Origin of the sequence: Streptomyces sp. NPDC005931, assembly GCF_042871235.1 — a bacterium.
Lineage (GTDB): Bacteria > Actinomycetota > Actinomycetes > Streptomycetales > Streptomycetaceae > Streptomyces.
Map to the genome: position 1 here is coordinate 1 of NZ_JBIAIG010000012.1, position 113,159 is coordinate 113,159.

Genomic DNA, 113,159 nt, shown 5'->3' on the forward strand with positions numbered 1-113,159 from the left:
CGAACGCAGCCATGGAGAGACGTCCACGGCCAGGACCAGCCGCCCGTCCGGAAACCGGGGCAGCGGAAGCCCGGCCAGCAGCGAGCGCAGTCGGCTGGCCGCCGGTTGTCGCCGCCGTCCGTGGCAGCTGCCCTCCAGGGCCTGGCCGAAGCTCTTGCAGAACTCAGTGAAGCCCCACTGGGCGCGGGGGGGCTGGAGCGAACGAGGCAAAGGACCCAACCTGCTCGCCACTCACAGCCATGTCCAACGGCCCGCATCAGACGCCACACCATCCGAGTCAACAAGCACGGCCAATCCCGCAGTCCCAACCGCACCAGTACATCAGAGGGAGCAATAGCCCAGATAGCACCGCACTACAGGTGGTAACGACCTCTAAAAAGATGCGGACACGGCGTGGTGGGCCGGTCGGATCGCCGCGTCCCGCCACCGTGCCGAGCCGCTGAGGGCCGCTGTCGTCTGCCGTCGTTGCCGTCAGCATTGCCGTCACTGCTGTTGGCTGCGACGTCGGCAGATTGAACCTGCGCGCCGTCGAAAGGCCTGCGCTTATCGGTTGATCGGGATCTCGTAGACGATCTCGCAGTGAGCCGCGGGGACCACGATGTCCGCCGTCTCCGCGGGTTTCCCGTAGTTGCTGTAGTACATCCGCCGTATGTGCGGCACGGGCGCGGCCTACCGAGAGGTGAGACCTCTCGGCGGTCGCCTGCCGCGGTTCCGACTTCTGCGGCGTGACTGACGGTGACGCCGATCGCAGCCATGCGATTCACGACTCTCGCCCAGGCGGGTCCGGCGTCTCCACCCCGAGGCCGACCTTGGCGCTTCCAAGATCGGCCTCCTGTCGTCCCCCGCCACACGCGCCCGCCCCTAATCTGCCCGCTCCGTGTGGGGTGCCCTGGTGGCGCATGTCCCGCCTGCTTACCCGTCCGATATCAACCGTCCCAACTGTCCGGTCACCTCCGGCCGACCACGGCCGGAAAGGATCTTGACGGTGTGCAGACGTACGTCGTTTCGTGTAAGTGCCTCGCGCCGAGGCACTTACACGCAAACTCCCGCTGACCACGGGGAATGATGAGGGGGAATATATGCCTCGCCACGTTTCCGTAACGGCAGGGTTGTCCGCTGCTGTCGCCATAGCGACTCTGGTGGTCCCAGCAGCGAGCTCTGCGTCCGCAGCGACCTCGCCAGTCGGTACGACGGTCAACATTGCGGTCGACAGCATCGACGGAACCTGCCGAAGCAACGGCCGCTATCACATCGTGCGGCAATACTTCCGCGGACCCAAGAAGTTTACGCTGCGCTGTGGCACTCGGACGTGGGGCTGGAAGCACATCAAGAGCCGTCACGGCTGGAATAGTGCGATGGACAGGAAGATTAATGCCGCCATATCGTCCGGGGTCGACAATGGCCGTGGTGGCTACTCCACTTACACCATCCAGTGCCCGCCGATCGAGAGGTTCCGGACCATCATCGGGACACCCGCCGGGGTCAACGACCTTCTGACGGGTTACGACGTTGACAGGACGGCTGCCGCCGCTCGCTGCTAGCGCCTAGGGTGGGGGGACAGGGACAAGAGAAAGGGCCGGAAGATGCACGGTGAAAAAACGCCCGCAGAGAAAGCTCTATGGCGCTCGCATACCACCGTTGGCGGAGTCAGGTTCAACATCACCCGACTGTCTGTCAAGCACCACCCGGACCGCACGGTGACCTTGACGTTTGAGTTAACTGTGGAGCGACCAGGCCAGCCGGATGAAAGCTGGGTGGTCAGTATTCCGTGGGACGATAAATCTTTCGTTGACGTACTCACCTCGCCTGCCCCCCACCCGGTCCGGTTGCAGCAGCTGGTCCACATTGTCCACACCTTGCTGGAAGAGTGGTGGGACACCAAGGGCCGCAACAGGCAGTCGGCAAAGATGGGCCGACGAATCTCCTAAACCAAACCCTGGTCACCTCAGCCATTACTTACCCCGCTCCCATCCCGTCCGCCGTCGACCCACACACCGTTTAGCGGGCGTGGTTCATGGCGTCCAGGTGGAGCGCGCCACTGTACGAACGACCTGGACGCCATGTGCCGCGTCTGCTCGGCTGTGCCTGGGGAAATGGAGGACCGGTACGACCTCATCAAGGCCCGGCAGGGCATCGCGCCGAGCACACCGGACGAGGAGATCACCTCCGACATCTGGGGCCTGCCCGAGCACGAACGCCCGGTGCCCGTCGTGCTGTTTGTCGACGAGGTGGCCGAACTCTTCCTCGTCGCCACGAAGAAGGACGAGGAACGCCGGGACGAGATGGTCACCCAGCTCATCCGGCTCGCCCAGCTCGGCCGGACCGCCGGCATCTACCTGGAGGTCTGCGGCCAGCGCTTCGGCGCCGAACTGGGCAAGGGCGCGATCATGCTGCGGGCCCAGTTGACCGGCCGCGTCTGCCACCGCGTCAACGACGAAGTCTCCGCCAAGATGGCACTCGGCGACATCACCCCTGAGGCGGTCTCCGCCGCCTGCGCCATGGCCCCCGAACGGCCCGGCCTCGCCGTGGCCGGTGACACCTCCGGCGGCTGGTCCCGCATCCGCACGCCGTACCTCTCCCTCGGCTACGCCGCCGGGACCTGCCGCGAGTCGGCCCAGCTGGTCCCTGACCTGCCGCGCTCAAGCCCTTCCGGCCCGACGTCCCCGTACGGCCGCCCGCTGAGACATCGAGCCCGGTCGTGCGGCCCCGCCCGGTGACCGACTGACCCGCGTCCGCACGATCCCCGGTCGGCGTGAGCGCCTCACGCCATGTCCCTACCCCTCCCATGCCCGAACCCGGAAGGAGCCGCAGCATGCGCGCAGGAAATGATCACGCAGAACGTGGCCAAGCTCGTCGAACCTCCTCGCACAGACAACCGCGAGCTGAAGCCCTGGACTCTGGACGAGACGCTCGACTTCCTGGCGGCCTCCCGTAAGTGACCCGCTGTACGCGGCCTTCGTGCTCGCCATCGCCATGGGGCTCCGCCGGGGAGAGATCGTGGGCCTGCGCTGGTCGGACGTCGACCTCGACGGCCGCGTGCTGCACGTCCGTCAGCAGGTGCAGCGGCGCCGGGGCGTGCTGTACGACGACGATCCCAAGAGCCGCCGTCGCCGTGCCGTCCCGTTGCCCGCGCTTCTGCATCGCGCCCTTGCGCTGGCACCGGATGCGGCAGGTGGCGGCTCGGGCGAAAACGGGGGAGACCTGGCGCGAGTCGGACTACGTCTTCACCACCCGCACCGGCCGCCCGGTCGAGCCGCGGAACCTCTACCGGTCCTTCACCCGCGTCGCCCGGTCCGCCGGCCTCCGGGTGATCCGGCTGCACGACGCCCGGCACGGCCACGCTCCTCACGGCGGCCGGGGTCGCGCCCCGCGTGGTGATGGAAATCCTGGGGCACTCCCAGATCAGCGTCACCATGGATGTCTACACGCACGTCGTGCAGGACACGCAGCGCGAGGCCATGAGCCATATGGACCGGCTGCTCAGGAAGACGCGCCCCAGTCGTCAATGACCGACGCCGTTGATGTCAGAAGTGGATGTCAAAGGCCCCGGACCATGATCGGTCCGGGGCCTTTGCGCTGGTGCCCCCGGCAGGATTCGAACCTGCGACACCCGCTTTAGGAGAGCGGTGCTCTATCCCCTGAGCTACGAAGGCGTGGGCCATGCATGGCCCCGTGGTCGGGAAGGACCACAGGCGTCAGCGTACCGGATCGTGGTCGCGGGGGTGGGAGGTCAGGTCAGGGGAGGTGGGGGAACGGGTGGTGGTGTGAGGGCCGCCCCAGTTTGCGCCCCTCGCTTGCCCCCACTTCTCCCCTGGGCACTCCGCATCCGCCCCCGGATCACTCTCTCGCCTCTGCCCCCCGCTCACTCCCCCACTCTGCCCCCGGCTCACTCCGCCCTCGCCAGTTCGCCCGCCTCGCTCCGCCCCAGCCGACTCGACCCCGATCACTCCGCCCCGGCCAACTCGACCCCCGCTTCCCGGATCACCCGGATCCGGTACCCCCCGTCGCCCTCGTCGTCCTCACTGCCCTGATCGTCGCCTTCCGCCCTCACCACCTCCACCCGAACGCCCGCGCCCCGGTCAACGAAGCTCTCCCCCGGGGTGAACGGTGCGTCCGAGAGTTCGGCGTGGACGTTGGGGCTGCGGGTGCAGCCGCCGCTGTCGCGGCGGGAGTCGTGCACCGTGATCGGGCCCATGCCCGTGTCGACGTCCGCGTCGACCTTGTAGATCAGTACGCCCTTGCGGCACACCGCCTCGTCGTTGCCCTCCTGGGTGCGGACCTCGACGGCGTAGCCGGACCGGCCGTTCAGGGGAACGAAGACCAGTTTGGGGCCGCCCTTGCGGGCCAGCGGGGTCAGGGCGTACTCGGCTGTCCCGGGGTCCGCCGCGCAGTGCACCTGGGCCGCGTCCAGCCAGCCCAGCTTCCACTTGTGCCAGGCCAGCAGGTCGTTGTTGGCGCCCCAGTCCTCGCTCATGATGTCCCAGTGGCCGACCGCTCCGCCGCCCTCCGCGGTGTACAGGTCGGGCAGGCCGAAGACGTGGCCGTTCTCGTGGGGCAGGACGCGGTAGCCGGTGCGGTGGTAGGCGCCGGAGCCGTCGTCCTGGCGGGAGTAGACGAAGGACGCGTTGGCGATCGGGACGCCGTCTGCGCTCGGGGCCTCCGTGTTGCCCGCGAAGGTGACGGACAGGACCGTGTCGAGGGCCGAGGGTCCGGCGTTGGGTGTCACCAGCACGTTGAGCAGGTCGTACGCACGGAAGTCCACGTCGGGGTCGGCCACCGCCACGAGGTCCTGGACCAGTTCGCGGTACCCGGGCTCGAACGGGGCGCCGCGCTCCAGGCCGTAGTCCAGGAAGGACTTGGGCATCCGGAGCCAGTCGGGGACGGGGATCTCGGGGCGGTAGTCGAGGCGGCCGTAGGAACTGGTCGCGAACCACTGCCGGGTCTGGGGGAAGAACTCCCGGTAGCGGTCCATGGCGTCGCCCTCTCCGGGCGCGTCCGAGAAGTCGATCATGAGGGTGAGGGCGCGGATCGTACCGGTGGAGCGGGTGTAGCCGTCGGAGGTGGGGATGCCCTCCGACATCTGGACCTCGCGGGCGCTGCCGATCATGCAGGGGCCGTGGGCGGAGGTGCGGGACAGGGCGCTGGGGCCGGCCCCGGGGGCGGTGGTGGCGGGGGAGAGGTGGCTGTTGCCGGCCGAGGTGCCGACCGCCAGGGTCAGCGCGGTCACCGATGCCAGGGCGGCCAGGCGGCGCGGGGATATCCGGCGTCTGCTCGGCTGCGGCTGCATGCGGGGACCTCCGCTCCACACGGCAGCCGCCGGTGTCCGGCTGCACCCTCTCGATCACCCTGCGTCGCGGGGTGCGGGGTCGCTCGCTGGAGAGGCCGATCGTGGGTTTCCTGCGGGTAGGGAATGTGAGTCAGGTCACACGAGATCTCTTCAGGTACGGGAAATAACCGGGGATCGTTTCCCCGTTTAGACCGGTGTCCGAGCGAAACGGGGATTCCCTCCCCGGATCGCCTCGGTGACACAGACAGGTGACACAGACGAGGGGCCCGAGCCCCGCCCGCCCGATCGATCGAGGAGTGCACCGTGCAGACCGCCACCCCCGCGCAGCGCAAGGCGTCCCGGCCCCGCGCCGACGCCGTGCGCAACCGGGAGCGGATCGTCTCCGCCGCCCGGGAGATGTTCGTCGAGTTCGGCCCCGACGTGCCGCTCGACGAGATCGCCCGTCGGGCCGGGGTCGGCAACGCCACGGTGTACCGCAACTTCCCCGACCGCGACGCGCTGGTGCGCGAGGTCGTCTGCTCCGTGATGGATCGTACGGTGCGGGCGGCCGAGCAGGCGCTGACCGAGACCGGGGACGCCTTCGAAGCGCTGGAGCGCTTCGCGCACACCGCGGCCGACGAGCGGATCAGCGCGCTGTGCCCGATGGTTGCCAGCACCTTCGACCATCACCACCCCGACCTGGAGGAAGCCCGCCGGGGCGTCGAGCGCCTCGTCGCTCAGCTCATGGACCGGGCCAAGGCGGCCGGTCAGCTTCGTACCGACGTCGAGAACGGTGATCTGCTGGTCGGCATCGCCCAGCTCAGCCGTCCCCCGGCCGGTACGGGGTGCATGAGCGCCGACCGTTTCGTCCACCGCCATCTGCAGCTGTTCCTGGACGGGTTGCGGGCCCCGGCGCCCAGTGTCCTGCCGGGCGCGGCCGTGACCCTGGAGGACCTGCGCACTTCGCCCTGCGCGACCGACCCCGCGTGACCGACACCCCACCAGACCGACCCCGCGTGACCGACACCCCACCAGACCGACCCGCGTGACCGACACCCCACCAGACCGACCCGCGTGACCGACACCCCACCAGACCGACCCGCGTGACCGACGTCGCGCGACCGACTCCGAACCATCCCGTCCGTACGACTCGTTCGGCCTGATCTGCCCGCGCGAGCGGTCGGCGTCCGGCGCCCGAACCGCTCCGGCTGCCGAGTTCTGGCCCTTGCGCGCCCGTGGGCGCCACCAGACCGCCCAAGTCCGCCTCGCTGCAAGCCTGGCCACGCATGCACTACTGAGCGCACCCGAGCACCCTCAAGAACCGCCCTTTTCTTCATTGACGCCCGTATTTTCCGCCACGAAGTCCCGAAGTGGGTACTCCCATGTCTCAAACAGCCTCCAAGGCTCCCGGCGCCCAAGACGCCAACCGCTGGAAAGCGCTGGTGTTCATCGCGCTCGCCCAGCTGATGGTCGTCCTGGACGCCACCATCGTGAACATCGCCCTGCCGTCCGCCCAGCAGGACCTGGGCATCTCCGACGGCAACCGCCAGTGGGTGGTCACCGCCTACGCCCTCGCGTTCGGCGGACTGCTGTTGTTCGGCGGACGGATCGCCGACCTGTGGGGTCGCAAGCGGACCTTCGTCCTCGGCCTGGCCGGCTTCGCCGCGGCCTCCGCGCTGGGCGGCGCGGCCACCAACGAGGCCATGATGTTCGGCTCCCGCGCCCTCCAGGGCGTGTTCGGCGCGCTGCTCGCGCCCGCTGCGCTGTCGCTGCTCGCCGTGATGTTCACCGACGGCAAGGAGCGCGCCAAGGCGTTCGGCATCTACGGCGCGATCGCCGGCGGTGGCGGTGCCGTCGGCCTCATCCTCGGCGGTTTCCTCACCGAGTACCTGGACTGGCGCTGGACCTTCTTCGTGAACATCCCGTTCGCCGTGGTCGCCGCGGCCGGCGCGTACTTCGTCATCCGTGAGCCGGAGGGCGGCCGCAACCGCTCGCCGCTGGACATCCCCGGGGTGGTGCTGTCCACCCTCGGCCTGGTCGCGCTGGTCTACGGCTTCACCCGTGCCGAGTCCGACGGCTGGAGCGACTCGCTGACCATCGGCATGTTCGTCGCCTCCGCCGTGCTGCTCACCGCCTTCGTCCTGGTCGAGTCCAGGGTCAAGGCGCCGCTGCTTCCGCTGCGCGTCATCACCGAGCGCAACCGCGGCGGCATCTACCTCTCCCTCGGCCTGGCGATCATCGCGATGTTCGGCCTGTTCCTCTTCCTGACCTACTACCTCCAGGTCGTGAAGGGCTACTCGCCGGTGAGGACCGGCTTCGCCTTCCTGCCGATGATCGCGGGCATGATCACGGGTTCCACCCAGATCGGCACCCGTCTGATGACCCGGGTCGCGCCCCGGCTGCTGATGGGCCCCGGCTTCCTGGTCGCGGCGCTGGGCATGCTGCTGCTGACCCAGCTGGAGATCGACTCCTCGTACGCGGCCCTGTTGCTGCCGGCGATGCTGCTGCTCGGTCTCGGCATGGGTACGGCGTTCATGCCGGCCATGTCCTTGGCCACGATGGGCGTCGAGCCGCGGGACTCCGGTGTCGCCTCCGCGATGGTCAACACCTCGCAGCAGGTGGGCGGCGCGATCGGCACGGCCCTGCTGAACACGATCGCGGCCTCGGCCACCACGGCGTACGTAACCGACCACATCGGCGGTGCGTCGAGCCGGGCCCAGCAGCAGCTGGTCCTGCTCCAGGGCCAGGTGCAGGGCTACACCAGCGCCATCTGGTTCGCCGTCGGGATCCTGGTGGTGGCTGCGGCCATCGCGTTCACGATGGTCAACGCCGGCCGCCCGGGCGCCACGGTCACCGGGTCCGCGGCACAGGCCGCGGAGGAGGAGATGGCGGTACCGGTCGTCGCCCACTGACCTCCTCGGGCGCCCTGCGGCCCACCCCCGTGGGGCGCCCCGGGTACGCCACCCTTCGGGCCGTTCCTTCACACCACCCGTACGGACGAGGAGGGGACGCCCCGTCCGTACGGCTCCGAGGACCTGCCCCGGCTTCCGCGCTCAGCGGAGCCAGGGCAGGTCCGCACCCGCTTCGCTCGGCTGAAGTCCCTCGGCGATGATCCGCATGATCTCGCCGAGGGACTTCTGCTGTTGCGGGGTGAGCCGGTCGAAGACCGCCTGGCGTACGGCGTCCACGTGGCCGGGGGCGTGCCGGCTCAGCACCTCGAAGCCCTCGTCCGTCAGCACCGCGAACTGGCCGCGCTTGTCGGAGGGACAGTCCTCGCGGCGCACCCAGCCGTTCTTCTCCAGGCGTGCCACGGCGTGCGAGAGACGGGAGCGGGTGATCTTCGCCGCCATCGCCAGTTCGGTCATGCGCAGCCGTCGCCGGGGGGACTCGGCGAGGGTGACCAGCAGGCCGTAGTAGATGTGCGGCATCCCCGCGTCGCGTTGGAGCTGGCGGTCGAGGTGGTCCTCCAGAAGGGTGCTGGCCTCGATGTACGCACGCCAGACGCGCTGCTCCTGGTCGGTGAGCCAGCGGGGTTCCTTGCCGGATGCCGATCCGGGCGCCGAGCCCGGTGTCGATGCGGGTGCCGTCTTCATGTACTCCACTGTACGGGGGTACTCCTTGAAACTTAAACAAACACGGCGTAGGATGGATGTCAGAACTTGATGATTCAAGCGTATTCAGTGCGACCGGCACATTCAGCAGTAGGGGTTCCAGCCGGAGGGTTCGGCCCAGTCGGCCCGGGCGGGCAGTAGCCGTCCGGTACGGCCCGCCCCGCCGCCGCGTCACCAGGGAGGAGTCGCCGTCATGACCGCCGCCACTCAGGAGCGCATGCCCGCGCTCTACCTCAGCCACGGTGCCCCGCCGCTGGCGGACGACCCGGTCTGGCCGGGCGAACTGTCCGCCTGGTCGGCCGGACTGCCCCGGCCCAGGGCGATCCTCGTCGTCTCCGCCCACTGGGAGGAGGCCCCGCTCGCCCTCGGCGCCACCGAGACGGTGCCCCTGGTCTACGACTTCTGGGGCTTCCCCGAGCACTACTACCGGGTCACCTACGAGGCCCCCGGGACCCCCGCGCTCGCCGAGTCCGTGCGCAAGCTGCTGCGCGCACCCGGCATGCCCGTGCAGGACGTGCCGGACCGGGGTCTCGACCACGGTGCGTACGTCCCGCTGGTCGAGATGTATCCCGAGGCCGACATCCCGGTCCTCCAGGTCTCCATGCCGACCCTCGACCCGGTGCGGCTCATGGGGATCGGCCGCAGGCTGGCTCCACTGCGCGACGAGGGCGTGCTGATCGTCGGCTCCGGGTTCTTCACCCACAACCTGGCCGCGCTCCGCCAGGGCGGCATCCCCGTATGGTCGGCGGAGTTCGACGACTGGGGCCGGCGGGCGCTGGAGTCCGGCGACGTGGACGCGCTGCTCGATTTCGCGCACAAGTCACCGGCGGGCCTGCTCGCCCACCCGCGCACCGAGCACTTCGCCCCGCTGTTCGTCACGATGGGTGCCGCGGACGCGGCCGGTGAGCTCGGGGAACAGAAGTCCGTGATCGACGGGTTCTGGATGGGGCTGGCGAAGCGGTCGGTGCAGTTCGGCTGACCGGCGGCGTGGCGCGGGTTTCCCGCCCGGTCGGGCGCACCGCCGGGCGGTGCACGCCGATCGGCATGCATCGGCGCACATCGGCGCCCGTGGCAACCATCGGAGGGTGCGGTTCGTCTTCACGGTGGGAGGGCGGTCGAAGACGGCGCCCTTCAGGACGGAAACCGTGATCGCGCGAAGGCGTGACGACGGCCGGGCACGACGGCGACAGAGGTGCGGCGACGGCACAGGGCGGGACGACGGAGGCGGGTCGAGCGGCCGAGGCACGACGATGGGCCGGAACCGCGCACAGCGGCCGAAGGTGTGTCGAACTGCCGAAGGTGTGCCGAACTGCCGAAGGTGCGGCGAGCGGCCGAAGGTGTGACGTCACCTGTGATCGCCGTCTCATCCGCACCGGATGTCGTGCCGATCGCCGCCCGCGTGGAACGGCCCGGATCCCCGGCCTGACCTGGACCTCGGCGGTACCTGGCCGCGGCGCTCCTCCCGTGTGGCGGGACAGGGTACTGCATGATCAGAAAAATCGAGGGGCGGGTTGGGAATTCTGTCCGGATTCCAGTCGTTGTTTCCTACGGATGCAGGGCACCCGAGCAGAGTCCGGAGAGACCTGAAGAACGTGCCGAGCGTCCGCAGGACCACCCGCTGACCTCACCACCGCAAGGGAGCACGCATGGCAACCCGTGCCGTCGCCCGTCGTCAGTCCGCCACCGGCGAGACGGTCGACTCGGCAAGCAGTGTTCGCGCCCACGCCGGCGAGATCGCCGACCGCGACCTGGTCGGCATGTACCTCGACGAGATAGCGCGCACGCCGCTGCTCGACGCCGCCAAGGAGGTCGAGCTGTCCCAGATCATCGAGGCGGGTGTGTTCGCGCGGCAGATCCTCGACGGCTACGAGGAGAACAAGGCGGGAGCGACCACCGAGGAGCTCCAGGCCCTGGTCGACGACAGTGAGCGGGCCAAGGACGTCTTCATCCGGTCCAACCTCCGTCTGGTCGTCGCCGTGGCCCGCCGCTACCCCCGCAGCGGTCTGCCGCTGCTGGACCTGATCCAGGAGGGCAACGCCGGCCTGGTGCGCGCGGTCGAGAAGTTCGACTACCGCAAGGGCTTCAAGTTCTCCACGTACGCCACGTGGTGGATCCGCCAGGCCATCACCCGCTCCATAGCCGACCAGTCCCGCACCATCCGCCTGCCCGTCCACCTCGTGGAGGAACTGGGCCGGATCCGGCGCGTGCAGCGCGAGTTCAACCGTGAGCACGGCCGTGACCCGGAGCCCGCGGAGATCGCCGCCGAGCTCGGCTCCACGCCGGAGCGCGTGATCGACGTGCTCGACTGGGCCCGCGACCCGGTCTCGCTGAACATGTCGGTGGACGACGAGGGCGAGACGCAGTTCGGCGACCTCCTCGAGGACACCTCGGCGGTGTCCCCGGAGCAGTCGGTGCTGACGCTGCTGCGCAGCGAGGAACTGGACGACCTCATCGGCCGCCTGGACCAGCGCACGGCCTCCATCATCAAGATGCGCTACGGCATCGAGGACGGCCGCGAGCGCACGCTGACCGAGGTCGGCAAGGAGCACGGACTGACGCGCGAGCGCATCCGGCAGATCGAGAAGCACGCGCTGCTGGAGCTGAAGAAGCTGGCCCGCGACACCGGGTTCGACGCGGTGGCGTAAGGTGCGACCGGCTCCGTGCCGTGTGCGCGGGGCGGCGCCCCGGCCCGTGCCGCGTGCGCGGGGTGGCCGAAGACCGCGCAAACATGGCGGTTCCCCGCCGCTTCAACCCCCAGGGCCCTGGGAACAAGACTTCAGGGCCCACGAGTTCGGGCCCCGGGGCCACGCCCCCGGACCCACCGAGCCCACGAGCCACGTCCCGTCGCACCACCCCCCCGGCGCCGGGACTTCCCAGAGCCGGGCCTCGGCGCCCTCCCCCCGGGCGCCGGGCCCGGCTTCTTCGTGCCGTGCCGAGGGCGATCGCCGGGGCGTGGGTGCGGGGAGAGCGTTCGGAGAGACTGCGAGACCTTTGGGGAGCGGGTCACCCCGAACCTGAACCCCGGGGTGGCCCGCCAGATGGCAGATTGTGCCACATGGGCATAGCCTGCCGGGCGTGAGCAGCACCACCGCGACACCTTCCGCACCGCATGGGCCGACCCCGCAGAACCCGCCCTCGCTGACCGAGCGGCGCAAGGCCGAGACCCGTATGGAGATCGCTCGAGCGGCGGCCGCCCTCTTCGTCCGGCAGGGCCTCAGGGCCACCCGCGCGGAGGACATCGCCCAGGCGGCGGGAGTCGCCCCGCGCACCTTCTACCGGTACTTCGCCTCCAAGGAGGAGGCCATCGCCCCGCTCTTCGCGACCGGCGCCGAGCGCTGGATGGAGGCCGTGCGCGCCGTTCCGGCCGGCGTTCCGCCGGGGCGGGCCCTGGAGAGCGCCGCGCGGCACGCGCTGACGCCTGGCGTGGGCGTGTCGGCGGGCTCCTGGGAACGGATGCGCTCGCTGATCCGGCTGGCCGACACGGACCCCTCCCTGCGCAGGGTGTGGGCGGAGGTGTGCCAGGCATCGGAACGGCGGCTGGCGGAGGTTCTGGCGGAACGGACGAGGGCCGACGGGGGCGAGGGCGGCGGGAGTCGGGCGGCCGGCGGAGAGGCGGCCCGTGGTCGGCCGACGGACCCGGCGGACCCGGTTGAGGTGACGGACCCGACCAGGGTGACGGACCCGACCGAGCCGAGGGGCGCGGCTCAGCCGACGGACCCGACCGAGCTGCCGGGCCCGGACCGAGAACCCACTCGGCATCAACGGCTACGGGTGGAGCCCGTGCCCCGGGCCGACCTGACAGGGGATCAACTCTCCTCCCGCCTCGACAACGTTGCCCTCGACCCCCGGCTCCGCTTCGCCGCCGCCGTCGCCGGGGCCGCCGTGCGCACCGCCGTGGAGGGCTGGGTGGCGGGCGACGCCCCGTCAGAGGGTGCGCGCGGTCCGGCGGAGCTGGCCGTACGCAACTTGGCCGCACTACGCGACTTCCCCTGGCGCGAGTTGACGGCGGACAGCTGATGCGGTCGGCCTGCGGGGCCGTCTCATCGCTCCGCCGCCCTGCTCATCCGCGCCCCCATCTCCCGTACGCAATCGACCAGTTCCACGGGTTCGTGCACGGTGAAGTCGTGGCCCAGCAGGGCCAGCCGCACCGCCATCCACTCCTTGGCGTCGCTCACCGTGGCGCGCAGGCGGCAGTGCTCGGCGTCCAGCGGCTCGGGTGTGCCCAGCCAGCCCGGCAGCCGGGCCGCGACCGCCTCGGCCGGGGCGGCGAAGGTGACGACGAGGTCGTAGGACTCCTGGGTGCGGTGCATCGACTGGCGCAGATACTCCGCCGCGCTCCCGGTCGGCAGCTCCCTCGGCGTGAACCGCGCCCCGGTCGCGAACGGCTCGCTCACCCGGTCCACGCGGAAGGTACGCCAGTCGGCGCGGTCGAGGTCGTACGCCACGAGGTACCAGCGCCGCCCGGTCGACACCAGCCGGTAGGGCTCCGTCACCCGCCGGGACTCCGTGCCGTCGGCCGCGCGGTACGCGAACCGCAGGCGCTCGTGCCCGGCCACGGTGGACGCCATGACGGTCAGCGTCTCGGGGGCGATGCTCGGCCCGTCGCCACTGGTCAGGGGAGTGGTCGCGGCCTGGAGCGTGCTGACGCGGTGGCGCAGCCGGCTGGGCAGCACCTGCTCCAGCTTGGCCAGCGCCCGCACGGACGCCTCGTCCACCCCCTCGACCGCGTGTCCGGCGCCGGCGCGCAGTCCGACCGCGATGGCCACTGCCTCCTCGTCGTCCAGCACGAGCGGTGGCATCGCCTTGCCCGCGACCAGCCGGTAGCCGCCCTCGGAGCCGAGGGTCGCCTGTACGGGATAGCCGAGCTCGCGGAGCCGGTCGATGTCCCGCCGGACCGTGCGGCGGGAGACCCCGAGCCGCTCGGCGAGCTCGCCGCCGGGCCACTCACGGGGCGTCTGGAGGAGGGAGAGGAGCTGCAGGAGCCGGGCGGGGGTGTCCGTCGTCATGCATACGAGGATGCCGCAGAAGTAGGACACCATCTGACCTACACCGGCCATAGCTTCGGGGCATGACCTTCACCGAGACCCCGCACGCACCGCGGCCCGCCACGGGCGACCGCCGCCGCTGGTTCGCCCTGGCGATCGTGATGACCGCGGCCTTCATGGACCTCGTCGACGTCACGATCGTCAACATCGCGATCCCGTCCATCCAGGACGACGAGGGCGCCACCTTCAGCCAGATCCAGTGGATCACCGCCGGTTACGCGCTGGCCTTCGCCGCGGGACTCGTCACCGGTGGCCGGCTCGGCGACATCCACGGGCGCAAGCGGATCTTCCTGATCGGCATCGGCGGCTTCACCGTCGCCTCCGCGCTGTGCGGCCTCGCCGTGAACCCGGAGATGCTGGTCGCCTCCCGCATCCTTCAGGGCGCCATGGCCGCGCTGATGGTGCCGCAGGTGCTCTCGATCGTGCACGCGACCTTCCCGGCGCACGAACGCGGCAAGGTGTTCGGGCTGTTCGGGGCGATCGTCGGGCTGGGCGCGGTGTCCGGGCCGCTGCTCGGCGCACTGCTGACCGAGGGGAACCTGTTCGGGCTCCAGTGGCGGCCGATCTTCCTGATCAACCTGCCCGTCGGCATCGCGGGACTCGTCCTGGGCAGCCGCTTCATCACCGAGTCCAGGGCGCCGCGCGCCCTGAAGCTGGACCTCGTGGGCGTCGCGCTGGTGACGCTGGGACTGCTGATGCTGCTCTACCCGCTCACCCGCGGCCGGGAACTGGGCTGGCCGCTGTGGGGCTACGCGTCGATGGCGGGCGCGCTGGTGGTCTTCGCGGCACTGGTGGTCCACGAGCGGGCCAAGACCGTGCGGGACGGGTCCCCGCTGGTAGAGCTGTCGCTGTTCAAGGTGAAGAGCTTCGCGGCGGGGATCGCGGTGCAGACGGTGTTCGGGATCGGGCTCGGCGTCTTCTTCCTGGTGTGGACGCTCTACATGCAGATCGGCCTGGGCTGGAGCCCATTGCGCGCCGGCCTGACCGGGATCCCCTTCTCCCTCGCCGTGTCGGCGGCCGCCGGGATGTCGGTGCAGACCCTGGTCCCGCGCTACGGGCGCAAGGTGCTCCAGGCGGGTGCCCTGGTGATGGCGGCCGGTGTGCTGATCTACATCTGGGAGTCCGAGCGGTACGGCCTCGGTATCGCCTCGTGGCAGATGGCGCTGCCGCTCGTGGTGATGGGCGCCGGCATGGGCCTGATCGTCGCCCCGCTGACGGACGCGGTGCTGTCGGAGGTGCCGCGTGAGCACGCCGGGTCGGCGTCCGGGCTGATCAACACCGTGCAGCAGATGGGTCACGCGCTGGGGCTGGGCCTGGTGTCGGTGGTGTTCTTCGGCGTGATCGACGAGCGGCTCGCCCCGGCCGAGGTCGGCCCGGCCTTCGCCCACGGCTTCCAGCACGCGCTGGGCTGGGTGGCCGCGGTGATGGGCGTGATCTTCCTGCTGATGTTCGCCCTGCCGAAGCGCCCTGCCCAGCACGTGGAGGGCGCGGCGGCCGAGGACGCCACCGCGGTGGCGGAGGAGCCCCGGCTCGTCTCCTGACCCCACCCGCACAGACGGGGGGCCCGGCACCCACGGGGGGTGCCGGGCCCTCTGCCGTCGGCGGGCAGGTCGCTGATCGCGGGACGGATCACGGGCGGAATCCAGAAGTCAGACACAAACGGAAGTCCATTCATGCCCGGTCGCGCCCGACGGTGTTTACATATCGGACATTCAGGCGTACGCTCCGAGGTAACCCACACATTCGGGCATGGTCGGAGGCAAGCGGACATGTACGCACCGGAGCGCCAGCAGGAGATTCTGCGGCTCGCCCGCGACAGCGGCCGGGTGGATGTGGTCTCGCTGGCCGAGGAGTTCCAGGTGACGGCCGAGACCATCCGCCGGGACCTGAAGGCCCTCGACCGCGCGGGCCTGGTCCGCCGGGTGCACGGCGGGGCCATCCCGGCCGGACGCCTCGACTTCGAGCCCGACCTGGCCGAACGCGAGACCACCGCCGCCGACGAGAAGGACCGCATCGCCAAGGCCGCCCTCGCCGAACTGCCCGGCCACGGTGCGCTGATCGTCGACGCCGGTTCCACGGTCGCGCGGGTCGCCGGTGCCCTGCCGCCGGAACTGTCGCTCACCGTCGTCACCCACAGCCTGCCCATCGCGGCCCGCCTCGCCGACCACCCCGGCATCCAGCTGCACCTGGTCGGCGGTCGGGTACGCCACCGTACGCGCGCCGCCGTGGATGCCTGGGCGCTGCGCGCCTACGGCGAGATCCGTGCCGACGTGCTCCTCCTGGCGGCCAACGGCTTCTCCGCCGAGCACGGGCTGACCACCCCCGACCTCGCCGAGGCCGCGGTGAAGCGCGCCGCCATGGCCGCCGCCCGCCGCGTGGTGCTGCTCGCCGACTCGTCCAAGCACGGCCAGGAGCACTTCGCCCGCTTCGGCGACCTGAGCGACGTGGACCTGCTGATCACCGACAGCGGCCTGAGCCCCGACGACGCCGCCGCGATCGAGCGGGGCGGCACGGAGGTGGTGCGCGCATGATCCTCACCGTCACCCCGAACCCGTCCCTGGACCGCACCTACGAGGTCCCCTCGCTGGAACGCGGTGAGGTGGTCCGGGCCACCGGCGAGCGCTTGGACCCGGGCGGCAAGGGCGTCAACGTCTCGCGTGCCGTCGCGGCGGCAGGCCGGCGCACGGTGGCCGTGCTCCCCCTGGGCGGCGCGCCGGGCGCCCTGGTCGCCGACCTGCTCGACGCCCAGGGCATCGAGGTCGCGCCGGTCCCGGTGGCCGGGGCCACCCGCTCCAACATCGCGCTCGCCGAGGCGAACGGCGTACTGACGAAGATCAACGCGCCCGGCCCGGAGCTCACGGCGGCCGAGCGGGAGCTGCTCCTCGAGACGGTGCGGTGGCAGTCGCGCGGCGCGGACTGGATCGCCTGCTGCGGCAGCCTGCCGCGCGGACTCGCCCCCTCCTGGCACGCCGACCTGGTCGCGCGGGCTCACACCGCGGGCGTGCGCATCGCCCTCGACACGTCCGGACCGGCGCTCCTGGCGGCCCTGCGCGAGCGGCCCGACGTGGTGAAGCCCAACGCCGAGGAACTGGCCGGGGCCGTAGGGCGACCGCTCGCCACCGTGGGCGACGCGCTGAAGGCGGCCGAGGAGCTGCGCGGGATGGGCGCCCGGACCGTACTCGCGAGCCTGGGCGCCGACGGGCAGCTGCTGGTGGACGAGGACGGCACCTGGTTCGCCGCCGCCCGCGTGGACACCGTCCGCAGCAACGTCGGCGCGGGCGACGCCTCGCTCGCCGGCTTCCTCATCGCCGGGGGCCGCGGACCCGGGGCCCTCGCCTCGGCGGTCGCACACGGAGCGGCGGCCGTCCAGCTCCCCGGCAGCGTCATGCCGACGCCGGACGACGTGGACCCGTCCGGGGTGACGGTCACGGCGGAGGTGCCGGTGGACCGTGCGCTGACGGAGCCGGTGTCATGAGGGCGGGGTTCAGGCGGCTCGGCGGCCACGGCATCGGCGGTGCGGTGGCCGGTGGACTCGGCGTCATCGGCGGCGGGGACACCAGTGGGCTCGGGGACGTCGGTGACTCCGGTGACGTCGGCGGTACGGGGCCCGGTGGCGCGGGCGCCGGTGGCGTCGGCGGCGTGGACACCGGCGGGCTCGGTGACCTCGGTGACTCCGGTGACGTCGGCGGTCCGGGGGACGGTGGCGCGGGCTCGGGCGCGGGTGCCGACGGCACGGTGTCAGGCGGTGCGGGCGCGGGTGCCGACGGCCCGTCCCGCCGTGCGAGCAGCGGCTCGGACGGTGCCGCCGGCCCGGTGGGGGAGCGGCCCGGTGCCGCCTTACTCGCCGTACCCGCAGGGGGCGCGCCCGCCGGGGCCGCACTCGCGGGGGCTCTGCCTCCCGTGGTCGCACCCGCGGCGACCGCCGCCCCCGCCACGGCCCTCGCGGCCGGCAGCCCCTCCCTGGTCAGCCCCCCCACCGCATCCCCGTCCCCCTCCTGACTTCCGCCCACTCCACCGACCGGGCGATACGCGTGCGAAGGAGCCCGCGATGAGCGCAATGATCACCGCGGACCTGGTCGATCTCGACCTGTCCGCCGACACCAAGGAAGCGGCGGCGCGTGCCCTCGCCGAGCGCATGGTGGCCCTGGGCCGGGTGACCTCCCTGGAGGGCTTCCTCGCCGACGTGGCCGCCCGTGAGGCACAGATGCCGACCGGCCTCGACGGCGGCATCGGCATCCCGCACTGCCGCAGCGAGCACGTCACCGAGCCGACGCTGGCGTTCGGGCGCAGCACCGCCGGCATCGACTTCGGGGCGGCGGACGGCCCCGCCGACCTGATCTTCCTCATCGCCGCGCCGGCCGGTGCCGACGACGCCCACCTGACGATCCTGTCGTCCCTGGCCCGTCAGCTGATGAACGCCGAGTTCACGGACGCTCTCCGCTCGGCCTCCGACGCGGCGACCGCGGCCGCGCTCGTCCGCGGGGACGAGCCGGCCCCCGCGGCGCAGACCGGCTCGGGCAGCTCCGGGAGCGCCGAGGACCCCGGGAACGCCGAGGAGCTCGGAAACGCCGAGGGCCCGGGGAACGCCGAGGACTCCGCGAGCACCGGCGCCTCCCCGGCCGCGGCACCCTCCGTCACCGCGGCGGCGTCCCCGCTCCCCGAAGACTCCGTGGCGGTATCGGTGGCGGCCTCCGCCGGTGCCGCCACGGGCACCACCGGCACCGGCACCGGAACCGGCACCGACGGCGGAGCGGCCGGGAGCGCCGCAGACCGGCCGTTCCGGATCGTCGCCGTCACCTCCTGCCCGACCGGCATCGCCCACACCTACATGGCCGCCGAGTCGCTGGAGAACGCCGCCCGGGAGGCGGGCGCCGAAGTCGTCGTCGAGACCCAGGGCTCGGCCGGCTTCACCCGGCTCGACCCGGCCGTGATCGCCGCGGCGGACGGTGTGATCTTCGCCCACGACGTGCCCGTGCGGGAGAAGGAACGCTTCGCCGGGAAGCCCACCGTCGACACCGGCGTCAAGGCCGCCATCAACCGCCCCGCCGAGCTGATCACCGAGGTCCGCGCCAGGGCGGAGCGCGGCGAGGTCACCGCGGCCACCGCACCGGGCGCCACGCCCGTCGAGCGGGCCGGCGAATCCGGCGAGGGCTACGGCACCAAGCTCCGCAAGTGGCTCATGTCGGGCGTCAGCTACATGGTGCCCTTCGTCGCGGCCGGCGGTCTGCTCATCGCCCTCGGCTTCGCGATCGGCGGCTACGAGATCAACGAGGCGCCGTCGGTGATGGAGCGCTTCATGTGGACGCAGGCCGACAGCTGGGGCGCCCTGCTCTTCCAGATCGGCGCCGTGGCCTTCAACTTCCTGGTCCCGGTCCTGGCCGGCTACATCGCCTACGGCATGGCCGACCGGCCCGGACTCGTGCCCGGCTTCGTCGGCGGCGCGATCTCGCTGACCATCAGCGCCGGCTTCCTCGGCGGGCTCGCGGCGGGTCTGATCGCCGGTGCGGTGGTGCTGGCCATCCAGCGGGTGCGGATCCCGGCGGCGCTGCGCGGCATCATGCCCGTGGTGGTGATCCCGCTGATCTCCTCGGCGGTGGTCGGCTTCCTGATGTTCGTGGTGATCGGCAAGCCGATCGCCGAGGCACAGAAGGCCATGACCGACTGGCTGAACGGCCTGACGGGCACCAACGCCGTCCTGCTCGGCGCCCTGCTCGGCCTGATGATGTGCTTCGACCTCGGTGGTCCGGTCAACAAGGTCGCTTACACCTTCGCCACCGCCGGCATCGCGGTGGCCAACCCCGGCGACTCCGCGATGAAGATCATGGCCGCGGTGATGGCGGCCGGCATGGTTCCGCCACTGGCGATGGCCCTGGCCACCACGGTCCGCGGCAGGCTCTTCGACCGCACCGAGCGCGAGAACGGCAAGGCCGCCTGGGTCCTCGGCGCCTCCTTCATCTCCGAGGGCGCGATCCCGTTCGCCGCTGCCGACCCGCTGCGGGTGATCCCCTCGGCGATGGCCGGCGGGGCGGTCACCGGCGCCCTGTCGATGGCCTTCGGCGCCACCCTGCGCGCCCCGCACGGCGGTGTCTTCGTGGTCCCGCTGATCGGGAACCCGCTGCTCTACCTGGTCGCCATCGCTGCGGGCGTGTGCGTGACGACCGCCCTGGTGATCGTGCTGAAGGGCCTGCGCAGGCCGGCCCCGGGAGCCACGGTCGCTGCCGGGCCCGAGGCGGGCAGGCCGGCGGCGGAGACGGGGGCGAAGCAGCCGGTCACCGCCTAGTTCGCCCGGCGGGGAACGCCGCCTGCGCCCCTTTGGGGTGGCCTGAACCATTCGCCCCTAGTGCGATATACGTCACGCTCGTTACGGCCCGGGGTTCACCTCCTCGGGCCGTGGTGTGTACTGGGGCGCATGCCAAGGCACGACACGATGTCGAGGGTGACGGGGGCCGCCCTCCTCACCCTGGTGGCCGTGGCCTGCGTGGCGGGTCTGGCCGACGCACTGCGCCGGGGGCGCGGCCGACGGGTCCGCGAGCTCGCGCGGGAACGCACCGGAGCCGTCAAGCGGCACGGGAAGCGCAGGGCCCCGGCGATCCCGGCCCAGCGCCGGATGGGCCCACGGGCCGAATCGGTGCGGCTCACCGCGGCCGAGCGCGAGGCGTTCGCGGGCCTGGTGCGCCGCTTCGGCGAGGGCGGCTGAACCCGTCCGCGTCCCCTCCCGCGCGGGCGGCCTCGCCTCCGCCGTCAGGGAACCTGTGCCGCCCGGCGTTCCATCGCGTCACGGGCCGCGGCCTCGGTGACGTAGACCTCGCACATGTGCCGTCCGTCGGGCGTGGCCGTGTGCTCGACCTCCCACAGGGAGATCTCCCTGCCGTCGCACAGCAGGAACGCGTGCTCGTAGAGGGCGAAGCTCGACCCCGGACGCTCGGCGCGGCACGGCCGGCCGAAGGCCTGGGTGATCCGGTGCGCGCACGCCGTGGCCAGCAGCGCGGCCGTGTCCGCTCCCGGCCGGTCCGGGTTCTCCGCCCGGCGCAGCAGCCGCCGCGCGTGATCGGCCGAGTCGTCCGGCACGTACGCCGCCAGGGGTGCGGCCTCACTGAACCAGAAGGTGTCCCCGGGCCACGGCTCGACGAGCGGGGCGAGCTGCACCGTCACCGGGAGCTCGAAGTCCGGGGCGTCCGGCGGCAGCGGCAGCCGGGCGGTGGCGGCGCGCAGCTCCTCCTCGTCGACGTACACCTCGTGCCGGGGTTCGCTGCCCGGCGCGATGTTGTGGACCAGCTCCCAGAGCGTGAGCGCCGAGCCGTCGGCCAGCAGCCAGGTGTGCCGGTACGTCTCCCGGTGCAGGCCCGCGCTGTGGTGGGCGGAGTGCAGCGAGCCGTCGTACGCCAGCGCGCAGTCGAGCCGCCGTATCGTCTCGTCCGGCAGCTCGAAGGAGTTCAGGGCGCGGCCGAGGAGGCGCGCGAGGTGCTCCTCCGGAGACTCGGGCGAGTCCGGTGGTTCGTACGCTGCCGTCTCGTACGGAACGCTCAAGGTTTCTCCCGGCGTTGCTGCATGTCACCTTGTGGGTGCATACCGTAGCCCCTCGGTCGGGCATCATGTCCGGGAACCCGAAAAACGTGCGAAGGGAAAACGCGCGGGCCGCACGTACGAAGGGAAAACGCGCGGGCCGCGCGAGATGTTCCCGCGCGGCCCGGCTCACCGTCAGAAACCGCTGGTCGTAGGGGACTTGTACGTCCCCCGCCGCCACCGGCGTCAGACCGCGCTGCCCGCCACCCACTGGTCCCAGGGCATGTTCCAGCCGTTGAGGCCGTTGTCCGGGGACACCGTGCTGTCGGGGGAGTTCTTCACGATCACGACGTCCCCGAGCAGGGAGTTGTCGAAGAACCACTTGGCGGGCGTGGCCCCCTGGGCGCCCTGCACGTCCTGGAGGCCGACGCAGCCGTGGCTGGTGCCCTGTCGGCCGAAGGGCGGGTTGCCCTTCTGGTACCAGTAGTTGCCGTGGATGAACGTGCCCGACCGGGTCAGCCGCATCGCGTTCGGGACGTCCGGTATGTCGTACTCGGAGCCCAGGTTGACCGTCTGGCTGTTCATCCGGGTCTGCCGGAACTTCTCCGAGATCACCATCTGCCCGTTGTACGTGGTGTGCTGCGCGTCGCCGGCCGAGATCGGGATGGACTTCACCGTCCTGCCGTCCCGCACGACCGTCATCGTCTGTGTGTTCGCGTCGACCGTGGACACCTGGGAACGCCCGACGGTGAAGGTGACCGTCTTCTGCTGCACCCCGTGCACGCCGTTCGCCCCCTCCACGCCGTCCAGGTCGATCTTCATCGTGACCTTGGAACTGGCCTTCCAGTACTCCTGGGGCCGGAAGTCGAGGCGCTGCGCGCCGAACCAGTGCCCGACCACCTTCTGTCCGCTGCTGGAGGTGACGGTGATGTGCGACTGCACGGCCTTCTTGTCGGCGATGGCCTTGTCGAAGGTGAACGACACCGGCATCCCCACGCCGACCGTCGTGCCGTGGTCCGGCGTGTAGGTGCCGATGAAGCTGTTCGCCGACGTCACGGTGGTGAAGCTGGAGTTGGCGGCGGAGGTGCGGCCGTCGCCGTCCTCGGCGGTCGCCGCTATCCGGTACTGCGTCCCGCGTTCCAACTGCTCCTTCGGCTTCCAGCTGCGGCCGTCCGCGGAGATCGAGCCCGGCACGGCCGCGCCCGTTCCCGCGACCGTCATCTTCACGTCGGTCAGCCGGCCGCCGGTGACCTTAACCCCGGTCGCGTTGATGGACGCGCCGGTCGAGCCGTCCTTCGCCGAGATGGCTATCCTCGCGACGGACGTCCTCGTGGAGCCCCTGCCGCCCCTGCCGTCGTTCTCGCTCTCGGCGCCGGCGCCGCACGCGGTCAGGGTGAGGGCGCCGACCACGAGGGCGGCACAGGCCGCCACCGCGCGCCGCGCTGCAATGTCCGGCGTTGTCACGGGCTGCTCCAGGTTCGTGTGATGTGGGTGATCCGCTCCAGTACGTCGAGGAAGAGGGGCCCGGCGCCGGGTGGGGTTCCACCCGTCCGCCGTTGACGCCATGGCGTGACAGAACCGCGACAAACGCCTGCCGGGCCGGGGTGGCACCGGCTCGGTACCGGCGGGGAACCGGGCCCGGTGCCCGTGCAGCGCCGCTACCGCGCCCCGTACAGCTCCTCGTACGACGGCCAGGCTCCGCCCGGCCCGGCCACCGGGGTGGCGGCCCGCACCGCGCGGACGATCGCGCGCGTCACCGTGTCCGCGCCCGCCGCGAGGAGGTCGTTGAGGGCCAGGGGGCTCTCGGTGGCGAGTGGGCGGTCGCCCGTGGCCAGGGCGAACACCGTGTCACCGTCGTTGAGCAGATGGACCGGCCGCACGGCCCGCGCGATGCCGTCGTGCGCGGTGCCGGCCAGCTTCTGGGCCTGGGCCCGCGACAGGGCCGCGTCGGTGGCGACCACCGCGAGCGTCGTGTTCAGCGGCGGCGGCGCGTTCCTGGCGGCGGACCGCGCGAGCCCGCGCAGCGCCGCCTCGTGCACCTCCGGTTCCGGATAGCGCACCCGGCCCTGGAACAACTCCCCGTACAGCACACCGGTTTCCGGATCCACCGCCGACCCGGCGGCGTTCGCCACCACCAGCGCGGCCACCGTGATCCCCGAGTCCAGGACGGTGCTCGCGCTGCCGATCCCGCCCTTGACCGGACCGACCGTGGCCCCCGTGCCGGCGCCCACACAGCCCTGCGGCACCGGAGCCCCCGGCTCGCTCGCCGCGGCCGCCTCGACCGCGGCCCGGCCGGTGGCCGCGTCCGGCCGGGCCGCGAAGTCGCCGCCCCGGCCGAGGTCGAAGACGCAGGCAGCGGGGACCACCGGCACCACGTGCGCCGGGTCCGGGCCGACGCGCACTCCGCGTCCCCGCTCCTCCAGCCAGGCCATCACCCCGGACGCCGCGTCGAGCCCGTAGGCGCTGCCCCCGGTCAGCACCACCGCCTCGACCTTCTGCACGACGTTGCGCGGATCGAGCGCGTCGGTCTCCTTGGTGCCGGGGCCGCCGCCGCGCACGTCCACGGCGGCGACCATCCCGCCCTCCGGGGCGAGCACGACCGTGGTGCCGGTGAGCCACCCGCCGCCCGTGCGCGTCGCATGTCCCACGCGCAGCCCGGTCACATCCGTCAGAGCGTCAACTGTCATGGCGCCAGTCTCGTCCAGTCCCCGGCCGCCGCCGGGCCGTTCCGGGCCGTACCCTGGGACGCATGAGCACCGACCCCGATCCCCGGCCGCGCCGGCCGAGGCCCGCGCTGGTCTTCGACGACCCGCTGGACCAGCAGTCCTCGGACGACACGGACCGCGGGTGGGGCGAGCGCCCGTCCGGCGACAGCGCGTCGGACCTGAAGCGCTTCCTCGACGAGAAGCCGCCCCACCACATCTGACCCCGGCCGTCCGCCCGGTCCGGGCGAGGGCCGCCGACCGCTATCGCCCGTCGCCGTCCGCGCCGCGCTGCCGGACCAGGGCGTCGCGGATCTCCTTGAGCACCTCCAGCTCGGAGACCTCGACCACCTCCTTCGCGCCCTCCTTCGCCTTCCTGCGGGCCTCGACCCGGGCCAGATACTTCGCCATGGGCAGCACCATCAGGAAGTAGACGACCGCTGCGGTGATCAGGAACTGCAGCGTCGCGCCGAGGACGGAACCCCACAGGATCCGCACGCCCGTCGCCGCGTCGCCGGTGCCCGTGCACGGGCCCTTCAGGCAGGATGCGTAGCTGTCCAGATTCTTGGTCCCGAACGCGCCGACCAGCGGATTGATCACGCCCTTGACGACCGCGTTGACGATGTTCGTGAAGGCGGCGCCGATCACCACCGCCACCGCCAGATCGACGACGTTCCCGCGCATCAGGAAGGCCTTGAAGCCCTGCCAGACGCTCGTCCCCTGCTTCTCGCTCACCCCGGAGCCCTTCGTCGCGTACACAGCTCGTGGAACAAAACGCTCCGCAACCTACGTCAGGGCCGTGCCGCCGTGTCCTCTCGGGGGGCACGATCGCGGGACCGAGCGGGCCTGCACCCTGTGCAGCGGCCCTCCTCCCGCTCACCACAGCGTCAGCGCCAGACGGGCCGAGGCGCTCGCGCCGGCCAGCCCGGCGGCGGTCGCGCGCGGCACCGACAGCACGACCAGGGCCCCGCTGCCGGACGCGTCCTCCACCGGTTCGGGCACCGCGCTCACCCGTGCCCCGCGCGCGACCACGCGGGCCGCACCACCGGCCACGCCGTCCCCGGCGGCGATGACGTCCACCCGGTCCCCGGGCCGCAGCAGCCGCACGGTGGCCGCGTCGGCGATCCGCACGGGTGCCGTGACCGACCCGCCGGTCCGCCGGTCCGTCGCCGTCTGCCGGCCCGTAGCCGACGGGGCCGCGCGGGCGGGGTCGGCGCCCTCGGGCCGGCCCCGGGCGGCCTGATCGGTGTCCCGAGGCCCGGCCGCCACGAGCGCCGCAGCGGTGACGGCGAGCCCGACCGCCACGGCCCGCCGGCGGTGCCGCACGAGCCGCCCCGCGCCGGTCGGTCCGCCGCGCACCCGCACCGGGGCGAAGGGCGGCACCTCGCGGGTGGGCGGTACATCGGCGCCGGGCGGGCGCGGCAGGCCGGGGCCGGAACCGCCCGGGCGGGCACGGTGCGTACCCGCCGCCCAACGAGGCGCCGTGGGACGCGGATCAGCGGGGGAGGGGGAGCTGAGCTGGGACGGAGGGTGCGACACGGGGACCACCACCTGCGACGAGGGATCGGCTTGCGATCCCCACGATGAGGCCTCGCGCCGCGCCCCGCCGGAGCCTGTGGATGCCCCACCGCCTTGTGGAAAACCCCCTCACCGGAACGGGCAGGTCCGCCCGCCCTCGGCCCACGCCCGCCCTCTCACCGACGCCCGCCCTGCTCCCGACGCCCGCGCTCCGCACCAGCGCCCGGACCACACCGGCACCCCCCCACCGGCGCCTTCACCCCGCACGGGCGCCCTCGCACCACACCGGCGCTCCGTCCTCGTATCCACCTCTACGGCAGCGCGAACCCCGCACCGGCGCTCCACCCCCGTATCCACCTCTACGGCAGTGCGAACCCCGGATCCATCCCGCCCAGTGCCGACGTGCAGAGGCAGTCCCGCTCCTCCGTCGCCGGCAGTGCCGCCACCGCGTCGAACAGGACCCCGCGCAGCCGGTCCACGTTCGCCGCGAAGACCCGGAGGACCTCGTCGTGCGAGACGCCCTCGCCGGTCTCGGCACCGGCGTCCAGGTCGGTGACCAGGGCCATTGACGTGTAGCAGAGCTCCAGCTCGCGGGCGAGGGCCGCCTCGGGGTGGCCGGTCATGCCCACCACCGACCAGCCCTGCGCCTGGTGCCACAACGATTCGGCGCGGGTGGAGAACCGGGGCCCCTCCACGACGACCAGCGTGCCGCCGTCCACCGGCTCCCAGTCCCGCCCGCGTGCGGCCTTCAGCGACGCCGAGCGGCCGGTGGGGCAGTAGGGGTCGGCCAGCGACACGTGCACCACGTTCGGCACCGTGCCGTCCGGCAGCGGCAGTCCGTCGAAGTAAGTGGCCACCCGGGACTTCGTGCGGTCGACCAATTGGTCCGGCACCAGCAGCGTGCCCGGCCCGTACTCGGGGCGCAGACCGCCCACCGCGCACGGCGCGAGCACCTGGCGCACGCCGACCGACCGCAGCGCCCACAGGTTGGCCCGGTAGTTGATCCGGTGCGGCGGCAGGTGGTGTCCGCGACCGTGCCGGGGAAGGAAGGCGACCCGCCGGCCGGCCACCTCGCCGAGGAAGAGCGAGTCGCTGGGCGCCCCGTAGGGGGTGTCCACCTGGACCTCGGTCACGTCGTCGAGGAAGGAGTAGAAGCCGGAGCCGCCGATCACGCCGATCGCGGCCTCCGGCCGGGGAGTGTTCGCCTTGTTCGCCATGCTCCGCACCCTAACCGCACCCCGGAAACGCCGAGGACCCCGTCGTCGAACGACGACAGGGTCCCGCAAGAATCCGGCCGCGTGGCGGTGGTGCCGAGACGCCCCCGACGGTGGTCCGGAGTCCGCCCGCGGCGGAGGCGCCGAGTCAGGCCCTACGCGGCGGTGGTGCTGGCGGAGCTGCCGGAGCTCGACGACGCGCTCGAACCCGAGTCCGAGGAGGTCGAGGAGCTCGACGAAGAGGAAGCGGAAGCGGAGCCGGACGACTTCGACGACGCCGGGGAACTGCTCGACGAGGAGCCGCGGCTGTCGTTGCGGTAGAAGCCGGAGCCCTTGAAGACAATGCCGACCGCCGAGAACACCTTCTTCAGGCGGCCCTCGCAGCTCGGGCACTCGGTCAGGGCGTCGTCGGTGAACTTCTGCACCGCCTCGAGGCCCTCGCCGCACTCGGTGCACTGGTACTGGTAGGTGGGCACTGTCTTCCTCCTGGCACTCTCACTCAATGAGTGCTAACGACGGTCCATAGTGACCTATTCCTTGCGCTCAGTCCACTGCGACGGGCGAGCGGTGACCCACGCCACGTGCGACGGTGCGCCCGCGCGGGGCCGGTGCCAGCCGGGACCGCAGCGCCAGCAGGGTCACCAGGGCGAGCACCGTGCCGCCCATCGGCACCAGGAAACCGGCGCCGTCCCAGAGGCGGTCCTCCAGCTGCCCGGCGATGGTGACGGCGGTCGCCTGGCCGAGCGCGACCGCACCCGTCAGCCACGTGAACGCCTCGGTGCGGGCACCGGCCGGGACCAGGCTCTCGACCAGCGTGTAACCGGTGATCAGCGCGGGCGCGATGCACATGCCGACCAGCAGTCCGAGCGCGCCAAGGAGCAGCGCCGAGTGGGCGGTCCACAGGGCGGAGGCGGCCAGCGCGAGCGCCGCGTACCCGAGGAGCAGGCGCCGCTGCGGGGCGAGCTTCCAGGCGATCGCGCCGCAGGCGATGCCGGAGAGCATGTTGCCCGCGGCGAAGACGCCGTACAGGACGCCGTTCAGGCCGGGCTCGCCGATCGACTCGGTGAACGCGGCCAGTCCGACCTGCATGCCGCCGAAGACGGAGCCGATGCCCAGGAAGGTGACGATCAGGACACGCACCCCGGGCACGCGGAGCGCGGAGGCGTGCCGCACGCGCGCGTGCCCGTCGGCGGCGGCGACGGGCGGCTGGGTGCTCTTCCGGGCGGCGAACAGCAGACCGCCGACCAGGGTCAGCGTGGCCTCGGCGACCAGGCCGGCGGCCGGGTTCACGGTGGTGCACAGGGCGGTGGCCAGCAGGGGGCCGACGACGAAGGTCAGCTCGTCGGTGACGGACTCGAAGGCCGCCGCGGTGGTCATCAGCGGGGAGTCCTTGAGCTTCACGCCCCAGCGGGCGCGCACCATGGGCCCGATCTGCGGCACCGAGGCGCCCGTGGGCACGGCGGCGGCGAACAGCGCCCACAGCGGGGCGTCGGCCAGCGCCAGCGCGGTCAGGGTCAGCCCGGCCACGGCGTGCACGAGGACGCCGGGCACGAGGACGACCCGCTGCCCGTAGCGGTCGGCGAGACGGCCGCTGTACGGGGCGAACAGCGCCATGGAGACGCCGGTGGCGGCCGCGACGGCGCCGGCCGCGCCGTAGGAGCCGGTGGTGTGCTGCACCAGCAGCACGATGGAGAGGGTGAGCATCGCGAACGGCTGGCGTGCCGCGAAGCCGGGGAGCAGGAACGTCCAGGCGCCGCGGGTGCGCAGCAGTTGTCCGTATCCCGGGCGGGAGGTGGCCGCCGATTCCTTCGACGTGGTGACCGTGGATGCCACGGCCCGTGCCTTTCTGCCGCCTGGTAGCGGGCCCCCGGGGATGCGGGCGGGCGCGCCGAGAGCTGTCCTCTTGCGCTGACTGCGGTAGATACCGGTGCCACAGCTCAGGGCGTGCCGGCCGCCATACGGTCGCGCCAGCTCTGCGTCAGGCAGAGTTGGTTCGATCTGGTGTCGCCTGCATTGTATACGGGTCGCGCTCCGGGTGCCTGTGAAAGTGAGCACCACCACGGCCCGCACCTGTGAATAGGGGGCGGCGGGTCGTGCCCCCGCCTACGTCCCGTCCGTCCCCAGCCACCCGGCCAGCTTGCCGCCGCGGCCCACCGCGCGCAGGCGGCGTTCGGCGGCGTCCCGCACCGGGTCGGTGGCGACGACGAGCAGTTCGTCGCCGCGGCGCAGCACCGTCGAGGGCAGCGGCACGAAGGACGTGCCGTCGCGGACGACGAGGGTCACCGCGGAGCCGGCCGGCAGCCGCAGCTCGGCGACCTCCACGCCGTGCATCTTCGACCCCTCCGGGATGGCCACCGACAGCAGGTGCCCACGCAGCCGCTCCAGCGGCGCCGACTCGATGCCGAGGTCGGCGGCCTCGTCCCCCTGGCCCAGGTGCAGCTTGCGGGCCAGCCAGGGCAGCGTGGGTCCCTGGACCAGCGTGTAGACGACGACCAGGACGAAGACGATGTTGAAGATCTCCCGGCTGCCCTCGACGCCGTTCACCATGGGGATCGTCGCCAGGATGATGGGCACGGCGCCGCGCAGCCCGGCCCAGGACATCAGGGTCTGCTCCTGCCAGGGCACCCGGAACGGCACCAGGCACAGCACGACGCTCAGGGGACGGGCCACCATGGTCAGCGCCAGCCCGATGACCAGCGCGGGCACGATGTCGTCGCCCAGTTCGTGCGGGGTGACCAGCAGGCCGAGCAGGACGAACATGCCGATCTGGGCGATCCAGCCGAGCCCCTCGGCGAAGCCGCGGGTGGCGGGCCAGTGCGGCAGCCGGGCGTTGCCCAGCACCATCGAGGCGAGGTAGACGGCGAGGAAGCCGCTGCCGTGGGCCATGGCCCCCGCGGCGTAGGCGACGACCGCGATGGCCAAGACGGCGATGGGGTAGAGACCGGAGGCGGGCAGCGCCACGTGCCGCAGGCCCCAGGCGCCGAGCCAGCCGACCGCGAGTCCGACGGCGGCGCCGATGGCCAGTTCCAGGACTATCTCGCCCAGCAGGACGTACCAGTGTTCGACGGGCCCCGCCGTGGAGAAGGCGACGACGAGGATGACCACCGGGGCGTCGTTGAATCCGGACTCGGCCTCCAGCGTGCCCGTCACCCGCGCGGGGAGCGGGATCCGGCGCAGCACCGAGAAGACGGCCGCCGCGTCGGTCGAGGACACCACCGCGCCGATGATGAGGGCCTGCCGCCACTCCAGCCCGACCAGGAAGTGCGCCGCCGAGGCCGTGAGCCCCACGCTCACCGCGACCCCGGCCAGCGCCAGCGTGGAGGCGGCGGGCAGGGCGGGTCTGATCTCGGTCCACTTGGTGCCCAGACCACCCTCGGCGAGGATCACGACCAGGGCCGCGTATCCGATGACCTGCGTCAGCTCGGCGTTGTCGAAGTGGATGCCGCCGACGCCGTCCTGCCCCATGGCGATGCCGATGCCCAGGTACACGAGCAGGCTGGGGAGCCCGCTGCGCGACGAGATCCGGACCGCTGCGACGGCGACGAGCAGGACGAGCGAGCAGACGAGCAGGAGCTGGTTGAGGTGGTGGACAGTCAGCGGCCGTTCCCTTCCCTGGCCCGTGCACGCCGCGCACGGGCTCACGTACATCGCACACGAAGCTGTCGCTTTCGCGGCAAACTACTTCGTTACCTTACCTAACTCTTGACGATTTCTTGACATTCGATGGCCCGGATCGAACGCCAGTCCGGGCCGGTTCCCGACTCCGCGTCAAGTGCCGCGGGCCCCTGCGCCTATCGTTGCTCCAGCGCTCAGTTAAAAGCACAGCCCGACCTGCCGCTCGCGTTAGGACAGCAAGGACAGCGATGCCCACCGACACCACCGCCTCCACGGGTCAGCAGCCCGGCACGTCCGGCAGGAAGAAAGGGCGAAAAGCCCGACTGATCGTGCTCGTCCTGGTGCTGGCCCTGATCGGCGGTGTCGCCTACGGCGCCTACTGGTCCATCAGCACCGTGCGCGCCTCCTTCCCGCAGACCGAGGGCTCCCTCAGGCTGCAGGGGCTGTCGGGAACCGTCGACGTCAAACGCGACGGCAACGGCATCCCGCAGATCTACGCCTCCACCGACGAGGACCTGTTCATGGCGCAGGGATACGTCCAGGCGCAGGACCGGTTCTACGAGATGGACGTGCGCCGGCACATGACCGCCGGCCGGCTCTCGGAGATGTTCGGCAAGAGCCAGATCGACAACGACGAGTTCCTGCGCACCCTCGGCTGGCACCGGATCGCCGAGCAGGAGTACGAGAAGAAGCTCGCCCCCTCCACCAAGAAGTACCTCGAGGCGTACGCCAAGGGGGTCAACGCCTACCTGGAGGGCAAGCAGGCCGAGGACATCTCCCTGGAGTACGCGGCCCTCGGCTTCAGCAACGACTACAAGCCCGGCCCGTGGACCCCGGTCGACTCCGTGGCCTGGCTCAAGGCGATGGCCTGGGACCTGCGCGGCAACATGCAGGACGAGATCGACCGTGCCCTGATGACCAGCCGGCTCGGCCCCAAGGAGATCGCCGACCTGTACCCCGGCTACCCGTACGGCCGGAACAAGCCGGTCGTCCAGGAGGGCGCGTACAGCGAGCTCACCGGCTCCTACCAACGGGACGGCGCCGCGAGCGGCTCGGGGACCGGTACGGAGACGGGGACCGGCGACGGCCTCGGCACGGGCAGCGGGACCGGCGCGGCGGGCACCGGAACCGGCCAGGCCGCCGGCGGCTCGGGCGGCTCCGCCCTCGAGAGCCAGCTGACGGGCCTCCAGCGGGTGCTGGAGGACCTCCCCACGGCCGTCGGCGTCAACGGCGACGGCATCGGCTCCAACTCCTGGGTCGTCTCCGGCGCCCACACCATCACCGGCAAGCCGCTGCTCGCCAACGACCCGCACCTGTCGGCCTCGCTGCCCTCCGTCTGGTACCAGATGGGCCTGCACTGCCGCAGCGTCTCCAGCACGTGCCGGTACGACGTCTCCGGCTACACCTTCGCGGGCATGCCCGGCGTGGTCATCGGTCACAACAAGGACATCGCCTGGGGCCTGACCAACTCCGGCGTCGACGCCACCGACCTCTACCTGGAGAAGATCACCGGCGACGGCTACCAGCTCGACGGCAAGGTGGTCCCCTTCACGACGCGCGAGGAGACCATCAAGGTCGCCGGCGGCAGGGCCGAGAAGATCGTCGTCCGTGAGACCGACAACGGCCCCCTGCTGTCCGACCGTTCCGACGAGCTGGTCAGGACCGGCAGGAAGGCCGCCGTCGACAGCGCCGCGCCCGACCGGGGCGACGGCTACGGGGTCGCGCTGCGCTGGACCGCGCTGGACCCCGGCCGCACCATGGACTCCGTCTTCGCGATGAACCGCGCGAAGGACTGGGACGACTTCCGCGCGGCGGCCACCCTGTTCGAGGTGCCCTCGCAGAACCTCGTCTACGCGGACACCAAGAACCACATCGGCTACACCCTGCCCGGCAGGATCCCCACCCGCGCGAAGAAGCACGACGGTTCCGTGCCCGCGCCCGGCTGGGACTCCGACTACCGCTGGACCGGATGGATCGAGCAGGACGCCCTGCCGTACGAGTACGACCCCGAGCGCGGCTACATCGTCACCGCCAACCAGGCCGTCGTCGGCAAGGACTACCCGTACACGCTGACCACCGACTGGGGCTACGGCGCCCGCAGCCAGCGGATCACCGACCTGATCCAGTCGAAGATCAAGGACGGCGGCAAGATCTCCACCGACGACATGCGGCAGATGCAGCTCGACAACAGCAGCGCGATCGCCAAGCTGCTCGTGCCGGAGCTGCTGAAGATCGACGTCGGTGACAAGGACGTGCGCGAGGCGCAGAAGCTGCTGGAGGGCTGGGACTACACCCAGGACGCCGACTCGGCCGCCGCCGCCTACTTCAACTCCGTGTGGCGCAACGTCCTCAAGCTGGCCTTCGGTCACAAGCTGCCCAAGGAACTGCGGGTCAAGGGCCAGTGCCTGTGGGTCGACCCGGTCAGCACCACCGGTCCCGCCGAGGAGGCGGGCAAGGTCCGCGAGTGCGGCCTGCGCGACGCCGACCAGGCGCAGCCCGACGGCGGCGACCGCTGGTTCGAAGTGGTCCGCGGGCTGATGGACCAGGAGGAAAGCCACTGGTGGACGACGCCCAAGGCGGGCACCCGGCCGGCGGCGGAGAACCGTGACGAGCTGTTCAAGCGCGCCATGATCGACGCCCGCTGGGAACTCACCGCGAAGCTGGGCAAGGACATCGACAGCTGGAGCTGGGGACGGCTGCACCGGCTGTTCCTGAAGAACCAGACGCTCGGCACCGAGGGCCCCGGCTTCCTCCAGTACGTGCTCAACCGCGGCCCGTGGAAGCTCGGCGGCGGCGAGGCGACGGTCAACGCCACGGGCTGGAACGCGGCCGGCGGCTACGAGGTCGTGTGGGTGCCGTCCATGCGGATGGTGGTCAACCTCGGCGACCTCGACAAGTCCCGCTGGATCAACCTCACCGGTGCCTCCGGACACGCCTACAACGCCCACTACGTCGACCAGACCGACAAGTGGGCCAAGGGCGAGCTGCTGGAGTGGGCGTTCTCCGAGAAGGCGGTCCAGGACAGCACCGGCGACACGCTGCAGCTCAAGCCCTGACCCTGTCGGCGCCACGACGGAGGCGGCCTCCACGCGTGCGTGGAGGCCGCCTTCGTCGTCCCACCGGCCCCGTGGGCTCAGCCGAAGCGCCGCACGCCCGACGGTGTCACCACGGCGTGCACCGGCCGGTCGTGCGGCTCCTCGGGGACGCGCTCGACGACCTCGCCGTCGTACAGCAGCACCACCAGCGCCGGGTGCGCGCCCGCCCGCTCCAGTCGGGAGAGGACCCGGTCGTAGGAGCCCCCGCCGCGTCCCAGCCGCATCCCGCGCGCGTCGACCGCCAGCCCCGGCAGCAGCACGGTGTCCGCCTCCGTCACCGCCTCGGGTCCGAGGCGCCGGCCGGACGGCTCCAGGAGGGCCATCCGCCCGCCGTGCCGCACCGGCGCGAGTGAGCCCTCCCCCTCGTACGCGCCCCAGTCGAGGTCGTTGTCCGGGAGCAGGGCCGGCAGCAGCACGCGTACGCCCCGCGCGCGCAGGGCGTCCAGGAGCGCGAGCGTGCCCGGTTCACTCCCCACGGAGACATAGGCGGCCACCGTGCGCGCGTGCGCCAGCTCCGGCAGGGCGAGCGCCCGCGCGGCGAGGGCCGCGGCGGATTCCCGCACGTCACCGGCCGTCAATCTGTTCCTCACCGCGAGGATTTCCCGGCGCAACACCCGCTTGTCAGGCTCGTCCGCGCGTCTGTTGTGTCTCAAGATTGTCCTCGTACTGTTTCAATGTGCTCATATGAGCTTTAAACAACCGGAGCCACAGATTCCCTGCAAAGGCACCGGTTAAGGTGTCGGGCATGATTCAGTCGCACCCTCGGATCAGCAAGGCTGTCATCCCCGCAGCAGGCCTCGGCACCCGGTTCCTGCCGGCCACCAAGGCCACTCCCAAGGAGATGCTGCCGGTCGTCGACAAGCCGGCGATCCAGTACGTGGTCGAAGAGGCCGTCACCGCCGGCCTCGACGACGTCCTCATGGTGACGGGCCGCAACAAGCGCCCGCTCGAGGACCACTTCGACCGCAATTACGAACTGGAGTCCGCCCTCGAGAAGAAGGGCGACGCCGAGCGTCTCGCCAAGGTCCAGGAGTCCAGCGACCTCGCCACCATGCACTACGTCCGCCAGGGCGACCCCAAGGGCCTCGGCCACGCCGTCCTGTGCGCCGCGCCGCACGTCGGCGACGAACCCTTCGCGGTCCTCCTCGGTGACGACCTGATCGACCCGCGCGACCCGCTGCTGCAGCGGATGATCGAGGTCCAGCAGCAGCACGGTGGCAGCGTCGTCGCGCTCATGGAGGTGGCCCCGGAGCAGATCCACCTCTACGGCTCCGCCGCCGTCGAGACCACCGAGGACGCCGACGTCGTCCGGGTCGGCGGCCTGGTCGAGAAGCCCGACCCCGCCGACGCCCCCTCCAACTACGCCATCATCGGCCGCTACGTCCTCGACCCGGCCGTCTTCGAAATACTGCGCCGGACCGAGCCGGGGCGCGGCGGCGAGATCCAGCTCACCGACGCCCTCCAGAAGCTCGCGGCCGACGAGAAGATCGGCGGCCCGGTCCACGGCGTCGTCTTCAAGGGCCGCCGCTATGACACCGGCGACCGCGGCGACTACCTGCGTGCCATTGTCAGACTCGCGTGCGAACGTGATGACCTGGGCCCGGAGTTCCGGACCTGGCTCCGCCGTTACGTCACCGAGGAGATGCAGCAACATTGAGCACCGCCGCGCCCCGCACCGCAGGCCCGGACCACCTCTGGTCGGTCGACGAGCACCTTCAGGACATCCTCGCCACCGTCCGGCCGCTGGAACCCATCGAGCTGAACCTCCTCGACGCCCAGGGCTGCGTCCTGGTCGAGGACATCACGGTGCCGGTCTCCCTGCCACCGTTCGACAACAGCTCCATGGACGGGTACGCGGTGCGGGTCGCGGACGTCGCGGGCGCGAGCGAGCGGTACCCGGCGGCCCTCGAGGTCGTCGGGGACGTCGCGGCCGGCCAGGCCGACCTGCTCCACGTGGGCCCCGGCCAGGCCGCCCGCATCATGACCGGCGCCCCGCTCCCGCCCGGCGCCGAGACCGTGGTCCCCGTGGAGTGGACCGACGGCGGCCTCGGCGAGGGGCCGGTCACCGGGATGCGCGCCCGCAGCCTCGCCCCCGAGGGCGCCGCCGGACAGGTGAAGGTCCACCGCCCGGCCGAGGCACGCGCGCACGTGCGCGCCAAGGGCAGCGACGTACGGGCGGGCGACCGCGCCCTGGAGGCCGGCACCGTCCTCGGCCCGCCGCAGATCTCCCTGCTGGCCGCGATCGGCCGCGGCACCGTGCGCGTGCACCCGCGCCCGCGCGTGGTGGTGCTCTCCACCGGCAGCGAACTCGTCCAGCCCGACGAGGAACTGCGCCCGGGTCAGATCTACGACTCCAACAGCTTCGCCCTCACCGCCGCCGCCCGTGACGCCGGTGCCATCGCCTACCGCGTGGGCGCCGTGGCCGACGACGCCGGGACGCTCCGCGACACCATCGAGGACCAGCTGGTGCGCGCCGACCTGATGGTCACCACCGGCGGGGTGAGCGTGGGCGCCTACGACGTGGTCAAGGAGGCCCTGTCCCACGTCGGCGACGCGGACGAGCCGGGCAGCGGCATCGAGTTCCGCAAGCTCGCCATGCAGCCCGGCAAGCCCCAGGGCTTCGGCTCCATCGGCCCCGACCACACCCCGCTGCTGGCCCTGCCGGGCAACCCGGTCTCCTCCTACGTGTCCTTCGAGCTCTTCGTGCGCCCCGCGATCCGCACCCTGATGGGCCTGCCGGACGTCCACCGGCCGACCGCCCGCGCGACGCTCACCGCGAACGACGTGCTCAGCTCGCCGAAGGGCCGCCGCCAGTTCCTCCGCGGCCGGTACGCCGACGGGGCGGTGACCCCGGTCGGCGGTCCCGGATCGCATCTGGTGGCCGCCCTCGCCCGGGCGAACGCGCTGATCGTCGTCCCCGAGGACACCGAGTCCGTCGCGCCCGGCACCGAGGTCGAGGTGGTCCTGCTCGGCTGACTGCCCCTGGTTGGCGGTACCGTGTCGCGCACAGCAGGCCCGTGCGCCGCACCGCCACGGGCCCGGACCGGGAGCGCCACACGATCATGACCGTGCCTTCCCGGGGGGAGACCCCCGGACCCTTCGAGCAGGACCGCCTGACGCACATCGACGAGGCGGGCGCCGCCCGAATGGTCGACGTGTCGGGCAAGGACGTGACCGCGCGCACCGCCCGTGCCAGCGGACGCGTCCTGGTCTCGCCCCGTGTGATCGAGCTGCTGCGCGGCGAGGGCGTGCCCAAGGGCGACGCCCTGGCGACCGCGCGGATCGCGGGCATCATGGGAGCCAAGCGCACCCCCGATCTGATCCCGTTGTGTCACCCCTTGTCGGTGTCCGGTGTGAAACTGGACCTGTCGGTCGCGGACGACGCCGTGGAGATCACGGCCACCGTGCGGACGACGGACCGCACGGGCGTCGAGATGGAGGCGCTCACCGCGGTCTCCGTCGCCGCGCTCACCGTGATCGACATGGTCAAGGCGGTCGACAAGAAGGCGGTCATCACGGACGTGCGGGTGGAGGAGAAGACGGGCGGCAAGTCGGGCGACTGGAGCAGGGCATGACCGCGGGCGGTTATCGCGCCCTGGTGGTGACCGCGTCCAACCGCGCCTCCGCCGGTGTCTACGAGGACAAGGGCGGTCCGCTGGTCGCCGAGGGCCTGGCGCGGTTCGGGTTCGCCGTGGACGGCCCCCGTGTCGTGCCCGACGGCGATCCGGTGGAGGCCGCCCTGCGCGCCGCCGTCGAGGCCGGGTACGACGTCGTCGTGACCACCGGCGGCACCGGCGTCTCGCCCACCGACCGCACCCCCGAGGCGACCCGCCGGGTCGTCGACCGCGAGGTGCCCGGCATCGCGGAGGCCATCCGGGCGTACGGCCGGGACAAGGTCCCCACGGCCGCCCTGTCCCGGGGTCTCGCCGGGGTCGCGGGCTCGACGCTGATCATCAATCTGCCGGGTTCCAGCGGCGGGGTGAAGGACGGCCTGGCCGTCCTGGAGCCGCTGCTGACGCACGCCGTGGACCAGATGCGCGGCGGCGACCATCCCAGACCGGACGCCAGTGGCGGGGGTGCGACCTGAACGCCCCCTCCTGGCCCGTGGAGCTGGGGGACGGCGATGTCGTCCTCCGGCCCATAAGGATGCGCGACCAGCGGGCCTGGCGCGAGGTCAACCGGCGCAATCGCGACTGGCTGCGGCCCTGGGAGGCGACCATCCCGCCGCCCACGCCCGCCGGTCCGGTCACCCACCGGCCGACCTACCGTCAGATGGTCCGCCATCTGAGGTCCGAGGCGAACGCGGGCCGGATGCTGCCGTTCGTCATCGAGTACCAGGGGCACCTGGTCGGCCAGTTGACGGTCGCCGGAATCACTTGGGGCTCGATGTGCTCGGGTCACGTGGGCTACTGGGTGGACGAGGCGGTGGCCGGCCGCGGGGTGATGCCGACGGCCGTGGCGCTCGTCGTGGACCACTGTTTCCGCACCGTGGGACTGCACCGTGTGGAGGTCTGCATTCGCCCCGAGAACCTGCCCAGCCGGCGGGTGGTGGAGAAACTCGGATTCCGCGAGGAGGGGCTGCGGCCCCGTTATCTCCACATCGACGGGGCCTGGCGCGACCACCTCGTCTTCGCGCTCACGGCGGAGGAGGTGCCCGAGGGGTTGCTCAGGCGCTGGCACCGGGCACGATCCGAGAAGGACGGGAACAGCCGCCCGGAGAACCGGCGCCAGAATCCGGGAATCCCGCACGGCCCCGGAAATTGAATAAACGTTCGATTTATGGGCGGGTAACGGCCGACGGCAAGGTTGCCGATGTCGCGGAATTTCCCGCCGTGAGAGGTCCGCTGATCGCACAGGTCGCAAAAAAAGTTCGAAATATCAGCCAGATCGTGCGACACACCGGCCCAATTGGCGGATGGCCCCGTGCAAACCCCTCTACCGTGTGAGGCGTGAGCAGCAGCGGCCTCATCTACGCAGTCATCGTCGGGGCCTGGGCCGCCTACTTGGTGCCGATGTGGCTCCGTAGGCAGGACGAGCTGAACGAGGCCCGTCCGACGGAACGCTTCAGCACCGCCATCCGACTGCTGTCCGGACGGGCGGGCATGGAGCGCCGGTACGCCAAGGACCTCCAGTCCCGCTCCGCCGACGAGGGGGAGCCGGGCGCCGTCGACCCGGACGCGGTCACCGACTCGGTGGACGTCCGGGCCTTCGCCGTGTCCCAGACCCGCCCGCACACGCGCGTGCCCGTACCGGCGCCCGCCCCCGACCGGCAAGAACCGGCGACCGAACCGGCGACCGAAGCGGTGACCGAGCCGACGGGCAGGCACCCGGGCGAGCGCGCGGACCGGGACGCCGGGCCCGCGATCCGCAGGGGTGTGCCCGCCGCCCGGCGCGGCTCGGCGGCCCAGGACGCGGAGGGTGCCCGGGCGGCGCAGGCCGCCGCGGCGCGTGCCCGGCGCTCGAAGGTGCTGGCCCGCCGCCGGCGCACCACGACGATGCTGTTCCTCGCCTTCACGCTCGGCGCGATCGTCGCGGCCGTCGGCGGGCTCGCGTTCCTCTGGGCGCCCGGGGTGCCGGCCGTGCTGCTGAGCTCGTACATCGCGTACCTGCGCTCGCAGGAGCTCCGCCGCTTCGCCTATCAGATGGACCGCCGCCAGGCCGAGATCGCGGCGCAGCGGCTGCGTGAGCGCGAGCGCCAGCCCCGCAGGCGGCCGTCCGCTCCGCTCGCCGAGGCCGCTGCCGACGAACCGGAGGGGCCCGAGCCGGCGCCCGGGACCGACCCCGGCCTGTCCGCGCTCGCGGCCGACCGTCGGGCGCTCGTCGAGCAGACGGACCACGCGGAGTGGGTCGACCAGCAGCGCGAGCGGCAGCACCGGCCCGGCCAGGGCGACAGCTGGGACCCGGTCCCGGTGCCGCTGCCGACGTACGTGACCGCCCCGGTCGCCCCGCGCGCCACCAGCGACGTGGACCTGGGGACGCCGGACGCCTGGAGCTCGGCGCGCTCCAGCGCCGTCGCCCCGGGTCCGGAGGAGCCGGACGCCCCCGCCGCGCCGGAGGTGACGGAGGCGGTCGCGCAGGAGCCGGCCGACGACGGCCACGGCGACGCCCCACCCCCCGCCCGGTCCCGCTCGCGTGCGGCGACCGCCAAGGGCGCGTCCGCCCGGCGCGCCCGCGAGCGCGGCCGGACCCCGCTGTTCGACCAGTACGAGGACGGGGAACGCCCACGGGCCGCCAACGAGTAGGGCCGAGCCCGGGACCGGCCACCGCCCGGCAACGGATTTCCGAGCAGGCCGATCGGGGTGCTAAAGTTTCACTCGTTGCAAGGGCCTGTGGCGCAGTCCGGTAGCGCACCTCGTTCGCATCGAGGGGGCCAGGGGTTCAAATCCCCTCAGGTCCACCGCAGCTGAAAGCCCCCGCCGAGAAATCGGTGGGGGCTTCTTCGTGTTGGCGTGCACGGCCAGGGCCGCCCTTGGGGGCGGGCGGCTCGGGTCCGTGGCCTGTGGCGGCCGTCACAGCTGCTTGGCGTAGCAGCGGCTCGCCTCGTGGAAGCGGTAGTAGCCGAACTTCTCGCAGGGCTCGTAGCCGCTGGAGGTGTACAGGGCGATGGCCTCGGGCTGCTTGGTGCCCGTCTCCAGGACCATGCGCAGGCGGCCGGCCGCGCGGGCGTCCTCCTCCAGGGCGGCGAGCATCCGGCGGGCCAGGCCCCGGCCGCGCAGTTCCTCGATCACGTACATCCGCTTCAGCTCGGCGTCACCGTCGCGGTTGCCCTCGCCGTTGGCGTTCTGGACGCGCCACCCGCCGGAGGCCACGGGGACGCAGTTCTCGTCGTAGGCGAGCAGGTAGATGCCGTGCGGCGGCTCGAACTGGCCGGGGTCCATGGGGGTGGCGTCGCCGCCGTCCCCGTAGCGGACGTGGTACTCGGCCTGGACCTGGTCGTTCAGCTTGACGGCGTCGGGGTGGTCGAAGGAAACCCGGCGGATATTCATGCTGAGCACCGTATATCAATCCAGACTGCTCGGGGGCGGTTCCGTCCGGAACCGGACTCCGTCCAGTGTGCCGGTATCGTGCCGGGGTGTTCACTGTGACCTCCGTCAACGTCAACGGGCTGCGCGCCGCCGCGAAGAAGGGCTTCGTGCCGTGGCTGGCGCAGACCTCCGCCGATGTGCTGTGCCTCCAGGAGGTGCGCGCGGAGCCGCAGCAGCTGCCCGAGCAGGTCCGCGCGCCCGAGGGCTGGCACGTGGTGCACGCCCCCGCGGCCGCCAAGGGGCGGGCGGGGGTGTCCCTGTACACCCGCCGCGAACCCGACCGTGTCCGGGTCGGCTTCGGCTCGGCGGAGTTCGACGGCAGCGGACGGTACGTGGAGGCCGACCTGCCCGGGGTGACCGTCGCCTCCCTCTATCTGCCCTCCGGCGAGGTCGGCACGGAGCGCCAGGAGGAGAAGGTCCGCTTCATGGGTGAGTTCCTGACCCACCTCAAGGAGCTGCGCGAGCGGTCCGCCGCGGAGGGCCGGGAGGTATTGGTCTGCGGCGACTGGAACATCGCCCACCAGCGGGCCGACCTGAAGAACTGGCGCGGCAACACCAAGAACTCCGGCTTCCTGCCCGAGGAGCGCGCCTGGCTGGACCAGGTTTTCGACCCGGCGGACGGCGGCTATGTCGACGTCGTGCGCGCCCTGCACCCGGACGTGGAGGGGCCGTACTCGTGGTGGTCGTACCGGGGGAGGGCGTTCGACAACGACGCGGGTTGGCGCATCGACCTGGCCGTCGCGACGCCGGGGCTCGCCGGCCGTGCGGTCAAGGGGTTCGTGGAGCGGGCGGCGAGCCACGAGCAACGGTGGTCGGATCATGCGCCGGTGACCGTCGTGTTCGCGACCTGACCATGGCAGTGCGCGAGGCCGATACGGCTCCCGCGCCTTTGGTCTCCGCAGGCCCTCGCTGGGCCGGCCAGGTGGTCACCGAATGCGAAGACAAGGCGTGAGCGGTCCGGTCCGCCCCGGAGGAACGCATGCCGGCAGGTGCGGAGCCCGTATCACCGCGGGCGGTCGCGCGGCGCACGTAGTCGCCGTAGGGACAGCCCTTGCGTGTAGCGAAGTACATGCGCCCCGTGACAGCCGCGCAGGGTGCGATGCCGGTCAGCAGGGCGGTTGTTCCGCTTCTGGGATGAGAGCCGCTTGACCGTACGGCCAGATGCTTCCGAAGCGTCTGGAACTCATCCTCGGTCAGCAACGGCGTGCCGATCGGCAACGGAGTTCGCACGATGTTCCCCGCGAAGTGCCCGGATTGAATGAAGGGGCGACAAGCGCCGGACGCGTGGGGAACGCGACGCCAGGCGCGGTCTATCCCTGCTTTCGCAACCGCCGGTCCAAGGCCAGCGACAGTTCCGCGTCGACCACGCTGCGGGCCAGGGGACGCAGGCGGGGCAGGTCCTCCTCGGGGGCGTGGCGCAGGATCAGGGAGGCGAAGAGGTCGGCCAGGGCGTCGGCGTGGGCGCGGACCTCCTTGCCCGCCCGCAGCACCTCCGCGAGCGGGATGCCCTCACGGACCAGGGCGGACGAGACGTCGAGGAGGCGCCGGCTGATGTGGACGATCTCCTCGCCGTCGGTGCCGAGGTAGCCGAGGTCCAGCGCGGCGGCCAGGTTCCCGGGGGTGGCCTCGCCGGCGAAGCGGTCGGCGAGTTCCTCGGGCGTGAGGCGGACCGGGGTCTCCTCGGTGGGGGTGTTCATGCCGAGCAGCTCGCCGACGTCACGGCCGTGCTCGAACGCCTCGGCGAGTTCCGCTATGCCGCTGAGGGTGTGGCCCCGCTCCAGCAGCGCCGTGATGGTGCGCAGGCGGGCCAGGTGGTGGTCGTCGTACCAGGCGATGCGGCCCTCGCGGCGGGGCGGCGGGATGAGCTTGCGCTCGCGGTAGAAGCGCAGCGTGCGCACCGTGATGCCGGCCAGTCGGGCCAGCTCCTCCATGCGGTATTCACGCCGCTCGCCGTCGCGTCCAGGATCCTCAGCCACGTCAGCAGCCTAGGCCCTGTCGCCGGTGCCCCGCCTGTCCGCCGGCGGCCCGCCCCGCGGTGGCCTACCGGCGGTAACTTTCGGCTCCCGCCCCCTACCCATCGGTACGGCGCTGCTCTACGCTCCCCACTGCGCCAGTGTTCACTGGCATGGTTCTTCGGCGAGGCGTGGAGGCTTACGGGATGGCCGAGCACGAGCACGAACATGTACGGGTCGCGGTGGTCGGGTCCGGGTTCGGCGGGCTGGGTGCCGCCGTGCGGCTGCGGCGCGAGGGGATCACCGACTTCGTCGTCCTGGAGCGGGCCGGCAGCGTCGGCGGCACCTGGCGCGACAACAGCTACCCCGGCTGCGCCTGCGACGTGCCCTCGCACCTGTACTCGTTCTCCTTCGCGCCCAACCCCGACTGGCCGCGCTCCTTCTCCGGGCAGGAGCACATCCGGGCCTACCTGGAGCACGTCACCGACGTCTTCCGGCTGCGCCCGCACATCCGCTTCGACTCGGAGGTCAAGCGGATGGTGTGGAACACCGAGCTGCTGCGCTGGGACATCGAGACCGGCAGCGGAAGCCTCAGCGCCGACGTCGTGGTGTCGGCCACCGGACCGCTGTCCGACCCCAAGGTCCCCGCCATCCCGGGGCTGGACACCTTCCCCGGAAAGGTGTTCCACTCCGCCCGCTGGGACCACGACTACGACCTGCGCGGCCAGCGCGTGGCGATGGTCGGCACCGGGGCCTCCGCCATCCAGATCGTGCCGGCCATCCAGCCGCTGGTCTCCCGGCTCACCCTCTTCCAGCGCACCCCCGCCTGGGTCCTGCCCCGCGTCGACCGGGCCATCAGCGGCGCCGAGCGGGCCCTGCACCGGGCGCTGCCCTTCACCACCCAGCTGCGCCGCGGACTGCTGTGGGGCGTGCGGGAGTTGCAGGTCCAGGCGTTCACCAAGCGCCCCGACGAACTGGGTTTCGTGGAGAAACTGGCCCGGCGCAACATGGCCCGCGCGGTCAAGGACCCGGCCCTGCGTGCCAAGCTCACCCCGGACTACCGCATCGGCTGCAAGCGGATCCTGCTCTCCAACACCTACTACCCGGCGCTCACACAGCCCAATGTGGACGTCGTCGCGAGCGGCCTGAGCGAGGTCCGCGGGGCGACCGTGGTGGCCGCCGACGGCACCCGGGCCGAGGTCGACGCGATCGTCTTCGGCACCGGTTTCCACGTGACCGACATGCCCATCGCCGAGCGGGTCGTCGGGGCGGAGGGCAGGACGCTCGCCGAGACGTGGACGGGCGGCATGGAGGCCCTGCGAGGCGCCTCGGCCGCCGGATTCCCCAACTGGATGACGATCATCGGGCCCAACACCGGTCTCGGGAACTCGTCCATGATCCTGATGATCGAGTCCCAGCTGAACTACATGGCCGACTACCTGCGCCAGCTCGACGTCCTCGGCGGCCGGGTCGCCCTCGACGCCCGCCCGAGCGCCGTGCACGCCTGGAACCGCCGGGTGCAGGACCGGATGAAGCGCACGGTGTGGAACACCGGCGGCTGCACCAGCTGGTACCTGGACGAGAACGGCCGCAACACGACCATCTGGCCCGGGACGACCGGCGAGTTCCGGCGGGCGACCAGGCGGGTCGACCTCACCGAGTACGCCGTCCTGCGGGCTCCCGCCGCGCCGCGGGACGCACAGCGCGACGCGCGGGGCGGTACCCAGGAGAACGCCGAGGTGACCGCGTGAGCCGGCTGACCCGCATCACCTCCGGGCCCTACGCCCCGCTGCCCGCCGCACGCGAGCTGACCGCCGTCTCCGCCGACGGCTCCCGCCTGCACGTCGAGGTGCACGGTCCGGACGACGCCCCCGCGGTCGTCCTCGCCCACGGCTGGACCTGCTCGACCCTCTTCTGGTCCGCGCAGATCCGCGAACTCACCGCCCACCATCGCGTCATCGCCTACGACCAGCGCGGCCACGGCCGCAGCCCCGCGAGCCCCGTCTGCACCGGTGATGCCCTCGCCGACGACCTGGAAGCGGTACTGACCGCCACCCTCGCGCCGGGCGAGCGGGCCGTGATCGCCGGGCACTCCATGGGTGGCATGGCGATCATGGCCGCCTCCGCCCGCCCGGCGTTCCGGGAGCACGCCGCGGCCGTCCTGCTGTGCAGCACGGGCGGTTCGCGTCTGGTCGCCGAGTCGACGGTGCTGCCGCTGCGCCCGGGCCGGGTGCGGACCTGGCTGACCAGGCGCGTTCTCGGCTCCCGCGCGCCGCTCGGGCCGGTCACGCCGCTGTCCCGCCGCATCCTCAAGTACGGGACGATGGGCCCCGCTTCGGCCCCGCATCTGGTGGACGCGTGCGCCCGCATCGTGCACGCCTGCCCCACCCGGGTGCGCCACGCCTGGTCGCAGCTGTTCGAGCCGCTCGATCTCGGTTCCGCCGTCGGCGAGTTGAGGGTGCCGACCGAGGTCGTCGCCGGTTCGGCGGACCGGCTCACCCCGCCGGTGCACGCACGGACGCTGGCCGCCGCGCTGCCCGACTGCCTCGGCCTCACCGAACTCCCCGGGATCGGCCACATGACCCCGGTCGAGGCACCCGAGCTGGTCACCGGGAAGATCGGGGCGCTCGTTGCCGCCCACATCCGCACCGCACCCGTCGAGGAGAGCGCATGAGCAGGGTCCGTCTCGAAGGCCAGGTCGCCGTCGTCACCGGAGCGGCGCGCGGAGTGGGGGAGTTGCTGGCCCGCAAGCTCTCCGCGCGCGGAGTGAAGGTGGCGCTGGTCGGTCTGGAGCCGGACGCGCTCAAGCAGGTCTCGGCGCGACTGCACGGCGACAGCGACCACTGGTACGCCGACGTCACCGACCACGAGGCGATGGCCCGGGTCGCGACGGAGGTCAAGGAACGGTTCGGCAAGGTCGACATCGTCGTGGCCAACGCCGGTGTGGCGACCGGCGGTCCGTTCGTCGACTCCGACCCGGACGCCTGGCGGCGGGTGATCGAGGTCAACCTGATCGGCTCGGCGGTCACCGCCCGCGCCTTCCTGCCGCTGCTGACCGAGAGCCGCGGCTATCTGCTCCAGATCGCCTCGCTCGCCGCGATCACCCCGGCACCGATGATGACCGCGTACTGCGCGTCCAAGTCGGGCGTGGAGGCGTATGCGCACAGTCTGCGCGCCGAGGTCGGGTACCGGGGCGTGAAGGTCGGCGTCGGCTATCTGTCCTGGACCGACACCGACATGGTGCGCGGGGCCGACCAGGACGAGGTCATGCGGGAGTTGCGGCAGCGGCTGCCCTGGCCGGCGAACAGGACCTATCCGCTGGGCCCCGCCGTGGACCGGATCGTGGACGGTGTCGAGCGGCGCGCCGCCCATGTGTACGGGCAGTGGTGGCTGCGTGGGATGCAGGGTGTGCGCGGGTATCTGCCCGCGGTCATCGGGACGGTGGGGCAACGGGAGATGCGGCGGTTCGCGGACCGGCTCGACGGGATGCGGATGGGGCTGGTCGGGGCCGGCGGCAACGCCGACGAACAGCACCGGACTACGCAGCGTAAGTGATCGACATGCGCAGGGTGGCCGGCCGTGTGAGTCTGATCGGGCAAGTTCCCCCACCCCACACGGGAGTGAACCCACATGGGTATCAAGGACCAGTTCCAGGAGAAGTCCGAGCGGCTCCAGCAGCAGGCCAAGCAGCGGGCCCAGCAGGGCAAGGAGCAGATGCAGAACCGCGGCCGCCGGCGCGAGGAGGACACGGACAGCCCGCAGCGCGAGCGGGAGCCCGAGGACCGTCTCGACCGGGACTATGACGCCTGACGTCATGCGCTGAAGCGGAAGGGGTGCCCCCCGGCGGGGCGCCCCTTCTCGCGTCCCCGCCGCCCGCCCCCACCGTCACGTCCTCGGCGGCAGCTTCGGGCGGGAGCGGTCGGGGACGTCGCGGTAGGTCGGGGGAGTGGCCGGAGGGTTGGTCTCCAGCAGCTGCAGCGCCAGCCGGACCGCGTCGTCGAGCTGGGCGTAGCGGCCCTCCGCCCAGTCCAGCGGGGTGCGCAGTGCCTCCACGTCGGGGGTGACGCCCTTGTTCTCCACCGACCAGCCGTAGGCGTCGAACCAGGCCGCGTTCATCGGCACCGTGATCACCGTGCCGTCGCCGAGCCGGTGGCGGCCGGTCATGCCGACCACACCGCCCCAGGTGCGCTGGCCCACCACCGGGCCCAGTCCCAGCAGTTTGAAGGCGGCGGTGATCATGTCGCCGTCGGAGCTGGTCGCCTCGTCCGCGAGGGCGACCACCGGTCCGCGCGGGGCGTTGGAGGCGTACGACACGGGCTGGGCGTCACGCGTGAGGTCCCAGCCCAGGATCGTGCGGGTCAGCTTCTCCACCACCAGCTCGCTGATGTGACCGCCGGCGTTGCCGCGCACGTCCACGAGCAGCGCCGGGCGGGAGACCTCCATGCGCAGGTCCCGGTTGAACTGCGCCCAGCCCGAGCCGCCCATGTCGGGAATGTGCAGGTAGCCGCAGCGCCCACCGCTCAACTCCCTGACGAGCTCCCGGCGTTTGGCCACCCAGTCCTGGTAGCGCAGCGGCGTCTCGTCGATCAGCGGGACGACGGCCACCCGCCGGGGCGGGCCCTCGCCCCGTGCGGGACCGAAGGTCAGCTCCACCGTCGTGCCGCCCGCGCCCGCGAGCAGCGGGTAGGGGCCGGTCACCGGGTCCACCGGACGGCCGTCGACGTGGGTGAGGACCGCGCCCTTGCGGATGCCGGTGCCGGCCAGCGGGGAGCGGGCCCGGGAGTCCGAGGAGTCACCGGGCAGAATCCGCCGTACGGTCCAACGCCCCTCCCTGCACACGAGGTTGGCGCCGAGCAGGCCCTGGCGGCGCTGGTAGTGCGGTGGGCCCTCGTTGCGGCGGGCGGCGGTGACGTAGGCGTGCGAGGTGCCGAGTTCGCCGAGCACCTCGCGCAGCAGGTCCGCGAACTCGTCGGGGGAGGCGACCTGTTCGACCAGCGGGCGGTACTGCTCCAGCACCGCCTCCCAGTCGAGGCCGCACATGCCGGGTTCCCAGAAGTAGGCGCGGATCAGTCGCCCGGCCTCCGCGTACGCCTGGCGCCACTCGGCGGCCGGGTCGGCTTCGTGCAGGATGCGGCGGGCGTCGATCCACACCGTGGAGTCGCTGTCACCGGGCTCGGTCGCGGGCACCGCGCGCAGCTCGCCCTCGTCGACCACCACGAGCCGGTTTCCGTCGCCGCTGACCGCGAAGAAGTCCAGGTGCTCGACGAGTTCGGCCTTCTTGGCCCGGCTGACGGTGAAGTGCTCCAGGGTCGGCCGGCCGCTGGTGTCGTCCGGGTTGGCGAAGGTCTCGCCGAGCGCGCCGGAGATCGGCCAGCGCAGCCACACCAGCCCACCGCCCGCGACCGGGTGCAGCGCCGAGTACTTGGAGGCGGCGACCGGGAACGGGGTCACCCTGCTCTCCAGCCCTTCGGCCTCGACGGTGACCGCGCCGCCCTCCTCGCCCTCCTCCTGCTCCACCGGGTCCAGGCCCCCGGCGGCCGGACGGCCCTCGGGATTCAGGGCGAAGGGGGACGGCGTCGCCGACGACAGCGGCACCAGGTACGGGCGACAGCCGAGGGGGAAGGACAGGTCGCCGGTGTGCACGTCGTACACCGGGTCGAAGCCGCGCCACGACAGGAAGGCCAGGTAGCGGCCGTCCCGGGTGAACACCGGGTTCTCGTCCTCGAAGCGGCCGTTGGTGACGTCGACGATGTGCCGGTCCTCGATGCGGGCGAGCTTGATCTGCCGCAGGCTGCGCCCGATTCCGGGGTGCGACCAGGTCAGCCACGCCCCGTCGGGGGAGAAGGCGAGGTCGCGCACGGGGCCGTTGACGGAGCGGATCAGCTCGGTGACCTCGCCGTCGGCGTCCTCGCCGGTGGGGACCAGCAGCAGCCGCCCGTCGTGCGCGGCCACGGCCAGGCGCTCGCCGTCCGGGTCCGCGACCATCTTCAGCACCCGGCCCAGCCTCCCCGGCGCGAGCCGCCGGGTGGCGCGGGGGCCGCTCGCCCGCGGCAGCGAGGCGATCTCGACGGCGTCCTCGCCCTCGGCGTCCGTCACGTAGGCCACCTGGCCGCTCGCGCCGAGCATCTCCGGCAGCCGCACCCGTACGCCGGGGACGTCGGTGAGGGTGCGGGCGGGGCCGTCGCGGTGGGTGAGCCAGTACAGGCTCCCGCGGACGACGACGGCACTGGCACGGCCCGTCTCGTCCACCGCGAGGCCGTCGAGGTGCTGGGCGGCGGGCACCTGGTAGCGGCGCCGCCCGGCCCGGGGGCCGCCCAGTCGGACGTCGAGGCGGCGCGGGACGGAGCCCGGGGACAGGTCGTCCACGAGCCACAGGCCGCCGGCGCACTGGTAGACGACCCGGGTGCCGTCGCTCGCGGCGTGCCGGGCGTAGAAGGCGTCGTGGTCGGTGTGGCGGCGCAGGCCGGAACCGTCGTACGCGCACGAGTAGAGGTTGCCGACGCCCTCGTGGTCGGAGAGGAAGGCGATGCGGCCGCCGACGAACATCGGGGAGTGCAGGTGGCCGCCGAGCCCCTCGAGGAGCCGCTGCCCGTGCAGCCAGAGCCTGCCGGTGGCGCCGCCCCGGTAGCGCTTCCAGGCGGCGGGTTCGTGCGGCGGGGTGCCGGTGAGCAGCAGCGTGCGGCGTTCCCCGGCGACGTCGGCGACCTGAATGTCGGCCACCGGCCCCCAGGGGAGCTTGCGGCCGGGGCTGCCGTCGGGGGTGAGCTTGTAGGCCCAGGTGAAGTGGGAGAAGGGCTCGCCGTGGGAGGCGACGGCGAGGATCTCGCTGTGGCCGTCCGCGTCGGGGGGAGCCCAGCCGCAGACCCGGGTGTCGGAGCTCCCCCAGTAGGTCAGGCGGGTACCCGGTCCGCCGTCCACCGGCACGAGATGGACCTCGGGGTCCAGGCTGCGCCAGCTCGTGTACGCGATGTGCCGGCCGTCGGGCGAGAAGCGGGGGTGCCCGAGCTTGGTGCGGTCGACGGTGAGCCGCCGGGCCCGGCAGCGGGCGTCCAGCGGGGCGATCCACAGGTCGTCCTCGGCCACGAAGCACAGCAGGTCGCCGTTGAGGTGCGGCAGGCGCAGGTAGCTCACCTCCCCATGCTTTTCCGGTGGACGGACGGGAGCAACTCGTGCCGAACCGGGCACCCGTGGTGGAGGTGCGCCGCCCTCCGGCACCCGACGTGACCCAGAGCACGTACGAAACGGTTTCGTTTCTTTGGAGGCCGGGGTACCTTCTTGGTGTACGAAACAGTATCGTTCGGATGTGGAGTGCCGGGCGGACGGTCCCGAGTGAACGGTCCTGGGGAACGGCCCGAGCGGAGAAAGGTGAACGGGATGGCGGAAGTCGCGACGGCGCGTCGCAGCCGGATCACCCCCGAGCGCGAGGCCGAGCTGTACACGGCGGTGCTCGACCTGCTCCGCGAGGTCGGCTACGACGCCCTCACCATGGACGCCGTGGCCGCCCGCACCCGGTCCAGCAAGGCCACGCTCTACCGCCAGTGGGGCGGCAAGGCCGAGCTGGTGGTGAAGGCCATGCGGCACCAGAAGCCGGGGAGCATCGCCGACATCGACACCGGCTCCCTGCGGGGCGACCTGCACGCCATCGTCGGCCGCGAGGACGACTGCGTCATGGAGCAGAACGCCGCGCTGATGCGGGCCCTGGCCATGGCCGTGCACATGAACGACGACCTGCGCCTGGCGTTCAAGGAACTCCTGGTGGAACCGGAGATCGACGAGTTCCGGCGGGTCGTCCAGCGCGCCGTCGACCGGGGCGAGGTCCGCCCGGACAACCCGGCGCTGGAGTACATGGTGCACATGCTCGTCGGCGCGTTCGCCACGCGGACGCTGATCGACGACCTGCCGCCCACACGGAGATTCCTCACCTCGTACGTCGACGCCGTGGTCCTCCCCGCCCTCGGCGTCCCCGTGCCCTGACCGTCCCCACGGTCCCACCAGTCAGCCACCACCTGACGGTCAGCCACCACCTGACGTCACCTCCCCCCATCGCCGCAACGGCATGGGCGGTATCCCCACCGTCGTCGGGCTGATCCCACCTGCCCCGAAGAACCACGACTGACCGGGAGTTACGCCCTCGTGGCCACTTTCCTCTACCGACTCGGCCGGTTCGCCTTCCGGCGACGGCACTTCATAGCCCTGTTCTGGGTGGTGCTGCTGGCGCTCGCGGGCGTCGGCGCGGCCGGTGCGCCCGCCGCCGGCACCACCTCGTTCTCCATCCCCGGCACCGAGGCCCAGAAGGCGTTCGACCTGCTGGAGGAGCGCTTCCCCGGCAGCAGCGCCGACGGGGCGACCGCACGCGTCGTCTTCAAGGCACCCGCCGGCGAGAAGATGACGGACGCCGAGAACAAGGCGACCGTCCAGCAGACCGTCAAGGAGTTGTCCGGCGGCACCGAGGTCGCCCGCGTCACCGACCCCTACCAGGGCGGCGGCGTCAGCCGTGACGGGACGACCGCCTACGCGTCGGTGAACTACGAGGTCTCCGGCATGGAGCTCGAGGACGCCAGCCGCGACGCCCTCGAAGGCGCCGCCGAGGAAGCCCGCGACGCCGGGCTGACCGTGGAGATCGGCGGCGACGCCCTCCAGACCGTGCCGCACACCGGCGCCGCCGAGGTCATCGGCATCGGCATCGCCGCGGTCGTCCTCGTCGTCACCTTCGGCTCGCTGCTCGCGGCCGGCCTGCCGCTGCTCACCGCGATCATCGGCGTCGGCATCGGCGTCGCGAGCATCACCGCGCTGGCCGCCACCCTCGACCTCGGCTCCACCACCTCCACCCTTGCCACGATGATCGGCCTCGCCGTCGGCATCGACTACGCGCTGTTCATCGTCTCCCGCTACCGCGCCGAACTGGCCGAGGGACGCGAGCGCGAGGAGGCCGCCGGACGGGCCGTCGGCACCGCGGGCTCCGCGGTGGTCTTCGCGGGCCTCACCGTCGTGATCGCCCTGGTGGGCCTGTCCGTCGTCAACATCCCGATGCTCACCAAGATGGGCGTCGCCGCCGCCGGCACGGTGGCCGTCGCCGTCCTGATCGCCCTAACCCTGATCCCGGCGCTGCTCGGCTACGCGGGCCGCAGGGTCCGCCCGGCCGGCGAGAAGAGCAAGCTGCTCGGCGGCGGTCGCGGCGCCGAGCGGCAGCAGCGCCCCAACATGGGCACCCGCTGGGCCGGTTTCGTCGTCCGCCGTCCCGTCGCCGTGCTGCTGCTCGGTGTGCTCGGGCTCGGCGCGGCGGCCGTCCCCGCGGCCTCCCTGGAGCTGGGCCTGCCCGACGACGGCTCCCAGCCGACGTCCACCACGCAGCGCCGCGCCTACGACCTGCTCTCGGACGGATTCGGTCCCGGCTTCAACGGCCCGCTGGTGGTCGTGGTCGACGCGAAGGACAGCGACGACCCGCAGGCCGCGTTCCAGCGGGCCGGTGAGGAGATCAAGGGCCTCGACGACGTCGTGACGGTCAGCCCGGCGGCCCCCAACAAGGCCGGCGACACCGCTACCATCACCGTGATCCCGGACTCCCAGCCCTCGTCGGCGACCACCGAGGACCTGGTGCACGGCATTCGTGACGCGGGCGCGGACATCAGGGCCGGTACGGACGCGGAGGTCCTGGTCACCGGCTCCACCGCGATGAACATCGACGTCTCCCAGAAGCTCAACGACGCGCTGGTGCCGTACCTGATCCTGGTCGTGGGACTGGCGTTCCTGCTGCTGATCGTGGTGTTCCGGTCGATCCTGGTCCCGCTGAAGGCGGCCCTCGGCTTCCTGCTGTCGGTGACGGCGGCCCTCGGCGCGGTCGTCGCGGTCTTCCAGTGGGGCTGGCTGTCCGGCCTGATGGGCGTGGAGGAGACCGGTCCGGTCATGTCGATGATGCCGATCTTCATGGTGGGCGTGGTCTTCGGCCTCGCGATGGACTACGAGGTGTTCCTGGTGACCCGGATGCGCGAGGCCCATGTGCACGGCGAGAAGCCCGGCCAGGCCGTGGTCACCGGCTTCCGGCACGGGGCGCGGGTCGTCACCGCCGCGGCGATCATCATGATCGCGGTCTTCTCCGGATTCATCGGCTCCAGCGAGTCCATGGTCAAGATGATCGGCTTCGGCCTCGCGATCGCCGTCTTCTTCGACGCGTTCATCGTGCGGATGGCGATCGTCCCGGCGGTCCTCGCCCTGCTCGGCGGGAAGGCCTGGTGGCTGCCGAAGTGGCTGGACCGGGTGCTGCCGAACGTGGACGTCGAGGGCGAGGGGCTGCGCTTCCTGGACGCCAGGGACCCGGACGAGGACCGGGAACTGGTCCGCGTGTGACGGCGGTTGCCGTGCGCCGACCGGCCGGTGAGGGCTTCCATGGGGACGGGGTGCCCTCACCGGCTCTCGTGTGCGGCCGGTGCCGGTAACCGGTCGCAGGGCCGCTCCACCGGTCGCTACCGTGCCCTGCAGGACGGCAGCCGCCACCGACGCCGAAGGCTCCGGAGCCCTCCCCCGCTTCACCGGGGCCCTGCGCGAGCTGGGCCTCCACGACGTGATCGGACGGGTCCGCCGCTTCCCGGAGGCGACCCGCACCGCCGCGGAGGCCGCCGCCGCGATCGGCTGCGGACCGAGCCAGATCTGCAAGTCGCTGATCTTCGCGGCCGACGGCGTGCCGGTGCTGGTGCTCGTGGACGGGGCGTCCCGGGTGGACGTGGAGCGGGTCCGGCAGGAGCTCGGGGCCGGGAAGGTCACCCGCGCCGGGGCCGACGTCGTGCGCGAGGCCACCGGATACGCCATCGGCGGCGTCCCCCGTTCGGGCACCGCACCCCGACCCGTGTCCTGGCCGACCGCTCCCTGCTCGGCCACGACACGGTGTGGGCCGCGGCCGGGACCCCCACACCGTCTTCCCGATGGAGCCCCAGACCCTCATCGCCCACGCCGGCGCCACCCCGGTGGAGGTGCGCGAGCCCCGACGGTGACCCTGCTGGTGACCGCGGCCGTGCTGCTCGCCGCGGTCACCCACGCCGGCTGGAACGCCCCGCCCACCGGATCGCCGACACGCCAGCGGGTTGGCGCTGATCGCGGGCGGCGCTGCCGATCGGGCTGGTCCTGCTGCCGTTCGTTCCGTTCGTTCCGTTCGTCCGTTCCCGGCGGCCGGGGCCTGGCCGTACCCGATCGGCCCGGCCGCCGTCCACATCGCCTGCGACGCGCTGCTGACGCGCTCTTCCGGACGGCTTCGGGCAGGCGTACCCCGTCGCCCGGGGCAGCGCGCCCCTGGTCGGCACGGGCCGGTGTGTCGTGGGGTCGGACCGGCCGACCGCCGGAATTCATCGCTGCATGGCGGGGTGCGTCCGGACGGTGCGAGGAGCACCCTGGAACTAGGTGTTCCGGAGGTGATCGTCATGATGCACACCGCTGTGGGATGGCACGTGGAAATGGAGTTCAAGGAGGACGACCAGCACACGCGCGCGGTCGCGATGGTGAGGTTGCCCGACGGGTCCGAGGTACGGGCGCAGGGACACGCGACCCGGCACCACACCGACGCGAATCAGCCCAGGGTCGGGGAGGAGGTCGCCGGGGCCCGGGCGCTCAACGAACTCGCGATGCAACTGCTGACCAAGGCACACGACGAGATCGACCAGGCCTCGGGCCGGACGTCGCATCCGATCCACGTCTAGGGCCGTCCGCACCCGACGACAACGCCGCAGACGCATGTGCCGGCTCCGCGGCGTCTGCGGTGCGTTCCGCACGACAGGCGCCCGCGCGGTTACCCGAGCGACTGCCGCACCGCCCGCACCAGCGCCTGCGCCCGGGGGTCAGCGGTGACCGTCCTGCGGAAGCCGTTGGTGACGTAGGCGAACGCGATGCCCGTCCCGGGGTCGGCGAAGCCCAGGGTGCCGCCCCGGCCGGGGTGGCCGAACGAGCCCGGGGACAGCAGGGGTGAGGCGCTGCCGTGCAGCATGTAGCCGAGGCCGAAGCGGGTGCCGACCACCAGGACGCGGTCGGGGCCCGCCGACTCCTCGGCGCGGGCGAGGGCGACGGTGGCGGGGTCGAACAGGCGGACGCCGTCGATCTCGGCGATCAGTGCCGCGTAGAAGCGGGCCAGCCCGTCCGCCGTCGCGATGCCGTTGGCGGCGGGCAGGGCAGCCGCGCGGAAGGCCGGGTCGTTCTGGTCCGGGAAGGGGGTGATCGCGGCGAAGGCGCGGCGGGTCAGGGAGGACGGGTCGGTCCAGGCGTCGGTGACCGAGCGCTTGGGGCGGGCCCGCAGGACGCCGGAGGGTTCGGGGCCCTCGACGGGACCGACCGTTCCGACGCGGTGCGCCAGGTCCTCGGGCAGCCCCAGCCAGAAGTCCAGGCCGAGGGGGCGGGCGATCTCGGTGGCGATGCACTCGCCGGTGCCGCGGCCGGTCACGCGCCGCACCAGCTCGTCCAGCAGCCAGCCGTAGGTGAGCGCGTGGTAGCCGTGGTCCGTGCCCGGCTCCCACGCGGGGGCCTGCGCGGCGACCGCCTCGGCGCCCCGTCGCGGGTCGAGCGCCTGGTGCGGGGTGAGCGGACGGTCGAGGACCGGCAGCCCGGCCCGGTGGTTGAGCACGTGCCGGACCAACACCCGCTCCTTGCCGTGCGCCTTGAACTCGGGCCAGTACGCGCCGACCGGCGCGTCCAGGTCCAGTTCGCCGCGCTGGTGCAGCAGCAGGAGGACGGCGGCGGCAACGCCCTTGGTCGCCGAGCGCACCACCTGTGCCGTGTCCCGCTCCCACGGCTCGGCGCCGTCGAGGTGCTTCACGCCGCCCCACAGGTCGACCACCCGGTGCCCGTCCCGGTACACGGCCACGGCCGCCCCCCGGTCGCCGAGCGCCTCGAAGTTCCGGGCGAACGCTTCCCTCACCGGCTCGAAGCCCGCGGCCACTGTGCCGTGCACGTCCACGTCCGTACGTCCCTTCCCCTGCTGCCGATCGCCTGCGACAGTGCGTGCAACGCCCGCCGTTCGCCTGCGATTCCGGGGCTCCGTCAGCCGAGAACAATCGTTACGTCGATGTTGCCGCGGGTGGCGTTGGAGTAAGGGCAGACCTCGTGGGCCGCGTCGACCAGGCGCGCGGCGAGGCCCGCGTCCAGGACCGGCAGGGAGACGCTGAGAGCGACGGCGAGGCCGTAACCGCGCTGCTTGTTGGGGCCGATGCCGACCTTCGCGGCGACCGTGGAGCCGGTGAGGTCGTAGCCGGCGCGGTTGCCGACCAGGATCAGGGCGTTGTGGAAGCAGGAGCTGAAACCGGCCGCGAACAGCTGCTCCGGGTTGGTGCCGTCGCCGTCCCCGCCGAGCTGGGGTGGCATCGCGACCTTCAGCTCGAGCCTGCCGTCCTGGCTGGTGACGTAGCCGTCGCGACCGCCGTGCGCGGTGGCCTCGGCGACGTACATGATCTTCGTCGGGCGGGTGTCGGTGGCGGCGGCGGTGCCCTCGGTCATGGCTGGCCTTCCCCGTGTTCGGAATGCTGGGTGCGCAGTTACATCGTGCACAAGGTACTGGCTGGTAAGGATCTTGGGGAGGGCCGGGGGCTGTAACCGTGGGTAACCGGCAGTGGGCAGGGCAGGGCAGGGCAGGGCAGGGCTGGGCAGGGCGGGCGAGAGGAGGAGTTCGCGTCAGCGGGAGCGGGCGGCGGCCGCCTCGGCCCTGCGGGCGAGCTGCCACAGCTCCTCGCGCAGCCGCGCGGCCTCCACGCCCTCCAGCTCCGTCGCCGCGAGCAGCGCGCCGGGCACCCGGGCCGCCCGTTCCCGCAGCTCCTCCGCCCGCCCGGTGCAGGCGATCAGCACCGAGCGCTCGTCGTGGGCGGCACGCTCCCGGCGCACCAGACCGGCTCCCTCGAGCCGCTTCAGCAGCGGCGAGACCGTGCCGTAGTCGAGGCGCAGGGCCGCCGCCAGCTCCTTGACCGTCGTCTCGCCACGCTCCCACAGCACCAGCAGGACCAGGTACTGCGGATAGGTCAGCCCCAGCTCGTCGAGGAGCGGGCGGTACGCGGCCGTCACCGCGCGCTGGGCGGCGTACAGCGCGAAGCACAGCTGCTCGTCCAGGAGCAGCGAGGCGCCCTCACGGGTGGTCTCCTCGTTCGTCACGCGCCCCATTGTCACGTACGGCGGCCCGGCGGGGACGGTCGCCCGCTCAGGGCCCGGGAGCGGTGGCCGGAACCGAGCGGGGGTCGAAGCCGTAGGGCAGCTCCAGGCGGTGGGCCCGCATCAGCGCGTCGTCGGCGAGGAGCTCGGCCGTGGGGCCGTCGGCCGCGATCACCCCGTCGCTGAGGACCAGCGAGCGCGGGCACAGTTCGAGGGCGTAGGGCAGGTCGTGGGTCACCATCAGCACGGTGACGTCCAGGGAGCGCAGGATGTCGGCCAGTTCGCGGCGGGAGGCGGGGTCGAGGTTGGAGGACGGCTCGTCCAGGACCAGGATCTCCGGCTCCATCGCGAGCACCGTCGCCACGGCCACCCGGCGCCGCTGCCCGAAGGACAGGTGGTGCGGGGGCCGGTCCTTGAACTCCGCCATGCCGACCAGGCCCAGGGCACGGTCCACCCGCTCCTCCAGCTCCGGCCCCTTCAGCCCGGCCGCCGCCGGCCCGAACGCCACGTCCTCGCGCACCGTCGGCATGAAGAGCTGGTCGTCCGGGTCCTGGAAGACGATCCCGACCCGGCGCCGGATCTCCGCCATGTTCCGCTTGTCCACGGGCAGTCCGGCGACCCGCACCGTGCCGGTCCCGCCGGTCAGGATGCCGTTGAGGTGGAGCACGAGGGTCGTCTTGCCGGCGCCGTTCGGACCGAGCAGCGCGACCCGCTCGCCGCGGGCGATGGAGAAGTCGACGCCGAACAGGGCCTGGTGCCCGTCGGGGTAGGCGAAGGCGAGGCCGGAGACCTCCAGGGAAGCAGTCACGGCACCCATCACAGCACCCATCCGAACAGACAGACCACCAGGGCGGCGGACGGAAGGGCCAGCGCGTACGACCACTGCGCCCGGGACGCGGTCACCTCGTCGATCACCGGCATGGCGCCGGCGTACCCCCGGCTGACCATGGCCAGGTGCACCCGCTCACCGCGCTCGTAGGAGCGGATGAACAGCGCGCCCGCCGACTTCGCCAGCACCCCCCAGTGCCGGATGCCGCGCGCCTCGAAACCGCGGGACTCGCGGGCGATCCGCATGCGCCGCATCTCGTCGGTGATGACGTCGCCGTAGCGGATCATGAAGGAGGCGATCTGCACCAGCAGCGGGGGCAGCCTGAGTCGCTGGAGGCCCAGCAGCAGTTCCCGCAGCTCGGTGGTGGCGGCCAGCAGGACCGAGGCGGCCACGCCCAGGGTGCCCTTGGCCAGCACGTTCCAGGCGCCCCACAGACCGTTCACGCTGAGCGACAGCCCGAGGACGTCGACCCGCTCGCCCTCCGCCACGAAGGGCAGCAGCACCGCGAACGCCACGAACGGCACCTCGATGAGCAGGCGTTTGAGCAGGAAGCCGGCCGGGACCCGGGCCGCGTACGCGACGAGGCCGAGCAGCGCGGCGTACACCCCGAACGCCCAGACCGCCTCGCGCGGGGTCGACACCACCACCAGCACGAAGGCGAGGACCGCGGCGAGCTTGGTGTGCGGCGGCAGGGCGTGCACCGGGGAGTGCCCGTGGCGGTAGAGCCTGTGCGCGTGGCCGGCGCCCATGTCAGACGCTCGTGCTCGTCGTGCCGGCCGTGTCCGTGGGCGCGGCGGTGGCGGCGTCCTCGTCCGTGCGCCGCCTGCGCACCACCCAGAACACCCCGGTGCCCGCTACGACCGTCGCGCCGACGCCGATCACGCCCGCGAGGCCGCCGGACAGCCGGGCGTCGTCGAACCCCTTCACGCCGTAGTCGGCGAGCGGGGAGTCGGCGTTGGCGTGCTCCTCGGTCCTCTCGTCGATGCCGTGGTCGGCCGCGACCTTCTCCAGGCCGTCGGGGTCGGCGGAGGCGTAGAAGCTGACGAACCCGGCGAGGACGAACGAGGTGATCAGACCGGCGGCCAGGAACCTCCGCCGGGACCGGGGGGCGGCCGCGGCGGGCGCGGGCCCGGACCCCGGGGCGTCGACCAGCTCGCCGTTCACCCGCAGCTTGAGCCGCTGCTGGAGGCCCCGCGCCCCGTACACCAGGTCGGGACGCACGGCGATCACCGCGCCGACGGTCAGCGCGGTGATCGCCGCCTCGCCGATGCCGATCAGGACGTGCACGCCCACCATGGCGGTGGCGACCTTGCCGATCGAGACGTCGGTGGTGCCGCCGACCGCGTACAGGAGCGTGAAGGCCACTGCGGACGCCGGGACGGAGACCAGCGCGGCCACGAAGGACGCCACGGTCACCGAGCGCCGGGTGCGTGGCAGCACCGCCACCAGGCCCCGGAACAGCGCGTAGGCGACGACCGTGGTGACGATCGCCATGTCGGTGATGTTCACGCCGAGCGCGGTCAGGCCGCCGTCGGCGAAGAGCACGGCCTGCATCACCAGGACCACGGAGACGCACAGCACCCCGGTCCAGGGACCCACGAGGATCGCGGCGAGCGCGCCGCCGAGCAGATGGCCGCTGGTGCCCGCGGCGACGGGGAAGTTCAGCATCTGCACGGCGAAGATGAAGGCCGCCACGAGACCGGCCAGCGGGGCCGTCCGCTCCCCGCCCTGCTCCCGGCTCGCGCCGCGCAGGCTCACGGCGACGGCGCCGGCGGCGACGACCGCGGTGGCGGCGGACACGGGCGCGTTGATGAATCCGTCAGGGACATGCACCGTTCGATGATAGTGGCTTGTTGCGAACGTTTTGCAAGAGCGAGGAACTCGTCCCGTCCCGTGGTGCCGTCGGCCCTTCCCCGGCTCCCCCTGCCGGTGTGAGATACACCGCCCGGAGGCGTAATCCGCGATCCGTGGGACAGTGGACAAAGGGTGTGAGCAGCGTTTCGCGGCTCGCCGTCGCCCATGTTGGTAGCGCACCGTAAGGGGCCGACCGATGTCCGTAGTCGAGCAGTACGCACGGGCCCACATCGTCACGGATGCGGATGCTCCCCAGGAAGAGGACCAGGGCGCCGTCCCGGTGGTCCTGCGCTACGACCCCGAGCACGATCCCCGGTCGGTCCGGGTGCGCCTGCCCGGCGGCCCGGCGTCCCACGAGTGGACCCTTTCGCGGGACCTGCTGGAACGGGGCCTGCGGACGCCCGCGGGCAGCGGCGAGGTGCGGGTGTGGCCGTGCGGCCGGGTGCAGGCCGTGGTGGAGTTCCACTCCCCGCAGGGGGTGTCGGTGGTCCAGTTCGAGACCAAGGCCCTCACCCGCTTCCTGCACCGGACCTACGAGGTGGCCACCGAGCCGGTTCCGCGCTGACCCGCGACGGCGGCCGGCCCCGGCCGTTCAGCCGCCGTGCTTGAGCAGGGCCGCCACGATTGGGCCGGCCGTGGAGCCGCCGTGGCCGGCCGCCTGGACGACGCCCGCCGCCGCGAGGTCCCCGCGGTACGCGGTGAACCACCCGTTCGGCTTCTTCTGCCCGTCGACCTCCGCGGACCCGGTCTTCGCGCCGGCGCCGCCACCCACCCCGGCCATCGCCTCCGCCGCCGTGCCGTAGGCCGCCGTGTACGCCATCAGCTCCCTGAGCTGGGCGAGCGTGCCCGCGGACAGGGTGCGCGAGGCCGTCGCCGGCGTGCGTCCGTCCACCTCGGGCGAAACCAGGTACGGCTGGCGGAAGACGCCCGACTGGACGGTCGCCGACACCGAGGCCATGTTCAGCGGGTTCATCCGCACGCCGCCCTGGCCGATCAGGGACGCAGCCATGGGGGCCGCCGACTGCACCGGCACCGAGCCGTCGAAGGACGGCACGCCGATCTGCCAGTTGTTCTTCGACAGCCCGAAGACCTCCTGGGCCTGCTTGGTCAGGTCGTCGTTCTCCAGCTCGGGCGCCTGGCTGATGAAGGCGGTGTTGCAGGAGCGGGCGAAGCTCGCCTTGAAGGTGCCGTCCTTGATCTCGAACTTGTCGTCGTTCTGGAACTTCCAGCCGCCGTAGCTGAAGTACTTCGGGCACGGGTGCTTGTCGTTCACCCCCGCCAGCTTCTTCTCGATCAGCAGCGAGGAGGTGATCACCTTCATGGTGGAGCCGGGGGCGAGCGAGCCCTGGAACGCGGTGTTGAAACCGCGCGAGGAGTTCGCCACCGCCAGAATCTCGCCGGTCGACGGGCGCAGCACCACCACCGAGGCCCGCGCCTTCCTGGCCACCTGTTTCTCGGCGGCGGCCTGGAGGGACGGGTTCAGCGTGGTCCTCACCGTGCCGGGGGTACCCGCGCTCAGTTCCACCAGGGTCTTGTCGGACGCCTTGGCCGTCTTGGCCGCCCTGGACTCCTTGCCGCGCACGATCCGCAGCTCGACGCCGGCCTCGCCGCCCGCCTTCCTGCCGTACTTCTCGCGCAGCCCGTCCAGCACCGGTCCGAGGGAGGGGTACTTCGTGGTGGTCAGCTCGTCCCCCTCCCGGTCCAGCGCCTTGACCGGGGGCGTGCCCGCCTCCCCGGTGACCAGGCGGTCACCGTCCCGGAGGTCGGGGTGCACCACGGCCGGCCGCCAGTCGACCCGCGGCTCGCCGTCCCCGGCCCGGCGGACCACGGTGAGCGTGCTGTCGTACGCCAGCGGCTTGCCGACGCCCTTGTACGCCACCGTGCCCTTGACGGAGAAGGGGACCTTGTCACCGGTCCGGGTGCCGGGAGTGAGGGTGACGTCCTCGATGCGGGCGTCCTTGGCGTAGCCGGTGAGCAGGACGGCGGCGGACTCCGGGTCGTCGGTGGCGGCGGCGGCCGTGCGCACGTCGCCCTTCTGCCAGGCGGTGAGGAAGCCGCGGGCGGCGGTGGTGACCTCGGCGGCGGACAGCGGGCCGGTCCTGGCGGCCTCCGCCTGCCGGGCGGAGGCCGTGCCCGTCCCGTCCTCGGCGGCGGCTCCGCCCCCGTAGAGGACGTACGCCCCGGCGCCGGCCGCGCCGACGACCACGGCGATCACCCCGCCGATCACGGCGGGGCTGGTCTTCCGTCGCTCGGCGACGCGCCTTCTGCTGCCCACTGCTTTCCGTGCCTCCCCTGCTCGCCGGGCCCCCTCCGTGGCCTTCGTGAGCGCTCACGTGTGCCAACGACGCCCACCACCCTAGAGGCCCGGCCTGCGCAGCCCGCTGTCAGCCGCCCGCTCGTAGCACGGCTGCGACAATCGGACCGGCCGTGTCGCCGCCGTGGCCGCCCTGCTGGGCCATGGCCGCGGCGGCGACGTCGCCCCGGAAGCCGGTGAACCAGCTGTCCGACGTGGCGTTGCCGTCGACCTCGGCCGAGCCGGTCTTCGCGCCGATGTCCCCGCCGAGCCCGGCCATCGCCTCCCGGGCGGTGCCCTGGGTGGCGGTGAGCCGCATCATCTGCCTGAGCTGGGCGGCGGTGTTCGCGCGCAGCCCCGCGGCCCGGGCGAACTGCCGTCCGTCGAGACTCTGCGGGACGAGATACGGCTGGCGGAAGGTGCCGGTGACGGCGGTGGCCGTCACCGAGGCCATGTTCAGCGGGTTCATCTGGACCTGGCCCTGGCCGATGGCGTTGGCGGCACGGTCGGGTCCGGCGACGGCGGGGACGCTGCCGTCGAACGACACGATGCCGGTCTTCCAGTCCCCGCGGCCCAGCCCGAACGCCTCCTGCGCCTCCCGGGTGAGCGAGGCGTCGGTGAGCGGCTCCTCGTCGACGAGCTTGACGAAGGCGGTGTTGCAGGAGCGCAGGAAGCTGTCGGCGAGGGTGGCGTCGTCGTTCGGGTCGAGGCCGGTGATGTTCTGGAAGGTCTGGCTCTGCCACGTGGCCGTGGGCGGGCAGGGGGCCGGGCCGTTCATCGAGGTCACGCCGTGGTCGATGAGCATGGCCGCGGTGACGATCTTCATGGTGGAGCCGGGGGCGACCTTGCCCTGGAAGGCGGCGTTGAAGCCGTCGTCGCGGTGGTTGGCCACGGCCAGCACCTCGCCGGTGCTGGGCTTCACGGCCACCACCGACGCGTTCTCGACCTGCCCCACCGCCTTCTCCGCCGCGGCCTGGACCCCGGCGCTCAGGGTCGTGGACAGCCTGCCGGGCCTGCCCTCGGCGAGCGTCAGCAGCGGGGTGTCGGCGGCCGCCTCGTCGGCGTGCCGGACCACCAGCTCGACGCCCGGTGCGCCGCCGGCCCGGTCGCCGTACCGCTCGCGCAGGGTGTCCAGAATCGGCCCCAGGGAGGGGTACTTCTCCTTCGTCAGCACGGTGCCGTCGCGGTCCACCGCCTCGATCGGCGGCTTCGCGGCCTCCCCGGTGAGGAGGGTGTCGCCCTCCTTCAGCGCCGGGTGCACGACGGACGGCCGCCAGTCGACCAGCGCCCGCCCGGTGGTCTTCCCGCGCACGACGGTCAGCTCGCTCCTGTGGACGAGCGTCTTCGACTTCCCGTCGTGGCTGACCTTCGCCCGCACGCTGAACGGCACGGTGGTCCCGCTCGGCGTGCCCGGCGTGATCCGGACGTCACCGATGTGGGCGTCCTGCGCGTACGCGGTCAGCAGTTCGGCCGCCTCCTGGGCGTTGTCGGTGTACGACGCCGCCTGCGCCCCCTGCCCCTTCTCCCACGCCGTGAAGAACTTCCGGCTCGTCTCCCGCACTTCACCGCCGTCCGGCGGCCCCGACTTCGGCGCCGCCCCGCTCGACCCGTTTCCCCCGTCACCGCTCACGGCCGACGCGATGGTGTAGACCCCGTACCCGGCCCCGCCCACCATCGCCGCGAACACACCGCCGATGACGGCGGCCTTGACCCCCTTGCCCATCGGGCGCTTCCCCTCCCCCGTCGGGCCCCACGTCTCCTGAACGCGTTCAGAAAGCCCGTTCGAATGAGCACTGTACGCACACGTAGGGGCTACCGGGGCGGCTGTTTCCGGTTGTTGTCCGAACGGACAGGGGTCAGAGGTCCGTTCCGGCCGCTGGAGGCGGGGCGGCGGCCTCGTGACGGGTTCGGCCACGACCGAGCGTGTGCGTCGCGTTCGCATCCGTGGTGAGAAGGGCGTCCGCCGGGGCGGACACCCCCGCCACCGCGGCCCGAACTCGGGTGGGCCGTCGTGTCACCTCCGCCAGAACAGGTGATGCGTCACGCCGCTCGGGCTGGGCACGACCTCCAGGTGATACCGGTCGAGCAACTCGTCGGGAGACTCCCAGAGTCGCAGTCCGGACCCCAACGTCACCGGCGAGACCGCCACATGCAGGGTGTCGACGAGGCCGGCATCGAGGAACTGCCGGATGGTGGTGACCCCGCCGCCGAGCCGGACGTCCTTGCCCCGCGCCGCGCCCCGCGCCCGTTCCAGGACCGTGGCCGGGTCGGCGTCGACGAAGTGGAACGTGGTGTCGGAGAGCGTGAACGACGGACGCGTGTGGTGGGTCATGACGAACACCGGCGTCCGGAACGGGGGTTTCTCCCCCCACCAGCCGCGCCACTCGTGGTCCGGCCAGGCCCCGCGCTGGGGCCCGAACTTGTTGCGGCCCATGATCTCGGCGCCGATGTTGCGCGCGAAGTCACGCGTGAAGCAGTCGTCCAGGCCACGGCTCCCCCCGGGATCCGTACGCATGGGCCAGCTCGCCGTGGCACCCGCCCAGGCGAACAGCCTTTCGGGACGGTCGTGGCCGAACGGCCTCTCGAGACTCTGGTGCTCACCGGCACCGATTCCGTCACTCGAGACGTTGAAGTTCATGACTCTCAGCAGTTGAACCATGTCTGTCCTCGTCAGGTCCCGTCGCGTCGTCGTGTGGCGAGGCGCCCCACACCATGGCGTCGAACGGGAAGCGGCCGGATCGACAGCGGCCGCGACGCTCTCCCGGAACGACCGGGGCCGAAGCCACTCCGCACCCTCCACCGGAGGGGCTGACGTCCACGCGGTTGCCCCGGCGGTTTCGCCGTCGGGCCGCGATGGGCGGGGCCGTCCTCAAGCCGTCCTCGGGCCGTCCGACGGGAACCGACGACAGCCGTCAACCCGCACGAACGCCGCGAGGGCACGGCTGTCCGCCGTGCCCTCGTGTTCTCGCTGCCCCGGCTACACCCAGGTGTCGAGCCACATCCGCGCCCGCCAGTCGTCGATGGGGATCGCCTGGCCCGTGTAGATGGGCCAGAAGTAGATGAAGTTCCAGGCGATCAGGAGGGTGATGACGCCCGCGGCGGTCGCGCCGGCGACACGGCGGGTGTCGGTGGAGCGGGGTGGGCCGACGATCGCGCCGAGGAGCATGGCGACGGCCAGGCAGAGGAAGGGGAGGAAGACGATCGCGTAGAAGAAGAAGATCGTGCGCTCCTGGTACAGGAACCAGGGGAGGTAGCCGGCCGCGATGCCGCAGGCGATGGCGCCCGCGCGCCAGTCGCGGCGGAAGAGCCAGCGCCACAGCACGTAGAGGACGGCGAAGCAGGCCACCCACCACAGCATCGGCGTGCCGAGGGCCAGGACCTCGCGGGCGCACTTCTCGCCCGCGTCGGCGGGACAGCCGTCCCTGCCCGGTGCGGGGGACTCGTAGAAGTAGGAGACCGGGCGGCCGGTGACGATCCAGCTCCACGGGTTGGACTGGTAGGTGTGCGGCGAGGACAGGCCGACGTGGAAGTCGTAGACCTGGTTCTCGTAGTGCCACAGGCTGCGCCACCAGTCGGGGAAGAGCCAGGACCAGCTGCTGTCCTTGCCGTCGGTCACCGCCCAGTTGCGGTAGTAGCCGCCGGTGCCGTCGTCCGGGGAGAGGATCCAGCCGATCCAGGAGGCGAAGTAGGTGAACACCGCCACCGGGACGGTGGAGAGGAAGGCCCAGCCGAGGTCGTGCCTGAGGACCGCGGCCCGGGGGCGGCGGGCGCCGGCGACGCGCCGGGAACCGACGTCCCAGAGCACCGACAGCACACCGAACGCGGCCAGGATGTACAGGCCGTTCCACTTCGTGCCGATCGCCAGGCCCAGCATCACGCCCGCCGCCAGCCGCCAGGGCCGGAAGCCGATCCGGGTGTTCTCGGCGGTCTTCGCGTCCGGGCGGACCCGGCCGTCGGCGTCCACCGGCAGCGCCGCGGCGAGCCTCTCCCGCGCCCGGTCCCGGTCCACGACCAGGCAGCCGAACGCCGCGAGCACGAAGAACATCAGCACCCCGTCGAGCAGCGAGGTGCGGCTCATCACGAAGTGCAGCCCGTCCACCGCCATCAGCGCGCCCGCGAGGCAGCCGAGGAAGGTCGAGCGGAACAGGCGGCGCCCGATGCGGCACAGCAGGAGCACGGACAGCGTCCCGAGCAGCGCGGTCATGAAGCGCCAGCCGAACGGCGTGAAGCCGAACATCAGCTCGCCCAGCCCGATGACGTACTTGCCGACCGGCGGATGCACCACGTACGCCGCGTCGGTGGGGATCGGAACGTGGCCGCCCGTGGAGAGGATCAGGTCGTTGGCGTTCTTGTCCCAGTTGACCTCGAAGCCGCGGTGGACCAGTGCCCACGCGTCCTTGGCGTAGTACGTCTCGTCGAATATCACCGCCTTCGGGCTGCCCAGGTTCCAGAACCGCAGCACCCCCGCGAACAGCGCGACCAGCAGCGGACCGCCCCACGCCGACCAGCGCGTGATCCGCCCGGCGAGCACCGGCGGCACCCCCAGCGCCGCCCAGAGCCTGCCGGACGGCTCGGCGTACGGCGGCACCAGACGCTCGCGGACGTCGCCTCTCGCCCCCTTCGCCGGGTGGCCGAAGCGGCGCAGGCGCTGCTGCCACGTCGGCCGCTGCTCGTGGGGCGCCTGGTCCTGCCGGGTGTCCGTGGAGGACGCGGTACTGGTCACCGCGCCATCGTAGGGAACGGGGCTGTGTGAGTCCCGTCCCCGGGCGGTATGCCCCGCCTCCGTCCGCTCCCGCCACGTACCGCCCGCCGCGCCCTGGGAGGATGGGGGCGTGACCGGAACCCTCGTACTCGCAGGCACCCCCATCGGCGACGTCTCCGACGCCCCGCCCCGGCTCGCCGAGGAACTGGCCGGCGCGGACGTCGTCGCCGCCGAGGACACCCGGCGGCTGCGGCGGCTGACCCAGGCTCTCGGCGTCACGCCCAAGGGGCGCGTCGTGTCGTACTTCGAGGGCAACGAGTCCGCGCGCACCCCGGAGCTGGTCGAGGAGCTGGCGGGCGGCGCACGGGTGCTGCTGGTGACGGACGCCGGGATGCCCTCGGTCTCCGACCCCGGCTACCGGCTCGTCGCCGCGGCCGTCGAGCGGGACATCCGGGTCACCGCCGTGCCCGGCCCGTCCGCCGTGCTCACCGCCCTCGCCCTGTCCGGGCTGCCCGTCGACCGGTTCTGCTTCGAGGGCTTCCTGCCGCGCAAGGCGGGCGAACGGCTGGGGCGGCTGCGGGAGGTGGCGGGCGAGCGGCGCACCCTCGTCTACTTCGAGTCCCCGCACCGGCTCGACGACACCCTCGCCGCGATGGCCGAGGTCTTCGGGGCGGAGCGCCGGGCCGCCGTGTGCCGTGAGCTGACCAAGACGTACGAGGAGGTCAGGCGCGGCCCGCTGGCCGAGCTGGCGGCGTGGGCGGCCGAGGGGGTGCGCGGGGAGATCACCGTGGTGGTCGAGGGCGCGCCGGACCGGGGCCCCGAGGAGGTGGACGCCGCCGAGCTGGTGCGGCGGGTGCGGGTGCGCGAGGAGGCGGGGGAGCGGCGCAAGGAGGCGATCGCCGCCGTCGCCGTGGAGGCGGGAGTGCCGAAGCGTGAGGTGTTCGACGCCGTTGTGGCGGCGAAGCGCGGTGAGGAGCCGGGGGAGCGCGGTCAGCGGAGCGGACCTCGGTAAAGGACTCGGGGTCCACCGGTAAAGAACGGTCAAATCGGGCCCCAATGTTCGGCAGGGGCGGTGCGTCCGGGCCCGGCCGGGGGTCCACTGGGGGCAGGGCGGATCCGCTCCGCCCCCGGAGGGACAGGAGCCGGGATGAGTGAGATCGCAGGGCAGGCCGCACTGCGCGCCGGTGCGACCGCCGTCGTCAACGAGTCGTACTCCTTCGCCTGCATGCGCTGCGGCGACGGCTGGGAGCAGTCGTACGAGATAGAGCACCACACGGACGGCGGCGGCCGGGACTTCGTGGTGTACGTGGCGAACGGCGACATCGTGCCCTCCCCGCTGCGCCGGCCCACCTGCCGGAACTGCGGCGGCCACGTCGTGCGGATCATGCGCGCCGGCCGGGTGGAGACGGCCCGCCACGCGGCCCACCGGGACCACCGGGTGCCGCTCGCCGGACCCGTCGAGGCACCCCGCCGGGCCGTGGAGGACGAGGGGACGACGCCGGAGCACCACTGGCACCTGTCCGGCCTCCTGCACCCCTTCCGCCGGGCGGACCGAGCCCGCGGCGCCCGCACCCCCCTTCCGTAGGATCGGGGGCATGCCTGCGAACGCCCCCGAAAAGAACGCCGCCCCGCCGCTCCCGGAGCCCCTGCGGGTGCCGGTCGCCGATTCGCACACCCACCTCGACATGCAGTCCGGCACGGTGGAGGAGGCCCTCGCCCGGGCCGCGTCGGTGGGTGTCACGACGGTCGTCCAGGTCGGCTGCGACCTCAAGGGCTCACGCTGGGCCGCCGAGACCGCCGCGGCGCACGCCGCCGTCCACGCGACCGTCGCGCTGCACCCCAACGAGGCTCCGCGCATCGTCCACGGTGACCCTGTGGGCACCCCCCAGCCCTCTGGGGCTGGGGGAGGCCGGTCGCGCCAGGGGGCCCGCGAGCCCGGCGGGGACGCGGCGCTGGACGACGCGCTCGCCGAGATCGACCGGCTGGCCGCGCTGCCGCAGGTCAAGGGCGTCGGCGAGACGGGACTGGACTACTTCCGCACCGGACCGGAGGGCAAGCAGGCGCAGGAGCGGTCCTTCCGCGCCCACATCGAGATCGCCAAGCGGCACGGCAAGGCCCTCGTCATCCACGACCGCGACGCCCACGCGGACGTGCTGCGCGTGCTGAAGGAGGAGGGCGCCCCCGAGCGGACCGTCTTCCACTGCTACTCGGGGGACGCGGAGATGGCGGAGATCTGCGCCGCCGCCGGGTACTTCATGTCCTTCGCCGGAAACGTCACCTTCAAGAACGCCCGGAACCTGCGCGAGGCGCTCGCCGTCGCCCCGCTCGAGCTGGTCCTGGTGGAGACCGACGCGCCCTTCCTGACGCCGGCGCCCTACCGCGGGCGCCCCAACGCCCCGTACCTGGTGCCGGTCACGGTGCGCGCCATGGCCGCCGTACGGGGCGTCGACGAGGACACCCTCGCCACGGCCCTCGGGGCGAACACGGCCCGCGCCTTCGGCTACTGACCTGGGCCGCCCCGCCGCCCCGTACCCTTGTCCCGTGACCAGCCCCACCCCCGACGCCCTCCTGGGCCCCGCCGACGTCCGTGAGCTCGCGGCCGCTCTCGGCGTGCGGCCCACCAAGCAGCGCGGCCAGAACTTCGTCATCGACGCGAACACCGTCCGCCGTATCGTCCGCACCGCCGAGGTCCGCCCCGACGACGTGGTCGTCGAGGTCGGCCCGGGGCTCGGCTCCCTCACGCTGGCGCTGCTGGAGGTCGCCGACCGGGTCACCGCCGTCGAGATCGACGACGTCCTCGCCACCGCGCTGCCCGCGACGATCACCGCCCGCATGCCCCGGCGCGCCGACCGGTTCGCGCTGGTGCACTCCGACGCGATGCACGTCACCGAGCTGCCCGGCCCCGCCCCGACGGCGCTGGTCGCCAACCTCCCCTACAACGTGGCCGTGCCCGTCCTGCTGCACATGCTCGACACCTTCCCGAGCATCGAACGCACCCTGGTGATGGTCCAGTCCGAGGTCGCCGACCGGCTCGCCGCCGCGCCCGGCTCCAAGGTGTACGGCGTTCCCTCGGTCAAGGCCAACTGGTACGCCGAGGTCAAACGGGCCGGTGCCATCGGGCGGAACGTCTTCTGGCCGGCGCCCAACGTCGACAGCGGGCTGGTCTCCCTGGTCCGCCGCGCCGAGCCGCTGAAGACCACCGCCTCCCGGCGCGAGGTCTTCGCCGTCGTCGACGCCGCCTTCGCCCAGCGCCGCAAGACCCTGCGGGCCGCGCTCGCCGGGTGGGCCGGTTCGGCCGCGGCGGCGGAGGCCGCCCTGGTCGCCGCCGGAGTGTCGCCGCAGGCCCGGGGCGAGTCCCTGACCGTCGAGGAGTTCGCGCGCATCGCCGAGCACAAGGAGCCGGGCCAGCAGTGAGCGTCACCGTCCGCGTCCCCGCGAAGGTCAACGTCCAGCTCGCGGTCGGCGCCGCCCGCCCCGACGGCTTCCACGACCTGGCCAACGTCTTCCTCGCCGTCGGTCTCCACGACGAGGTCACCGTCACCCCCTGCGCGGACGGGCCGCGCGTCACCTGCACGGGCCCCGACGCCGACCAGGTGCCCCTGGACCGGACCAACCTGGCGGCGCGGGCCGCCGTCGCGCTCGCCGAGCGGTACGGCCGCGACGCCGACGTGCACATCCACATCGCCAAGGACATCCCCGTCGCCGGCGGCATGGCGGGCGGCAGCGCGGACGGCGCCGGCGCGCTGCTGGCCTGCGACGCGCTGTGGGGGACGGGCGCCTCGCGGGAGGAACTGCTCGGCATCTGCGCCGAGCTGGGCAGCGACGTGCCGTTCAGCCTGGTCGGCGGGGCGGCGCTGGGCACCGGGCGGGGGGAGAGACTGACGCCGCTGGAGGTGGGCGGCACCTTCCATTGGGTGTTCGCGATGGCCACGCGGGGACTGTCCACGCCGGCCGTGTTCCGCGAGTTCGACCGGCTCGGCGAGGGCACGCGCATCCCGGAGCCCGTCGCCTCCCCGGACCTCCTTGCCGCCCTCGCCAAGGGCGACCCCGACGCGCTCGCCGCGACCGTCACCAACGACCTCCAGCCCGCCGCGCTGTCGCTGTTCCCGGAGCTCGCCGACACCCTCACGGCGGGACGGGCGGCGGGAGCACTGGCCGCGCTGGTCTCGGGCTCGGGCCCGACCACGGCGTTCCTCGCCCGGGACGCGGAGTCGGCGGCCGGGATCGCCGAGGCCCTGCGGGTCTCGGGCTCCTGCCGCACGGCGCGTACGGCGGCAGGTCCCGTACCGGGTGCGGTGGTGATCTGAGCGGGATCGGATCAGAACTCGCCGACGGCCGTGAGATCCATGTCGATGGTGTACGGCTTGTCGACCCTGATCCGGTCCCGGTGCCGGCCCATGTGTCCGTAGGACTGTGTCATCGGGTCGAGTGCGTGGACAGGGACGAGGGGGCGACCGGTGCTGGAACCGGGCTCCCGTCGATCAGCTCGGTGTGCGGCGGGAGATCGGGCAGCGTGAACAGGTCGTCCACGGTGCAGCCGTCCGGCGGCGGCACCGGCCTGGATGGCGGTGCTCGGCGGACTCGGCGGTCATGGTTCCTGCCATGGACGGCATCCTGCGGCCTGCCCTCCACGGCAGCCGCCGTTCCCGATCACGTCATCACCATGAGTGACGGTCGCCTCGCGCGTCGGCCGTCCTCCGCCAGGGCCTACGCTTGAAAGCTGATCGATCCACGGGGCAGGAGAGAAATGGCCGTCAACCTGGTCAATGTCGAGAACGTCAGCAAGGTGTACGGCACCCGTGCCCTGCTCGACGGCGTCTCCCTCGGCGTCAGTGAAGGGGACCGCATCGGTGTCGTCGGGCGCAACGGCGACGGCAAGACCACCCTCATCCGGATGCTGGCCAAGCTGGAGGAGGCCGACACCGGACGTGTGACCCACTCCGGCGGGCTGCGCCTCGGCGTGCTCACCCAGCACGACTCCCTCGACCCCGCGGCCACCGTCCGGCACGAGGTCATCGGCGACCTGGCCGACCACGAGTGGGCCGGCAACGCCAAGATCCGCGACGTGCTGACCGGGCTGTTCGGCGGGCTCGACCTGCCCGGTTTCCCCAAGGGACTGGACACCGTCATCGGCCCGCTGTCCGGCGGTGAGCGGCGCCGGATCGCGCTCGCCAAGCTGCTCATCGAGGAACAGGACCTGATCGTCCTCGACGAGCCCACCAACCACCTCGACGTCGAGGGCATCGCCTGGCTCGCCCAGCACCTGCGGGACCGCCGCTCCGCGCTCGTGTGCGTGACCCACGACCGGTGGTTCCTCGACCAGGTCTGCACCCGCATGTGGGACGTGCAGCGCGGCGTCGTCCACGAGTACGAGGGCGGCTACTCCGACTACGTCTTCGCCCGCGCCGAGCGGGAACGCATCGCGGCCACCGAGGAGGCCAAGCGGCAGAACCTGGTCCGCAAGGAACTGGCCTGGCTGCGCCGCGGGGCCCCCGCCCGCACCTCCAAGCCGCGCTTCCGCGTGGAGGCGGCCAACGAGCTCATCAAGGACGTGCCGCCGCCCCGCGACAGCAGCGAACTGATGAAGTTCGCCTCCTCGCGCCTGGGCAAGACGGTGTTCGACATCGAGGACGTCACCGTCCAGGCCGGCCCCAAGGTGCTGCTGAAGCACGTCACCTGGCAGCTCGGCCCCGGCGACCGCATCGGCCTGGTCGGGGTCAACGGCGCCGGGAAGACCTCCTTGCTGCGGGCCCTGGCCGACGCCGCCCGCACCGAGGGCGAGGCGCAGCCAGCGGGCGGCCGGATCCGCGTCGGGAGGACGGTCAAGCTCGCCTACCTCTCCCAGGAGGTCACCGAACTCGACCCCGCCCGGCGCGTGCTCCAGGCCGTGCAGGAGGTGCGCGAGCGCGTCGACCTCGGCAAGGGACGCGAGATGACGGCCGGTCAGCTCTGCGAGACGTTCGGCTTCAACAAGGAGAAGCAGTGGACGCCGGTCGGGGACCTGTCCGGCGGCGAGCGGCGCAGGCTCCAGCTGCTGCGGCTGCTGATGGACGAGCCCAACGTCCTCTTCCTCGACGAGCCCACCAACGACCTCGACATCGAGACCCTCACCCAGCTCGAGGACCTCCTCGACGGCTGGCCCGGCTCGATGATCGTCATCTCCCACGACCGCTTCTTCGTCGAGCGCACCACGGACCGGGTGTTCGCCCTCCTGGGCGACGGCACCCTGCGGATGCTGCCGCGCGGCATCGACGAGTACCTGGAGCGCCGCCGGCGCATGGAGGAGGCCGCCGCGGCGGCCGTCCCGGCGGCATCCGCCGCCGCGGCCCGCACCGACCGGGCCGCCCCCGAGAAGAGCGCCGCCGACCAGCGCGCCGCCAAGAAGGAGCTCCAGAAGATCGAGCGGCAGCTCGACAAGGTCGCCGAGAAGGAGACCGCGTTGCACGACGCGATCGCCGAGCACGCCACCGACTTCGCCAAGGTGGCCGAACTCGACGCCGAACTGCGGGAACTGGCCGGTCAGCGGGAGCAACTGGAGCTGTGCTGGCTGGAGCTGGCGGAGGACGCCTGACGCCTGACGCCTGCCCCGCGGGGGCGTGCGAGGCGTGAAGGGGGCGTGAAGGCGCGTAACGAGGGCATCACGGGCCGGTCCTCCCTTGGGAACAGGGGCGGATGCGGCCCGGTGGGGTGTCGGCGCCGGGTGATAGAAAGAGCCGTCTGAGAACGATACGACGACGACTCTGGGTCCGACACGAACCTCAGGGCGTGGCTAAAAATCAGTGAGCAAGGGGGAACGCGCTGATGACTCAGCCGCCCAGCCAGCCGCCTCAGGGTGGCTTCGGAGCACCGCAGGATCCGCCGCCGGGTGGTGGCGGCTTCGGTGCTCCCCAGACCCCGCCGCCCCCGCAGGGCGCGCCGCAGACCCCGCCGCCCCCGCAGCCCGGGTACGGGTATCCCCAGCAGCCGGGCCCGTACGGGCAGCAGCCGGGCCCGTACGCCCCGGGGCCGTACACCTCCGGGCCCTACGGCCCGCCGCAGCAGCCCGGCCCGTACGGGCAGCCCGGCCACGGATACCCGCCGCAGCCGCAGCACCCGGGCGCCCCCGGCACTCCGCCCGGCGGCTCGCGCAACCCCTTCAAGGGGCGGCCGGCCGTCCTGATCGGCGCCGCGGTGGCCGCACTGCTGGTCGTCGGCGGCACCGTGTGGGCGGTCTCCGGCGGTGACGGCGAGAAGGACAAGAAGCCCGTCGCGCAGAAGAGCGACGGCCCCGGGCCGTCCTCGTCCGACGACCCGGTCAACCCCGGTGACGGCAGCGGCGACGGCGGCGAGGACCCGGAGGACCTCAACGACGGCCGCCGCCCCGGCGAGTCCAAGGTGCTCTGGTACAAGGAGGCGCCGGACGCGCCCGCTTCCGGCGCCGACGCCCCCGGCATGTGGATCACCGACAGGACAGCGGTCAAGGCGGCCTACAAGGAGCTGTCCGCGTACAACGTCGGTGACGGCAAGCCCACCTGGGAACCCCTCGCCTTCCCGGAGAAGATCTGCGCGGTCACCCAGGAGAAGACGGCCGACGACAAGATCGTCGTCGCCCACATGAGCGGCAGCAGCGACCGCGCCAAGTGCAACCAGCTCCAGCTCGTCGACCTCAACACCGGGGAGAAGGGCTGGACTCAGAAGGTCGCCGACGGCGACCTGTTCGACTCCGCCCTCTCCATCGAGCTGACCCTCACCGGCAATACGCTGATGGTCGGCCGCTCGCAGTCCGGCACGGCGTACGACGTGACCAACGGCAGGAAGCTGTTCGACAAGCGGCGCTACGACGAGACCTGCTTCCCCGGCGGCTTCGCGGGCGGCGAGCGGCTGCTCGTCGTCTCCTCCTGCGGCGCGGGTGGCGACAACCAGCACGACGAGCTCCAGGAACTCGACCCGAGGACCGGCAAGGTCAAGTGGACCCGCAAGTTCGAGAAGGGATGGAGCGTCGAACGCGCCTACTCCGTCGACCCGGTGGTCATCTACAGCACCAACGAGGAGAAGAAGGCCTGGAACATCTCCACCTTCACCTCCACCGGCGCGTTCCGCTCCCAGGTCGGCTTCGACGAGGAATTCGCCCCCAACTGCGGCTGGGCGATCCTCGCGCGTGACCTCCAGGGCTGCGCCGGCGTCGTGGTCGACGGGGAGACCCTCTACCTGCCCACCGAGGCGGCCACCGGGGCCAACGAGGTGGTCGCGGTGAACCTCGCCACCGGCAAGGAGAAGTGGCGGGTGAAGTCCCCGGTCGCCGAGACGATGCAGCCGATGAAGGCCGAGGGCGGCAAGCTCATCGCCTACGTCGAGCCGTCCTACGACGCCGGCGGCCGGATCGTGTCCATCCCGACCACCGGCACCGGCCACCAGCCGGTCACGCTGATGCAGAACCCGCAGGGCGTCGCGAAGATCGAGAACAGCTTCTTCAGCAAGGCGATCGACTGGATCGACGGCCGCTTCTACCTCTCGACGACCCGGCTGACCGGCAATGACGAGTCGAAGGAGAAGTTGATGCTCGCCTACGGCAAGTGAGGCGCACCGCGGTGGCGATCCGCACCGGCCCCGCAGGCCCGGCAGCCTCGCCCCGCTCCGTCACTTCCCCGCCGCCCGCCCCCTTCCCCGAGGTACTCACGTCATGACCCAGCCGCCCCCGCCGCCCAACCAGCCCCCGCAGCAGCCGGGCTTCGGCCCGCCGCCGGACGCTGTGCCGCAGCAGCCGCCCGCGCAGCAGCCGCCTGCCCAGCCGCCGTCGGCCCCCGGTGGGCCCGACCTCGACAAGGCCCCGCAGCCGCAGCCCGGGTACGGCTATCCGCAGACCCCGCAGCAGGGGCCGGGCGCGCCCCAGGCCCCGCAGCAGCCCCCGGCGGCGCCGCAGGCCCCGCAGCCGCAGCCGCCTGCCGCGCCGCAGGCCCCGCAGCCGCAGTCCGGGTACGGCTATCCGCAGCAGCCGCCGGCCGCCGGGTACGGCTATCCGGGCCAGCAGCCGGGGCCGTACGGCCAGCCGCAGCCCGGTGCCTTCGGCCAGCCGGGCCAGCCCGGTCCCTACGGGCAGCCGCAACCGACCGGGCCGTACGGGCAGCCCGGTTACGGCTATCCGCAGGGGACCCTGCCGATGCAGCCCCAGCCGGGCCAACCGGGCGGCGGACGCAAGTTCAACGCGCAGCTGGCCATCATCGTCGCGGCGGTCGTGGCCATCGCCCTGATCGTCGGCGGCGGCGTCTGGTACGCCTCCACGTCCGGCAAGGACGACAAGACCAACACCGCGAGCTCCGGCGGCAGGACCGGGGGCAAGGACGCCAAGAACGGCGGCGGCAGTTCGTCCGGCGGCGACGCCCAGGAGAAGGCACCGGCCGACGCGAGCTCCAAGCTGCTCTTCCAGGTGCCCGCGCCCAAGCCTCCCAAGGGCACCAGCACCGTCGTCACGTCCGGTTCCTGGGTGACCGACACGGTGTACGCCAAGAGCGGTGTCGCCGAGGTCGTCGGTTACGACCCCGACAAGGGCACGAAGCTGTGGACGATCGACCTGCCCGGACCGGTGTGCGAGGCCAGCGACCACGTCACCGACGACAACAAGACCGCGATCATCTACAAGCCCGCCATGCCGACCAAGAACGAGCCGCAGTCGTGCACGCAGGTCGCGGCGATCGACCTGGCGACGGGCAAGAAGCTGTGGTCCAGGACCGCCCAGTCCGGCACCATGCCGATCAGCTTCAACAACGTCACCGTCAGCGGGGGCACCGTCGCCGCGGGCAGCACCAGCGGCGGCGCCGCCTGGGACGCCGCCTCCGGCAAGCAGCTGTGGGCACCCAAGACGTCCGACGCCTGCTACGACTCCGGGTACGGCGGCGGGGCGAAGCTCGTGGCCGTCCGCAAGTGCGGTACGTACGACCAGCGTCAGCTGCACATCCAGACCATCGACCCGAAGTCCGGCAAGGTGGCCTCGGAGTACGTGATGGACGAGGGCATCGAGTACGCCAGCGTCGTCAGCACCGACCCGCTGGTCGTGGCCGCCGACGTCGGTGACTCCGCCGGTGACGGCAGCGGCATCTCCGACTTCTTCTCCGTCGACAACAAGACCGGCAAGCTGCTCACCCGCATCTCCGCGCCCGGCGACGAGTTCGCGGCCCGCTGCGACGGCATCACCAAGATCGAGCAGTGCTCGGGGATCGCGGTCGGCAACGGCAAGCTGTACATCCCGACCGAGGAGGAGGACGCCTCGGGCAAGTACGGCCAGACCAACCAGGTCGTCGCCTTCGACCTCGCCACCGGCAAGCAGACCGGGCAGCGCGCCGACGCGGGCGACGGCTACGAGCTCTCGCCGCTGCGCATGGACGGCGGCAACATCCTGGCGTACAAGCGTCCGCCGTACGACAAGGGCGGGCAGGTCGTGAGCATCGACGGGGCCACCTTCAAGCAGACGGTCCTGCTGGAGAACCCGGCGACGGAGTCCGTGCGGGACGCGGAGACACGGATGCTGCCGGAGTACTCCGAAATCCTGTTCTCGAAGGGGCGGCTGTACATGTCCGACGTGTACGCCAGCGACCTGTCGACTTCGAGCGACAAGGAGTATCTGGCGGTCGCTTTCGGTACGGGCTGATCATTCCCGTCGGTTCCGTGCGTACGGCCTTCGCGGCCCCGTCCCTGGTCAGGGGCGGGGCCGCGCGCTTTCCGGGCACCGCTCATCGTGCGTTCATTGGCGTCGAATGCGAGAATTTCGGCGATCCGGGACGATTCTCGCCGGGAGGGGGAGCGGAACGTCGAACAAGCGTGTAGCTTCCGGGGGCATCCACGGCGATCCACATGGGATCCGGGCGGGGTGGCGGCGCACGGGGGTGCGCGGGTAGTGGGGGGTTGGTAGGTCGAATGGGAGTGCGGCTGATGGTGGTCGACGACCACCGGTTGCTCGCCGAGGCGCTGGCCTCGGCGCTGAAGCTGCGGGGGCACCGGGTGCTGGCGGCGGCGGCGCCGGCGGCGGGGGCCGCGGATCTGGTGATCAGCAGGGCGCCGGAGGTGTGTCTGCTGGGGACGGCGGCGCCCGCGGAGCCGGGGATCTTCGATCCGGTGGTGAAGATCAAGCGGGAGCGGCCGCAGGTGGCGGTGGTGGTGCTGGGGCCGGTGCCGAGTCCGCGGGGCATCGCGGCGGCGTTCGCGGCGGGGGCGTCGGGGTACGTGCGGCACGACGAGCGGATCGAGGGCGTCGAGCGGGCGATCGTCAAGGCGCGGGCGGGCGAGGCGGCGGTGGCGCCGCAGTTGTTGCAGGGGGCGTTCGGGGAGCTGCTGAATCCCGCGGCTCAGCCGGACGACGAGGGGCAGCGGTTGCTGGAGATGCTGACGCCGCGGGAGGTGGAGGTGCTGGTGCGGGTCGCGGAGGGGGAGGACACGCGGCTCATCGCGGCGGGCATGGGGATCGCGCCGTCGACCGCGCGTACGCACGTGCAGCGGGTGCTGATGAAACTCGGCGTCGGGTCGCGGTTGGAGGCGGCGGCGCTGGCGGCTCGGACGGGGTTGCTGGATCGGGCGGGGCCGGTGGGGGGTGCGGCGCCGTTCGGCGAGTGACGCCTGCGGCGCCGGTGCGGATGCCTGCGGCGCTGGTGCGGGTTTGTGGGGCCCCTCTTCGGTGGCGGTGCGGTGCGGGTCCGGGGGTGGTGTGGTTTCGGTGGGGGGCGCATGTGTTGCCTGCGGCGCTGGTGCGGTTGTGGGGCGCCTCTTCGGTGGCGGTGCGGTGCGGGTCCGGGGCGGTGTGGTTTCGGTGGGGGTGCGCGTCGGATGCCTGCGGCGCCTGTGCGGGTTCGGTGGGGGCGGGTGCAGCGCCCTCGGTTCGGTGGTGGGGCGGGGCCGGGTCGGGGGTGTCCGTCCTCGGTCCGGCGCGGAATCGGTCGGCCGGGAAGCGGGGGCGTTGACGCGCCGGCCGCTGCGGGCGGGCACCCCCGCCCCGTCCCCTTCCCGCCGTGGGCGGCCGCCCCGACGCCCACGGCGGCTCCGCGCGGAGCGCGGCTTTTCCGACGTCCGTCGTGTCTCGTCGGCTGAGTGCCGCGCGCGGCACCGTCCGTGCGGCTTACGTCCGCGGCCGGCGTACGGTCATTCCTTCCGGTCCTCCGGCGGGAGGTCCGGCGGCGGTGGGGCCGCCGGCCTCAGCTTCAGCCAGAGGAGGAACAGCAGGCCCAGGATCAGCATCCCCAGCCCGGTCCACAGGTTGATGTTGACCCCCTCGGCCTTGTCGATGTCCGCGTCGGAGGCCGTGATCCCCGCGATCGTGACGATGACGCCGTACACCACGCACAGGCCCCCGATGATGCGGCGGATGTCGAACAGACGGGCCGCCGTCGCGGACTTGGTCTCCAGTTCGGTGATCTCCCGCTGGAGCTCACGCTCGGAGTAGTGCTCGGACATGGTCTCTCCATCCTCCCGCGGTCAGAACGAGAACGGGATGTAGCAGGCGGCGGCCAGGATCACCGCGCCCCAGCCCAGCAGCGCCGGCTTGCGGTACCACGCGTCGTCGCCCTCGGCGGGCGGCTCCGCCATGCCGGGGGAGCGGGTGCCGTAGACCAGGCCCTGGAGGTCCTCCATGGGCTTGGGGGCGGTGAAGAGGGACACGGCGACCATCACGACCGCGCCGGCCACGAAGCCCGCGATCGCGGAGACGAAGTTGGCGCCCTGGTCGGAGGGGATGTCGACGATGCCCTGCTTGTAGATCCAGAAGTAGTTCACCATCGCCGCCGTGGTGCCAGCGACCAGGCCCCAGAAGCCGGACTTCATCGATGCCCGCTTCCAGAACATGCCGATGATGAAGACCACGAACATCGGCACGTTGAAGAAGGAGAACAGCGTCTGGAGGTAGCTCATGATGTTCGAGAACGACGAGGCCAGGAATGCCGTGCCGATGGAGGCCAGGACGCCGATCGCGGTGATCAGGCGGCCGAAGCGGACGTAGTACTCGTCCTCGCGGTGCTTCACCACGTACTTCGCCCAGATGTCGGTCGTGAAGACGGTGTTGAAGGACGAGACGTTCGCGGCCATGCCCGCCATGAACGCGGCCAGCAGGCCGGTCACCGCGATGCCCAGGACACCGTTGGGCAGGAGCTGTTCCATGAGATACGGGATCGCGTCGTTGTACTGGAGGTCGGAGTCGGCCGTGCCGATCTGCGGGACCAGCACGGCGGCGACCAGGCCGGGGATCATCACCAGGAAGACGATGAAGATCTTCGGGAACGCGGCGATCAGCGGGGTGCGCTGGGCCGCCGAGAGGTTCCGGGCGGACAGGGCGCGCTGCACCTCGGCGAAGTTGGTGGTCCAGTAGCCGAAGGAGAGGACGAAGCCGAGGCCGAGGACGATGGTCAGCCAGTTCGCACCGAGCGGGTTGTCGCTGCCGATGCCGGTGCCGCCCCAGGCGGTCATGAAGTCGCCGCCGCGTGACTCGGTGAGGGAGTCCGACAGGCCGTCCCAGCCGCCGACCGACTTCAGGCCGAGCACCGTGATGGGGATGAGCGCGGCGAGGATGACGAAGAACTGCAGGACCTCGTTGTAGATCGCCGAGGACAGGCCGCCCAGGGTGATGTAGGCCAGTACGAAGAAGCCGGCGACGACGATCGCCACCCACTGGGGCCAGCCCAGGAGTGCCTCGACGACGATGGCGAGGGCGTAGAGGTTGACGCCGGCGATGAGGATGGCGGCGCAGGCGAACAGGCCGGCGCTGAGCAGGTGGGCGCCCCGGTCGAAGCGCAGCAACAGGAACTCGGGGACCGAGCGGACCTTGGAGCCGTAGTAGAAGGGCATCATCACCAGGCCCAGGAAGACCATGGCCGGGATGGCGCCGATCCAGTACCAGTGCGTGGTGTAGACGCCGTACTGCGCGCTGTTGGCGGCCATGCCCAGGATCTCGGTGGCGCCCAGGTTGGCGGCGATGAACGCCAGACCGGTGACCCAGGCCGGCAGGGAGCGGCCCGAGAGGAAGAAGTCGAGGCTGGTCCTGACCGAGCGGCGGGCGGCGAAGCCGATGCCGAGGACGACGACGAAGTAGATCCCGAGGATCGTGTAGTCGAGCCAGTTGGTCGGCAGCCGCAACTCGGCCGCCAGATGCGTGGGGGGTGTCTGCATGAGTACTCGCTTCGTTGCGCGAACCGATCTGCTGGAACCTATGCCTCCGCGTTCAGTGATTGAACGGTTTTGTTGGTGCCCCCTGTTTGAAGTGATGTTGACGACTGTGGTGATTCGTGTTTTGGTATGTTGGGTTCTGTTGGAAGAGTGTGAAGGCTCGAATGGAGCGTCCGGCGTGAAGAAGACCTCGACCCGGCTGGCCGACGGTCGCGAGCTCATCTACTACGACCTGCGGGACGACGCCGTGCGCGACGCGGCCGACCGCCGCCCGCTCGACGCCACCGTCACCACGTCCGAGATCCGCCGTGATCCCCTGCTCGGCGACCGCGTCGCCGTCGCCTCGCACCGCCAGGCCCGCACCTACCACCCGCCGGCCGACGAGTGTCCGCTGTGCCCCTCCGAGGGGGAGCGGCTGAGCGAGATCCCGGACTCCTCCTACGACGTGGTCGTCTTCGAGAACCGGTTCCCCTCGCTGGCGGGGGACTCCGGGCGCTGCGAGGTCGTCTGCTTCACCTCCGACCACCGGGCCTCCTTCGCCGACCTGAGTGAGGAACAGGCACGCCTGGTGCTGGAGGCCTGGACGGACCGCACCTCGGAGCTGTCGCACCTGCCCTCCGTGGAACAGGTGTTCTGCTTCGAGAACCGGGGTGCCGAGATCGGCGTCACGCTCCAGCACCCCCACGGGCAGATCTACGCCTACCCCTTCACCACTCCCCGCACTGCCCTGATGCTGGGCCAAGTGGCCGCCCACAAGGAGGCGACGGGGGGAGAGAACCTCTTCGACGCCGTGCTGGAGCGGGAGCGCGCCGGGGAGCGGGTCGTCCTGGAGGGTGAACACTGGGTGGCCTTCGTGCCGTACGCGGCCCACTGGCCGTACGAGGTGCACCTCTACCCCAGGCGCCGGGTGCCGGACCTGCTCGGGCTGGAGGAGGCGGCGCGCACGGAGTTCCCCGAGGTGTACCTGGAACTGTTGCGGCGGTTCGACCGGATCTTCGGGGAGGGTGAGCCTCCGACGCCGTACATCGCTGCCTGGCACCAGGCACCGTTCGGCACGCTGGAGGACTTCGACGGCGTCACACGCGACGACTTCGCGCTCCACCTAGAGCTTTTCACCGTCCGCCGCACTTCCGGCAAGCTGAAGTTCCTCGCGGGTTCCGAGTCCGGCATGAACGTGTTCATCAACGACGTGCCGCCGGAGCGCGCGGCCGAACGACTGCGAGAGGTAGCGAGTTCATGAGCGGGAAGTACCTGGTCACCGGTGGTGCGGGCTATGTCGGCAGTGTCGTCGCCCAGCATCTGCTGGAGGCCGGTCACGAGGTCGTCGTGCTCGACAACCTCTCCACCGGCTTCCGCGAGGGTGTGCCCGCGGGCGCGGCCTTCGTCGAGGGCGACATCCGCGACGCGGCCGAGTGGCTGGACCCCTCGTACGACGGCGTGCTGCACTTCGCCGCGTTCTCGCAGGTCGGCGAGTCGGTGGTGAAGCCGGAGAAGTACTGGGAGAACAACGTCGGCGGCACCATGGCGCTGCTCGCCGCGATGCGCGAGGCGGGCGTGCGCCGGCTGGTGTTCTCCTCCACGGCGGCCACCTACGGCGAGCCGGAGCAGGTTCCGATCGTGGAGTCCGCCCCCACCCGGCCCACCAACCCCTACGGCGCCTCCAAGCTCGCCGTCGACCACATGATCACCGGTGAGGCGGCGGCGCACGGCCTGGGCGCGGCCTCCCTGCGTTACTTCAACGTCGCCGGTGCCTACGGCGAGCACGGCGAGCGCCACGACCCCGAGTCCCACCTGATCCCGCTCGTCCTCCAGGTGGCGCAGGGCAGGCGCGAGACGATCCAGGTGTACGGCGACGACTACCCGACCCCGGACGGCACCTGCGTGCGCGACTACATCCACGTCGCCGACCTGGCCGAGGCCCATCTGCTGGCGCTCGACGCCGCCGCCCCCGGCGAGCACCTCGTCTGCAACCTCGGCAACGGCAACGGCTTCTCCGTCCGCGAGGTGATCGAGACGGTCCGCCGGGTCACCGGCCACCCGATCCCTGAGGTGGTGGCCCCGCGCCGGGGCGGCGACCCGGCGGTCCTGGTGGCGTCGGCCGCCACGGCCCGCGAGAAGCTGGGCTGGAACCCGTCCCGCGCGGACCTCGCGGGGATCGTCGCGGACGCGTGGGACTTCGCGCGCAAGCGCGCCAACTAGACACGTACGGAAGGTCGGGGTCAGGGCATGAGCGAGGCTGTTGCCGAGACGGTCGCGGAGCGGTTCGGGGAACTGTACGCGGCTGCGCCGGACGGGGTGTGGGCGGCGCCGGGCCGGGTCAACCTCATCGGCGAGCACACCGACTACAACGACGGCTTCGTCATGCCCTTCGCCCTGCCGCACACCGCGGTCGCGGCGGTCGCCCGGCGCGAGGACGGCGTCCTGCGCCTGCACTCCGCCGACATCGACGGCCCTGTGGTGGAACTCGCGGTGGACGCCCTCGTCCCCGCGTCGGACAAGGGCTGGACCGCCTACCCCGCGGGCGTGGTGTGGGCGCTGCGCGAGGCCGGGCACGCGGTGACCGGCGCGGACATCCATCTGGCGTCCACCGTCCCGCCGGGCGCGGGGCTGTCGTCGTCGGCGGCCCTCGAGGTCGTGACGGCCCTCGCCCTGAACGACCTGTTCGCCCTGGGCCTGGAGGGACCGCAGCTGGCCCGCCTGTGCCGGCGCGCGGAGAACGCGTACGTCGGCGCCCCGGTCGGCATCATGGACCAGACGGCGTCGGCCTGCTGCGAGCCGGGACACGCCCTGTTCCTCGACACCCGTGACCTGTCGCAGCGCCAGATCCCCTTCGACCTGGCCGCCGAGGGCATGCGCCTGCTCGTCGTCGACACACGGGTCGAGCACTCCCACAGCGAGGGGGAGTACGGCAGGCGCCGCGCCGGCTGCGAGAAGGGCGCGGCCCTGCTCGGCGTCCCCGCCCTGCGCGACGTCCCGTACGAGGGGCTCGACGCGGCGCTGGACCGGCTCGGCGACGACGAGGAGGTGCGCCGCCTGGTGCGGCACGTCGTGACGGAGGACGAGCGGGTGGAGCGGGTGGTGTCGCTGCTGGAGGCGGGTGACACCCGGGCCATCGGGCCCGTCCTCGCCGAGGGCCACGCCTCCCTGCGCGACGACTTCCGGATCTCCTGCCCCGAGCTCGACCTGGTCGTCGACACGGCCCTGTCCGCCGGGGCGCTGGGCGCCCGCATGACCGGCGGCGGCTTCGGCGGCTCCGCGATCGTGCTGGCCGAGGAGGCCGACGTCGCGGCCGTCACCAAGGCGGTCCAGGAGGCCTTCGTGGCGGCCGGCCTCACCGCCCCCCGCGTCTTCGAGGCGGTTCCCTCGGCTGGGGCGCGCCGGCTGGGGTGACCCCCGGCGGGCGCGACCTCAGCCGAGCCGCTTGGTCAGCGTGTACTCCGTGACCCCCGGCGGATAGTCGGGGATCGCGCACACCACCTCGTAGCCCCGCTCGCGGTAGAAGTCCGGGGCCTGGAAGTCCCAGGTCTCCAGTCGCGCGGCCCGGCAGCCGCGCCGGGAGGCGACGCGCTCCGCCTGCGCCAGCAGCCGGGAGCCCAGGCCCGCTCCGCGGTGGCGTGCGTCCACCCACAGATAGGTCACGTGCAGCCAGCTCGTCCACGTGTGCCCCACCAGGCCGCCCGCCAGCTCGTCGTTCGCCGTCATGGCCCACACGTGCAAAGGGACCTCGCGCTCGTCCGGCGTGCCGCGCAGCGCGCGCAGCACCGGGGACGCGGCGGTGTTGGTGTCCCGCAGCCGCGTACGGAGCAGATCACGTCGGGCCTTGTCGACTTCTGTCTCGAGACGAAACATGCGGCTCACCATAAACGCGTGGGACCGCCAGTTCTGCAAATAACCTTCCGCTCCCGGCCCCCGCCCGTACTCTGATGTGCAGCGCCGGTGGGGGCCGGTGCCGTTCAGGGGGCGATGACGGTCGGGGGAGTCCGGTCCGTGGACTTCGGCGCCGTGCCCGCGCCGGTGTCGTTCTTCGACGATGGGGTAATCCCCTGCTCTGAGGAGCTCGGGGAAGGGGGTTTCGTGGTTCGCATCCGGGTTCTGGTCGTCGACGACCATCGCATCTTCGCCGAGTCACTCGCCGCGGCCCTGGCCGCGGAGCCCGACGTCGACGTCGCGGCGGCGGGCAGCGGTCCGGCCGCGCTGCGCTGTCTGGAGCGGGCGGCGGCGGAGGGGCGCAGATTCGACGTGCTGCTCGTCGACGCCGATCTGGGCGGCCGGGTGCCGGGCGGCCGTACGGCCGTGCCGGTGCAGGACGGCGACGAGGACGGCCTGGTCGACGGGATATCGCTGGTCACCGGGGTGCGTGCGGCGCAGCCGCAGGTGCGGATCGTGGTGCTCGCCGAGAAGGACGACGCGCGCCGTGCCGCCCTCGCCCTCCAGGCCGGCGCCTCGGGCTGGGTGGCCAAGGACTGCTCGCTGAACCGGCTGCTCAGCGTGATCCGGGGCGTGCTGCGCGAGGAGACCCATCTGCCGCCCGCACTGCTGACCGGCGTCCTGCGGGAGCTGACGGCCGCCCGCAAGCACCGCACCGAGAGCGAACGGCTCGTGGAGTCGCTGACCCCGCGCGAGCGCGAGGTGCTGCGGTGCATGGTGGCGGGCCTGGGGCGCAAGGCGGTCGCCGAGCGCCTGTACCTGTCCCCGCACACGGTCCGGACCCACATGCAGAACGTCCTCGGCAAACTGGGCGTGCACTCCACCCTGGCCGCGGTCGCCCTGGCCCGCCGCGCGGGCGTGGGGCCCGTCGACCTAACCGGGGATGTTGTCGAACGGGGCGGTCAGCTGGCGTAGCAGCCCGGCCAGTTCGCTGCGCTGGGCGCGGGACAGCTCCGCGAGGATGGCGCGCTCCTGCGCCAGCAGTCCGGCCAGCGACTGGTCGGCGCGGTCGCGGCCCTCGTCGGTGAGGCGGACCAGTACCCCCCGCCGGTCGCTCGGGTCGGGCAGCCGCTCCACCAGGCCCTTCTTGGCCAGGCGGTCGATGCGGTTGGTCATCGTGCCCGAGGTGACCAGCGTCTGGGTGAGCAACTGCCCCGGCGAGAGCTGGTACGGGGTGCCCGCGCGGCGCAGCGCGGTCAGCACGTCGAACTCCCAGGGCTCCAGGCCGTGCTCGGCGAAGGCCAGCCGACGCGCCCGGTCCAGGTGCCGGGCCAGCCTGCTCACCCGGCTGAGCACCTCGAGCGGCTCCACGTCGAGGTCCGGGCGCTCCCGGCGCCACGCTGCGACCAGCCGATCGACCTCGTCCTCCATGGCGATCAGTGTAGTGGTTGTGTCGACATGAAGTCTCTTGACATCAAGTCTCTTGAGGTCGAGATTAAGTGTCCCGTCCGTGGGAAACCAGTCCCACAGCATCCAGGAGGCGCCCATGTCCGCAGCCGCCCGCCCCACCTGGGACCCCGCCCAGTACCTGCGCCACGCCGGTCACCGCACCCGCCCCTTCACCGACCTCCTCGCCCGCGTCGCGTCCCTGCCCGGCGACCCGCCCCGCATCGCCGACCTCGGCTGCGGCGCCGGCAACGTCACCGCCCTGCTCGCCGACCGCTGGCCCACCGCCCTCATCACCGGCTACGACAACGCGCCCGAGATGCTCGACCGGGCCCACGTCGACCACGACGGCCCCACCACCGGCGGCGGCCGGCTCACCTTCCTCCGCGCCGACGTGCGCATCTGGACCCCGGACCGGCCCCACGACCTGATCGTCAGCAACGCCACGCTCCAGTGGATCCCCGGGCACGCCGAACGCTTCCCCGACTGGATCGCCGGCCTCGCCCCCGGCGGCACCCTCGCCTTCCAGGTACCCGGCAACTTCGACGCCCCCAGCCACGCCCTGATGCGCCGGCTCACCCGGTCCCCGCGCTGGCGCGCCCGCCTCGACGGCGTCCTGCGCCACTCCGGCGCCGTACTGCGCCCCGAGGAGTACCTGCAGCGGCTGACCGGCCTCGGTTGCGCGGCCGACGTGTGGGAGACGACGTACGTCCACCTGCTCCAGGGCGACGACCCCGTCCTGGACTGGGTCAAGGGCACCGGGCTGCGCCCCGTGCTCACCGCCCTCGCCGACGACCCCGAGGCGCGGGACGCGTTCCTCGCCGAGTACCGCACCGCCCTGCGTGCGGCCTACCCGCCGGGCCCCCACGGCACGCCCTTCCCCTTCCGCCGCGTCTTCGCCGTGGCCCGGACGCGCGAACGGGGTGCGCGGGCCGTCTGACGGCTCCGGCACCCCGTACGGGCGGACACTGCCTGTACCTCGCTAGGACTTGCGGTGGCCTATCAGCCGCGGCTTCGGCTCCAGGCCGTCCAGACCGTGCCAGGCCAGGTTCACCAGATGGGCGGCCACCTCCGCCTTCTTCGGCTTGCGGACGTCCAGCCACCACTGCCCGGTCAGCGCGACCATCCCCACCAGCGCCTGCGCGTACAGCGGGGCCAGCTTCGGATCAAAGCCGCGGCTCTTGAACTCGCGGCCGAGAATGTCCTCCACCTGCGTGGCGATGTCGGAGATCAGGGACGCGAACGAACCCGTCGACTGGGGGATCGGGGAGTCACGGACCAGGATGCGGAAACCGTCCGTGTACTCCTCGATGTAGTCCAGCAGCGCGAACGCCGCCTGCTCGCACAGCTCGCGCGGGTGACCGGCGGTCAGCGAGCTGGTCACCATGTCCAGCAGACGGCGCATCTCGCGGTCCACCACCACGGCGTACAGCCCCTCCTTGCCCCCGAAGTGCTCGTACACCACCGGCTTGGAGACCCCGGCCTTCGCCGCGATCTCCTCCACCGACGTGCCCTCGAAGCCCTTCGCAGCGAACAGCGTGCGGCCGATCTCCAGCAACTGCTGCCGGCGCTCGGCACCGGTCATCCGGGTACGGCGCGCACGCCGCGGCTTGTCGTTGCTCGGGGTACTGCTGGAGTCGGTCGCCACGCCGACCATCATGCCGCCTTGACGGTCTCCTTCCCGCGCCGGGAGCCGCCTTCCTCGACCTGGCGACGGGAATCGATACGCGAGCGTGACGGCCACCGCACGTCGTACGCCCAGCCCGCCTTCTCGAACCAGCGGATCAGCCGGGCGCTCGAATCGAGCTGCCCGCGCTCCACACCGTGCCGCGCCGACGTCGGGTCGGCGTGGTGCAGGTTGTGCCAGGACTCGCCGCAGGACAGGATCGCCAGCCACCACACGTTGCCCGAACGGTCACGCGACTTGAACGGGCGCTTGCCGACCGCGTGGCAGATCGAGTTGATCGACCACGTCACGTGGTGCAGCAGCGCCACCCGCACCAGCGAGCCCCAGAAGAACCCGGTGAACGCGCCCCACCAGGACATCGTCACCAGACCGCCGATCAGCGCGGGCAGCGCCAGCGACAGCGCCGTCCACAGCACGAACTGCCGGGAGATCGCCCGCAGCGCCGGGTCCTTGATCAGGTCCGGCGCGTACTTCTCCTGCGGCGTCTGCTCCTCGTCGAACATCCATCCGATGTGGGCCCACCACAGGCCTTTCAGCAGCGCCGGGACCGTCTCGCCGTAGCGCCACGGCGAGTGCGGGTCGCCCTCGGCGTCGGAGAACCGGTGGTGCCTGCGGTGGTCGGCCACCCAGCGCACCAGCGGCCCCTCGACCGCCATGGACCCCGCCACGGCCAGCGCGATCTTCAGGGGCCGCTTGGCCTTGAAGGAACCGTGGGTGAAGTGGCGGTGGAAGCCGATGGTGATGCCGTGGCATCCCAAGAAGTAGAAGAAGACCAGCAGACCGAGGTCCAGCCAACTCACGCCCCAGCCCCACGCCAGCGGAACCGCCGCGAGCAGCGCGAGGAACGGAACGACGATGAAGAACAGAAGCGTGATCTGCTCGACGGAGCGCTTGCGCTCGCCGCCCAGCGTGGCGGAGGGCGGGGCCGTGTCGTCCGGGCCCGGCCTCTTCGAGGCTTCTTCGATCACATCGGAACTACTTGAGGTCATACGTGTCCCCTGTGGGGTATGTGGACTTGGGATGCCGGGTCGCAGGGACCGTGTACCACTTCCTACGGTCCCGTAACCTACGGCATCGTAAGTATGGCAGTGCGTCGCCCGGCGGCAAGAGCCCGTGAGCCAGCGCGTCCGGGTCGACACCTATCCTTGGAGTCGGTCGGACAGCGCGGTCCGCTCTGATTTCTTCCCGGACGCCCGGCCCGTATGCGGCGCCCGCCGCGCGAGACGCCGTCCGGGTTCCCCTCCCAGACGAGCTTCAACACTGCAAGGAGCCGCACCTGTGAGCAGTGCCGACGACCGGACCACGACGAGCAGCGAGCTGCGTGCCGACATCCGCCGACTGGGTGATCTCCTCGGGGAGACCCTGGTCCGGCAGGAGGGCCCGGAACTGCTGGACCTCGTCGAGAAGGTCCGCCGACTCACCCGTGAGGACGGCGAGGCCGCCGCCGAGCTGCTGCGCGGCACGGAACTGGAGACCGCGGCCAAGCTGGTCCGCGCCTTCTCCACCTACTTCCACCTCGCCAACGTCACCGAACAGGTGCACCGGGGCCGCGAGCTGCGTGCCCGGCGCGCCGCCGAGGGCGGCCTGCTCGCCCGCACCGCCGACCGTCTCAAGGACGCCGACCCCGAGCACCTGCGCGAGACGGTCCGCCACCTCAACGTCCGCCCGGTGTTCACCGCCCATCCCACCGAGGCCGCCCGCCGTTCCGTCCTCAACAAGCTCCGCCGGATCGCCGCCCTGCTCGACACCCCCGTGATCGAGTCCGACCGGCGCCGCCTCGACATCCGCCTCGCCGAGAACATCGACCTCGTCTGGCAGACCGACGAACTGCGCGTCGTCCGTCCCGAACCCGCCGACGAGGCCCGCAACGCGATCTACTACCTCGACGAACTGCACGCCGGCGCCGTCGGCGACGTCCTGGAGGACCTGACCGCCGAGCTCGAACGCGTCGGCGTCAAGCTCCCCGACGACACCCGCCCCCTTTCCTTCGGCACCTGGATCGGCGGCGACCGCGACGGCAACCCCAACGTCACCCCCCAGGTGACCTGGGACGTCCTCATCCTCCAGCACGAGCACGGCATCAACGACGCCCTGGAGATGATCGACGAGCTGCGCGGCTTCCTCTCCAACTCCATCCGCTACGCCGGAGCCACCGAGGAACTCCTCACCTCCCTCCAGGCCGACCTCGACAACCTCCCCGAGATCAGCCCCCGCTACAAGCGCCTCAACGCCGAGGAGCCCTACCGGCTCAAGGCCACCTGCATCCGGCAGAAGCTGGAGAACACCAAGCTGCGCCTGGCCAAGGGCACCCCGCACGAGCCAGGCCGCGACTACCTCGGCACCGCCGAACTCCTCGCCGACCTGCGGATCATCCAGAACTCCCTGCGCGAACACCGCGGCGGCCTGTTCGCCGACGGCCGACTCGCCCGCACCATCCGCACCCTCGCCGCCTTCGGCCTCCAGCTCGCCACCATGGACGTCCGCGAACACGCCGACGCCCACCACCACGCCCTCGGTCAGCTGTTCGACCGACTCGGCGAGGAGTCCTGGCGCTACGCCGACATGCCGCGCGACTACCGCGCCAAGCTCCTCGCCAAGGAACTGCGCAGCAGAAGGCCCCTCGCCCCGACGCCCGCGCCCGTCGACGCGGCCGGCGAGAAGACCCTCGGTGTCTTCCGCACCGTCAAGCGTGCCCTGGAGGTCTTCGGACCCGAGGTCGTCGAGTCGTACATCATCTCCATGTGCCAGGGCGCCGACGACGTCTTCGCCGCCGCCGTCCTCGCCCGCGAGGCCGGCCTGATCGACCTGCACGCCGGCTGGGCCAAGATCGGCATCGTGCCGCTGCTGGAGACCACCGACGAGCTCAAGGCCGCCGACACCATCCTCGAGGACATGCTCTCCGACCCGTCCTACCGGCGCCTGGTCGCGCTCCGGGGCGACGTCCAGGAGGTCATGCTCGGCTACTCCGACTCCTCCAAGTTCGGCGGCATCACCACCAGCCAGTGGGAGATCCACCGCGCCCAGCGCCGCCTGCGCGACGTCGCCCACCGCTACGGCGTACGGCTGCGCCTCTTCCACGGCCGCGGCGGCACCGTCGGCCGCGGCGGCGGCCCCACCCACGACGCGATCCTCGCCCAGCCCTGGGGCACCCTCGAGGGCGAGATCAAGGTCACCGAGCAGGGCGAGGTCATCTCCGACAAGTACCTCATCCCCTCCCTCGCCCGGGAGAACCTGGAGCTGTCCGTCGCGGCCACCCTCCAGGCGTCCGCCCTGCACACCGCGCCCCGCCAGTCCGTCGAGGCACTGGCCCGCTGGGACGCCGCCATGGACGTCGTCAGCGACGCCGCCCACGCCGCCTACCGCCGCCTCGTCGAGGACCCCGACCTGCCGACGTACTTCCTCGCGTCGACGCCGGTGGACCAGCTCGCGGACCTGCACCTGGGCTCCCGGCCCTCCCGCCGCCCCGGCTCCGGCGTCTCGCTCGACGGCCTGCGCGCCATCCCCTGGGTCTTCGGCTGGACCCAGTCCCGGCAGATCGTGCCCGGCTGGTTCGGCGTCGGCTCCGGCCTCAAGGCACTGCGCGAGGCCGGCCTGGACACCGTGCTCGACGAGATGCACGCGCAGTGGCACTTCTTCCGCAACTTCATCTCCAACGTCGAGATGACCCTCGCGAAGACCGACCTGCGCATCGCCCAGCACTACGTCGACACCCTCGTCCCCGACGAACTCAAGCACGTGTTCGACACCATCAGGGCCGAGCACGAACTCACCGTCGCCGAGGTGCTCCGCGTCACCGGCGAGACGGAACTCCTGGACGCCACCCCCGTCCTGAAGCAGACCTTCACCATCCGCGACGCCTACCTCGACCCCATCTCCTACCTCCAGGTGGCACTGCTCAAGCGCCAGCGCGACGCGGCCGCCGCCGGCGAGCAGCCCGACCCGCTGCTCGCCCGCGCCCTGCTGCTGACCGTCAACGGCGTGGCGGCCGGCCTGCGCAACACCGGCTGAGCGTCCCCCGGACACGACGGTGCCCCCGAGCCGACCACCGGCCCGGGGGCACCGCCGTGTCGCCCTGTCAGCTCTGGCCGGCCCTGCGGCGGCGGAACACCAGGTACCCGCCCGCGGCGACCAGCGCGGCGGCGACACCCGACAGCAGCCCCACCGGAGCACCGTTGCCGGTCTCGGCGAGGTCGCCCGAGCCGCCCTGCGGCGACGAGGAGGCGTCCGCACCCGGAGAGGCGGACGACGAGGCCGACGGGGACTCCTGCGACCCGGCCGGCTCGGACGCCGACGCGGAGGGCGACGCGGACGGCGACCCGGAAGGCGGCGTACCGCCGTCGTCGCCGTCCTCGCAGTCCGTCCAGAACACCTTGTGCTTGGCGGAGCCCTTCTCGCCCTCGAAGGTCCAGTACAGCTTGTAGTGACCGTCCGGCAGCGACAGGTCCTCGGTGCGGCCGTGACCCTCGGCGTCCAGCGTGAGCGCGCCGGTCTTCACCGTCTCGCCCTTGTTCTCGCTCGGCGGGATCGCCTCGATGCGCCAGTCGACCTCCTGGCCGCCGTCGAAACCGAAGGCGTCCAGGTAGAAGGTGCACACGTGCGGCTCGTTGCGGCGCAGCTCCTCACCGGTCGAAGCGTCATGGATCTTGACCGTGCCGTTGTCACCGGGCGGCGTGGCGTGGGCGGCCGGGGCGGCCAGCAGTGCTGCGGAGGACGCGGCGACGACAACGCCGACGCGAGTGCGGTTACGCATGATGCAGTCCATCTTCGAGTGACGGCAGGGGAAGATGTGGAGGGGGCGGTTCAGCATCTTGTCCGCCCCGACACCCCGTCAAGCACGAATGCGCAACACTCGATCACACCCCGCCGGACCCGCCGACGGGATGATCCGCGCGCCCCGGGCGAACCGGCTCACACCACCACGAACGCCGCCGTCAGCAGCCCGGCACCCGCCAGCCCCAGCACCCACGCCGTCCGCGTCCGCAGCAGCCCGCCGGCCACCACCACCGACGCCAGCAGCAGGGCCCCGCCCAACGGCACCCAGGCATACAGCACCCCCGCCGGACCCGAACGCACCACATGCTCGCCGTCCGGCTTCACGACCACCGTGTAGGTCTCCCCCTTCTCCACGGCGACCGAGTTCTCCAGCACGACCCTCGCCCGCGGCTGCGACCCCTGCGACAACGGCGCGTACGGCCCGGTGCACGTCCGCTCCCCGCACGACGTCACCTCGACCGTGCCCCGCTCGCGCCCCTTCGTCAGCATCACGTGCTGCGCCGTGCCCCACGACGCCCACACGCCCGCGATCAGGATCAGCGCGACGACCGTGCCCATCACCGTGAACCGGCCGAAGCGCAGCACGGCGGAAGAGCCCCGGGAGGAGAGGACCGCAGAAGGCATGGCCGCGATCCTTGGCCATGACCTCGCGGTCGGTCAACTCCGCCGGGGACAAGTCAACAGATGTACCCATCAGCCGACCGGGAGCCGGACCGGCGACCGGATCAGGAACGGCGACGGAACCAGGAGATGGGCGACCGGATCAGGAGACGGCGACGGAACCAGGAGATGGGCGACCGGATCAGGAGTTGTACGTCCCCTGCGCCCGCTCCAGCCCCTCGATCACCAGACACTCCACCGCGTCCGCCGCACGGTCCACGAAGTAGTCCAGCTCCTTGCGCTCCACCGGCGAGAAGTCCTTCAACACGAAATCCGCCACCTGCATCCGCCCCGGCGGACGCCCGATCCCGAACCGCACCCGGTGATAATCCGACCCCAACGCCTTCGTGATCGACTTCAGCCCGTTGTGACCGTTGTCCCCGCCACCCAGCTTCAGCCGCAGCGTCCCGTAGTCGATGTCCAACTCGTCATGCACCGCCACCACATGAGCCACCGGCACCTTGTAGAACTCCCGCAGCGCGTTCACCGGCCCGCCCGACAGGTTCATGTACGACATCGGCTTCGCCAGCACCACCCGCCGACTCCCAGGCCCCGGCGGACCGATCCGACCCTCCACCACCTGCGCCTGCGCCTTGCCCGCCCGCTTGAACCGGCCACCGACCCGCTCCGCCAGCAGATCCGCCACCAAGAACCCCACGTTGTGCCGGTTCATCGCGTACTCGGGCCCCGGATTGCCCAGCCCCACAACCAGCCAGGGAGCCGCCGCATCGGTCGTCACGTCCATGTCTCCTTCATACGCGTCGGCCGCTGCCCCGCACGGGAACAGCGGCCGACGACAAGACGACTACCAGAACGATCAGGCCTCGGCGGCCTCTTCGCCCTCACCCTCGGCACCCTCGGGCGCCTCCTCGGCCTGCGCGGCCAGAACCTGAAGCACCACGGCGTCCTCCTCCACGGCCAGCTTCACGCCGTTGGGAAGCTTGATGTCCTTGGCGAGGACCGAGTCACCGGCGGTCAGACCCTCCACCGACACGGACACCTGCTCCGGGATGTGCGTGGCCTCGGCCTCGACCGGCAGCGCGTTCAGCACGTGCTCCAGCAGGTTGCCACCCGGGGCCAGCTCACCCTCGGTCTGCACCGGGATCTCGACGTTGACCTTCTCGCCACGCTGCACCAGCTGCAGGTCCACGTGCTCCAGGAAGCCCTTCAGCGGGTCACGCTGCACGGCCTTCGGAATCGCCAGCTCGCTCGTCTTGCCGTCGATGTCCAGCGAGATCAGCACGTTCGGCGTACGCAGCGCCAGCAGCAGCTCGTGGCCCGGCAGCGTCAGGTGCAGCGGGTCCGAACCGTGCCCGTACAGCACACCCGGAACCTTGCTGTCACGACGGATACGACGGGCGGCACCCTTGCCGAACTCGGTACGCGTCTCGGCGGCGAGCTTCACCTCGGACATGATCACTCCTCGAAGTCAGAAACGGACGTGGTCACCCGGCCACGAACGGCCTGCTACGAAGAGCGCGTCGATAACGGACCACCGCACCAGCCCCTCACGGAACGGCACGGCCTCCCTCGCCGAGCAACCCTCGCAGTCTACTCGGACCCCCGCACCGCGCCCAAAACGATCAGCGGGGCCCCGCACACCGTGCGAAGCCCCACCGAACAATCCTTGCCGCGGAACGACTACTGCTCGTCGAACAGGCTCGTCACCGAACCGTCCTCGAACACCTCACGCACCGCACTCGCGATCGTCGGCGCGATCGAGAGCACCTTGATCTTGTCCAGATCGTCACTCAGCTCACCCGGCGTCGGCAGCGTGTTCGTGAACACGAACTCACTCACCCGCGAATTCTTCAGCCGGTCCGCCGCGGGACCCGACAGCACCCCGTGCGTCGCCGTCACGATCACGTCCTCCGCACCGTGCGCAAACAACGCGTCCGCCGCGGCACAGATCGTGCCACCGGTGTCGATCATGTCGTCCACCAGGACACACACCCGGCCCTTGACCTCACCCACGACCTCGTGGACGGTCACCTGGTTCGCCACGTCCTTGTCCCGGCGCTTGTGCACGATCGCCAGCGGCGCACCCAACCGGTCGCACCAGCGGTCCGCCACCCGCACACGGCCCGCGTCCGGAGACACCACCGTCAGCTTCTGCCGGTCCACCTTCGCACCCACGTAGTCCGCCAGCAGCGGCAGCGCGAACAGATGGTCCACCGGACCGTCGAAGAAACCCTGGATCTGATCCGTGTGCAGATCCACCGTCAACAGCCGGTCCGCACCCGCCGCCTTCATCAGATCCGCGATCAGACGCGCCGAAATCGGTTCACGACCCCGGTGCTTCTTGTCCTGCCGCGCGTAACCGTAGAAGGGCACGATGACCGTGATGGACCGGGCCGACGCACGCTTCAACGCATCGATCATGATCAACTGCTCCATGATCCACTTGTTGATCGGAGCAGTGTGGCTCTGGATCAGGAAACAGTCGGCACCCCGCGCCGACTCCTGATACCGCACATAAATCTCGCCATTGGCGAAGTCGAAGGCCTTCGTCGGGACGACCCCGACACCCAGCTGGTGGGCGACCTCCTCGGCAAGCTCGGGGTGGGCGCGGCCGGAGAAGAACATCAACTTCTTCTCGCCGGTCGTCTTGATCCCGGTCACAGCACTTTCTCCTCAGAGGTGTCGCAGCTGGGTGTCCCACGACCTCTCAGCCGGCTTGCGAGAGGCCATCACAGCTGGTGGTGGGGGTGCGGGTCTGCACCTATCACGGTACGCCGTGTTCCGGGCACCGGTTTCCGGTCAGCCCTCGTCGGCCGACTCCCGGGAAGCCGCCTCCGCGGCCTTCGCGGCAGCACTCCCCGGACGCTTACGAGCCACCCAACCCTCGATATTCCGCTGCTGACCACGGGCCACGGCCAGCGAACCGGGCGGCACATCCTTCGTGATCACCGAGCCGGCAGCCGTGTAGGCACCGTCCCCGATCGTGACAGGAGCCACAAACATGTTGTCCGAACCCGTCCGGCAGTGCGACCCGACGGTCGTGTGATGCTTGTCCTGCCCGTCGTAGTTCACGAACACACTCGCCGCACCGATGTTCGAGAACTCGCCGATCGTGGCATCCCCCACGTACGACAGATGCGGAACTTTCGTCCCCTCACCGATCGACGCGTTCTTCGTCTCCACGTACGTACCGATCTTGCCCTTGCGCCCCAGCCGCGTCCCCGGCCGCAGATACGCGTACGGACCCACCGTCGCCTCCGGACCCACCTCGGCCCCCAGCGACACCGTGTTGTCCACCCGTGCCCCCACACCCACCCGGGTGTCCGTCAGCCGCGAGTTCGGCCCCACCTCACAGCCCTCGGCCAGATGCGTGGACCCGAGCAACTGCGTCCCGGGAAGCACCACGACATCCCGCTCGAACGTGACCGTCACATCCACCCACGTCGTCGCCGGATCCACGACCGTCACCCCCGACAGCATCGCGGCCGTCAACAGCCGGTCGTTGAGGATCCGCCGCGCCTGCGACAACTGCACCCGGTTGTTGATCCCCGCGATCTCCCGGTGATCACCCGCCAGCGCCGCACCCACCCGGTGCCCCGCCTCACGCAGGATCCCCAGCACATCCGTCAGGTACTCCTCGCCCTGACTGTTGTCCGTCCGCACCTTCTTCAGCGCGTCCGCCAGCAACGGCCCGTCGAACGCGAACACACCCGAGTTGATCTCCCGGATCGCACGCTGCTCCTCGGAGGCGTCCTTGTGCTCCACGATTGCGGTCACCGCACCGGTGTCGTCACGGACGATCCGCCCGTACCCGGTGGCGTCCGGCACCTCGGCGGTGAGCACGGTCACGGCGTTGCCGTCGGCGGTGTGCGTGGCCGACAGCTGCCGCAGCGTCTCCCCGGTCAGCAGCGGGGTGTCACCGCACACGACCACCACGGTCCCGTCCACGGCACCGCCCAGCTCCTCCAGGCCCATGCGCACGGCGTGCCCGGTGCCGTTCTGCTCGGCCTGTACGGCGGTGCGGACGTCCGGGGCGATCTCGGCGAGGTGGGCGGTCACCTTCTCGCGGGCGTGACCCACGACCACGACCAGGTTCTCCGGCTCCAGCTCACCGGCGGCGGCGAGCACGTGGCCCACCAGGGAACGACCACAGATGTCGTGCAGGACCTTCGGTGTGGCCGACTTCATACGGGTGCCCTCACCCGCTGCGAGAACGACGACGGCTGCCGGGCGGTTGGCGCTCACGGGATGCCCTTCGGCTGTGTTGGGGTGGGGGTGACATCCGCAGGATACCGGGGTGGTTGCGGGGGGCATGAGTACGGGCCCCGACCGGGAGGCATCGCCGGTCAGGGCCCACGCGCAGCAGCTCCCCCATCAGGATTTGAACCTGAACTTAAGGGACCAAAACCCTCAGTGCTGCCTGATTACACCATGGGGGATGAAACTCAGCTAAACCGGACATTCGGTTGGATCGCCGAGTCGGCTCCCAACACTATGCCGTACCAAGAGCCTTCGATGCGACGGTACAGGTCGGCACTCTTGAGGACCTTGATCACCAGGCATCCGCGGTAGGAGTCGCCCACGTTCTTGCGGACGGTCTTGGGATTGTGCCTCTTGAGCGTCGTCTTGTTGAAGGCGGCGCGGTCCGCGCCCACGAGTTCGGCCCAGTGGCGTTCCGCGCCCGCCACGTCGGCATTCTCATGAATCATCACCGTGAAGCGCAGGCGCTCCCGCTCGACGCCGAGGAGGTCGAGCCAGGCGAGGTAGACCCGGATCATGTGCGGGTCGCTGTTGACGAAGGTGACGTGTTCGCGGCGGTCGTACGGCTTGTCCTTCCCGCCCTCCGCCCAGTAAAGGCCGACGCCCACCAGGAAGAGCTCGCGCGGTGTCAGGGCGCCGACCGCCTGCTTGGCGGCTTCCTTGACCCGTCGCCGTTCCAGATCACGGAGTCGGAGCGTGACCTCCCGTCCCTTCCTCGCGATCGCCGCGGCCTCCTCGCGGGTCCGCTTGCGATCTGGCTTCGGCAGGTCCCGGACCCACAGGGAAACCGAACTCCTGGAACACCCCAGCTCGGCCTCGATCCGGTCGTACGTCCAGCCCTGGAGGCGGAGTTCGCGGGCCCGCTGCTTGAGGTCGTCCTTGGCTCGCGGGCGCTTGGTCCAGGCCGGCGGTGGTTCTCCCTTCACGAGCCGGTTGAGGAGATCGTTGTTGTAGACCTTCAGCTCGTCGCGGATCTGCCGCAGGCTGTACCCGGCTCGCCTGAGCGCCACCGCCCGTTCCCGCAGCCCCTCGAAGTCGGCGTATTTGCCGTTGGCACGCGTCATACGCATACCGTCCGTGCGGAATGCCGCCTTCCGGGTTCGAACGGTGAGCGATTCAGCAGTTCGAGGTAATTCGGGCGGTATCGCGTCCGATCGGTCACGCGCTGTGGTGTAGGCCAGTCGTGGAAACTCGCCGGAAAACCCGCCCCGGCCGCCCGTAGGCTGGACGCATGACCACGACGGGGGAAGACGACGTGACGGCCCGGGGAGGGCCGTGGTGGTGGGAGAGACGGCGCAGTGCCGCGCTGGATGTGAGCCTCGCGGCGGTGTCCGCCGTGGAGTGCGCCGCGGAGGGGGTCCCGTTCGCGCGGGACGCGGGGATTCCCTTGGCCGCGGGGGTGGTGTTCGGGCTGCTGGCCGGTTCCGTGCTGGTGGTGCGGCGCAAGTGGCCGATCGCGGTCGTGCTGGTGACGATCGCCGTCACGCCGGCCCAGATGGGCTTTCTGATGGGCGTCGTCGGCCTGTACACGCTCGCCGCGTCGGAGCTGCCGCGCCGGATCATCGCCTCGCTCGCGGGGATGTCGCTGGTGGGGACGCTCATCGTGACGTTCGTGCGGGTCCGGCAGGACATGGCGCGCGGGGATCTGACCATCGGGGACTGGTTCGTGCCGTTCGCGTCGATCACGACGTCGCTCGGGCTGACCGCGCCGCCCGTGCTGTTGGGCCTGTACATCGGGGCGCGCCGGCGGTTGATGGAGAGTCTGCGGGAGCGGGCGGACAGCCTGGAGCGGGAGCTGCAGCTGCTGGCGGAGCGGGCCGAGGAGCGGGCCGAGTGGGCGAGGAACGAGGAGCGGACCCGGATCGCCCGGGAGATGCACGACGTGGTGGCGCACCGGGTGAGTCTGATGGTGGTGCACGCCGCGGCGCTCCAGGCGGTGGCGCGCAAGGATCCGGAGAAGGCGGTGAAGAACGCCGCGCTGGTGGGGGACATGGGCCGGCAGGCGTTGACGGAGTTGCGGGAGATGCTCGGGGTGCTGCGGGCCGGTGGGGACGGCGGGCAGCGGCGGGAGCGGGCGTCGGCGCCGCTGGCGGCGGTGGGTGCGGCGGCGGCCGCGGCGGCGTCGCGGGCGGTGGGTGACGAGACGGAGGCGGCGGAGGGGCCGTGTCTGTCGGAGATCGACGAGTTGGTGGGACAGTCGGCGGCCGCGGGGATGGTCGTGGATCTGTCGGTGGAGGGGGAGAGCCGGTCGTATGCGCGGGAGGTGGAGTCGACGGCGTACCGGGTGGTGCAGGAGGCGTTGACGAACGTCCACAAGCATGCGGCGGGTGCGAAGACGTATGTGCGGTTGGCGCACCGGGTGTCGGAGATCGCGATGCAGGTGGAGAACGAGCCGCCGCCGGAGGCGGCGTCGTCGGCCCGGTTGCCGTCGGGGGGCAATGGCCTGGTGGGGATGAAGGAGCGGGTGTCGGCGCTGGGCGGGGTGTTCGTGTCGGGTCCGACGGAGGCGGGGGGCTTCCGGGTATCGGCGGTGATTCCGGCGTCGTAGGCGGCGGTGGTTCCGGCGTCGTGGGCGGCGGTGGTTCCGGCGTCGTGGGCGGGGGTGGTTCCGGCGGTGCGGGCGCGTGGGGGCGGCAGCGTCCGGGGTGCGGGTTTCCGGGGGTTGTGGGGCGTCCGGGGGCGCGGCGGGTCCGGGTGTGGTGTGCGGGTCGGCGGTCAGTCGGCGGTGAGGCGGGCCGGGGTGGTGCCGGAGACGAGGGCGGTGAGGGCCCGGTCGATGTCGGGGCCGAGGTACCAGTCGCCGGTGTGGTCGAGGGCGTAGACGCGGCCTTCGGCGTCGATGGCGAGGAGGGCCTGGGTGTCGGTCTCGGCGCCGAGGGGGGCGACGTCGGTGCCCAGGGCGCGGCCGAGGTCGCCGAGGGTGCGGGCCATGTGCAGGCCGTGCAGCGGGTCGAGGTGGCAGGTGGCGGGGGCGATCTGGCGGCCGGGGCCGGTGGGGTGGAGGTGGAGGCCGCCGAATTCGGCCCAGGCCTCGACCGCGGCGGGGAAGACGGTGTGGCGGTGTCCTGCGGGTGAGGTGTGGTCGCGCAGGGTGTCTGCCCAGATCTCGGCCTGTTTGATGTCCCAGCGTCCGGGTTGCCAGCCGGCGGCGCGCAGGGCGGCGTCGACTGGTACGGAGAAGCGCGTGGTCGACATGCGGTCGGTGTGCATCTGCCCTTCGTTCGTCGAGGTCATGGTGGAGGCGCCGGTGGCCGGCGCGGTGCTGTGGGGGTGGGGGTGGTGCCGTGGGCTCAGCCGTTGGGCTCGCTCGGGTCGACTATCCGGACGCCGAAGTGGGCGCTGAGCGCGGTGCAGGCGCGGCAGGGGGCGGCGTAGCTGCCGTGCAGGGGGTCGCCGTCCTCGCGGATGCGGCGGGCGGTGAGCTTGGCCTGCTTGAGGGCCTTGCGGGCCTCGCCGTTGGTCATGGGCTTGCGGGCGGCGCGCTTGCTGCGGGCGGCGTCGGCGGCGGCGATGTGCCGTGAGACGAGGATCGTTTCGGCGCAGCGGCCGGTGAAGCGGTCGCGCTGGGCGCTGGTGAGGGTGTCCAGGAAGTCCTGGACGAGGGGGTGCAGGGCGGGGGGTGTGTCGCCGCGGGCGGCGGTGCCGGTGAGGGTGGTGCCGCGGACGGAGAGGGCGGCGGCGACGGTGGGGAGGATGCCGTCGCGGCGGTGGCGCAGGGCGGGGGCGGGGGCGGTGTCGGTGCTGCTCCAGCCGATGCGGGGGTCGCCGGAGCGGGGCGTGCCGGGCCGGCCGGTGTGCGTTCCCGTCTGCGTCGTGTTCATGATCGTCATCCCCTCCCGAGCGTCCCCCGGAGGTGACAGAGTGCCAAACGGCGTGGCGGGTGCGGAAGCTGGGGCGGGGCGAGACGACCCGTTTGGGCGGGCTGTCACGGGAAGGTGACGTGTGGTCACGAAAGCGGAGGGTGGGTGACCGGCGCCGGTGACCGTCGTCGTCGTACCGCATAGGCTGTCGGCACCGCGATTCCTGCGGTGATCCGTGCGGTGGGCCGTGCGGGGAGCCCGCAGGGTCGTGGTGGTGAGCAGTCGAGACAGACGTGACAGTCGATACGGACCGTAATCGGCCAGGTGGCCGGTGCAGGCCGTACAGAGTGCCGCAGGGGGCAACCGCCATGACGACAGGTCGGCTCGGGCTGGGGGCGCCTCCCGGCCGCCAGGCCGGGGGACACGCCGCGCCGCCGAACGCGGCCTACGCCGGGCAGGTCGTGCATTTCCCGGATCCGGTCCGTGCCGCCCGGCACCCCAGGGGGGTGCGGGTGGACGAGCGTGGCTACCCCGACTTCTCTCCGTATGCGCGGGCGGCGGCGGAGATCGCGGAGCCGCCGGAGGGGTTCGGTGTCGACGAGTTGCGGCTGACGGACTACGTGTCGGCGAACGCGGCGCTGGCGGCGAGCGGGCATGCGTTGTGGGACACGGTGCCGTCGGTGGCGACGCCGCACGGCTGGACGTGGCACCACGTGGTGGGCACGCGGCGGCTGGAGCTGGTGCCGGTGGAGGTGAAGGCGCTGCTGCGGCACCACGGTGGTCTGTCGACGTCGCAGGTGGATCAGGGCAAGCGGGGCACGCGGCCGTTGCAGGAGACGCGTCCGGCGCACTTCGGGCTGCCGAAGTCGGGCGTGGCGGTGACGGAGGCGCAGGTGCTGGGGGTCGAGGAGGATCTCGGGTACCGGTTGCCGGGCGCGTACCGGTCGTTCCTGAAGGCGGCGGGCGGTTGTGCCCCGGTGGGCACGGCGCTGGACGCGGAGCTGGGGCTGCTGATCGACCAGCCGTTCTTCACGGTGCGGGACGAGGCGGCGGTCAACGACCTGGTGTACGTCAACAAGTGTCTGCGCGACCATTTGACCAAGGACTACTTGGGTGTCGCCTTCGTGCAGGGCGGGCTGCTCGCCGTGAAGGTGCGGGGCGAGCGGGTGGGCTCGGTGTGGTTCTGTGCGTACGACGACGTGCGGGACGTGGATCCGTCGTGGCCGCCGGCCGAGCGGGTGGAGCGGTTGCTGCTGCCGTGCGGGGACGACTTCGACGCGTTCCTGTCGCGGCTGGCGGGTTCTCCGCCGGAGCTGGAGACGGTGGCGAATCTGATGGTGGACGGTGGTTTCGCGCAGGCCGTCCCGGTTTCTTCCGCGGGGGAGTGAGCGGTAGCGATGGTGACGTTCGCGCAGGCGCAGGAGCGCGCGGAGGAGTGGATCAACGGGGACGTGCCCTCGTACCAGCACCGTGAGGTGCGGGTGCGGGAGTTCGATCTGGGTTTCGTGGTGTGGGCGGAGGACCGTGCGGACGGTTCGCGTTCGGACGGGGGCGGGCAGCGGTTGGTGATCGCCCGCGACAGCGGTGAGGCGACGCTGTGGCCCGCGCTGCCGGTGGGTGAGGTGATCCGCCGGTACGAGGAGGAGTACGGCTGCCGGGAGACGGCGCAGGAGCCGGCCCCGGCGCCCGCGGCGCGGGTGGATCTGAACCAGACGTCGTTCCTGCTGAGTCCGCCGGAGTGGTTGCAGGAGGCGGCGGACCGGCTGGGGATTCCGGATCGGCGCGGGGAGACGTCGGGGGGCGGCGCCGGGGGCGGTTCCGGTGCCGGGGGTGGCTCGGGTCCGGGAACCGGGGTCGGTGCGGGTGCGGGTGCGGGTGCCGGGGTCGGTTCGAGTGCCGGGGCCGCTGCCGGTTCCGCGGGTTCGGGGGTGGCGGCGGATACGTCGGCGGCCTCCGGGAGCGGTGCCGCGTGGCCGGCCGCCGGGGGGAGCGACTCGCGTGCAGGTGCGGGGAGTTCGTCCGGTGGGGTCCAGGCCGCGCCGGCCGGGGCGACGCCGTGGGCCGGTACGGACACCAACGCCGATGCCGGTGAGGACCGTTCCGTACCGCTGCCGGAGACCGTGTTCGCGCCGCCGTTGAGCGGGTCCGACGACGAGACCCCGCCCCCCTCGGCGGTCCCGGACGCCAAGACCGCTCTGATGTCGGGCGGCAGCGGGCTTCCGCCGACGGCACTCGCCCCGGCGATCGACGATCCGAACGCGCAGGTGTCGCACGGCACTCCGCAGGGCGCGGGCGCACCGGGTACACCGCCTCCGGGTGCTCCGGGTGCTCCGGGTGCTCCGGGTGCTCCGGGTGCTCCGGGTGCTCCGGGGGTCCCCGGTACGCCGCCCCCCGGTGTGCCGCAGGGCAGTACGCCGCCCCCCGGCGCCGGGACGGTTCCGCCGTCGGCCGGTCCGGGGCGGGCGGAGCGTCCACTCGCGCCGAACGCCGGTGACATCGCCGACGCCGCGACGAGCAAGGCGACCCCGCCGCCGCGTCGGGGGTCGGGTCCCACGACGCCGCCTCCGCCGGGCGCCCCGGGTGCGCCGGGCGCACGGCAGCACAGCACGCCTCCGCCTCCGTCCGGGCCCGGTGCGCCGGGCACCCCGGCAGGCGGGTACGTACCGACCCAGCTCGTGTCCGCGCTCGGCCCCAACGGGCCCGGTATGCCCGAGGGTTCGACGGGTGCGCCTGCCGCGCCCGGCGCCCCCGGGGCGCAGACCCCGCCGCCCGGCGTGCCAGCTCCGCCCGGCGCCCCGAACGCGCCCGGCACGCCCCCCGGCGGTGTCCATCACGCCGCGACGATGTTCGCCGACCCCGGTCGGCCCGCCGCGGGCGGGCCGCAGCCTCCGGGGCCGCCCGGTGCTCCGGGCGCCCCCGGTGTCCCGGGCACGCCGCCGCGCGGAGTTCCCGGCGCGCCCGGTGCCCCGGGTGCCCCGGGCGGTGCGCGCGGCCCCGTGCACCACGCGGAGACCGTGCTGTCCGCACCCCCGGTCGGTGCACCGGGCACGCCGCCGCACGCCCCCGGCGCTCCCGGCACGCCTGCGCCCCCGGCGCCCCCCGGCACGCCCGGCACCGGCAGCCCGATGCCTCCCGGCGGGATGCCGCCCGGTGGGATGCCGCCCGGTGGGATGCCCCCCGGCACGCCCCCGTCCGCTGTGCCCGTGCCCGGGCAGCCGGCGGCGTACGGCTATCCGCAGCAGCCCACCGGGCAGCCGACCGTCGGCCCCGGCTACCAGGCCGTGCTGCGCTACCGCGCGCAGGACGGTTCCGAGCAGCAGCTGATCCGGCGCTCGGCGCCGGGCACGCCGCACCCGGAGTGGCAGATCTTCCACGAGCTGCGGGCCATGAACGTGCCCCCGGACCAGGTGCTGGAGCTGCACACCGAGCTGGAGTCGTGCGCATTGCCGGGCGCGTACTGCGCGCGGATGATCCGCGAGCAGTGGCCGCAGGCGCGGATCACGAACATCGCGCCGTACGGCACGGACCAGGCGAGCCGGCAGCAGGGCATGCAGCAACTCCTCGCTCATCAGGGTGAGTTGCACCAGGTGGCGGACGGTCCGGCGCGCCCGGCCCCGGTGCGTGCGCCGATTCCGCCGGTGCAGCCGGCGCCGCCGGTCCCGCCGGAGGGCATCGCCCAGGAACTGGCGGCGGCGTTCGGGCCGGGTGTGTTCCGGTTCGAGCAGGCGGCGGTGTCCCGGCAGGGCGTGCCGCCGATCGTGGCGCACACGCTGGTGGTGGCCGGGCTGCCGATGGACATGGGCCCGTTCTTCTGGGCGCAGGCCCAGCCGGGGCGCCCCGTGCCGACGCTGGCGGAGCTGGCGACCGAGCGGGGTGTGCAGCCGGCCCCGGACGCGGGTTCGTACCTGGTCATGGGCAGCGACTTCGGCAGGGCGATCTGTGTGCAGTACGGCACGGCGAACATCGTCGCGGTGCCGGTGGAGGCGGGGCCGGGCGGAGCGCCGGTACCGCCGCAGTTCGTGAACACGGGGCTGCCGGAGTTCGCGCGCTGCCTGGCGCTGCTCGGGCGGATGTGGCGGCTGCGGTTCGGGCTGAACCAGGAGCAGGCGGGCCGCTGGACCGTTGATTTCCAGGCCCAGTTGGCCGCGCTGGACCCGGCGGCGCTCGGCTCGCCGGAGAGCTGGTGGTCGGTGCTGCTGGAGCAGATGTGGGACGGACTGCTGTGACGATCCGCGTCCGTCGGTGACGTCCTGACGCGTCGTGAGGAGCCGGGGCCCGGTCGGTACGCCGACCGGGCCCCGGCTTTCGCGTGCGCGGGGGCGCGACGGTCGCCCCGTTCGGCCGGTGCGCGACCGCCTCGTGGTGCGGCTGCTCCGCCCGTCCTCCGCCCTGGCCCGTCCGCCCCTCCGCGCGCCCCCCGCGTGTCCGCCCGCGGAGTGTCGCGTCGTGAACACCTCGGTGCGATCCAGCAGGATGTGCGCACATTCATCCCATGTGCGTCGATTCTTCGTGCTGGTGGAGAGAGGTTGCAGGATGAGCAGCGCATCGGTGTCCTGGGCGGGCTTCGTGACCGTGCGGGGGCGCGGGTACCGGCCCGAACAGGTCGTGGGGTACGTCGCGGACCTCTCCGGGAAGCGGGACGCCGCCTGGGAGCGGGCCGCCCGGCTCACCGTGCTCGCCAGGGAGATGGAGGAGGAGCTGGCGCTGCTGCGGGAGCGGGTCGCGGGGCTGGCGCCGCAGACGTACGAGGCGCTCGGGGACGGCGCCCGGCTGCTGTTCGAGCTGGCCCGTGAGGAGGCGGCGGCCGTACGGGAGCAGGCCCGGCGGGAGGCGGGGCGGGTCGCGGAGGAGACGCGGGACGAGGCGGCCGGGGTGTGCGCGTCCGCTCGGGCGTGCGCCGACGAGGTGCGTGCCGAGGCCGACGAGTGGGCGCGGCAGCGGTTGCTCGCGGCCCGTGGAGAGGCCGCCGGCGTCCGGATCGCGTGCCGGCGGGAGGCCAAGCAGCGGCGGGCAGAGGCCCTGGCGGCGCTGCGGGAGATGCGGCAGCGCACCTCGGGGATGCTCGCCGAGCGGGCCGGGGAACAGGCCGAGCGACTGGCCGGGGTGGAGCGGGAGGAGGCCGAGCGGGTGGCGGCCCTCGAGGCGCGTCACGCGCAGGCGGTGACGCGGGCGGAGGGTGCGCTGTCCGAGGCGAAGCGGGCCTTCGCCGACGCGGAGGAGGCGGCGCGGCGCCGGCAGGAGGAGGCGCGGGAACGCGCGGCGGAGGTGCTCGCGCAGGCGCGGGACCGGGCGGAGCGCGTCGCGGCCGAGACGGAACGGGTTTTGGAGGAGCACCGGGACGCCCGGGCCGACGTACGGGCGCACATGGAACATGTGCGCGAGAGCCTGGGTGTGCTGACGGAGCGGGCGGTGGAGTGACGACCTCCACCGCCCGTGCCCGGCGGGGAGCGGCGGTCCACCGCCCGCCCGCATGTGCGGCGGCGTGTCACGTCCTCCGGTGTGCCGCGCCGGCCAGGATCGCGCCCTCCACCGCCTCGTACTGGCGTCGCTGTTCCTCCGTACCGGAACGGCCGGAGAGCACCGTGCCCAGCCAGCCGCAGGCGAAGCCGATGGGGATGGAGAACAGGCCCGTCGTGGTGAACGGCAGCCAGTTGAAGTCGGCTTCGGGGAAGGCGGCGACGGGGGAGCCGGAGACCAGGTTGGTGCCCGGCATCAGCACCAGCACGGCGAGGGAGCCGCCGATGAGGGTGCTGAGCAACCCCGTGCGGGTGTAACGGCGCCAGAAGAGGCTGTAGGTCAGCGCGGGGGCGATGGCCGAGGCGCTGAGGCAGAAGGCGAAGGTGACCAGGGGCTGGAGGCTGTGGTGCTGGACCAGGGTGGCCAGCAGGATCGTGGGGATGCCCACCGCGAGCGCGGACAGCTGGGCCATGGTCATCTCGCGCCGCGGTGACATCTCCTGGAAGCGGGTGGCGAAGATGTCGTGGGCGAGGGAGTTGGCGCAGGCGAGGATCATGCCGGCGACGGAGGCGAGGACGGTGAGGAAGATCGCCGAGGTGACGGTGGTGAACAGGAAGGTCTCCGCCGACGACACCTCCGCGCCGAACGCGGCCTGGGAGCCCAGCAGGTAGGCGGTGTTGCCCCGCGGATCGGCCTCGGCGATCGGCGCGCGGCCGATCAGCGCGGTCGCGCCGACGCCGACGACCGTGATGACCAGGACGAACAGGGCCACGATCGACACCGCCCAGGACATCGAGCGGCGCACCTGGCGGGCGCTGGAGGCGGTGTACATGCGCATGGTGATGTGGGGCAGGCAGGCGCCGCCGAGGACGATGGTGAGCTGAGCGCTGATCATGTCCAGTTCGGGGCTGGCGCCGCCGTGGAACTGGAGTCCCGACGCCAGGAAGGCTGAGCCGACGCCGCTCTTGTCGGCGGCGGCGGTGAAGAGGGCGCCGGGGTCCCAGTCGAACCGGTTGAGGATGAGGAGGGCGACGATCATGCCGGAGCCGAGCAGCATCACGATCTTCATGATCTGGATGAGGGCGGTGCCCTTCATGCCGCCGATCGCCGCATAGCTGATCATGAGCGCGCCGACGCCGACGATGCACCCGGTCTGCAGCGACTCGCTGTCGAAGCCGAGGATGAACGACATCAGCTGTCCGGTGCCGGCCAGTTGGACCAGCATCATCGGCACCAGCGCGGCCAGCGTGACCACGCAGGCCGTGATGCGGACGGCGCGCCCGGGCATGCGCCGGGTCAGCGCGTCGCCCATGGTGAACCGGCCCGCGTTGCGCAGGGGTTCCGCCAGCAGGAACATCAGCAGCATCAGCGACAGGGCGGTGCTCAGGGCGAGGACGATCCCGTCGACCCCGAACAGGGCGATGACGCCTCCGGTGCCGAGGACGGTCGCTGCGGAGATGTAGTCACCGGCGATGGCGAGACCGTTGCGCATCGGGGACAGGGAGCCGTAGCCGGTGTAGAACTCGTCGAGGTCGTCGCGGTCGGGGCCGGTCATCACGCACAGCAGCAGTGTGACCGTGGCGACGGCGGAGAAGCCGACGAGGGACATGGCCTGGGCGTTTCCCACGAACTCGGTGTTCATCGGACCCCCTCCCGAACCGCTTCGCGCTCGGTCCGTTCGCGGATGCGGGCGGCGAGGGGGTCGACGTGGCGGCGTGCGGTGTTCTCGTACAGGACGATCGCCAGCCAGGTCACGGGCACCTGGATCAGGGCGAGCAGCAGTCCGGTGGGTATGCCCTCGGTCACGGTGCCGGTCATGAACGACGGTGCGTACGCGGACAGGATCAGGAACAGCACGAAGTACCCGAGCGCGGCGAGCGTGGCCACCCGCCGCTGCCAGCGGTAGGCGCTGCGCAGGAGCCGCAGGTCGCTGTGGTGCCCGTCCGGTGCAGGCGGCTCCGTGGGCGGGGCCGGGTGCGGCCAGGGGTGGGCGGAGTAGGAGGGGGAGGAGGCGCGGGGCGGTGGCGTCTGCGCCCGCGGCTGCCCGTACGGGTCGGGGGAGCCCCAGGGGGACGGGGGCTGGGGAGGGTACTGGCCCCACGGGGGTGGGGGCGGGGACGGGGATCTGGGCGGATACGGGTCGTGGGACATCCCGTGCTCCTTGCAGGCTCGGGTCCGTGCGGGGGACGGCAGGGAATGCGGGGAGTGGCTGAGCGGTGACGCACGTTACCTACGCGGCGACGAGATGCGCCGCCCCTTCACCAAACTGAGTGGTCGGTATGTGATTTTGCGGCCGAACCGTTGCTGACCTGCATTGTTACCGGCGTTAACTCAGACTTTTGCCGTCGCTGATCGTGTGCCACTTACGGTGGTTTGTGAGGAAGATATGAACAGCGGGCGGACGACGGCTCCGTACTGCCGGGGCGTGGACCGTGACAAGCAGTCCGACGGGTCCGCCCGGAAAGTGTCGGTGACGGACTCCAGGGGCGTGGCCGGGACCGGCTCCGAGCAGTTCGCGGGCCAGCTGCGCGAACAGATCACCAACGACGGCGTGAACGGCCCGGAGGCCTCCGCGACCGCCCACACACCCTTCTCCCGCACCACCGCCACGGCCAAGCCCTTACGGCACGGTCAACGCCTACAACATGGTCCCTCCCGGGCACTTCGGTGACCCGCACGGCCCTGCCGGGCGTCGGTGAGACGACGGTGACGAAGTCGACGGACTCATAGGGCGTGATCCGCTCCGGCCGGGGCGCGACAGATGCCCGGCCAGGACGGAAAGGAGTACGGCGGCGGACAGGTCAGGCGTGCCGAGCCGTTGGCAAGGCGTCCAGGTCGTCGTCCTCGTCGTCGATGGCGTCGAGGTCTTCGCAAGCCGGTGAGGGCAGGCGCTCCCCCCGGCTCACTGCGATCCGGTGCACATGGGCCAGCGCCTCGGTCAAGTGGACCGCCAGCAGGTGCAGTTCTCCTTGCGTCCACTGACGCCCGTCCAGCACACGTCGTGCTTCATGAAGGAGTTCACCGGCCAGGCCCATCTGGGCGGCGGCCTCCATGTTGTCCGCGAGCCGCGACAGGTATCCGGTTCCGTCGCCTGCGAGACAACACGGCTTGCCCTCCGGCCCGGCCCAGGGCAGCAGACGCCACTGACCCGCCGGGCTCACCATGCCCGTACCTCCACTCCGCGACCAGCCGGACATCGATGTCGATGCCGTGCACGGCCAACCGCACCACGCGTCGCCGTGCCCGCCGGCGCTGTTGCTCCCGACGCTCGTGCGCGACCAGGTACCGGCGAACCAACCCGGTCTCCTCATCTCGGATTACCGGAGAAGCCGATGCGCGGGACGGACACGCGATCGGCGCCTCCGCACAGAGGCCGGGGGATGGCTGATCTGGGCTGCGAGGATGGCTGATCTGGGCTGCGATGGCGGCCCGGCCCGGGCAACAGCAGCCGCAGCAGCGGCTCGAAGATGCGGACGATACAGCGTTCAGTCCTTCAGCACCGGGAATCTCCGCGGTGCGAGCACCAGGAGCACGACGAACGCCAGGGCCGCCGCGCACCCCGCGCCCAGGTAGACCGTGTGGACCGCGTCGGCGATGGCGCGCCGCGTCGCCTCGGGGGCGGCGCCCGCGTCCAGCGCCCGGGTCACCGAGTCCAGGTCGCCCGCGCCGCCGAGCCGGGACGCCAGTACGCCGTTGGCGACCGCGCCGAACAACGCCGCGCCGACCGTCTGGCCCGTCTGGCGGCAGAACAGGATCGACGCGGTCGCCGTGCCGCGCTCCTCCCACACCACCGACGACTGCACGCCCACGATCAGCGGCAGTTGGAACAGGCCCAGGGCGGCGCCGAGCAGCAGCATCAGCAGCGCCGGCTGCCACGCCTGCCCCGGGTACGGCAGGAAGGGGAACGCGAACAGGACCAGTGCCGCCGTGCCGATGCCGAGCATCGCCGTGCTGCGGAAGCCGATGCGGCGGTAGACGTGCTGGCTGAGGGCCGCCGAGACCGGCCAGCTGAGCGTCCACACCGACAGCACGAATCCGGCGGCCACCGGGGCCAGGCCCAGCACCGACTGCGCGTACGTGGGCAGGAACACCGTCGGGGCCACCATCAGCAGGCCGAGCGCGCCCAGCGCCAGGTTCACCGCGGCGATCGTGCGGCGGCGCCACACCCAGCCGGGGATGATCGGCTCCGCCGCCCGGTGTTCCACGGCGAAGACGACCACCAGCAGGGCGAGTCCCGCGCCGAACAGGGTGAGGGAGGGCGCCGACAGCCACGGCCAGGCCACGCCGCCCTGCACCAGCGCGGTCAGCAGCGCGCCGCCGCACGCGAACACCGCCAGCGCGCCCGCCCAGTCGACCCGGGCGCGTTCCGCCGACTGCCGTACCGGTTCGTGGAGGTGACGGACGATCAGCCACAGCGCCACCGCTCCGACGGGCAGGTTGACCAGGAAGATCCAGCGCCAGTCGGCGTACGCGGCGAGGACGCCGCCCAGACCGGGCCCGGCGACCGCGGACACCGCCCACACGGTGGACAACCGGGCCTGGATTCTGGGGCGTTCCTCCAGCGGGTACAGGTCGGCGGCGAGGGTCTGCACGGTGCCCTGGAGCGCGCCGCCCCCGAGGCCCTGCACGACGCGGAACGCGATCAGCGCGGCCATGTTCCACGCCAGGGCGCACAGCAGTGAGCCCAGCAGGAACAGCACCGCGCCCGCCACCAGGACCGGTTTGCGGCCGAAGGTGTCGGACAGCTTGCCGTACACGGGAAGGGTGACCGTGACGGCCAGCAGATAGCCGGAGAACAGCCAGGAGAAGACGGAGAAGCCACCCAGGTCGCCGACGATCTGGGGCACGGCCGTGGAGACGATGGTGGAGTCCAGCGCCGCCAGCGCCATCGCGAGCATCAGCGCCGCGACGACGGCTCCACGCCGGTCGGCCGCGGTCGGCTGTGCGCTGTCCCGTGTCGCGGGTCTGGTGCCACCCATCGGATTGCTCCCCTCGCGCCCGGACGCGGTCGATCGCGGGCGACCGCGGTTGATTGCCCCTTGCACCTGTCTGCCGCCGGACAGCTTCCCACTTGACCCTGACGCGACGGGAGGGTGGACGCTGAATGGGCCGACGGGATGAGCCGACCCCGAGACGGGCTCCACCTGCCGAAGGAGAGCCCCTAGGGGTACCTCCGTACTACGGCTCGGGGAGGGGTCGTACCGGCGGAGGACGAGACGGGGAGGAGCCTTCCTTAACCTGGCTTTACGCCGTCGGGGGGCGGCCGGGTGCACCGGCGGGGGTGGGGTTTTCCTCAGTACAGGACTGCGCTGGGCACCAGGGCGCCCGACCCCTCCCCGACGCCAGACTGAAGCACGTCGAACGGATTCACCCCGGCGACCGCCGCCGAGCAGGACGACGGCCGCACGGGCACCGCCTTTTCATCTGCTGACCGACATAGGAGACTTACCGTGACATCGGCTGTGACCATTCCCAGGCACGGGGGTACTGGAGGGCGTACGGCCGTTGCCGCGCGGGCGCGGCAGGTCGTGAAGGCGTACGGGTCCGGCGAGACCCGCGTCGTCGCGCTCGACCACGTCGACGTGGACATCGCCCGCGGCCAGTTCACCGCGATCATGGGCCCCTCGGGGTCCGGCAAGTCCACGCTGATGCACTGCCTGGCCGGACTCGACACCGTGACGTCCGGGCAGATCTACCTGGACGAGACCGAGATCACCGGCCTGAAGGACAAGAAGCTCACGCAACTGCGGCGGGACCGGATCGGCTTCATCTTCCAGGCGTTCAACCTGCTGCCGACGCTGAACGCGATCGAGAACATCACGCTGCCCATGGACATCGCCGGCCGCAAGCCCGACAAGGCCTGGCTGGACCGGGTCGTGGAGACCGTCGGGCTCGCCGGGCGGCTCAAGCACCGGCCGACCCAGCTGTCCGGCGGCCAGCAGCAGCGCGTCGCCGTGGCGCGGGCGCTGGCGGCCCGGCCCGAGATCATCTTCGGTGACGAGCCGACCGGAAACCTCGACTCCCGCGCGGGCGCCGAGGTCCTCGGCTTCCTGCGCCGCTCGGTCGACGAACTGGGCCAGACCATCGTGATGGTCACCCACGACCCGGTCGCCGCCTCCTACGCCGACCGCGTGCTGTACCTCGCCGACGGCCGCATCGTCGACGAGATGCACCAGCCGACCGCCGAGCAGGTCCTGGACCGCATGAAGGACTTCGACGCCCGGGGGCGCACGTCATGACCGTCCTGAAGACCTCGATGCGCAACTTCCTCGCGCACAAGGGGAGAATGGCGCTCTCGGCGGTGGCGGTGCTGCTGTCGGTGGCGTTCGTGTGCGGGACGCTCGTGTTCACCGACACCATGAACACGACGTTCGACAAGCTCTTCGCAGCCACCTCCTCGGACGTCACGGTCAGCGCCAAGGGCGCCTCCGACACCGGGGAGACCACCTCGAACAACGGCAGGCCGCCGGTCATGCCGGCCTCCGTGCTCGCCGAGGTGCGCGGGGCGGACGGCGTGAAGTCGGCCGAGGGCACGGTGTTCTCCACCTCGGTGACCGTCGTGAACGCCGACAAGGACAAGCTGTCGCCGGGCGGCGGCCCCACCATCGTCGGCGGCTGGAACGCCAACGAGGCGCGGACCATGAAGATCACCACCGGTGCCGCACCCGAGCGCGCCGACCAGATCATGGTCGACGCCGACACCGCCGACAAGCACGACCTGGAGCTCGGCGACGAGATCGGCGTGATCACCGCCATCGGCACACACCGGGCGAAGATCTCCGGCATCGCCGACTTCACCG

The 113,159-nt window shown here is 72.1% G+C and carries 95 protein-coding genes, 2 tRNA genes and 6 pseudogenes (1 of these 103 running past the window's edge); 54 read left to right on the top strand and 49 right to left on the bottom strand.

The window, feature by feature from the left end; genetic code table 11:
* Positions 1–210 (bottom strand): annotated as a pseudogene (locus ACFYOV_RS24995) (hypothetical protein); the annotation flags it as partial.
* 333 nt (positions 211–543) lie between these two features.
* Positions 544–791 (bottom strand): annotated as a pseudogene (locus ACFYOV_RS25000) (GntR family transcriptional regulator); the annotation flags it as partial.
* A gap of 1,296 nt (positions 792–2,087) precedes the next feature.
* Between ACFYOV_RS25000 and ACFYOV_RS25005 the strand changes: the two are divergent.
* Together ACFYOV_RS25005 and ACFYOV_RS25010 are read left to right on the top strand one after the other, a co-directional pair.
* Positions 2,088–2,725, top strand: a pseudogene (locus tag ACFYOV_RS25005) (FtsK/SpoIIIE domain-containing protein); the annotation flags it as partial.
* A gap of 79 nt (positions 2,726–2,804) precedes the next feature.
* Positions 2,805–3,509 (top strand): annotated as a pseudogene (locus ACFYOV_RS25010) (tyrosine-type recombinase/integrase); the annotation flags it as partial.
* Between the two features lie 68 nt (positions 3,510–3,577).
* On the opposite strand, the gene ACFYOV_RS25015 reads toward ACFYOV_RS25010, so the two are convergent.
* Together ACFYOV_RS25015 and ACFYOV_RS25020 are read right to left on the bottom strand one after the other, a co-directional pair.
* Positions 3,578–3,653: transfer RNA gene (locus ACFYOV_RS25015), tRNA-Arg, on the bottom strand.
* A 290-nt stretch (positions 3,654–3,943) separates the two neighbouring features.
* On the bottom strand, positions 3,944–5,287 hold the full coding sequence (locus ACFYOV_RS25020; protein ID WP_389090864.1) for a M6 family metalloprotease domain-containing protein: 1,344 nt from the start codon (positions 5,285–5,287) through the stop codon (positions 3,944–3,946).
* Between the two features lie 303 nt (positions 5,288–5,590).
* On the opposite strand from ACFYOV_RS25020, the gene ACFYOV_RS25025 reads away from it, so the two are divergent.
* Positions 5,591–6,256, top strand: coding sequence for a TetR/AcrR family transcriptional regulator (locus ACFYOV_RS25025; protein ID WP_389090867.1), 666 nt, complete (start codon positions 5,591–5,593; stop codon positions 6,254–6,256).
* A 392-nt stretch (positions 6,257–6,648) separates the two neighbouring features.
* Positions 6,649–8,178: an MFS transporter gene (locus ACFYOV_RS25030; protein ID WP_389090869.1), complete on the top strand. Its 1,530-nt coding sequence runs from the start codon at positions 6,649–6,651 to the stop codon at positions 8,176–8,178.
* 141 nt (positions 8,179–8,319) lie between these two features.
* Here ACFYOV_RS25030 and ACFYOV_RS25035 read toward each other — a convergent pair whose 3' ends face one another.
* Positions 8,320–8,859: a MarR family winged helix-turn-helix transcriptional regulator gene (locus ACFYOV_RS25035; protein ID WP_389090872.1), complete on the bottom strand. Its 540-nt coding sequence runs from the start codon at positions 8,857–8,859 to the stop codon at positions 8,320–8,322.
* Between the two features lie 235 nt (positions 8,860–9,094).
* Here ACFYOV_RS25035 and ACFYOV_RS25040 point away from each other — a divergent pair, with 235 nt between their 5' ends.
* From ACFYOV_RS25040 to ACFYOV_RS25050, 3 genes are all read left to right on the top strand, one after another.
* A complete protein-coding gene (locus ACFYOV_RS25040; RefSeq protein ID WP_389091231.1) occupies positions 9,095–9,856 on the top strand; it encodes a dioxygenase in 762 nt (253 codons plus the stop codon).
* 667 nt (positions 9,857–10,523) lie between these two features.
* Positions 10,524–11,522 carry an RNA polymerase sigma factor RpoD/SigA gene (locus ACFYOV_RS25045; RefSeq protein ID WP_389090873.1) on the top strand — a complete coding sequence of 333 codons (999 nt, stop codon included), beginning with the start codon at positions 10,524–10,526 and terminating at the stop codon, positions 11,520–11,522.
* 430 nt (positions 11,523–11,952) lie between these two features.
* Complete coding sequence (locus tag ACFYOV_RS25050) at positions 11,953–12,894, top strand: TetR/AcrR family transcriptional regulator (protein ID WP_389090875.1); 942 nt, start codon at positions 11,953–11,955, stop codon at positions 12,892–12,894.
* 23 nt (positions 12,895–12,917) lie between these two features.
* Here the strand turns inward: ACFYOV_RS25050 and ACFYOV_RS25055 are convergent, their stop codons facing one another.
* Complete coding sequence (locus ACFYOV_RS25055) at positions 12,918–13,883, bottom strand: helix-turn-helix transcriptional regulator (RefSeq protein WP_389090877.1); 966 nt, start codon at positions 13,881–13,883, stop codon at positions 12,918–12,920.
* 62 nt (positions 13,884–13,945) lie between these two features.
* Here ACFYOV_RS25055 and ACFYOV_RS25060 point away from each other — a divergent pair, with 62 nt between their 5' ends.
* From ACFYOV_RS25060 to ACFYOV_RS25085, 6 genes are all read left to right on the top strand, one after another.
* Positions 13,946–15,463 (top strand): MFS transporter, encoded by a 1,518-nt coding sequence (locus tag ACFYOV_RS25060; RefSeq protein ID WP_389090879.1) that lies wholly within the window; start codon positions 13,946–13,948, stop codon positions 15,461–15,463.
* Between the two features lie 228 nt (positions 15,464–15,691).
* Positions 15,692–16,453 carry a DeoR/GlpR family DNA-binding transcription regulator gene (locus tag ACFYOV_RS25065; RefSeq protein WP_389090881.1) on the top strand — a complete coding sequence of 254 codons (762 nt, stop codon included), beginning with the start codon at positions 15,692–15,694 and terminating at the stop codon, positions 16,451–16,453.
* Positions 16,450–17,397 carry a 1-phosphofructokinase gene (gene pfkB / locus ACFYOV_RS25070; RefSeq protein WP_389090883.1) on the top strand — a complete coding sequence of 316 codons (948 nt, stop codon included), beginning with the start codon at positions 16,450–16,452 and terminating at the stop codon, positions 17,395–17,397. Before ACFYOV_RS25065 ends, pfkB begins: the two co-directional genes overlap by 4 nt.
* Positions 17,394–17,921: a hypothetical protein gene (locus tag ACFYOV_RS25075; protein WP_389090886.1), complete on the top strand. Its 528-nt coding sequence runs from the start codon at positions 17,394–17,396 to the stop codon at positions 17,919–17,921. Before pfkB ends, ACFYOV_RS25075 begins: the two co-directional genes overlap by 4 nt.
* 49 nt (positions 17,922–17,970) lie before the next feature.
* Entirely contained in the window at positions 17,971–20,202 is a 2,232-nt protein-coding gene (locus ACFYOV_RS25080) for a fructose-specific PTS transporter subunit EIIC (protein WP_389090888.1), read from the top strand.
* Between the two features lie 129 nt (positions 20,203–20,331).
* The gene (locus tag ACFYOV_RS25085; protein ID WP_389090891.1) at positions 20,332–20,619 is read left to right on the top strand and encodes a hypothetical protein; all 288 of its coding nucleotides are present in this window, start codon (positions 20,332–20,334) and stop codon (positions 20,617–20,619) included.
* 44 nt (positions 20,620–20,663) lie between these two features.
* Here the strand turns inward: ACFYOV_RS25085 and ACFYOV_RS25090 are convergent, their stop codons facing one another.
* The 3 genes from ACFYOV_RS25090 to ACFYOV_RS25100 form a co-directional block, all read right to left on the bottom strand.
* Complete coding sequence (locus ACFYOV_RS25090; RefSeq protein WP_389090893.1) at positions 20,664–21,449, bottom strand: DUF6227 family protein; 786 nt, start codon at positions 21,447–21,449, stop codon at positions 20,664–20,666.
* Positions 21,450–21,671: 222 nt separating this feature from the next.
* Positions 21,672–22,889, bottom strand: coding sequence for an Ig-like domain-containing protein (locus ACFYOV_RS25095; protein WP_389090895.1), 1,218 nt, complete (start codon positions 22,887–22,889; stop codon positions 21,672–21,674).
* A 194-nt stretch (positions 22,890–23,083) separates the two neighbouring features.
* Positions 23,084–24,112, bottom strand: coding sequence for a P1 family peptidase (locus ACFYOV_RS25100; RefSeq protein WP_389090897.1), 1,029 nt, complete (start codon positions 24,110–24,112; stop codon positions 23,084–23,086).
* 62 nt (positions 24,113–24,174) lie between these two features.
* On the opposite strand from ACFYOV_RS25100, the gene ACFYOV_RS25105 reads away from it, so the two are divergent.
* Positions 24,175–24,351: a hypothetical protein gene (locus tag ACFYOV_RS25105; protein WP_389090898.1), complete on the top strand. Its 177-nt coding sequence runs from the start codon at positions 24,175–24,177 to the stop codon at positions 24,349–24,351.
* 40 nt (positions 24,352–24,391) lie between these two features.
* Here the strand turns inward: ACFYOV_RS25105 and mscL are convergent, their stop codons facing one another.
* The 6 genes from mscL to ACFYOV_RS25135 form a co-directional block, all read right to left on the bottom strand.
* The gene (mscL, locus tag ACFYOV_RS25110) at positions 24,392–24,862 is read right to left on the bottom strand and encodes a large conductance mechanosensitive channel protein MscL (RefSeq protein ID WP_389090900.1); all 471 of its coding nucleotides are present in this window, start codon (positions 24,860–24,862) and stop codon (positions 24,392–24,394) included.
* 141 nt (positions 24,863–25,003) lie between these two features.
* Positions 25,004–25,552 (bottom strand): hypothetical protein, encoded by a 549-nt coding sequence (locus tag ACFYOV_RS25115; RefSeq protein WP_389091234.1) that lies wholly within the window; start codon positions 25,550–25,552, stop codon positions 25,004–25,006.
* Positions 25,553–26,004: 452 nt separating this feature from the next.
* A complete protein-coding gene (locus ACFYOV_RS25120) occupies positions 26,005–26,862 on the bottom strand; it encodes an S-methyl-5'-thioadenosine phosphorylase (RefSeq protein ID WP_389090903.1) in 858 nt (285 codons plus the stop codon).
* A 152-nt stretch (positions 26,863–27,014) separates the two neighbouring features.
* Positions 27,015–27,335, bottom strand: coding sequence for an FmdB family zinc ribbon protein (locus ACFYOV_RS25125; protein ID WP_389090906.1), 321 nt, complete (start codon positions 27,333–27,335; stop codon positions 27,015–27,017).
* A gap of 67 nt (positions 27,336–27,402) precedes the next feature.
* Positions 27,403–28,692 (bottom strand): MFS transporter, encoded by a 1,290-nt coding sequence (locus ACFYOV_RS25130; RefSeq protein ID WP_389090908.1) that lies wholly within the window; start codon positions 28,690–28,692, stop codon positions 27,403–27,405.
* Positions 28,693–28,962: 270 nt separating this feature from the next.
* Positions 28,963–30,507 (bottom strand): potassium/proton antiporter, encoded by a 1,545-nt coding sequence (locus tag ACFYOV_RS25135; protein ID WP_389090911.1) that lies wholly within the window; start codon positions 30,505–30,507, stop codon positions 28,963–28,965.
* A 215-nt stretch (positions 30,508–30,722) separates the two neighbouring features.
* On the opposite strand from ACFYOV_RS25135, the gene ACFYOV_RS25140 reads away from it, so the two are divergent.
* The gene (locus ACFYOV_RS25140) at positions 30,723–33,530 is read left to right on the top strand and encodes a penicillin acylase family protein (RefSeq protein ID WP_389090912.1); all 2,808 of its coding nucleotides are present in this window, start codon (positions 30,723–30,725) and stop codon (positions 33,528–33,530) included.
* 77 nt (positions 33,531–33,607) lie between these two features.
* Here ACFYOV_RS25140 and ACFYOV_RS25145 read toward each other — a convergent pair whose 3' ends face one another.
* On the bottom strand, positions 33,608–34,222 hold the full coding sequence (locus tag ACFYOV_RS25145) for a 5-formyltetrahydrofolate cyclo-ligase (RefSeq protein WP_389090915.1): 615 nt from the start codon (positions 34,220–34,222) through the stop codon (positions 33,608–33,610).
* 92 nt (positions 34,223–34,314) lie between these two features.
* Here ACFYOV_RS25145 and galU point away from each other — a divergent pair, with 92 nt between their 5' ends.
* From galU to ACFYOV_RS25180, 7 genes are all read left to right on the top strand, one after another.
* Complete coding sequence (gene galU, locus ACFYOV_RS25150) at positions 34,315–35,226, top strand: UTP--glucose-1-phosphate uridylyltransferase GalU (RefSeq protein ID WP_389090917.1); 912 nt, start codon at positions 34,315–34,317, stop codon at positions 35,224–35,226.
* The gene (glp, locus tag ACFYOV_RS25155; RefSeq protein ID WP_389090920.1) at positions 35,223–36,545 is read left to right on the top strand and encodes a gephyrin-like molybdotransferase Glp; all 1,323 of its coding nucleotides are present in this window, start codon (positions 35,223–35,225) and stop codon (positions 36,543–36,545) included. Before galU ends, glp begins: the two co-directional genes overlap by 4 nt.
* An 86-nt stretch (positions 36,546–36,631) precedes the next feature.
* Positions 36,632–37,144 (top strand): cyclic pyranopterin monophosphate synthase MoaC, encoded by a 513-nt coding sequence (gene moaC / locus ACFYOV_RS25160; protein ID WP_389090921.1) that lies wholly within the window; start codon positions 36,632–36,634, stop codon positions 37,142–37,144.
* Positions 37,141–37,656 (top strand): molybdenum cofactor biosynthesis protein B, encoded by a 516-nt coding sequence (locus ACFYOV_RS25165; protein ID WP_389090923.1) that lies wholly within the window; start codon positions 37,141–37,143, stop codon positions 37,654–37,656. The genes moaC and ACFYOV_RS25165 overlap by 4 nt, the downstream gene beginning before the upstream one ends.
* 17 nt (positions 37,657–37,673) lie before the next feature.
* Positions 37,674–38,333 carry a GNAT family N-acetyltransferase gene (locus ACFYOV_RS25170; RefSeq protein ID WP_389090926.1) on the top strand — a complete coding sequence of 220 codons (660 nt, stop codon included), beginning with the start codon at positions 37,674–37,676 and terminating at the stop codon, positions 38,331–38,333.
* 185 nt (positions 38,334–38,518) lie between these two features.
* A complete protein-coding gene (gene glpR, locus ACFYOV_RS25175) occupies positions 38,519–39,811 on the top strand; it encodes a gephyrin-like molybdotransferase receptor GlpR (RefSeq protein WP_389090927.1) in 1,293 nt (430 codons plus the stop codon).
* Positions 39,812–39,892: 81 nt separating this feature from the next.
* Positions 39,893–39,966, top strand: a tRNA-Ala gene (locus ACFYOV_RS25180).
* Positions 39,967–40,078: 112 nt separating this feature from the next.
* Here ACFYOV_RS25180 and ACFYOV_RS25185 read toward each other — a convergent pair.
* On the bottom strand, positions 40,079–40,555 hold the full coding sequence (locus tag ACFYOV_RS25185) for a GNAT family N-acetyltransferase (protein WP_389090930.1): 477 nt from the start codon (positions 40,553–40,555) through the stop codon (positions 40,079–40,081).
* An 86-nt stretch (positions 40,556–40,641) separates the two neighbouring features.
* Here ACFYOV_RS25185 and ACFYOV_RS25190 point away from each other — a divergent pair, with 86 nt between their 5' ends.
* Positions 40,642–41,445, top strand: coding sequence for an exodeoxyribonuclease III (locus ACFYOV_RS25190; RefSeq protein WP_389090931.1), 804 nt, complete (start codon positions 40,642–40,644; stop codon positions 41,443–41,445).
* 459 nt (positions 41,446–41,904) lie between these two features.
* Here the strand turns inward: ACFYOV_RS25190 and ACFYOV_RS25195 are convergent, their stop codons facing one another.
* Complete coding sequence (locus ACFYOV_RS25195) at positions 41,905–42,525, bottom strand: MerR family transcriptional regulator (protein WP_389091236.1); 621 nt, start codon at positions 42,523–42,525, stop codon at positions 41,905–41,907.
* 227 nt (positions 42,526–42,752) lie between these two features.
* Between ACFYOV_RS25195 and ACFYOV_RS25200 the strand changes: the two genes are divergently transcribed.
* The 4 genes from ACFYOV_RS25200 (at position 42,753) to ACFYOV_RS25215 (ending at position 46,356) form a co-directional block, all read left to right on the top strand.
* Positions 42,753–44,297 carry a flavin-containing monooxygenase gene (locus ACFYOV_RS25200; RefSeq protein WP_389090934.1) on the top strand — a complete coding sequence of 515 codons (1,545 nt, stop codon included), beginning with the start codon at positions 42,753–42,755 and terminating at the stop codon, positions 44,295–44,297.
* A complete protein-coding gene (locus tag ACFYOV_RS25205; RefSeq protein ID WP_389090935.1) occupies positions 44,294–45,220 on the top strand; it encodes an alpha/beta fold hydrolase in 927 nt (308 codons plus the stop codon). The genes ACFYOV_RS25200 and ACFYOV_RS25205 overlap by 4 nt, the downstream gene beginning before the upstream one ends.
* Positions 45,217–46,101: an SDR family oxidoreductase gene (locus ACFYOV_RS25210; protein ID WP_389090937.1), complete on the top strand. Its 885-nt coding sequence runs from the start codon at positions 45,217–45,219 to the stop codon at positions 46,099–46,101. The genes ACFYOV_RS25205 and ACFYOV_RS25210 overlap by 4 nt, the downstream gene beginning before the upstream one ends.
* A gap of 75 nt (positions 46,102–46,176) precedes the next feature.
* Positions 46,177–46,356, top strand: coding sequence for a hypothetical protein (locus ACFYOV_RS25215; RefSeq protein ID WP_389090939.1), 180 nt, complete (start codon positions 46,177–46,179; stop codon positions 46,354–46,356).
* Positions 46,357–46,431: 75 nt separating this feature from the next.
* Here ACFYOV_RS25215 and ACFYOV_RS25220 read toward each other — a convergent pair whose 3' ends face one another.
* Positions 46,432–49,677: a S41 family peptidase gene (locus ACFYOV_RS25220; RefSeq protein WP_389090940.1), complete on the bottom strand. Its 3,246-nt coding sequence runs from the start codon at positions 49,675–49,677 to the stop codon at positions 46,432–46,434.
* 243 nt (positions 49,678–49,920) lie between these two features.
* On the opposite strand from ACFYOV_RS25220, the gene ACFYOV_RS25225 reads away from it, so the two are divergent.
* From ACFYOV_RS25225 to ACFYOV_RS25240, 4 genes and pseudogenes are all read left to right on the top strand, one after another.
* Positions 49,921–50,520 carry a TetR/AcrR family transcriptional regulator gene (locus tag ACFYOV_RS25225; protein WP_389090943.1) on the top strand — a complete coding sequence of 200 codons (600 nt, stop codon included), beginning with the start codon at positions 49,921–49,923 and terminating at the stop codon, positions 50,518–50,520.
* Between the two features lie 159 nt (positions 50,521–50,679).
* Positions 50,680–52,890: an MMPL family transporter gene (locus ACFYOV_RS25230; RefSeq protein ID WP_389090944.1), complete on the top strand. Its 2,211-nt coding sequence runs from the start codon at positions 50,680–50,682 to the stop codon at positions 52,888–52,890.
* Between the two features lie 121 nt (positions 52,891–53,011).
* Positions 53,012–53,531 (top strand): annotated as a pseudogene (locus ACFYOV_RS25235) (YbaK/EbsC family protein).
* A gap of 423 nt (positions 53,532–53,954) precedes the next feature.
* Positions 53,955–54,230 (top strand): DUF1876 domain-containing protein, encoded by a 276-nt coding sequence (locus tag ACFYOV_RS25240; RefSeq protein ID WP_389090946.1) that lies wholly within the window; start codon positions 53,955–53,957, stop codon positions 54,228–54,230.
* An 89-nt stretch (positions 54,231–54,319) separates the two neighbouring features.
* On the opposite strand, the gene ACFYOV_RS25245 is transcribed toward ACFYOV_RS25240, so the two are convergent.
* From ACFYOV_RS25245 to ACFYOV_RS25270, 6 genes are all read right to left on the bottom strand, one after another.
* Positions 54,320–55,477, bottom strand: coding sequence for a serine hydrolase domain-containing protein (locus tag ACFYOV_RS25245; protein ID WP_389090948.1), 1,158 nt, complete (start codon positions 55,475–55,477; stop codon positions 54,320–54,322).
* A gap of 83 nt (positions 55,478–55,560) precedes the next feature.
* Positions 55,561–56,013 (bottom strand): organic hydroperoxide resistance protein, encoded by a 453-nt coding sequence (locus ACFYOV_RS25250; RefSeq protein ID WP_389090951.1) that lies wholly within the window; start codon positions 56,011–56,013, stop codon positions 55,561–55,563.
* Between the two features lie 174 nt (positions 56,014–56,187).
* Positions 56,188–56,658, bottom strand: coding sequence for a MarR family winged helix-turn-helix transcriptional regulator (locus tag ACFYOV_RS25255; RefSeq protein WP_389090953.1), 471 nt, complete (start codon positions 56,656–56,658; stop codon positions 56,188–56,190).
* Between the two features lie 46 nt (positions 56,659–56,704).
* Positions 56,705–57,472, bottom strand: coding sequence for an energy-coupling factor ABC transporter ATP-binding protein (locus ACFYOV_RS25260; RefSeq protein WP_389090956.1), 768 nt, complete (start codon positions 57,470–57,472; stop codon positions 56,705–56,707).
* Positions 57,472–58,233, bottom strand: coding sequence for a cobalt ECF transporter T component CbiQ (gene cbiQ / locus ACFYOV_RS25265; protein ID WP_389090958.1), 762 nt, complete (start codon positions 58,231–58,233; stop codon positions 57,472–57,474). The genes ACFYOV_RS25260 and cbiQ overlap by 1 nt, the downstream gene beginning before the upstream one ends.
* Before the next feature lies 1 nt (position 58,234).
* Entirely contained in the window at positions 58,235–59,317 is a 1,083-nt protein-coding gene (locus ACFYOV_RS25270; RefSeq protein ID WP_389090961.1) for an energy-coupling factor ABC transporter permease, read from the bottom strand.
* 217 nt (positions 59,318–59,534) lie between these two features.
* Between ACFYOV_RS25270 and ACFYOV_RS25275 the strand changes: the two genes are divergently transcribed.
* Positions 59,535–59,903: an SsgA family sporulation/cell division regulator gene (locus ACFYOV_RS25275; protein ID WP_389090964.1), complete on the top strand. Its 369-nt coding sequence runs from the start codon at positions 59,535–59,537 to the stop codon at positions 59,901–59,903.
* A 27-nt stretch (positions 59,904–59,930) separates the two neighbouring features.
* Here ACFYOV_RS25275 and ACFYOV_RS25280 read toward each other — a convergent pair whose 3' ends face one another.
* The 4 genes from ACFYOV_RS25280 to ACFYOV_RS25295 all read right to left on the bottom strand — a co-directional run bounded on the left by ACFYOV_RS25280 (position 59,931) and on the right by ACFYOV_RS25295 (position 66,354).
* Positions 59,931–61,613, bottom strand: a complete 1,683-nt coding sequence (locus tag ACFYOV_RS25280; protein ID WP_389090966.1) for a penicillin-binding transpeptidase domain-containing protein — start codon at positions 61,611–61,613, stop codon at positions 59,931–59,933.
* A 109-nt stretch (positions 61,614–61,722) separates the two neighbouring features.
* Positions 61,723–63,354 (bottom strand): penicillin-binding transpeptidase domain-containing protein, encoded by a 1,632-nt coding sequence (locus ACFYOV_RS25285; protein ID WP_389090968.1) that lies wholly within the window; start codon positions 63,352–63,354, stop codon positions 61,723–61,725.
* A 291-nt stretch (positions 63,355–63,645) separates the two neighbouring features.
* The gene (locus ACFYOV_RS25290) at positions 63,646–64,290 is read right to left on the bottom strand and encodes a dihydrofolate reductase family protein (RefSeq protein ID WP_389090970.1); all 645 of its coding nucleotides are present in this window, start codon (positions 64,288–64,290) and stop codon (positions 63,646–63,648) included.
* A gap of 318 nt (positions 64,291–64,608) precedes the next feature.
* Complete coding sequence (locus ACFYOV_RS25295; RefSeq protein WP_389090972.1) at positions 64,609–66,354, bottom strand: dolichyl-phosphate-mannose--protein mannosyltransferase; 1,746 nt, start codon at positions 66,352–66,354, stop codon at positions 64,609–64,611.
* 109 nt (positions 66,355–66,463) lie between these two features.
* On the opposite strand from ACFYOV_RS25295, the gene rsmI reads away from it, so the two are divergent.
* The 5 genes from rsmI to ACFYOV_RS25320 all read left to right on the top strand — a co-directional run bounded on the left by rsmI (position 66,464) and on the right by ACFYOV_RS25320 (position 70,640).
* Entirely contained in the window at positions 66,464–67,345 is an 882-nt protein-coding gene (gene rsmI, locus ACFYOV_RS25300; RefSeq protein WP_389090974.1) for a 16S rRNA (cytidine(1402)-2'-O)-methyltransferase, read from the top strand.
* A 135-nt stretch (positions 67,346–67,480) separates the two neighbouring features.
* Positions 67,481–67,918 carry a hypothetical protein gene (locus tag ACFYOV_RS25305; protein WP_389090977.1) on the top strand — a complete coding sequence of 146 codons (438 nt, stop codon included), beginning with the start codon at positions 67,481–67,483 and terminating at the stop codon, positions 67,916–67,918.
* 10 nt (positions 67,919–67,928) lie between these two features.
* Positions 67,929–68,840, top strand: a complete 912-nt coding sequence (locus ACFYOV_RS25310) for a TatD family hydrolase (protein ID WP_389090979.1) — start codon at positions 67,929–67,931, stop codon at positions 68,838–68,840.
* A 34-nt stretch (positions 68,841–68,874) separates the two neighbouring features.
* The gene (gene rsmA, locus ACFYOV_RS25315; protein ID WP_389090982.1) at positions 68,875–69,747 is read left to right on the top strand and encodes a 16S rRNA (adenine(1518)-N(6)/adenine(1519)-N(6))-dimethyltransferase RsmA; all 873 of its coding nucleotides are present in this window, start codon (positions 68,875–68,877) and stop codon (positions 69,745–69,747) included.
* Positions 69,744–70,640, top strand: a complete 897-nt coding sequence (locus tag ACFYOV_RS25320) for a 4-(cytidine 5'-diphospho)-2-C-methyl-D-erythritol kinase (RefSeq protein WP_389090984.1) — start codon at positions 69,744–69,746, stop codon at positions 70,638–70,640. The genes rsmA and ACFYOV_RS25320 overlap by 4 nt, the downstream gene beginning before the upstream one ends.
* Positions 70,641–70,797: 157 nt before the next feature.
* On the opposite strand, the pseudogene ACFYOV_RS25325 reads toward ACFYOV_RS25320, so the two are convergent.
* Positions 70,798–70,925: pseudogene (locus ACFYOV_RS25325) on the bottom strand (Uma2 family endonuclease); the annotation flags it as partial.
* Between the two features lie 155 nt (positions 70,926–71,080).
* Here ACFYOV_RS25325 and ACFYOV_RS25330 point away from each other — a divergent pair.
* The 4 genes from ACFYOV_RS25330 to ACFYOV_RS25345 all read left to right on the top strand — a co-directional run bounded on the left by ACFYOV_RS25330 (position 71,081) and on the right by ACFYOV_RS25345 (position 77,913).
* A complete protein-coding gene (locus ACFYOV_RS25330; protein WP_389090986.1) occupies positions 71,081–72,904 on the top strand; it encodes an ABC-F family ATP-binding cassette domain-containing protein in 1,824 nt (607 codons plus the stop codon).
* Positions 72,905–73,134: 230 nt separating this feature from the next.
* The gene (locus ACFYOV_RS25335) at positions 73,135–74,889 is read left to right on the top strand and encodes a PQQ-binding-like beta-propeller repeat protein (protein ID WP_389090989.1); all 1,755 of its coding nucleotides are present in this window, start codon (positions 73,135–73,137) and stop codon (positions 74,887–74,889) included.
* Between the two features lie 103 nt (positions 74,890–74,992).
* Positions 74,993–76,954, top strand: coding sequence for a PQQ-binding-like beta-propeller repeat protein (locus ACFYOV_RS25340; RefSeq protein ID WP_389090991.1), 1,962 nt, complete (start codon positions 74,993–74,995; stop codon positions 76,952–76,954).
* A 266-nt stretch (positions 76,955–77,220) separates the two neighbouring features.
* Positions 77,221–77,913 carry a LuxR C-terminal-related transcriptional regulator gene (locus tag ACFYOV_RS25345; protein WP_389090994.1) on the top strand — a complete coding sequence of 231 codons (693 nt, stop codon included), beginning with the start codon at positions 77,221–77,223 and terminating at the stop codon, positions 77,911–77,913.
* A 522-nt stretch (positions 77,914–78,435) separates the two neighbouring features.
* On the opposite strand, the gene ACFYOV_RS25350 is transcribed toward ACFYOV_RS25345, so the two are convergent.
* Both ACFYOV_RS25350 and ACFYOV_RS25355 read right to left on the bottom strand, forming a co-directional pair.
* Entirely contained in the window at positions 78,436–78,747 is a 312-nt protein-coding gene (locus ACFYOV_RS25350) for a hypothetical protein (protein ID WP_389090995.1), read from the bottom strand.
* 21 nt (positions 78,748–78,768) lie between these two features.
* On the bottom strand, positions 78,769–80,451 hold the full coding sequence (locus ACFYOV_RS25355) for a sodium:solute symporter family protein (protein ID WP_389090998.1): 1,683 nt from the start codon (positions 80,449–80,451) through the stop codon (positions 78,769–78,771).
* Between the two features lie 175 nt (positions 80,452–80,626).
* Between ACFYOV_RS25355 and galT the strand changes: the two genes are divergently transcribed.
* Genes galT through galK form a run of 3 tightly spaced genes read left to right on the top strand, consistent with a single transcriptional unit; the run spans position 80,627 to position 83,838 of the window.
* Positions 80,627–81,688 carry a galactose-1-phosphate uridylyltransferase gene (galT, locus tag ACFYOV_RS25360; protein WP_389091000.1) on the top strand — a complete coding sequence of 354 codons (1,062 nt, stop codon included), beginning with the start codon at positions 80,627–80,629 and terminating at the stop codon, positions 81,686–81,688.
* A complete protein-coding gene (gene galE, locus ACFYOV_RS25365) occupies positions 81,685–82,647 on the top strand; it encodes a UDP-glucose 4-epimerase GalE (RefSeq protein WP_389091003.1) in 963 nt (320 codons plus the stop codon). Before galT ends, galE begins: the two co-directional genes overlap by 4 nt.
* A gap of 27 nt (positions 82,648–82,674) precedes the next feature.
* Complete coding sequence (gene galK / locus ACFYOV_RS25370; RefSeq protein WP_389091005.1) at positions 82,675–83,838, top strand: galactokinase; 1,164 nt, start codon at positions 82,675–82,677, stop codon at positions 83,836–83,838.
* 18 nt (positions 83,839–83,856) lie between these two features.
* On the opposite strand, the gene ACFYOV_RS25375 is transcribed toward galK, so the two are convergent.
* The gene (locus ACFYOV_RS25375; RefSeq protein ID WP_389091008.1) at positions 83,857–84,309 is read right to left on the bottom strand and encodes a GNAT family N-acetyltransferase; all 453 of its coding nucleotides are present in this window, start codon (positions 84,307–84,309) and stop codon (positions 83,857–83,859) included.
* A 213-nt stretch (positions 84,310–84,522) separates the two neighbouring features.
* On the opposite strand from ACFYOV_RS25375, the gene ACFYOV_RS25380 reads away from it, so the two are divergent.
* Positions 84,523–85,290 carry a LuxR C-terminal-related transcriptional regulator gene (locus tag ACFYOV_RS25380; protein WP_389091010.1) on the top strand — a complete coding sequence of 256 codons (768 nt, stop codon included), beginning with the start codon at positions 84,523–84,525 and terminating at the stop codon, positions 85,288–85,290.
* Here the strand turns inward: ACFYOV_RS25380 and tamR are convergent.
* Positions 85,249–85,746, bottom strand: coding sequence for a MarR family transcriptional regulator TamR (tamR, locus tag ACFYOV_RS25385; RefSeq protein ID WP_389091012.1), 498 nt, complete (start codon positions 85,744–85,746; stop codon positions 85,249–85,251). The genes ACFYOV_RS25380 and tamR overlap by 42 nt on opposite strands.
* A 115-nt stretch (positions 85,747–85,861) precedes the next feature.
* Between tamR and ACFYOV_RS25390 the strand changes: the two genes are divergently transcribed.
* The gene (locus ACFYOV_RS25390; RefSeq protein WP_389091013.1) at positions 85,862–86,701 is read left to right on the top strand and encodes a trans-aconitate 2-methyltransferase; all 840 of its coding nucleotides are present in this window, start codon (positions 85,862–85,864) and stop codon (positions 86,699–86,701) included.
* Between the two features lie 42 nt (positions 86,702–86,743).
* Here the strand turns inward: ACFYOV_RS25390 and ACFYOV_RS25395 are convergent, their stop codons facing one another.
* Both ACFYOV_RS25395 and ACFYOV_RS25400 read right to left on the bottom strand, forming a co-directional pair.
* Positions 86,744–87,421 (bottom strand): TetR family transcriptional regulator, encoded by a 678-nt coding sequence (locus ACFYOV_RS25395; RefSeq protein WP_389091016.1) that lies wholly within the window; start codon positions 87,419–87,421, stop codon positions 86,744–86,746.
* Positions 87,418–88,437: an acyl-CoA desaturase gene (locus ACFYOV_RS25400; RefSeq protein WP_389091018.1), complete on the bottom strand. Its 1,020-nt coding sequence runs from the start codon at positions 88,435–88,437 to the stop codon at positions 87,418–87,420. The genes ACFYOV_RS25395 and ACFYOV_RS25400 overlap by 4 nt, the downstream gene beginning before the upstream one ends.
* Before the next feature lie 289 nt (positions 88,438–88,726).
* Here ACFYOV_RS25400 and ppc point away from each other — a divergent pair, with 289 nt between their 5' ends.
* Positions 88,727–91,456, top strand: a complete 2,730-nt coding sequence (gene ppc / locus ACFYOV_RS25405) for a phosphoenolpyruvate carboxylase (RefSeq protein WP_389091020.1) — start codon at positions 88,727–88,729, stop codon at positions 91,454–91,456.
* Between the two features lie 67 nt (positions 91,457–91,523).
* Here the strand turns inward: ppc and ACFYOV_RS25410 are convergent, their stop codons facing one another.
* From ACFYOV_RS25410 to ACFYOV_RS25440, 7 genes are all read right to left on the bottom strand, one after another.
* Positions 91,524–92,198, bottom strand: a complete 675-nt coding sequence (locus ACFYOV_RS25410; RefSeq protein WP_389091023.1) for an LPXTG cell wall anchor domain-containing protein — start codon at positions 92,196–92,198, stop codon at positions 91,524–91,526.
* A 158-nt stretch (positions 92,199–92,356) separates the two neighbouring features.
* Positions 92,357–92,845, bottom strand: a complete 489-nt coding sequence (locus tag ACFYOV_RS25415; RefSeq protein ID WP_389091025.1) for a hypothetical protein — start codon at positions 92,843–92,845, stop codon at positions 92,357–92,359.
* Positions 92,846–93,023: 178 nt separating this feature from the next.
* Entirely contained in the window at positions 93,024–93,626 is a 603-nt protein-coding gene (gene pth / locus ACFYOV_RS25420) for an aminoacyl-tRNA hydrolase (RefSeq protein ID WP_389091027.1), read from the bottom strand.
* 72 nt (positions 93,627–93,698) lie between these two features.
* On the bottom strand, positions 93,699–94,295 hold the full coding sequence (locus ACFYOV_RS25425; RefSeq protein ID WP_389091030.1) for a 50S ribosomal protein L25/general stress protein Ctc: 597 nt from the start codon (positions 94,293–94,295) through the stop codon (positions 93,699–93,701).
* Positions 94,296–94,522: 227 nt separating this feature from the next.
* Complete coding sequence (locus ACFYOV_RS25430; RefSeq protein ID WP_389091031.1) at positions 94,523–95,503, bottom strand: ribose-phosphate diphosphokinase; 981 nt, start codon at positions 95,501–95,503, stop codon at positions 94,523–94,525.
* Positions 95,504–95,641: 138 nt separating this feature from the next.
* Positions 95,642–97,087: a bifunctional UDP-N-acetylglucosamine diphosphorylase/glucosamine-1-phosphate N-acetyltransferase GlmU gene (gene glmU / locus ACFYOV_RS25435; RefSeq protein WP_389091033.1), complete on the bottom strand. Its 1,446-nt coding sequence runs from the start codon at positions 97,085–97,087 to the stop codon at positions 95,642–95,644.
* A gap of 200 nt (positions 97,088–97,287) precedes the next feature.
* Entirely contained in the window at positions 97,288–98,166 is an 879-nt protein-coding gene (locus ACFYOV_RS25440; RefSeq protein WP_389091035.1) for a hypothetical protein, read from the bottom strand.
* 167 nt (positions 98,167–98,333) lie between these two features.
* Between ACFYOV_RS25440 and ACFYOV_RS25445 the strand changes: the two genes are divergently transcribed.
* Positions 98,334–99,650 (top strand): sensor histidine kinase, encoded by a 1,317-nt coding sequence (locus tag ACFYOV_RS25445; protein ID WP_389091037.1) that lies wholly within the window; start codon positions 98,334–98,336, stop codon positions 99,648–99,650.
* Positions 99,651–99,817: 167 nt separating this feature from the next.
* Here ACFYOV_RS25445 and ACFYOV_RS25450 read toward each other — a convergent pair whose 3' ends face one another.
* Positions 99,818–100,312 (bottom strand): SUKH-3 domain-containing protein, encoded by a 495-nt coding sequence (locus ACFYOV_RS25450; protein ID WP_389091239.1) that lies wholly within the window; start codon positions 100,310–100,312, stop codon positions 99,818–99,820.
* 80 nt (positions 100,313–100,392) lie between these two features.
* Positions 100,393–100,923, bottom strand: a complete 531-nt coding sequence (locus ACFYOV_RS25455; protein WP_389091039.1) for a YwqJ-related putative deaminase — start codon at positions 100,921–100,923, stop codon at positions 100,393–100,395.
* A 347-nt stretch (positions 100,924–101,270) separates the two neighbouring features.
* On the opposite strand from ACFYOV_RS25455, the gene ACFYOV_RS25460 reads away from it, so the two are divergent.
* The 3 genes from ACFYOV_RS25460 to ACFYOV_RS25470 all read left to right on the top strand — a co-directional run bounded on the left by ACFYOV_RS25460 (position 101,271) and on the right by ACFYOV_RS25470 (position 106,320).
* Positions 101,271–102,290 carry an SMI1/KNR4 family protein gene (locus ACFYOV_RS25460; protein ID WP_389091042.1) on the top strand — a complete coding sequence of 340 codons (1,020 nt, stop codon included), beginning with the start codon at positions 101,271–101,273 and terminating at the stop codon, positions 102,288–102,290.
* Between the two features lie 9 nt (positions 102,291–102,299).
* Positions 102,300–105,128, top strand: coding sequence for an SUKH-4 family immunity protein (locus tag ACFYOV_RS25465; protein ID WP_389091044.1), 2,829 nt, complete (start codon positions 102,300–102,302; stop codon positions 105,126–105,128).
* Between the two features lie 307 nt (positions 105,129–105,435).
* Entirely contained in the window at positions 105,436–106,320 is an 885-nt protein-coding gene (locus ACFYOV_RS25470; protein WP_389091046.1) for a cellulose-binding protein, read from the top strand.
* Between the two features lie 67 nt (positions 106,321–106,387).
* On the opposite strand, the gene ACFYOV_RS25475 is transcribed toward ACFYOV_RS25470, so the two are convergent.
* Both ACFYOV_RS25475 and ACFYOV_RS25480 read right to left on the bottom strand, forming a co-directional pair.
* Positions 106,388–108,001 (bottom strand): cation acetate symporter, encoded by a 1,614-nt coding sequence (locus ACFYOV_RS25475; protein ID WP_389091048.1) that lies wholly within the window; start codon positions 107,999–108,001, stop codon positions 106,388–106,390.
* Entirely contained in the window at positions 107,998–108,510 is a 513-nt protein-coding gene (locus ACFYOV_RS25480) for a DUF485 domain-containing protein (protein ID WP_389091051.1), read from the bottom strand. The genes ACFYOV_RS25475 and ACFYOV_RS25480 overlap by 4 nt, the downstream gene beginning before the upstream one ends.
* A gap of 319 nt (positions 108,511–108,829) precedes the next feature.
* On the opposite strand from ACFYOV_RS25480, the gene ACFYOV_RS25485 reads away from it, so the two are divergent.
* A complete protein-coding gene (locus tag ACFYOV_RS25485) occupies positions 108,830–109,030 on the top strand; it encodes a hypothetical protein (RefSeq protein ID WP_389091053.1) in 201 nt (66 codons plus the stop codon).
* A 130-nt stretch (positions 109,031–109,160) separates the two neighbouring features.
* On the opposite strand, the gene ACFYOV_RS25490 is transcribed toward ACFYOV_RS25485, so the two are convergent.
* Positions 109,161–109,523 carry a hypothetical protein gene (locus ACFYOV_RS25490; protein WP_389091054.1) on the bottom strand — a complete coding sequence of 121 codons (363 nt, stop codon included), beginning with the start codon at positions 109,521–109,523 and terminating at the stop codon, positions 109,161–109,163.
* A gap of 321 nt (positions 109,524–109,844) precedes the next feature.
* Positions 109,845–111,338, bottom strand: coding sequence for an MFS transporter (locus tag ACFYOV_RS25495; RefSeq protein WP_389091056.1), 1,494 nt, complete (start codon positions 111,336–111,338; stop codon positions 109,845–109,847).
* Positions 111,339–111,809: 471 nt separating this feature from the next.
* Between ACFYOV_RS25495 and ACFYOV_RS25500 the strand changes: the two genes are divergently transcribed.
* Together ACFYOV_RS25500 and ACFYOV_RS25505 are read left to right on the top strand one after the other, a co-directional pair.
* Complete coding sequence (locus ACFYOV_RS25500; RefSeq protein ID WP_389091057.1) at positions 111,810–112,598, top strand: ABC transporter ATP-binding protein; 789 nt, start codon at positions 111,810–111,812, stop codon at positions 112,596–112,598.
* Positions 112,595–113,159: the 5' portion of an FtsX-like permease family protein gene (locus ACFYOV_RS25505; RefSeq protein ID WP_389091060.1), read on the top strand. Its footprint extends 2,009 nt past the window's final position; 565 of the gene's 2,574 nt are visible here — the first part of the coding sequence; the start codon lies at positions 112,595–112,597; its stop codon lies off the right edge, out of view. Before ACFYOV_RS25500 ends, ACFYOV_RS25505 begins: the two co-directional genes overlap by 4 nt.

Excerpts from the sequence above, each read along its gene's own strand:
- ACFYOV_RS25225 (WP_389090943.1), top strand. The coding sequence starts at position 49,921 with ATGGCGGAAGTCGCGACGGCGCGTCGCAGCCGGATCACCCCCGAGCGC.
- ACFYOV_RS25260 (WP_389090956.1), bottom strand. The coding sequence starts at position 57,472 with ATGGGTGCCGTGACTGCTTCCCTGGAGGTCTCCGGCCTCGCCTTCGCC.
- ACFYOV_RS25275 (WP_389090964.1), top strand. The coding sequence starts at position 59,535 with ATGTCCGTAGTCGAGCAGTACGCACGGGCCCACATCGTCACGGATGCG.
- ACFYOV_RS25290 (WP_389090970.1), bottom strand. The coding sequence starts at position 64,290 with ATGGTTCAACTGCTGAGAGTCATGAACTTCAACGTCTCGAGTGACGGA.
- ACFYOV_RS25310 (WP_389090979.1), top strand. The coding sequence starts at position 67,929 with ATGCCTGCGAACGCCCCCGAAAAGAACGCCGCCCCGCCGCTCCCGGAG.
- ACFYOV_RS25065 (WP_389090881.1), top strand. The coding sequence starts at position 15,692 with ATGTACGCACCGGAGCGCCAGCAGGAGATTCTGCGGCTCGCCCGCGAC.
- ACFYOV_RS25285 (WP_389090968.1), bottom strand. The coding sequence starts at position 63,354 with ATGGGCAAGGGGGTCAAGGCCGCCGTCATCGGCGGTGTGTTCGCGGCG.
- ACFYOV_RS25100 (WP_389090897.1), bottom strand. The coding sequence starts at position 24,112 with ATGACAGTTGACGCTCTGACGGATGTGACCGGGCTGCGCGTGGGACAT.
- ACFYOV_RS25395 (WP_389091016.1), bottom strand. The coding sequence starts at position 87,421 with ATGATGGTCGGCGTGGCGACCGACTCCAGCAGTACCCCGAGCAACGAC.
- ACFYOV_RS25480 (WP_389091051.1), bottom strand. The coding sequence starts at position 108,510 with ATGTCCCACGACCCGTATCCGCCCAGATCCCCGTCCCCGCCCCCACCC.
- ACFYOV_RS25445 (WP_389091037.1), top strand. The coding sequence starts at position 98,334 with ATGACCACGACGGGGGAAGACGACGTGACGGCCCGGGGAGGGCCGTGG.
- ACFYOV_RS25330 (WP_389090986.1), top strand. The coding sequence starts at position 71,081 with ATGGCCGTCAACCTGGTCAATGTCGAGAACGTCAGCAAGGTGTACGGC.
- ACFYOV_RS25165 (WP_389090923.1), top strand. The coding sequence starts at position 37,141 with ATGACCGCGGGCGGTTATCGCGCCCTGGTGGTGACCGCGTCCAACCGC.
- ACFYOV_RS25075 (WP_389090886.1), top strand. The coding sequence starts at position 17,394 with ATGAGGGCGGGGTTCAGGCGGCTCGGCGGCCACGGCATCGGCGGTGCG.
- ACFYOV_RS25040 (WP_389091231.1), top strand. The coding sequence starts at position 9,095 with ATGCCCGCGCTCTACCTCAGCCACGGTGCCCCGCCGCTGGCGGACGAC.
- galK (WP_389091005.1), top strand. The coding sequence starts at position 82,675 with ATGAGCGAGGCTGTTGCCGAGACGGTCGCGGAGCGGTTCGGGGAACTG.
- ACFYOV_RS25240 (WP_389090946.1), top strand. The coding sequence starts at position 53,955 with ATGATGCACACCGCTGTGGGATGGCACGTGGAAATGGAGTTCAAGGAG.
- ACFYOV_RS25210 (WP_389090937.1), top strand. The coding sequence starts at position 45,217 with ATGAGCAGGGTCCGTCTCGAAGGCCAGGTCGCCGTCGTCACCGGAGCG.
- ACFYOV_RS25030 (WP_389090869.1), top strand. The coding sequence starts at position 6,649 with ATGTCTCAAACAGCCTCCAAGGCTCCCGGCGCCCAAGACGCCAACCGC.
- ACFYOV_RS25195 (WP_389091236.1), bottom strand. The coding sequence starts at position 42,525 with ATGGAGGAGCTGGCCCGACTGGCCGGCATCACGGTGCGCACGCTGCGC.
- ACFYOV_RS25035 (WP_389090872.1), bottom strand. The coding sequence starts at position 8,859 with ATGAAGACGGCACCCGCATCGACACCGGGCTCGGCGCCCGGATCGGCA.
- ACFYOV_RS25350 (WP_389090995.1), bottom strand. The coding sequence starts at position 78,747 with ATGTCCGAGCACTACTCCGAGCGTGAGCTCCAGCGGGAGATCACCGAA.
- ACFYOV_RS25335 (WP_389090989.1), top strand. The coding sequence starts at position 73,135 with ATGACTCAGCCGCCCAGCCAGCCGCCTCAGGGTGGCTTCGGAGCACCG.
- ACFYOV_RS25440 (WP_389091035.1), bottom strand. The coding sequence starts at position 98,166 with ATGACGCGTGCCAACGGCAAATACGCCGACTTCGAGGGGCTGCGGGAA.
- ACFYOV_RS25060 (WP_389090879.1), top strand. The coding sequence starts at position 13,946 with ATGACCTTCACCGAGACCCCGCACGCACCGCGGCCCGCCACGGGCGAC.
- ACFYOV_RS25215 (WP_389090939.1), top strand. The coding sequence starts at position 46,177 with ATGGGTATCAAGGACCAGTTCCAGGAGAAGTCCGAGCGGCTCCAGCAG.
- ACFYOV_RS25475 (WP_389091048.1), bottom strand. The coding sequence starts at position 108,001 with ATGAACACCGAGTTCGTGGGAAACGCCCAGGCCATGTCCCTCGTCGGC.
- ACFYOV_RS25045 (WP_389090873.1), top strand. The coding sequence starts at position 10,524 with ATGGCAACCCGTGCCGTCGCCCGTCGTCAGTCCGCCACCGGCGAGACG.
- ACFYOV_RS25200 (WP_389090934.1), top strand. The coding sequence starts at position 42,753 with ATGGCCGAGCACGAGCACGAACATGTACGGGTCGCGGTGGTCGGGTCC.
- ACFYOV_RS25375 (WP_389091008.1), bottom strand. The coding sequence starts at position 84,309 with ATGGTGAGCCGCATGTTTCGTCTCGAGACAGAAGTCGACAAGGCCCGA.
- ACFYOV_RS25490 (WP_389091054.1), bottom strand. The coding sequence starts at position 109,523 with ATGGTGAGCCCGGCGGGTCAGTGGCGTCTGCTGCCCTGGGCCGGGCCG.
- ACFYOV_RS25105 (WP_389090898.1), top strand. The coding sequence starts at position 24,175 with ATGAGCACCGACCCCGATCCCCGGCCGCGCCGGCCGAGGCCCGCGCTG.
- ACFYOV_RS25085 (WP_389090891.1), top strand. The coding sequence starts at position 20,332 with ATGCCAAGGCACGACACGATGTCGAGGGTGACGGGGGCCGCCCTCCTC.
- ACFYOV_RS25465 (WP_389091044.1), top strand. The coding sequence starts at position 102,300 with ATGGTGACGTTCGCGCAGGCGCAGGAGCGCGCGGAGGAGTGGATCAAC.
- ACFYOV_RS25250 (WP_389090951.1), bottom strand. The coding sequence starts at position 56,013 with ATGACCGAGGGCACCGCCGCCGCCACCGACACCCGCCCGACGAAGATC.
- moaC (WP_389090921.1), top strand. The coding sequence starts at position 36,632 with ATGACCGTGCCTTCCCGGGGGGAGACCCCCGGACCCTTCGAGCAGGAC.
- ACFYOV_RS25455 (WP_389091039.1), bottom strand. The coding sequence starts at position 100,923 with ATGAACACGACGCAGACGGGAACGCACACCGGCCGGCCCGGCACGCCC.
- ACFYOV_RS25305 (WP_389090977.1), top strand. The coding sequence starts at position 67,481 with ATGAGTGAGATCGCAGGGCAGGCCGCACTGCGCGCCGGTGCGACCGCC.
- ACFYOV_RS25400 (WP_389091018.1), bottom strand. The coding sequence starts at position 88,437 with ATGACCTCAAGTAGTTCCGATGTGATCGAAGAAGCCTCGAAGAGGCCG.
- ACFYOV_RS25450 (WP_389091239.1), bottom strand. The coding sequence starts at position 100,312 with ATGCACACCGACCGCATGTCGACCACGCGCTTCTCCGTACCAGTCGAC.
- pth (WP_389091027.1), bottom strand. The coding sequence starts at position 93,626 with ATGGACGTGACGACCGATGCGGCGGCTCCCTGGCTGGTTGTGGGGCTG.
- ACFYOV_RS25470 (WP_389091046.1), top strand. The coding sequence starts at position 105,436 with ATGAGCAGCGCATCGGTGTCCTGGGCGGGCTTCGTGACCGTGCGGGGG.
- ACFYOV_RS25080 (WP_389090888.1), top strand. The coding sequence starts at position 17,971 with ATGAGCGCAATGATCACCGCGGACCTGGTCGATCTCGACCTGTCCGCC.
- tamR (WP_389091012.1), bottom strand. The coding sequence starts at position 85,746 with ATGGAGGACGAGGTCGATCGGCTGGTCGCAGCGTGGCGCCGGGAGCGC.
- ACFYOV_RS25495 (WP_389091056.1), bottom strand. The coding sequence starts at position 111,338 with ATGGGTGGCACCAGACCCGCGACACGGGACAGCGCACAGCCGACCGCG.
- cbiQ (WP_389090958.1), bottom strand. The coding sequence starts at position 58,233 with ATGGGCGCCGGCCACGCGCACAGGCTCTACCGCCACGGGCACTCCCCG.
- ACFYOV_RS25140 (WP_389090912.1), top strand. The coding sequence starts at position 30,723 with ATGCCCACCGACACCACCGCCTCCACGGGTCAGCAGCCCGGCACGTCC.
- pfkB (WP_389090883.1), top strand. The coding sequence starts at position 16,450 with ATGATCCTCACCGTCACCCCGAACCCGTCCCTGGACCGCACCTACGAG.
- ACFYOV_RS25355 (WP_389090998.1), bottom strand. The coding sequence starts at position 80,451 with ATGCAGACACCCCCCACGCATCTGGCGGCCGAGTTGCGGCTGCCGACC.
- ACFYOV_RS25410 (WP_389091023.1), bottom strand. The coding sequence starts at position 92,198 with ATGCGTAACCGCACTCGCGTCGGCGTTGTCGTCGCCGCGTCCTCCGCA.
- ACFYOV_RS25055 (WP_389090877.1), bottom strand. The coding sequence starts at position 13,883 with ATGACGACGGACACCCCCGCCCGGCTCCTGCAGCTCCTCTCCCTCCTC.
- ACFYOV_RS25345 (WP_389090994.1), top strand. The coding sequence starts at position 77,221 with ATGGGAGTGCGGCTGATGGTGGTCGACGACCACCGGTTGCTCGCCGAG.
- ACFYOV_RS25415 (WP_389091025.1), bottom strand. The coding sequence starts at position 92,845 with ATGCCTTCTGCGGTCCTCTCCTCCCGGGGCTCTTCCGCCGTGCTGCGC.
- ACFYOV_RS25340 (WP_389090991.1), top strand. The coding sequence starts at position 74,993 with ATGACCCAGCCGCCCCCGCCGCCCAACCAGCCCCCGCAGCAGCCGGGC.
- ACFYOV_RS25135 (WP_389090911.1), bottom strand. The coding sequence starts at position 30,507 with ATGTACGTGAGCCCGTGCGCGGCGTGCACGGGCCAGGGAAGGGAACGG.
- ACFYOV_RS25185 (WP_389090930.1), bottom strand. The coding sequence starts at position 40,555 with ATGAATATCCGCCGGGTTTCCTTCGACCACCCCGACGCCGTCAAGCTG.
- galU (WP_389090917.1), top strand. The coding sequence starts at position 34,315 with ATGATTCAGTCGCACCCTCGGATCAGCAAGGCTGTCATCCCCGCAGCA.
- ACFYOV_RS25460 (WP_389091042.1), top strand. The coding sequence starts at position 101,271 with ATGACGACAGGTCGGCTCGGGCTGGGGGCGCCTCCCGGCCGCCAGGCC.
- galE (WP_389091003.1), top strand. The coding sequence starts at position 81,685 with ATGAGCGGGAAGTACCTGGTCACCGGTGGTGCGGGCTATGTCGGCAGT.
- ACFYOV_RS25390 (WP_389091013.1), top strand. The coding sequence starts at position 85,862 with ATGTCCGCAGCCGCCCGCCCCACCTGGGACCCCGCCCAGTACCTGCGC.
- ACFYOV_RS25020 (WP_389090864.1), bottom strand. The coding sequence starts at position 5,287 with ATGCAGCCGCAGCCGAGCAGACGCCGGATATCCCCGCGCCGCCTGGCC.
- ACFYOV_RS25425 (WP_389091030.1), bottom strand. The coding sequence starts at position 94,295 with ATGTCCGAGGTGAAGCTCGCCGCCGAGACGCGTACCGAGTTCGGCAAG.
- ACFYOV_RS25120 (WP_389090903.1), bottom strand. The coding sequence starts at position 26,862 with ATGGCGAACAAGGCGAACACTCCCCGGCCGGAGGCCGCGATCGGCGTG.